Here is a 115343-nt window from a genome sequence, read left to right as displayed (position 1 = left end):
CTGTTGCAAAAGCAAGGTTATATTGATGATATCGATGGTCTCCTAATCGGTGAACCATCAGCTAACCGAGCAGTATTTGCCAACGATGGCGAGCTTGATATTTCAATCTTGTCTCATGGAAAGACTGCTCACAGTTCAACACCAGCAGCCGGAAACAATGCCGTAGAACATTTGTTGGACGTATTGGAACAAATCCGTCACCGCATGACTGAATTGATGGAAAACACGTCGAATAAAGTCCTTGGAAAAACAATTTTTAATGTTGATGTGTTAACTGGTGGCACTCAATATAACGCAATTCCAGCTGAAGCCGTTGCCGGCATTAACATTCGGACAATTCCGGAATTACCCAATCAAAAGATTCTCGACGAGATGCAAAAGATTATTGATCAATATAATCAACAGACAAATGGTGATATATCGTTAAAGGTCGATATGAACATCGTGCCAATTTTGGGCGATGAAAACTCAAAGTTGATCCGTTTGGTAAAGCAAATCGGAACACCATTTGTAAAGAGCGGAAAGATTCCCCCACAAGCTTCAGACCAACACGATAACCCGATCATGCCGTTTTCACTTACCGGCATTGATACATTAGGCGCTTCTGGTGGGACTGATGCTTCTAAGTTCCTGGTGAATGATTCTTTGGGAGCAAACTTTGTGGTCTTTGGCCCCGGTAATGATAATTCGCATCAAGATAACGAATTCGTCAGCCAACAGATGTATCTGAGCTTCATTGATATTTATGAACAATTGTTGACTGCCTATTCTGCATCATAAACCTCTAAGTGCAAATGGTTGTCGCAACTTGGCAGGCCCATTAGAATAGCACAAGATACACTTATAGGAGGATCATTCAATGTCATTAACAGATACGTATACGTTGTATAACGGCGCCAAAATTCCTCAGGTGGGCCTTGGAACTTGGCAATTAACTGGCAACGAAGGTTATCATTCCGTCTTAGCCGCCCTCGATGCCGGTTATCGCCACATCGACACGGCGGCTGATTACGGCAACGAAAAACAAGTTGGTCAAGCTATTAAGGATAGTGGTATTCCCCGTGAGAATTTATTTATCACTACCAAATTGGGAAACAACGACCATGGTTATGAAGCTACCAAAGAGGCATTTGGCAAATCACTCGAGAATCTGGGCCTCGACTACGTGGATCTATATTTGACCCACTGGCCAAACCCCATCATGTTCCGGAACAATTGGCAAAAGAACAATGCTGAAACTTGGCGGGCAATGGAAGAATTCTATGATCACGGAATGGCCAAAGCAATCGGCGTTTCCAATTTCATGCCAAAACATTTGGACGCACTGCTGAAAACAGCTAAAGTCAAACCAATGGTCAATCAGATATTTGTCAATCCATCAGACATGCAGCCTGCGACTGTCGAATACAACGATGATCACGATATTTTGACCGAGGCTTACAGCCCACTTGGCACTGGTGGTGTCTTCAAGATTCCGGAGCTTGAACCAATTGCCAGAAAATACGGCAAGACACCGGCCCAAGTAGTTCTCCGTTGGTCACTTCAACATGGATTCCTACCACTGCCAAAGTCAGTTCACGAAAAACATCTCAAGGAAAATGCAGATATTTTTGATTTCAACCTGTCGAGCCCCGACATAAAGACCATCAATGGCTTCCATGGCAAGTTTGGTTTGGCAACTGATCCGGATACCGTTCCTTGGTAAAATCACGTTTTTTCCAGAATGGAGAAAACGGCGTTCTTATTGATATCATGTAAAAATGACTCCCTGCGATTAATTGTCGGGAGTCATTTTTAAAGGAGAGATGCTAAATGTTTTATTATCTATGCGCTGCATGGACCACAATCAGCGCAGCAGTTAGTCTAGGATTTTCCATCCAAGCGTACACAAAAGCAAAGCCTCAATACAATGAGGCGCGTACCAATGCAAAATACGCCATATCAAGAAGTTTTGCATTGTTCATATTAAGCTTGGGATTATTTGTGTTTACCTCTGAACCATATTTAGTTGCCTTAACAACAATCATGATACTAGTCCAATTGTTTGACGGAATTATCGGAATCAAAATCAACTTACTTAAAACATTAGGGCCACTACTGACTGCATTTGGAAACTTCTACGTGCTAGTCGTTTTTTTGCTAAACGACTAACCATCACGAATCCTGGATTGTTGTTTCATCCACTTTTGATTTGGTACACCCCCATCCTGCAGACCTAAAAGTATTACTAATCAAAGCGAGACATTTTGATGAAGATGGAGTTAACTTTTAAATTTTAGAAACACAAAAAGCCGCCAATCTCTCAGCGACTTTCCTTATCAAACTCGATTCAATTCACTTATGCGTCCCCCGAGAGTCGAACTCGGATCATGAGGACCGAAATCTCATGTGCTATCCATTACACTAAGGACGCCTTACATCATTTAATTATAGCGTTTTTTGCATATTAATACAACCGGCAACCTTATGAAAATTCTGCAGCAGCTTTGTCGGCTTGGTCTTCCAAGTACCACATGAGTTTGTTACCGTCTTTTTTAAAGTCATCTTCAAATGAATCACCCATTGGTGGAATCGACTTCAGTAACTCATGGTGCACACTCTTAATCTGAATTTCTTTGCCAACTAATTCACCGGTATCGTAATGGCCTTCTTCGGCTTCATCCAAATAACCTTGAAAAGCATCTTCAATAACCTGCTTCATGAGTCCGTCCCTGGTTGTTTCCGGGTGACGGGCTTTTTCAATGGCAAATCGATCTTCAAACTCACTCATATTTTCTGGATAATCTAACGACATAATCGTACCTCCAACTTTTCTCTTACAACTATTATAAAGCAGGAAAATAAGAAATTACACGGATAATGTTTATGGAACTGCTAAACAGGCGCTTTGTACTTGCAATTAAGTTGCCAATAGCCCACCATATAGGGTGTAAACTACTTTCATCATTAATATGGGAGGTAATATGATGACACAATCAATTACAGTAGAACAATCACGGGAATTGGATGATAAAACCATCAACAAAATCGGTATTCCATCCATGGTTCTCATGGAACGGGCCGGATTAAAAATTTATCAAGATATGCTCGATAACAAGGAACTTAATTTAGACAATGTATTAATCTTAGCGGGAACTGGTAATAATGGCGGTGACGGCTTAGTCGTTGCCCGACTACTCGAAACCCACGGCTACAAGGTCTCAATCTTAACTGTCGGCAATCCTGACCACGCAAGCGAGGATCACAAGAAGCAAGCCCGCATTTGCGACTACTATCAGATTCCAAAGGTCTTCATGAATGCCAACTTTGATAAATACACAACCTTGGTCGATGCCTTATTTGGCAGTGGTTTATCCCGCAATGTGGGTGGCGATTTTGCGACCGTTATCGACAACGCAAATGGATCCGCACCAAAGATTCATGCAATCGACATTCCATCCGGCTTGAACGGGGACACCGGTGAAGTAATGGGAACCGCCATCAAGGCAGCCTCAACTTCAACCATCGCATATCCAAAGGTCGGCATGCTCAAAGATGAAGCTAAACCGTACACCGGTAAAATTTATGTGGACGATATTGGCATTTATCGTGGAAATACATTTGAAAATGCATAATTATTAATATATTATTTACTTAACTAGAATTCTCTAATACTAGCGGAGGTGCCCTCATGACTGATAAGAAAACGCAAGGCTACATTAACGTCCACGATGTTGATCCAGACATCATTGTTGACTTGAAGTACGCGACAACTGATAATTTTACCCATCAGGTTGTCTATGATTTTGACCAGGCAATTTCTCGAATCGATACCGTTCACAAGCTTGCCAAAGCAAGTAAGGACCTCAAGAGTCAAGGGTACCGAATCAAAATTTGGGACGCCTACCGGCCAACTTATGCGCAAAAGCGGCTGTTTGAAGTTTACCCCGACCCAATCTGGGTTGCCGAACCGGATCCAAACTTCAGTCACCAAAAAGGGGTTACCTTTGACCTCACATTAACTGATTTGAATGGAAACGACATCGAGATGCCGACAACATTTGATGATTTTGACGGCCGGGCCAAGCGAAGCGAAAAAGCGTCATGGACACCGACAGCCCAAAAGAACTACGATATTCTTAACGAAGCAATGAAAAAAGCCGGTTTTGACGGTTATGAGAATGAATGGTGGGATTTCCGCGATTCAGAGATGGACGAATTCGGTCCATTAGAGGTTGATCCAAAAGATTACTAAATTGAGATAGTGGGAGTAATGATATGAGAGTTGGAATTATTGGAGCTGGTCCACGGGGGATCTTAGTGACCTCCCAGTTGTTTAATCAGTACAAGTATCACAGTGAGCAAACCGAACCATTGTCAATCACGCTGTTTGACCCAATGGGCATTGGCGGCCGGGTTTGGCGAACCGACCAATCAGATGAATTGATCATGAACAGTGCAGCTGACCAAATTACGTTATTTACGGATTCATCAGTTGATATGTCGAGCAAAGTCTACGATGGCCCTTCTTTGTTTGAATGGGCAAGAAGTGACGAGGCTAATTCGTACCTCGCCAACAACGGATATTCATCCGACATCATCGCTGCAGCTGCTCAACTCAAGATTAACGGCTATGCCCCCCGAGTTTTATTTGGTGCCTACATCAAGTGGTTCTATGCTGACCTGTTAAGTCAACAGCCAACCGAAATTTCAACTTCATTGATGAAAGCCCAAGTGACTGATTTGTCATATGATGACGACCACAAACCGGTTATCAAGACAGATGAAGGCACCTACACTTTCGACAAAGTTGTCATGAGCCTCGGTCAACAAGACAACTACCTCAACGATGATGAACAAAAGCTTGCGGAATACGCCCAGAAAAATGCGTTGAATTACGTTGCCCCAACTCATCCCGGTGATGCCGATTTAAGCGGTGTCCCAGCTGGTGAACCGACAATTGTCCGTGGCCTGGGTCTGAGCTTTATCGACTATGTCACTGAGCTGACTCTCGGCCGTGGCGGCCACTACATGCAAAATGAAGATGGCAGTCTGTTCTATCAACCATCCGGCAGAGAGCCGCGAATTATTGCGGGCTCTGGACGTGGCATCCCCTATTACCCAAAGCCAATCAACGAAAAAGGTTATGGCGAAACCGCATCACCAAAATTCCTGACTAAAGAAAATATCAAAAAGAATTCTAAGGACGGCAAGCTGCCATTTGATAAATTCATGGACCTGCTTTTGTCTGACTTGGAGCTGGTTTATTACAAACTGACGATTAATGACAAATACCCATATGAAAATTCCAATGAATTCGAAAAAGCCTTTATCAGCAATCCTGATAAGGATGCCGTTCTCAAACAATTTGGCTTCCAAGAAGAGGATGCATTTGAATGGGACTACATTATCAATCCGTTCAAAGACGTTCACGCGGTTGGAACTGAGGATTATCAAACCGTTATTATCAATTGGCTGAATGGTGAAATCAAGGACTCTCTCAAGGGTTCCAAGACCGGTCCTCTGGCAGCTGCCAGAGACTTACTGCGGGACTTCCGACCCGTATTCCGGCAAATGATCGTTGACGACTGCTTCACTAATCAGGACTACGTTGAAAAGTTCCTGGGTAATTTGGACTCAGTCATCAACTTCTTAATCATGGGACCACCCGTTGTTCGGAGCAAACAATTATCCGCATTAATTCGCAGTGGTGTTGTAACTATTTTGGCACCCGGCATGCAGGTAAAGGGCCAGGATGGCTGGTTCGTAACTGCCTCACCAAAACGAAATACGGATAAGTTCCGATCAACGACCTTGATTGAAGCCCGGGTACCAAAGGCCAACCTTGGTATCACGGCAAACCCAATTCTGGAAAGCTTGGTTAACGCCCAACTTGCCCGTTCTCATCAACTAAAAATTGGTGACAAGGACGTTGATATCCATGCAGTGGATGTTAATCCAAGCACTGACCAATTGTTGGATGCCGGTGGCAACGTTCAATCAAACGTCTATCTCTGGGGCTCATCACTTGATGGACTGCGGTACGTAACGAATGCCGCCCCACGGCCAGGCGTCAATGACACCAACCTCCAGACAGCTGATAAATTAGCTGCGGAAGTGTTGGGGTTACCGACTGCAAATGATGTTGCAATGGATTAAATAAAATATTTGTCTTTCTAAACGGCACAGACTCGAAGTTCTATCGAGTCTGTGCCGTTTAACTTTATCTAATCCCTTGTTTAAACAAAAAGAGCACCACCTTTTGGCGATGCTCACGGGTTGCCGTTATTACGATTAAACAATCGTAACTTTGAGTCCCCCAGTTTCAGTAATTCAGTTTGCAATTATGAAAACTATATCAGTAATATCTCAATTAGTTGTCTGGATAAACAATGTCATAGTATGCCTTAACCGGAGTCCCGATTGTTCCGGAATCAGTTGTATTAATCTGATACTCAACTTTGTTCCAGTCAGCCAATGACCCAATATATTCAGGTTGAGTGCTGTCGCTACTTAATCCCGGGTAGTTTGGCGAAACGAGGGATTTCAGTGCGGTTCCTTGAATATATGACATCAATTGTTTCTCAGTGAATTTGTTACCAGGTGTTCCGACAAATCCTTTAAAGTTCTGATTCTTAAGCCTGTATTGGGTTTTAGCCTGGGTTTCAAGCTTGGCATCGATAGATTTAGCAGCTTCTGTTCTTTGGATATATGGATCGGTATCTGGGAAGTTATTCTTAAGCCCCTCGAGCCAATCATGAACGATATTCGGATTAGTATCGATATCCGATGGAGAAACTTTAATGGTGTTATTTGTCGGTGAGGCCTGCCCCTTGGCAGGATGATCAACGTACACTGCGTCTTTCGGAAGTGTATAGACAATCTTCGTATCTGGATAGCCGTCCTTGACCGGTGTCAACAGATGTCTGGTTTCATTGGATTGACCAATCTGACCAGCGTATGGAAGAATTGTACTGAACTTGTCCGTTGTTGGTAAGACTTTGTTTCCACCGCCATTACCATTACTGTTATTGTTACTGCCGCCACCGTTGTAATTGATCTTATTAACCACAACGTTCACGGAATAGCCAAATTTGGTGGCCCCAATATCTGCCAATTGAGCTGGGCTTAGATTATTAAGCTCATACTGGGTGCCTGCCAAAGCATTCTTAATTTGAGCAGTAATGTTTGTTTGATCCTCTGAGCTAATTGTCCAAGTATTGTTGGCAAACGTCCCGAAGAACGTTCCTCTCTGGGCACCGTCTCTGGTATACGCAAACGTCTTGACAACAATCGAGTGATTATCCGGATCGACCAAATTGATTTGAATGGCATTATCCGCAATTGGATTTTGGACGGTCATCTTTAACCCACTCATCAGAATCCACCCAGCTGCAGGTGAATTGGCGTTATTGATATCATAAATGTGAACCCATCGATCATTTTCACGAGTTCGGTTACCAACCTTGTCAATTTTAAAGATCTTATCCGCATATGGCGTTGAGTCAGTGATTGCCCGGCCAATCTTATACTGCGTATATAGTGGCTGTTTGTATGTGACTGTTTTGCCATCATTCGCAGTTCCAGGATTTGCCAGCTTATAGTTGGCATTTAATTGGTCCTGACTCAAAGTATCAATGGTATTGATGTCGAAGGTCTTAAATTGATCCAGACCACCTGCAAATTCTCCAATACTCTTACCACCATAAATCCAGCCACGATACTGTTTATCAAAGGTAACAACTTTAAAATAAACCGACCCGCGGCTAGTTGTCGCAACTCGATAAGCTCGGACATTATTTGTTGAAAGGCTTGAGTTTGCTAATCCGCTCAAAGTCGCTGTGGAAGCAACTTTCTTAGCTCCACGCAAAGTCCCCGCTTTGGTGAAGAGCGCGTTATCTCCCGTGAACGTGACGTTTCGACTCTGCGGCAGAGTACGCAGTGCTTTGTTCGACGTTACCTTTACACGCGACTTGGCACTGGCACTTTGAGCGCCAAGACCCCCAACTGCAGCAACGAATCCTAATACAGCAACAGAAACAAACAAAGACTTCTTGAGATCTAATTGCATATATATCCCTCCTTAGGTAACTATTCCATATCTGTACATTAATATGAACAAATTCATTATAGTTTCAGAGGAATCATTATACAACCCCTTTTTAAGCCTTCGTCACATCCTGTAGCCGATCGTTAATATTTTCAAAATAAAAAGCCAGCGAAGAATGTTTGAGATTTCTTCGTTGGCTTAACTTTGTTTTGTTCTATTGACTCTAAGGACAGCAAATAAACTCAGATTCTGAGGCTTGAGTTCTCATGTTATTTTGAGGGCCAGGCTGCTCTGAGGACGGCTCCGACAACCCTGCTTCCTGCATCTAAGCAAAACAATTGGAAGAAAACAAGAAACGTTTTCTCCCAATTATTCCGACTTAGCTTCCAGAAGCACCCGGGCTTAGTCGCCCACTACATCCATAAACGACTTATCCGGTATTCTGATTAAACTGAATCGGTCGGCTTGTCTGCCCGCATGTAATCCGATTCCGTTGAACAAATTCTTCTTATACGTGGTTGTTACCGTCGCAACCCACGCTTTTTGATATCTGGTATCCAAATGGTTCAGCCACTCTTTATTCCATTTGTAGGTTTCGGCTTGAATATTCAAGTTGCTCTTACCATAAACCACAGTGGCATTTGTACTGTTTACCAAATACTTACCGCCATCAACGTAAAACGTATAGTTTTGAATTGGCTTTCGTCCCGTTCCGTTTTGGACCGTTACATAATCAGACTGGTCGTCACGGTAACGAATGATCAACGGTTTATACGTATAACTGGTAGTAATCCGGCTTTGATCCATCTTTTTGACATCCAGGAAAAATGTTGAATAAGACATTCCCCATAAGAACAGCAAAAAGGCAGCCAATTCACCAAAGGAAATCCAAAAATTACGCCAGGTGAAACTCTTTTTTTCAGTCACGATTAACCGCAGGCGACGTGCCCGCATATCGTGAATAATATATGCAAAATAAACAATTAGGAGCAGCCATAAAGCCATTCCCACTAAATTCCAGGCGGATTTCATAATCATTCCCCTTTTTACCTATTTGTTATTTCAAGTTTACACTAATTTATTCTCGAGTGCGAGTCAGACCAGCCACAATCCGTTGTTAAATTTGCCAACCCATCGATTTCAGATCAACAAATCCAGCGAAATAGCCGGCAGCCATCACTCACAAAAATCGTGTTATATTTGATGTATAAATAATGAACTAAAAATCAGTCAACGAGGTGACTCATATGTGCACCAGCTTAACATTGGAAACATTAAATGAACACGTCTTACTTGCCCGCACCATGGACTTCCCGGTCAAGGCGGCTTGGAAGCCGGTCTTAATTAATCAGCCCAATTATGAAACCGCTTTATCAGGGACCCGACCAATCAAATATCCTTATATTGGTGGTGGCCGGACCGAAGAAAACAACAATATTTTGGTGGCCGACGGCGTCAATACCCAGGGGCTAAGCTGTGCCGAATTGATGTTTCCGCTTAAAGCCCATTACTTGGATAAAGAGGTCGAAGGCAAGCTCAACTTAACTCCCCAAGATTTCTTACCGTGGGTTCTTGGGGAACACGCTTCTCTTGAAGACGTCAAAGCCGACCTTGATAATATCGCTTTAATCGGCAAATATTGGCTTGCCGGCCGGGAAGTCTTTTCTTTTCACTGGATTCTCACCGATAAATCAGGCCAAACGCTGATCCTGGAACCAACGGTCAATGGCCTGGAAGTTATCGAAGACTCGATCGGGGTCATGACCAATTCGCCAACCTATCCGGAACATATGAACCGATTGGAAAAGAAGCTCGGTGTCACAGACAGCTCTGAACTGGTTGATAAAGCTCGACAGATTATTATGAGCCAACATTTACCAAAAGCCACCAACACGCCAACAACCCGGTTTCTGGTAGCCGCTGTCAACAAGCTTGGTGTTCAGGAAAGCCGGAATCAATTTGAAGCTCGAAACCGCCTGTTCAATGTCTTGGATGAAGTCGCCATCCCTTACAAACCGTCGATGAACGACCATCCGAATTTCAACTACACCCACTATATTTCTGTGCTGGACTCAACGGATCAGACTTACTACTTCAGGTATCACGACTCCGATCAGCTGCTGAGCTTCTCATTAAACGACTTAATTGATTTATACCCAAATACCAGCCGATTTTTAGCCTAAATACTCGTCAATCTTACGTTGAACACCGTCATCGTTATTCGAATAGTCGGTGACTTTTTCAACCTTTTGAAGTAAATCTGCTGCCGAGTTCTTCATGGCATAACCTTCTTTGGCAGCGTTGACCATTTCAAAGTCATTGCCGTTATCTCCAAAGGCGGCCACGTCATCAAGGCTTAATCCCCATGCGTCAAGCAGCATCTCAACGCCAGTCAGCTTGTCAGTTCCGTCGGCCATGATATCAAGGCCGTTCATTCCTGAAGAAATGGCATTTAACCGACCGCTGAACTTGTGGTTAAATTCGTCTTGGCGTTTAAGAACGCCGCCTTCTTCCCAGGTAACGTCAATTTTATAAATTGAATCAAATATCAACCGTAAGTCGGTCATTGACTGCATGTTTTCGTAGAAATATTTGGATGCTTGGAAACGATCTGAATCTTCCGGCAGGTTGCAGTATGTGCCGTTTCTGCCGACTAAAATAATTTCCGCACCGGCAAAGCTTGGTTCGCTGGTCATCCAATCCAAAGCCTTTTTTAAAATCAAATGATCAATAATTTCTTCGTGAACAATCACGCCACGTTCATCAATCACCAAAGCTCCGTTGTTACATACGTAGGAGATTGGTCCTTTAACATTCTTGAACAATCCCAACAGGTGCTGGTATTGATTACTGCTGGCCGAGATAAAGTGCATCCCTTTTTCACCCAGCTTATCCAATTGTTTTTGAAATTTGTCCTCATCAAAAGTTCCCTGATCGTTTAAAAAAGTTCCGTCCATGTCGCTTGCAATAACTTTCACCACAATGGCTCCTCCTAAATAATTCATATTTCGAAAATGGTTACAATTCTATTTTAAGGGAATAGTTTCGTTTGTAAATTAATTTTATATCTTGTATACTAAATTTGATCATACAACTATCTGGGGTGCCTTATTGGCTGAGAAAAACCCATCGAACCTGATCTGGACAATACCAGCGAAGGGAGCATGCTCCGTTGTATTTAGATGGATAAATTGCAATTAGATGATTTTCTGAGGCCAGGGCAAAACAACAGTTTTGTTCCTGGCCTCTTTGTGTGCTCAGCTATAAGGCTTTCCAGGATCGAATTGATCAAAATTTTATTTGGAGGTCTTGTTATGGATAACAAGAGTCAAGCAACCGGCGGCAAAAAGCAAAGCCAATGGACGCTTAGAAACATTATTTTGATTGCATTAATTGCTATTTTTACTGGTATTATTTTTTGGGGAGCCGGCTTCCTGTACACCGGTCTGACCGTTGTTCTTACCCCAATTGGAATGGCTCCGTTTGCCAATGACCTCTTAATGGGTCTCTGGTGCATGGCCGGCCCACTGACAGGATTTATTATTCGGACATTCGGTTCAGCCTTTCTTGGTGAGTTCTTGGGAGCTTCCGTTGAAGTCTTTCTTGGCGGCCAATGGGGTGCTGGTGCCTTTATCTCAGGCTTGGTTCAAGGGATTGCCTCTGAACTTGGGTTTACCTTCACCGGCTACAAACGTTATGACTGGGTTGGTTTAAACGCCTCAATCTTCACAACGGTTGTTGTCACTTTCGCCTGGGACATGATTCGTAATGGTTACGATAAATTCAGTTTACCGCTTCTCTTAGGTTTATTTGTTACCCGTTATATCTCAACCTTCATCTTTGCCGGCGTTTTGACTAAGATGATTGTTAAATTGTTGGATCGTAGTAAAGCAATCAACTTGTAATAATAGGGGCTTTGATTATGACTGATGTTTCGATTAACCATTTCACTTTCCATTATCCGGATAGTGACGTTAAGGTATTGAACGATATTAATATCACATTCAAAAGTCATCACTTCTCACTGCTTTCCGGCCCTTCAGGAAGCGGCAAATCAACATTGCTGTATTTCATTGCGGGACTTTATCCGCATTTTAGCGGCATCGATGCCGTCGGTGACATTAAGTTTGGCGATACCAACATTAAGGATATTCCGCGACAAGATGTCAGTAAGTCGGTCGCAATGATGTTCCAGAATCCCAATCAGCAGTTCGCCATGGATACGGTCATTCATGAAATGACGTTTGTATTGGAAAACTTGCGAATTGAACCGGCTAAAATGAAAGATATCATTACCCACGCATTGGAATTTTGTGACATCCAAAAGCTCCGCTCACGGGTCATCAACACCCTGTCCGGCGGTGAAAAGCAGAAAGTTGCACTGGCTTGTATCGTTGCCATGGATCCGCAGGTCACCGTGTTGGATGAACCGTTTGCCAGCATCGATCCCGGTTCACGAGTGGATTTGATCAACAAATTAAAGATTTTACAGGAAAAACACGGTAAGACCATTATCTTGGCTGATCATGATTTAACCAGCTATCAGAATTTGGTTGATGAATTCTATTATTTGGATCCTGATACTCATAAAATCAGCCTTTTGGATGGTGAACGTGCCGAACACTTCTTCAAGAATTTTGAATCAACTCAAACGATTAACAAGAAAGTTGCCATTCCCTCCGGTGATGAAAATGCCATTATCAAAATTAATGATTTCAAATTGCTGCCTCACCATTCCCTATTGTTGAAGCTGGCACACTTTGATTTCTATAAACAAAAAACGACTTTGATAACCGGTGCCAACGGAATTGGTAAGTCGACGCTGTTTAATGCGCTGACCAAATTGTTGCCGTATGAAGGCACAATTGCATTTGACGGCAAGGACATCAAGAAGATCCGCCCGCTGCCCTATGCCAAGCATGTCACGCTGCTTTTCCAAGATGCTGAAAATCAATTTTTGAATATCACTGTCAAAGAAGAGTTGGATCTTTCACTGGCTAATCGAACCAACACCGATTATTCACAGGCGGACGTGGACGACATGCTGAACAAGTTGGACATGGCCGGAAAAGACGACCGGATTGTCTACTCGTTAAGTGAAGGTCAAAAGAAGAAGCTTCAGATTATCGAAATGTTAATCATGAATCCACCGGTATTACTGATGGACGAACCATTCAAAGGACTGGACTACCATTCGTTGGAAGTCGTTGTTGGCTTTTTAAACCGGGCCAAACATGACTTCCACCAAACTCAGATTGTGATCTCACATCAATTGTCCGGTCTGGATACCCTGATTGATTATCATGCGACGTTCAAAAATCAAAATCTGGCTTACCAGGAGGTTATCAAATGAATCCTGGAATGAAATTATTACTCGTTATGTTAATTGCTTTGGAGATTTCATTTACCCAAAGCCTGGTTGTTAACTGCATCCTGATTGCAGTGAGTCTGGTCTATATTCTGACCCAACACGTTAGTATGAAAGCCCTCTTTGGGATTATCTTCTGGCCACTGTTCCCAGCGGTTGGACTGTTCGTATCTCAATGGCTGTATGGTAGTGCTGGGATTCATTTTGCCTGGATCCTGTTCACCCGGATCTACGGATATGTATTTTTGGGTGCCACCTTCACGCTAACCAGCAGTATCACCGACCTGTCACTCACTTTGGAACAGGATTTTCACCTGCCTTCCAAATTTGCCTATGGGGTTCTGGCCGCATTTAACTTGATGCCAAAGATTGTTGAAGAAGTCCAGATCATCAAGACCTCAGCGCTCATGCGTGGAGAGGCCCTGCACTTCTGGTCACCGAAGCTGTACTTTAAATCAATCTTGTCATCAATCCAATGGTCACAGAACCTTGCCGAGGCGATGACCTCTCACGGCTTTGTCGAAGATTATCCTCGGACCCACTATAAAGTCATTCGAATTACAGCACTTGACTGGATATTGTTTGTTGTCCTATTCATCATTGTTCAAGTCCTGCTGTTCTTTATTCGATACTAAACGCTGATATTCCAACATTTCACTTTTTGACTTATAATTAAGTAAGAGAATGAAAATTGGAAGAAGGCGTTTTTTTATGCGGGCAAATCAATTTGCATTTGCATTTGGTATTTTTTCTTTAGTCGTTGGACTTATTGTTGATATTTATGGGTTAGTGACCCAATTTGGCTCGCTTGACAGCGCCAAAGTTGTCTTGATCGGATCAATCATTTTGGCAATTGGTCTGGCATTCTTATCCCTGCCCAATCGTTGGGAAAGATACACTGGCCAGATTGTCATCGGATTAGGGCTTCTGTACTACTTTTATATTCAGACAGATAAATTATGGGTTTCGATTGTGATTGCCTTAATTGCCATGGCATTAATGGAATATGGGCTTAAACATCGTTAATCTGTGTCAAAATTTCAATTATTGGTATAATGGATTTAAGGACATCGTTGAATCACAAATTGATGGAGGAGAATGAGTATGGCAGAAAAATTTAGTACTTTAGCAGAAGAAATCATTAATTATCAAAAGAAGAACGATATGCCGGATACAGCGTTAGCATTTAATCTACACATATCTGTTGAACGCCTCCACAACATTAAATCAATGGAGTCACAACCAACTCCGGATGAAAAGCGAACGATTGAGCAGTTTGTAAGATAAAAGCAGAGTGCGACGAGACTCGGGAGATGCGGTTTCTAAGAGTGCTTTGACTGAAGTCCGTGGTCTTGGGGCTCTAGTTAAAGCACTCTTAGAAGTTAGCATCTGAGTTGTCGAAGCACGTTTCGGCTAGGCGGCCTCAACGCACCGGCCGTCGAAGCACGTTTCCACTAGAGAAAAGCAAGGCTCCAGACTCGCTAACTAAACTTAAAACTACAAACAAAGGGATTACCAACAACTTAAATTGTTGGTAGTCCCTTTTTCCTGTCTAATTATAAATTTTATTTTACCTTGAAATACACATGATAAGGGCCATCCCCGACTGTGTTAAGCGGCACTAGTTGCTCATCTTGTTTCAACTCAGTCTCTGATGTTGTAAAGAATGTATCTTGATCAGCCTTTTTGGCAAGCATATCCGGACCCTTGAAAACAGCAATCAGTGAAGCATCATCCGGGGCACGCTCAATCGTGACCTTCAGTGTAAACATCAATTTGATCACTGCTTTTCCTGTTAGGCCAAGCAACCCAACATAACTATTTTCATGTTCAAGTTGGGCAGGTCGGCCATTTAGTGAAACTTTCAAGTCAGCTATCCACTCTGGTACCCGAATATGCAAATCAATCGACTTATGCAAATCGGCAGTAATCACAATCGTGTTTGAATCGACTTTCTGCGAGATTAAGCCCTCACTGTTAGGCAGCTCAACTTGGCTGTCATAGAAGAGATTGTCATACACATCATGACCGTCAGATGCAAAAATGTTTTTCTGAAATCTAACCATGTTTTCCAAACCAGTTCCATGACAACAGGTGTTATCAACATCTCGATCATACTTTTTAACCCCACCCGGTTTTAATGGCATGAAGTAAGTTGTGCCGCCATCTTCTTGATGATCATTCGCTGCCAAAAGGTGATTATTCAAAATGTTTTCGGCATAATTCATGTACTTGCCATCACGCGTTATCTCAAATAACTGTTCGGACAATTTAAACATATTATAGCTGGCACAGGTTTCCTCATCCCGATCAGTCAGGTACGGCTCAACCTTGTCAGCCTCGTGGAACATCTCGGTCTCACCAACGCCACCGTTGGCAAACGTATGATGCTGGACCACAATATTCCAAAAATTGACGGCAATCTTCAAATAATTCTCGTCACCGTTTGCCTGATAGAGGTCAACAGCGCCGATAACTTGAGGAATATGTTGATTGGCATGCATGTTATCAAGGGTGTCATAATTGGCTGCCATTGGGACAAACAATTTATCGTTGCTGAATAGTTTTGCGGTATCCAAATACGCTTGCTGACCGGTTGCCCGATACAGTCGGACCATTACTGTGATCATTCCGCCAAACTCACCGGCAATGTAGATTGACCACATCTTAGTCAGCTGATCGTGACTTAACTTTCCAAGCCGCTCAGTCACCCAATCACCAATCCCCTTGGCAACTTCCAATGCCTGAGGATTCTTGGCATAAAGGAAAGTGTCCAGTAATCCCTGGAGAATCTTATCCAGTGTGTAATAAGGTGCCCAAATATTCGGGTAGGTTTCAAACTGTTCCAATTGATCACATTGGATTTCATCGTAGGCACTCAGGAACCCTTTATGAGCACCATTTTTAGCAAAGGCCCGCTGACACTTGGCGAGTTCATTAACCATATAAGCCAATTGATGCTTAAAATCCTCGTCCCTAGTGTCGAAGTAGGCAAACGCCAGGGCGGACATGTAATGACCGGTGGTATGTCCCCGAAGCTTGCAGTCCGGTGCATCCCAGCCCGTCATCTGGTCCTGATCGTCAACCGGTAAACCGGCAGCTTGACGGAAGTTATACAACAAATTATCAGGGCCTGCCTGTTTCAAGTGTTGGACCATCGTCCGATACCCAGTAACAAATGGATTGTTGCCCCCAAGCAGAACGTGGAGATTCTTAAATGGATTGGTTATCGGCTGGGCTGACTTGGGCTCAAGCTTAACGGCCAACTTGACTGGTGATTCACTTTCCGGCACCCGTCCCGTGACGGTTTGCGTCGACTTTGATGAGTCAAACTGATCATTCCAAACGACTGGTGAAGTTGAATATGAGCCATCCGTTAATTGAACCACGGCAACTTGTGGTAAGTGGTAATCCTTTGTATGCGTGACAATATGTAGATCAACCGGATGATCGATTGGAACTTTGCGAGATTCTTGAATCACCGTCGCGTTGAATTGTCGATGAATAGTATCCGTCCCCAACTTTGCCGTGAGGTTTAAGTGAACAATCCGATTGCCCATGCCAGGCTTGGGCCGAGTGACTTTACCGTCATCAGTGATAACTGTCGGCTTGTCAGATTTCCAGTCAAAATGACTGCCGTGGCTTCCCTGCTTAGGCAGCTTAATATCGGTCTCAACGGTTCCAAGGTTTCCCAAAAAGATACCCTGGACATCCCTAATCAACGCTTTGTTTTCAATCGGCTTTGCCACTTTCAACACTCCCTTGGATAATAAAATCCCACCATAACAATCAAACAGTTAATTTGTTCGTATCTGACATTATGATGGGATCATTCGGTTACTTTTTCTTTTTATTTTTTGCGGCTTCTTTTTTCTCAGCCTGATATCGGCTCATGCCTTCCTTGTATGGATTGCCAAACAACCGACTCAGTCCGGTCCAAACTTTGTTGGATTTCGGTTCATCATTTTGCGGAAGCTTCTTCCCACAATTTGGACAAACAACATCATCCGGCTTCAGCTTGGCACCGCAATATGGGCAAAACGAAAATTTCTGTTCAGCCATTTCAGTTACCTCGATTGCTGATTATTCCGATTACGATTGGCATTGCGCTGGCGGCGCTTTTCAGCCTCAACCCGTTCTTTAGCGGCACCCTCTCGGCGAATGCGTTCAGCCCGTTCTTTTTTGGCGTTGTCTTCGGCAACAATTTGATTATGCATGATATTCATTCGGTGAGACAAGAAATTCCAGCCACCAATCAGAAACAGTGCGCCAACAACTGAATATGGAAATGTCCACCAGGGAAAATAACTGCCATTTTTAAAGACCATTGGGCCCAGAAAATTATAGAGCGCCATCAGGATTGCAACCATCACGGTCATCTCGAGTGTATTGATCAGCCAATTTGGAAGCTTAAATTTTTTCTTCTTTGCCACAATTTACCCTCCTAATCAATTTCATTTTCGGTCAAGAAAGCCTTGAAGTAATCAAAGGCCATCTCACGAATATTTTCAATTCCGACCTGCTTAGTTGGTAAATCGCCATTATCGTCGACATCCAAAAGTTCAACATTCAAAACACCGGTTGCCAGATTAATCGAGGTTGGATAGCCAACGAAGTTTTCCTCATCGGCGGTTTCAAATCGAATCACCTTTTGATACCGAATTGATTGTGTAATGATGTGAATCAAAATATTATCAGCATTATCAAAAGCTCGGTCAGCATTTAGAACTGGTAATGCAAAATGCTTATTCTTCTTATTTTCATCAACAAATTTATCAATGACCCGCAAGTAATCAGAATCGGTAATGATTCTGCAAATATCATCATACCGAATCCAAACGTATCCGCCAAACCGGCCATTCATATCAACCACCATCATGACCAGTTCCTGGGGGTTGCTTGAAATAATTTTACCAACATAGAAATATTTACGATTATCGTTGGTATCAATGACAACCCAATTTCCGTTATCACGGAGCTTTTGAACTTCATCATGAAAGACATCAGTGTCGGATATGATTGTGTTGGCGACATGATTTTCAGGCTTAACCATGTCCAGCACGTTTTGCAGCAATTGTAATTCAGTACCGCCAAATTCAATTCCGCGGATATCGTCAAACTTGATTTCAAATACTGGGCGCTTGGAAAAATCGAACTTGTTAACATTGGTAAAAAGTCATGCCATCGTCATGAACATTTGATATCAAGCCTTCATTGTATTTCAGCTTGCCAGCCTGTTCTGTAATAATCAGCCCAACTTTTTGTTCATCATGCAGCGTTTGAACAACGCGGTCAAACAGTGAATCGCTCATCTTAATGGGCAAATCAAATGCCGGTTGGGCATTGAGGTGATGCTTCTCATCGAAATAGATGCGTTCTTCCATATTGGCAAGGTCATAACTATCCGTTTCCACGGACTTAACCGAGGATAATTTCAAATAAACCTCACCATCCTGAATCCCATAATCGTTATAGGTCAGCATAATAAAGTCTTTACTGCTCAGGAATTGAATGACACCGGTGTATACGATATCGGAGTCATTTTGAAATGCGTTAATCAGCTGCTCGTCAATTTGTGCCGTGCGCAGCTTGTCGTATAAGGTGTTCAAGGTGTCACTTCTTTCTTGGTTGGGGTTAAGTTTTTAATAGTTAGTGGTGTTTGTTTGTGGAGCTTGTTTTGCTTGGATACCTTTTTCAGGTTTGCTTTTCTCTAGCCGAAACGTGCTCCGACAACCCAGATGCTAACTTCTAAGTTGGCTTTACTTCAAACCCAAATGCGGGGTTTAAAGTAAAACCACCTTAGAAACCGCATCTCCCGGGTCTCGTCGCACTCTCACTGAAACGTGCTCCGACGGGCCTGCCCCCTACTGTGTAAGTCAAAAATTTTAATGATGAATAAGGACCATTCATCATCAAAATTTTCGTCTTACACTCCGGGGGCACCCAGCCCTCGTCGCACTCTACGAAATTGCATTCCCCATAAACTCTCTCAACTCATCTCCATGCATATTATCACTCAATCCAACCAAAAGCTTGATTCTTGCCTTTTGACCATTTAAGCCTTGGCACAGAATCGTTCCCATCTTTCCTAATTGGATACCGCCGCCCTGATAATCATAGATTTCCTGGGCCACACCGTTATAACATCTGGAGACTAAGACAACCGGGATCTTGTTATCAATTAAGCTTTGAATTGCTGGAAGCGTCTTTGGTGGGACATTGCCGGCACCCAAGCCTTCCAGTACTAATCCCTTGGTATTTTCGTTATTAATCGCTTCAAATAAAGTTCCGTCCATCCCAGCATATGCATTAATCAAATACACGCCTTCAACAACATGATTAATGTCGCATACTTCAGTCTGGATTAATTCTTGGAAGTATTTTGCCTTGTTTTGCGTTACAATTCCAATTGGCCCAAAAGTTGGTGTCCGGAATGTCGCCACGTTGGTTGTATGGGTTTTGGTTACGTATCTTGCTGTATGAATTTCATCATTCATCACAACTAAGACGCCTTTACCATAGGACTCGTCGGTTGCGGCCACCATGATGGCGTTTCTGAAATTATACAAACCATCAGAACCAATTTCATTGGATGAGCGCATGGCGCCTGTCAAAACAACCGGAATCGTGTTAGGCAGTGTCAGATCCAAAAAGTACGCGGTTTCTTCCAACGTATCGGTTCCGTGGGTAATGACAACTCCATCGACTCCATCGTCAATTGCCTTCATGATCCGCTGCTTGATTTTTAACATCACTTCCGGTGTCACATGAGGTGATGGCAGGTTGAACATTTCATCGGTGATCAGATTAATCTGACCCTTTAAAATGACTTGTTCTTCTGCGATTGGGTTCTCATCGTTGGGAACGACTTCACCCTTCTCATTTTGTGACATTGAAATTGTGCCGCCTGTATGAATTGCAAGAATTGTTTTCATTAATTTCATCCTCCATCAACCTGTTAATCTATACTATTGTACCGTAAAATGGAACTTGTAAACTCAGAATTAAGAAAGAAGTCGACAGATATGCCAAATTCCGACAGATATTATACGCCGCAAGATTCAAAAGACGCCATGCGGCAAATCGAAAAATTATTTAACAAATATAAGGATGCCCCGCTCACTCAAGAGTTGGTCACATACCATCAAAACCTGGTTAATCGATTAAAAACCGATATTATGGCTGCGGCCAAGCAGGAAAAAGTGCCAGCCCGAGTCGACTCAATCAATTCAATGATTGCCGTCATGGACCGCTGGCTCAAAGTCCGTCTGGCAGGAAATCCGTTCAATGGCAAAATGAAGAACTTCAAGTTTGTCGGTGATGAATCACTGCCGAAATTCAAACGTCATGTTCATAAAATGAATGGCAGTTCCGGTCATCGGTCATCACGACACTAATGGCGGATTGTCTAGTCGCTTTTCTTGTCGCCAATCATATTCAATCGTTATAATTATCATATTCAATTATATTAGGAGGAAGACCGTTGAGCAAAACCATTGTTGAATTAAAAAACGTCTATAAAAAGTATGACGACGGCTTTACCGCTCTTAAAAATATCAGCTTCAAGTTACAGGAAGGTGAATTTTACACCCTTCTTGGCCCCTCCGGCTGTGGGAAAACAACTATTCTTCAATCAATTGCCGGCTTTACCGAAGTCACATCCGGTCAAGTCCTGTTTGACGGCAAAAAAATCAATGATATTCCTGCCAACAAACGGCAGTTAAACACCGTCTTTCAAGATTATGCCCTCTTCCCCAACATGAACGTCTTTGATAACGTCGCCTTTGGCTTGGTGGTTCATAACACCAAGAAAGAAGAAATCCAAACTCGGGTTCATGATGCTTTAAAGATGGTTCAACTCGAACAATACGCCAACCGTGAGATTGGTGAGCTTTCAGGCGGCCAGCAACAGCGAATAGCGATTGCCAGAGCAATTGTTAACCGCCCCAAGGTATTGTTGCTGGATGAACCTTTATCGGCCTTAGACGCAAAGCTGCGCAAGGATATGCAGTATGAATTGCGTGAGCTGCAGCAGGATCTTGGGATTACCTTCTTGTTTGTTACCCATGACCAGGAAGAGGCCCTTGCAATGAGTGATCAAATTTTTGTTATGAATAAGGGTGAGATTCTTCAAAAGGGCTCTCCCGTCGACATTTACGACGAACCAATCAATCACTTTGTTGCCGACTTTATTGGCGAAAGCAACATCATTCAGGGAAAAATGGTTGAAGACTACCAAGTTGCTTTTCTCGGCCATCAGTTTGAATGTTCCGATGCCGGTATGCGTCCCAACGAACCGGTTGAAGTCGTCATCCGTCCGGAAGATTTAGTCATCACGACACCGGAAAAAGGCAAATTACAGGTTAAAGTCGATACTCAGTTATTCCGTGGTGATTATTATGAAATTCTCGCCTATGATAAGGCTGGCAACGAATGGCTGATTCATTCCACCAATGCCAGTACCGATGATGCAATCGTCGGCCTGACCTTCAGCCCTGACGATATGCACATCATGAGATACAACGAAACTGAAGCCAAGTTTAATCACCGGCTTGAAAGTTACGAAGATTAGGGGGTTAAGAATTGAAGAAAAACTTTCGGGGATTATTTTTCACACCCTACGTTTTATGGCTGGCAATGTTTGTCATTGCCCCAGTTGCCCTCATTTTTTATTATTCGTTTTTTGATATTCACCACAACTTTACATTATCCAATTATCAAGAGTTCTTCACATCTGGCACTTATTTAACAATGACCGCCAACTCAGTGCTTTACGCGTTTTTGATTACCCTATTTGCCATCCTGATCAGCTACCCGATGGCGTTGGTCATTAGTAAGCTGAAGCACCGGGACTTATGGATTTTATTGGTTATCCTGCCAACTTGGATCAACCTGCTGCTCAAAGCCTACGCATTTATTGGCCTTCTCAGTCATGACGGCTTGGTCAATCAACTGTTTCAATTTTTCGGTCTACCGATTCAACACATGCTGTTCACGGATTCCAGCTTCATCTTGGTTGCTGCGTATATCCAAATTCCGTTTATGATCCTGCCGATTTATAATTCATTAACCGACATCAGTGGTTCATACATCCGAGCCAGCCGGGACTTGGGCGCAACCAAATGGCAGACTTTGACCAAGGTCATCATCCCAATGACGATGCCGGGAATTAAATCCGGTATCCAAATTGTCTTCATCCCTTCACTATCACTCTTCATGCTTTCACGTTTGATCGGTGGTAATAAAGTCATTACGTTAGGTACCGCCGTTGAGGAGCATTTCCTAACGACCATGAACTGGGGAATGGGTTCAACCATTGGCGTTGTTTTGATCATCTCGATGGTTATCGTCATGCTGCTGACAAACACGAAGCGTAAAAGGAGGCGGGCATAATGGAAGATAAGGCCTCCAAAACCGGTAAAATTTATATCACGATTGTCTTTTTGCTATTATATATTCCAATTGTGTATTTGATCCTTTATTCCTTTAGCAAAGGCACCACAATGACGAACTTTCAGGGCTTCTCGCTGAAACACTACGGTGAGCTTTTCGCTGACAAACGAATGTTGGCAATTTTTCTGAATACCATTTTGATTGCCCTTCTGTCGTCCGTCTGCTCCACGATTATTGGAACGATGGGCGCACTTGCTGTTCACAATGCCAAACGCAAACATGAACGAGAAACCTTGTTGTCATTGAACAGTATCCTGTTGGTTTCACCCGACGTTATCATCGGTGCCAGCTTTTTGATCTTCTTTACAGCTCTAAAGTTGCCGCTGGGATTCTGGTCAGTCCTGCTCAGTCATATCGCCTTTGAAATTCCAATTGTTTTGTTATTGGTTCTGCCGCGGTTGGATGAAATGAGCCCATCAATGACCAATGCCGCAATGGACTTGGGAGCAACCCCAGCTCAGATATTAAGTAAGATTGTGCTGCCATATATTCAGCCGGGGATCATTGCCGGCTTCTTTATGGCAATCACCTACTCACTGGATGACTTTGCGGTTACCTTCTTTGTAACCGGCAACGGGTTTACAACCTTGTCCGTTGAAATTTACTCACGGGCACGCCAGGGTATCAGCTTGGAAATCAACGCCTTGGCCGGTATTATGTTCATCTTCTCATTGATTCTGGTCGGCGTTTATTACCTGATTGAAACCCACAACGCCAGAAATGGCCGCAAGAAGAACCTTGTGGAGGTGACTGACCGATGAAAAAATTCTTAGCAGCATTTATCGCCATTTTGGCCATTTGTGCCGGCTTGGCATATGGCAGCGATCAGTTAACCAAATCCACCGGAGATACCGGCAACAAAGTTCTCAACCTTTACAACTGGGGAGATTATATCGATCCGGCACTGCTGACAAAGTTTCAAAAAGAAACCGGCTATCATGTCAATGTGGAAACCTTTGACAGTAACGAAGCCATGTATACGAAGATTAAACAGGGCGGAACCAGTTATGATTTAACGGTTCCAAGTGAATACATGGTTGAAAAGATGAAGGCCGACCACATGCTGATTCCGCTGGATAAATCCAAGCTGACCGGCATGAATAACTACGGATCTTCATTCATGAACAAGTCGTTTGACCGCGGTAATAAATACTCAATCCCCTACTTCTGGGGAACGTTGGGAATTATTTATAACGACCGTTACGTGAAACCAGGTGCTTTGAAACACTGGAATCAACTGTGGAGTAAGAAATATCGAAATGATATTATGCTGATCGATTCAGCACGTGATATCATGGGATTTTCACTGATTTCAATGGGTCACTCGGTTAACACTACCAATTCCGCGGAGTTAATTAAAGCCAAAGATAAACTCAATCGACTTTCGCCAAACGTTAAAGCGGTCGTCGCCGATGAAATCAAAATGTATATGGCCGAAGGAGAGGCTCCGGTTGCGGTTGACTGGTCCGGAGAAGCTTCAGAAATGATGTCGCAAAACTCACATTTGCACTATGTCGTCCCCACAGAAGGCAGCAACATGTGGTTTGATAACCTGGTCATCCCCAAGACGGCCAAACATTTCAAAGCGATCTACGCGTTCCTGAATTTTATGAACAAACCGGAAAATGCCGCCCAAAATGCTAAATACATCGGGTATGCCACTCCGAATACTTCAGCGCTCAAGCTCCTGCCGAAGTCGATTAAAGACGATAAGCAGTTCTATCCAACTCAAAAGGTCATTGACCGGCTGCAGGTTTACAGCAACCTCAGTCCACAAAAGGTTCAGGAATATAACGATCTTTATTTGGAATTCAAAATGCACCATTAATCGTCGTTAATCATTCTTAATTGGTCTTTATACACAAAATGCATTAAACTTATTACGAGGTGAAAATAATGGCAAAGAAAAACATGCGACAAGAAATCATTATCGATATGGACGAATTCATCGTCACATACGCAGCAACTCTGTTGGATCCATCCAAGAATCTTTCCGAGTTGGTTTATAACACAGCAAAAGATGACATCACAAAGTTGGACGACCTTTTCCACGATCAAGGATTTGGTAGAAAAAACAAGTTCATCAACATCGGCCGAGGTTATCTGAGAGATTCACAAAACTTGGATGCTGAAGATGCTGAAAAACAGGGTGATCAATTGGCTAAAGAAGCAATTGAATATCTTGGCAAGCACACCGACTTCTTTGAAAAATGGCGGACAGATTAATATTCAACCAAGCTCTGGGCAACTCTGGAACTTTAATAGAAAAAGACAACGATGGACAAAAACGTCCACCGTTGTCTTTTTTACTTTGCTGGTTGGCCGAACCGATTCATGAAGCTTTTTCCACCAACTTTTTGTAAGTTTGCGTCATAATGGACCTGTTGAAATCAACGAACATTATGAGAGAAGGTAATCCACATGAACAACCCATCCACAGAAACCAAAACTCAGAAGAATAGTTGGTGGATTCTGGTATCAATCGGTATGTTTGCCTTCATGTCCAATTTGGATTCAAGCATCGTCAATATTGCCATGCCAATTATGGCAAAGCAACTGCATGTGCCAATGAATCAAATTGAATGGGTGGTTTCCTCATACCTCATCGTATTGACCGCTTTACTGCTGTTCTTTGGCAAGCTGGGCGACATTTACGGTAAAGTAAAAGTCTTTAGAATTGGGACTGTCATCTTCTTACTGGGATCATTTCTATCAGGACTCCAAATCAACTTTCCATTCCTATTGGTTGGCCGATTCATTCAAGGGACCGGTGCAGCCATGACCCTATCAAACACTTATGGTATTACGACCTCAACGTTTGGCATTAAAGAACGTGGCCGGGCAATGGGGTTTGTCGGCACGTTTGTTGCTCTGGGAGCGATCGCCGGACCTGGTCTTGGCGGACTCATCCTGTCAAAACTCCCTTGGGGCTACATTTTCTGGGTTAACCTGCCCATCGGCATCATCGCCATCACTTTGGGTGCTGTCGTCATGCCCAAGGCGTTTCAAACCGTTCCAGGATCAATTGACTGGTTAGGCTTTGTTAACTTCTCCCTGATGATTATCGGCCTATTCTTAGGTGTCTTCATCGGCCAGGAAGTCGGCTATACCCAACCGGTTCCACTTGGTCTGTTCGCATTAGGCATCGTCACGTTATGGGGCTTCTTCCATACCGAAAAGCGGGCCGAAAATCCATTAATGCCATTATCGCTGTTTAAAATCAAACCATTTTCATATGGACTTGGCGCTGCAGTGTTAATCTTCTTATCGAACTTTTTCACGGTCGTCATTGTTCCCTTCTATCTTGAAGATGCCCGTCAACTCAGTGCCGGTCAAGCCGGTGCCCTGCTGATTATCTTCCCGGTTGTAATGGTCTTCTCCGGACCATTTGGCGGCTGGCTGGCAGATCATTTTTCACCGGCAACGATTGCTTCAATTGGTCTGCTCATCGTGGCGGTCGCCCAAGCGATGTACATCTTCCTGACACTTACCAGTCCGATGTGGGTCTACGTTATCATCACAGTAATCATGGCCTTTGGAACCGGCTTGTTTCAATCACCGAATAGCGACATTGTCATGTCGGTTGTACCCAAGAATTCACTTGGAAGTGCCGGAAGTCTTAACGCCCTCGCTAGAAATGTCGGCATGATTTCTGGAACCGCCCTTTCGACAAGTGCGCTATTTATTGCTATGGGCATTAAAGCCGGATTCCACGTAACCAATTATCTGCCAAAGCAGCCGGAAGTCTTTATCTTCGGCATGCACGTTGCCTTTGCCGTATCACTGGTGATCATTCTTGGTGCATGGGGCTTGTCAATTATGCAGGGACGTACCGTTAAACCTGGAGACTTAAAGTAATTAAAAGCAAAAAAGGATCGGAACTTGAGGTAGCTGAGCTATCCCAAATTTCGATCCTTTATTTTGATTATTCTTTAATTTTAGTTGCTTGACCTTTACGTTTTCGATATTCAATTCGTCCAAGCTTGATAATTTCCGTAACGACCAGCACGATAAATCCTGCGATGGTTGGGACAACCCAGCCATAGAAGAAGTTCACGTTACCAGTATGGAAGACACCCTGCATGAATGGAATGTAAATCATTCCAGCTTGAAGGACCAACAGAATGGCAATGATGATAAACGCCATCTTGTTTTCAAAGAAGTGTTTGGAAATAATCGGGTAGGAATTTCGAATATTGAACAGGTAAAAAATCTTACCAAAGATAATAATGTTAACAGCCATTGTACTACCAAGGACAACGGACAATACGCCGGAATCGACGAATTTGTCGAAGGTAAAGATACCCAAGGCAGAAATCAATATGGAAACATAGACAATCTCGAAGACATCCATCTTCCCAAGAATCCCTTTCGCGACATCCCGCGGCCCACGAATCATGATTGACTCTTCAGCCGGTTCAAAGATAAACGCAAATTGAATGGTCAACGCTGAAACGGTGTTGATCCACAGCAATTGAGTTGGATACAGTGGTAATTCCTGCCCCATCATCATACTTAGCAAGACAACCAAACCTTCGGCAAAACTGGTTGGTAACAGGAATCGAATGGTCTTTTGAATGTTATCAAAGACGTGCCGACCTTCAGCAACCGCTTCAACAATGGTGGTAAAACTATCATTAACCAGCACCATATCGGCAGCTTCCTTGGCAACATCGGTTCCTTTGATTCCCATGGCAATTCCGATATTCGCCTGCTTTAACGCAGCGGCATCATTGACACCATCACCAGTCATCGCAACAATCTTGTTGTTAGCCTGTTGAGCTTTAACAATTCTCAGCTTATTGGCAGGCGTTGTTCTGGCAAAGACATTATAACGACCAATGTTTTTAACCAAATCTTCGTCAGACATTTCATCAACTTCAGGTCCGGTAATTGCATGAATACTTTCATCCAAATCCAGTTTGCGGGCAATTGCCGAAGCGGTATCCGGATGGTCACCGGTAATCATATTAACCTTAACACCGGCACGGCGAAGGCTTCGAATTGACGGAATAACTTCTTCTCGTGGTGGATCAATAATGCCAACCACACCACTTAATTTAATACCATCATAAATCTTGTCTTGATCAATTTCAGTAACCGCTGATGAGACGTCTTTGTAACCCAGAGCAACCACTCGAAGACCTTGTTCAGTCAACTTGGAAACTCTTGAGTACCAGACTTTATCATCAAAATCAGGATTGGTCTTTTTAACCATTCCAAAAATTGTTCCCGGAGCACCTTTAACCATCAATTCGTTATGGCCGGATTCTTTAATGAGTCGGGCACTGTAACGATAAGCAGAGTCAAATGGTAAAGTATCCAGTTCATCAACTTCAGGCTCACGGCCGATCAATTTGTGGAACAAAGTGGTCAGCGCACCATCGGTTGGTTCACCGTTCAACTGCCACTCGCCATCGGTTTGAACCAATTCGGCGTCGGTAGTGGTTCCGGCGATATCAACCAAATCACGGAAATGCTGATCGTTCTTCCAGTCATACTTCTTGCCGTCCAGCATGACGTCACCATCAACACCCTTATCACCATCAACGAATCCAACTCCGCTAACGTGGTAATGATGCTCATCGGTGATAACATCGGTAACGGTCATTTCATTTTTCGTTAAAGTACCAGTCTTATCGGTATCAACGATATCCACCGCACCAAGGGTTTCAACAGCGGGTAAAGTCTTAACAATGGCACCCTTCTTGGTCATAACCTGAACACCACGAGCCAAAACAACTGAAGTTGAGGCAGGCAGCCCTTCAGGAATAGAACCAACAACCATTGTAATGATCGCAATGGTTAAAGTAGGCAAACTGTAAATCTTGGTGTACAAACCAAGAACAAACAAAAGAATCGCAATGGCAACGATAAATACTGATAAGTTAACACCCAACTTGTTCAGGTTCTTCATTAATGGTGTTACCTGTGATTTAACTTCGGCAACACTTTGTTGAATCTGACCAATTTGAGTTTGTTGCCCGGTTGCGATAACAATTCCGACACCGGATCCTTGAGTGACCGCAGTTGACGCGAACGCCATGTTGGAGCGGTCGGCCAATGGTAATTTATCCTTGTTGATTGGATCTTCCGTCTTCTCAACGGAATTACTTTCACCGGTCAATGTGGACTCTTGAGCCCGCATGTTATCAGCCGAAATCAATCTCAGGTCAGCGGGAACCGCATCCCCGGCTTCCAAATTAACCAAATCACCCACAACCAGTTCACGTGCAGGCACTTCAATCTTGTGACCATCACGAATAACGTAGTTCTGGCTGACCAATAACTCACGAATCTTACTCAAAGCATTGTCGGCTTGCATCTCTTGGAAAAAGCCAATAAACGCGTTGGCAATAATAACGATCCCAATAACCGCCGAATCTGAATAATGGTGCATAAACAGCGTAATAGCGGCTGCAGCAATCAAAATATAAATGATGCTGTTGTTAAATTGAAGCAAAAACTGAAGCAGCTTGCTCTTCTTCTTGGCCGTTAATTCGTTATAGCCATCCTTGGCAAGCCGTTTTTCAGCTTCTTGGTCGCTAATACCATCTTCCGCGTTGGTCTGATACTTCTTAACCAGCTCTTCGGTGGTATCCTGCCACAATTTTTGATCAGGAGGTACCTCGTTTGTACTGTCTGACATTACATGTATCACCTTTCTTTTATAAAGATTATGCTTGTTGTTACTAATATTATAATATATTCCCGGTTCATATGGGAAAATAAATGGCTTTTGGCTGAAATTTCAATGTGAAAATTAACAAAAAATAAGAATTAACTCATTTTTTATTTAACAACCGTCCACTCATTAATCGACTTGCCGTTATCATCCTTTAAGACCAGCCAGCTGTTGGTACCGCCAAAATACAGGAACAGGCCAACTTCGTTAACTGATTTCAAAATAATATCTTTAGTGGTGACAAAATTGTCGAAGCTGTCGGTATGTTCGGAACGCAGCTTCTCAGCAAACTTGGCTGAGAATCCAAGCGAACCGTCTTTGTTCAATTCAGGCTTGGGCTTCATGACCGCTCCTGCCTTCAGCAGCATCTCGTTGCGTTTCTGCCAATAAACGGTTGCCTTGGTACCTTCATAATCCACATGGAATGGAATTTCACTGACCTGTTTCGTGTATCGATGGGCAGGCTTACCCTTGAACTTTTTCTTGGGCATGAACAATGATCTGAACCCCAATCCGTTCAGGACGGTCAAAATCAGGCTGCGAAAGTCCTCAACCGTCTTTCGCTGATTACTTGGAATCTTGACGTCAACGAGTGGGTCTTTTTTAAAAATCCCCTGCTCAACGGCATATTCAGCAAAAGCTTTTGCAAGGTAATCAGGCTCCAAGTCCCACGCAGGTTCAATCGTCATAACGCCATCTGCTTTTTGGTCAGAGCCGTCAGTTTGGAGGCCAGCCAGTTTTCCATTTTTCATATCCAGATTGACAGCATTTTTACTTGGCTGAGATTGGCTGGCAATCGTTATTTTTCCTTTTTCATCCGGCAAAATAATCGTCGTCGAATGATCATTAATTTCGACATTAAGTTTCATCTGATATTCCCCTTTTATTCAATTGTCTTTCCGAATTTATCATACCATTAATTAACAAAAATGAGCTCATAAACCCCCATTTAGAGGACTCATAAGCTCATTTTCTATCGAAGAAGAGAAAGTTTTATTCTGTTGTTAGTTTGTTGGTCAGATTACCAGACCACTTCCAATTTTTGACTTCTGGAATATCTGTTCCGTATTCACGGATGTAATCATGGTGCTTTTGAAGCATTTGATCCATCTTGGAAACAAATTTGTCGGCTTGATCGGCATATTTGGTTCGGCCAATCGCATCCTTTGCAAGGTGATAACGGTCGAGTTCATTCAAGACCCGCATATCAAATGGCGTAGTGATATCACCGTTTTCACGGTACCCATGGAAGCTGATGTTGTGGTTATGACGGTTGTATACCAAGCCACGGAAGGTGTTTTCAAAGCCATGGAAGGCAAAGATGACCGGCTTGTCAGTGGTAAAGTACTTGTCAAATTCAGCTTGGGTCAAGCCACGACTATCTTGATCTTCGTTGCTTGGACGTAATCTCAAAATGTCAATGACGTTGATGAAGCGAACTTTCAGCTTAGGAAATGCTTCATGGATCATGTCAATGGCAGCCAAACTCTCCATTGTAGCTTCGGTTCCAGCAGTGGCAAAGACAATGTCCGGATCGCCCTGATCATTTGATGCCCAAGGAATAATCCCCAAACCATCGTTAACCAGCTTGGTCGCTTCATCCATTGAGAACCATTGTGGTCGTGGGTGCTTTGAAGCAACAATCAGGTTGATCTTCTCACGGGTCTGCAAGGCAGTGTTCATCACGGCCAAAAGTGAATTGGCATCAGCTGGAACGTATTCGTTAACCAGCTCATGACCCTTTTCAGCCAAGTGACCAAGCATCCCTGGATCCTGGTGGGTATAGCCATTGTGATCCTGCTGGAAGGCGTGGGAAACGTTCATGATGTTTAATGATGGATAATCATGACGCCATGACTGTTCATTGGCCTTTCTAAGCCATTTGTAGTGTTGAGTGAGCATTGAATCGATGACCCGGGTAAATGCTTCATATGAGGCAAAGAATCCGTGACGGCCACTTAATACGTATCCTTCAAGCCAACCTTCAGCTTGGTGTTCTGAAAGTTGTGAGTCAATGACCCGGCCTTCAGGAGCCATGTTTTCGTCATTTGGTGTCTTAATTGGTTCTTCCCATTGACGTTTACCGTAATCCAACATTGAGAAGAACTTGTTGGATTTGGTTTCATCGGGGCCAAACGCTCTAAATGACTGACCGTTTCGTTTCATAATCTCGGTGTAGAAGTTGGATAACACTTCAGTATCCTGAGCTTCTTTGTCACCAGGCTTGTCAATCTTCAAGGAGTAATCGGCTGGATCAGGCATATCCAACTTCTTCGGGTTGATACCACCATTGACAATTGGGTTCATTGCCATGCGTTGGTTGCCTTCAGGGGTTGTCCCTTTGATCTCGGCTTTGATGGATCCATTGCTGTTGAATAATTTTTCCGGTTCGTATGATTTGAGCCAGTTAACCAGCAAATCTTTGTGGTCCATTTGACCGGCACTCACAGGAATCGGTACTTGGTGAGCTCTGAATGATCCGGCGATTGGATTGCCGTCCAGATCATGCTTTGGACCTGTCCAGCCCTTTGGTGAACGAAGAACCAGCATCGGCCAGTGTGGCAAAGTGTCGTCGTTATTGTCACGGGCATGCTTTTGAATACCCTTAATCTCTTTAATAATAGTATCCATCGTCTTGGCCATTTCCTTGTGAACGCGGGCATAATCTTCGGGATCACCCTTGGTTTCAACAAAGTATGGCTTCCAACCCATACCTTCAAAGTACTTGGTCAAATCGGCATCACTCATCCGGGAAAGGATGGTTGGGTTGGAAATCTTGAATCCATTCAAATTGAGCATTGGTAAGATGGCACCATCATGAATTGGATTGATAAATTTGTTGGAGAACCATGATGCGGCCAATGGGCCGGTTTCGGCTTCACCATCACCAATTTCAACGGCGGCAATCACGTCGTGGTTGTCCAAAATTGCACCAGTACCATGGGCGATTGAATAACCCAGCTCGCCACCTTCATGCATTGAACCTGGTGTTTCAGGAGCGGCATGAGAAGCAACCCCACCTGGGAACGAGAATTGTTTGAATAATCGTTGAAGGCCGGTTTCGTTTTGGGCAATTCTTGGATAAATTTCACTGTAACTGCCATCAAGATATGAGTTGGAAACCATGACTTGGCCACCGTGACCAGAGCCCTCAATGTAAAACATGTTTAAATTGTATTTCTTAATCACCCGATTTAAGTGGGCGTACATAAAGTTTTGTGAGGCAATCGTGCCCCAGTGACCAATCGGCTTGATCTTAACATCGTCTGCAGTCAACTCACGTTTGAGCAATGGGTTGTCTCGCAGGAACAACTGACCAACAGACAGATAGTTGGCAGCTTTCCAATACATGTTGACTTTTTGCAGGTATTCATCAGAATCGAAGTTCGTCATATTAGTAACCTCCTGAATTTGACAGCAACGTTATCCCCAATTTGATTATTGGACCGGTCCAAATTCAAATTACAAGTATATTGTATGCTTGAAGTACTGATAAATCAACGGTTTAAGCATTGTGATATTTTATTTTAATATAGACAAAATTTATATTAAATCCGTTTATCATAGGATATGTATTAATAAGCCCCCGCCATTGCTCATGACGGGGGCTTTTATTTAATAGTGTTTTGTTCTGTGAATGTGGAAATATTTAGCCAGGAAATAGGCCAAGTCACAATACCAGATTTCAATTTGTTTCATCGCTAATCCTCCAAGATATCCATCACTCGTTTTAGCTCACCCAATGCGTCACTGGGATTTTGCCACTGGAAATCATATCCCAATGATAGATTTTGGTAGTGAATGCCATTTTCGACCACCCGGTTGGGCATGTGGGAATGGCCGCTCAACGACAAGCTGACGTGGTTTTGCTCAAACACCTGACGATAACGGTCACTACCCAATTGATACATAAACCGATCGTAAAACGGAATCGGCATCTGGCGAGCCAGCTTCTTCGTTGGCAGCATGTGACTCGCTACCAGTAACTTCTTGTTTGCCACATTCATCTGATTGATTTGGTGCTGCCAACCAAAAATCTGCTTAGTGACCCAGAGACGATCCCGCCGATAACTGATTTGATTGCCGTTGATGTACATTTGATCGGGCCAAACGTGCTTGGCAACAAAATTGTCAGCGTAGCGAGGTCCTTTAGCTTCAGAAAAGTCTTTGGCAAATGTGTAATCGTACCAGCCGTTGATCCCGGTAATCAGCCAATGTTCCGTTTTAATTGGATGCTTGGTTAATGACATCGGCAGGTTGTCGAGTTCGTGGTACGCATTTCTGGAAGCCTGCTGGATTTCGGCAACCGTTTTTTCACGTGGATGATCCACATATAAGTCATGGTTACCAACCAGCGTGTAAAACGGAATTGAGATGCTGTCTTCCAACCGTTCATAAAACCGTAGATTCCGCTTGAGGTCATTTGCCGAATCGCCCATAATCACTATTTTATCTAATCGTTCATCGTTAATCAGCTGCTGCAGAACAGTCACGAAATCATATTGGCGGTTAAAGTCCGTATGTAAGTCCGACACAAATCCGATGCGCATAGTTAGCCTCTCCCAAAGATTATTTTCTTTAATTGTATCTCATATCCTTATCTGGTCGATAATATCTGAGTATCTTAAAAGATTCATTATCAATCTTCTAACCTTGATTTGTGACCAGATGAGACTATTCAGGTATCAAAAAAGCCTGTCGACCAGGCCGACAGGCTTCCAAACAATATTTACATTAACCGAGATATGGATTATCAGGTACGCGAACCAAATCGTCAGCAACCAAATGCTCAGCAATCTGGACAGCGTTCCAAGCAGCACCCTTCAAGAGGTTATCGGAAACAACCCACATGTTAAATGCCCCTTCGTTTTCGAAGTCGGGACGAACACGGCCAACAAAGGTTTCGCGCTTGCCTTCAGCTTCGATTGATTGAGGATAGATTTGGTGGGCAGGGTCATCTTGTAAGACAACGCCGTCAGCACCATCCAGAGCTGCCTTGATTTGATCTGCGGTAGCAGTCTTGTCGGCAACTTCGAAGTAAACCGACTCACCATGAGCGATTCGAATTGGAGCCCGGACACAGGTTGCCGTAACCTTGATATCTTTGGCATCCATGTCATCCAACATAATCTTCTTGGTTTCATGAATCATCTTCCACTCTTCGTGAGTGTAATAACCGTCCGATTCAAAGACATCAATTTGTGGTAAGAGGTTGAATGCCATTTGGTAATGCTTCTTGTCACCCTTGGTTGGCAGAATCTTTGGATCGGTTGGTTCACCATTCAAGACTTGCTTGGATTCTTCCATTAATTCGTCCAAGGCTGATTGACCGGCACCGGAAACGGCTTGATAAGTCGAAACGATTACCTGCTTCAAACCAAACTTCTTGTAGATTGGTTCAAGACAAACCACCATTTGAATGGTTGAACAGTTGGGGTTGGCAATAATACCACGATGATTGTAAAGCGCCTTTTCATTAACTTCAGGGATAACCAACGGAACTTCTTTTTCCATTCGGAAAGCACTGGTGTTATCAACACAGACAGCACCACGCTTAACGGCTTCCGGCAAGAATTTCTTGGAAGTCGAGCCACCGGCTGAAGACAGAACCAAGTCAATCCCATTGAATGAATCAGGAGTGGTTTCTTCAACTGTGTGATCTTCACCACGGAATTTCAATACCTTACCGGCTGAACGTGATGAAGCCAACAGCTTGACACTCTTAACCGGAATGGTTGATTGCTCTAATTGTTGAATCATGCGGGTTCCAACAGCTCCCGTAGCACCTAAAATTGCGACGTTAAACTCTTTCATCTGATTAATCCCCTTTTCTTTATTTCGTTAATGCAAGTAAATAGTCATTCATCCGATCCATTGCCAACTTGATATCTTCGTCAGAAGCCGCGTAAGACATCCGGATCCAGCCTTCACCACCAGGGCCAAATGCTGATCCTGGGGTAACACCAACTTTAGCATCCTTTGCCAAATGAGTGGCAAACTCAACTGAGGTTTCATTTATTGTATCAGGAACCTTGGCAAAAATGTAGAATGCGCCTTGAGGCATGACAATGGGCATCCCCATCTTTTCAAGTCGATCGGCAATGTGGTCACGACGCTTCTTGTATGCGGCCCGCATTGGAATTGGATCATCAAGCCCATTATTCAACGCTTCGGCGGCTGCGTATTGAGCAGGATTTGAAGGCGCTGTGACAACAAATGCATGCATCTTTGATGCGTTGGTGACGAAATCCTTTGGTGCAGCAAAATAACCGATTCGATAACCAGTCATCGCATGAGATTTGGACAACCCGTTTACCAAGATCGTTTGGCCTGGAATCATTGAAGCGATTGAATGATGTTCAACACCATATGTCAGCTCATTGTAAATTTCATCTGCAAGCACATACATCTTATGTTGAGAGATAATGTCTGCCAAAGCTTTTAACTGCTCTTCAGAGTACTCAACGCCGGTTGGGTTTGATGGATAATTTAAAATAATTGCTTTGACGCTGTCCCCATTTTCGTCGAGTGCTTTTTGAAGCTTTTCAGGCGTTAAAACAAAGCCGTCATCAGATGTATCAATCGTAATCAATTCTGCACCAGCCACTTTAATAATTGGGAAATACAGGGCGAATGCCGGTGTTGGCACAATCACTTTGTCCCCAGGATTAAGAATTGAAGTTAAAGCTGAAAAGATTGCTTCAGTCGCACCGACTGTGACAACAATTTCGGTTGCCGGATCATATTCAACCCCGGTCCGCTCTTTCAAATAATGACTAATCCCATCACGCAATTCAGGAATTCCCTTTTGGGCTGAATAGTGTGATTTATTTTCTTCAATACTTTTAATGGCTGCCTGTTTGGCATGTTCAGGAACGTCAAAATCCGGCTCACCAATGGTTAATTTAACGATTCCGGGAATTGATGAAATTTCCTGATCAAATTCACGGATACCCGAAGGCCCAACTGATTTCACATTATGATTAATAACACCTGATAATTTGCTATCTAACTGTGGCATGTTTTCCTCCTGATTTTCACTACATAATATTTTCTAAACCGACAATCAACTTGTCTGCTTTGGCGGCTGCAGGGACTGCGAGTTGAACGCCGCTCATAAATGAGCCGCGGTCAAAGGAATCCTGCCGGATGGTCAAAGCTTCACCCTTGCTGCCGAATAAGACCTGTTCATGGGCAACATAACCGGGAAGCCGGACTGAATGAATCTTGATACCGTCATAGTCTCCGCCACGAACACCTTTCAGTGTTTCTTCGGTGGCCGGGGCAGCTTTCTTTCCACGAACTTCATCGATCATTTTGGCAGTTGCCAAGGCAGTTCCTGAAGGTGCATCAAGCTTGTCGTCGTGGTGCATTTCAATGATTTCGACACCGGGCATATACTTGGCAGCCTCTTTGGCAAATTTCATCAGCAAAACAGCTGAAATCCCAAAGTTGGGTGCCAGGATACCGCCGACGTGAGTCTTATCTGCCAGCTTGGTCAGCTGGTCGACTTGGTCATCCGTTATACCCGAAGTCCCAATCACCGGATGAATCCCGTGTTGGATGGCAAACTTCGCATTTTCAAATGCAGCACCGGGAACCGTAAAATCAATCCAAACGTCCGCGTCGGTTTTGATTTCATCCAAACTGGCAAACAATTTGACGTGATCGTCCATTCCCATTCCCTGGAGATGAACGGTATCAATGCCAGGATTATAAGCCCCAACCAGTTCAAAGTCATCGTTCTTGTTGACCATTTGAACGGTCTTTTGACCCATAGATCCCATAAAGCCGGCAACTAAAACCTTAATCATCGAAAAAACTCCTTTACTTATTTAATGTTTTCCAACCAACAATCGTTAGCTGCGTGCCATTTCAGTTCCATCAACTGGAATATCTTCAAGACGGCTGACACCTAATTTCGAAGCGAGGGTCGCCTTCTCTTCATCATTCAATGAAAGAATTGGCAAACGGCAATCACCGGTACCAAAGCCTTGAACGTTCAAAATTGCCTTAACACATGATGGTGATGGGTACATGAACAGTGCTTGGACTTTAGGGGTTAAGAAACGCATCAAGTTCCCTGCAGTTTCAACATCCCCTGATTCAAGGGCGTCGTACATTCGACGCATCTCACGGCCGTAAATGTGGCTGGTAACTGAAATAACCCCATTGGCACCAACTGCTTTGGCTGATAAAGCCTGAGCATCTTCACCGGTATAGACGTTGAAGTCATCGGGTGTGTTTTGAACCAGATACTCCAAGTCTTCCAATGAAGTACATTGCTTAACGCCGGCAATATTGGCATTGTGTGACAATTCAATAACCGTATCATTGGCCATTGTGACGCCGGTTCGACCAGGGATATTGTAAATGATCAGTGGAACTGGTGATTGTTCAGCAACTGCTGTGAAGTGGGCAACCATCCCTCGTTGATTTGGTTTGTTATAGTATGGCACAACCACCAATGCGTAATCAATGCCGGGAATACTGCCAACTTCGGCGGTTAATTGAACCGTTTCGGCAGTGTTGTTACTACCGGTTCCGGCAATGATTGTTCCGCGGCCGTTCACGATTTGGGCAAAGCGGGTATACAATTCAATCTTTTCGTCATGACTCAATGTGGGTGTTTCACCAGTCGTTCCACCGATCACAAAGCCACGGCTGCCAGTATCAATCAAATGATTGGTTAACTTTTCCAAGCCATCAAAGTTGATGCTGCCATCTTCACCAAATGGTGTCACAATCGCCGTCATAATATCTGCACTAATCATACAAATCCCTACTTTCTTTTTTATTAGTTTAATGATTCATTCGATATTCAAGAAATCTGATAATGGAATTAACACCCTTGGGAATTGAAGACTCCTTGGGGTTTAAGGTTGCCGAGTGAAGTTGAGATGTATCGTCAACTCCCAGCCAGAACATGGTTCCGGGAATCTTTGACAACAAGTAGCCAAAGTCCTCTCCGGTCATTGCCGGCTCAGTCTCCACAAACTCGGTTTCCGGATCCTGCTTCGCAAATTCAATAAACCGTTTGGTCAGCTCATCATTGTTTTCAACTGGTAAATAACCACCTTGGTTAAAATGAATATTCACTTCAGCCCCATAGCTGGTTGCGACCCCGTTGGCGACCATTTTCAGACGGTCAACAATGTGTTCGATCATCTTTTGGGTCAACCCCCGAATGGTCCCTTCGATACGGGCTTTACCGGCAATAACGTTTCGAATGGTTCCGGCGTCCAACTTGCCAAAGGTAATCACACCGCCTTCGATCGGGTCAACGCTCCTGGAAACGATCGTTTGAACCTGGCCGATGAACTCGGCTGCCGCAACAACCATATCGTTGGCTTTTTGTGGGTAGGCTGCATGACCGCTTTTACCGATTAAGTCAACGTTCACTTCCGTTGTCCCGGCAAACAGGGTTCCCATCCGACAGCCAATTGCACCGGCAGGCAGGTTGGGATTGTCATGAAGTCCGTAAAATTCATCTGGACGCCATTTACCTTCAAAGACACCCATCTCATAAGCAACCTTGCCGCCATTTTCACTTTCTTCGGCGGGTTGAAAGAAGAAAATCATATTATCTTTTGGTTGGTGCTCAGTGAACCAGTTCAAAACACCCAGGGCAACTGTCATATGAATATCGTGCCCGCAGGCGTGCATGACACCGGCATTCTTGGATGCAAATGGCAAACCGGTTTGTTCGGTAACGGGTAACGCATCAATATCGGTTCGGTACCCAACCGTCCGTTTTGGATCTGATCCATGGACGGATACCAATAATGCAGTGGGTAAATCAGGAATTTCTCTAATTTCAATGTACTGTTGATTAAAGGATTGAATCGTCTTTAACAGAAAGGCATGAGTGGCAGTTTCATGCATTGCCAGCTCTGGATATTCATGTAAATGCCTACGAATTTGAATTAGTTCTTCCTTATTAAGTTGACTCATTGAATCACAACTTTCTTAAATCGTCTTCAAGGCCAGTTTCTGAAGTTGTCTTCTCATCGACGTCCTTTACTTTTCGAGCGGGAACGCCGGCAACCACTGTTCGTGGGGCAACGTCTTTGGTGACGATTGATCCGGCAGCAACAACGGCTCCTTCACCAACGTGGACCCCTTCAATGACAACTGCATTGGCGCCAACCAAGACATTGTCATCGATTTGAACCGGTTTGGCGGATGCGGGTTCGACAACTCCTGCCAAGACGGCACCGGCACCAATGTGTGAATGCTTGCCGACAATTGCTCGGCCACCCATCACGACTCCCATATCAATCATTGTGTCATCGCCGATTTCAGCGCCAATGTTGATAATGGCACCCATCATAATAACGGCATTGTTTCCTATAGTAACGTGGTCTCTAATGATGGCACCCGGTTCGATCCGGGCATTGATATTTTTGATATCTAATAATGGAACCGCTGAGTTTCTGGAATCAGCTTCGATTTCATAGTCATCAATTTCGGATTGATGCTTTTTGAGGAAATGCTTAACGTCCTCCCAATCACCAAACAATGTCGCTGTGTGTTTTTCAGCAAATGCCTTGATCGACTTGGGGAACTTAAGATCTTTAACTGATCCTTTGATGTAAACCTTCACTGGGGTTTTCTTCTTCGCATTTCCAATAAAATCAATGATTTCACGTGCACTTAGTTGTTCCATTATGATTCTCCTATCTAATGTCTATTTTGAATAAATTATTTATTTAACAGAAACAATCTTCTAATCCAACCGCTCATCTAATGAAACTAAATCCTCAAAGGTTTCTCGTTTGATAGCAAGCTGTGACTTGCCGTTTTCAACAAAGACAACTGCGGGGCGGGGATTACGGTTATAATTGGACGCCATTGCGTATCCGTAAGCTCCGGTGTCCAACATTGCCAACACATCGCCAGGCTTGGTTTCAGGTAAATCCTGCTTTTGAATGAGGATATCACCCGACTCACAATACTTACCGGCGATTCGAACCGTTTCTTTGGTTGGAGCGGTTGGATTCTTGGCAAGCACTGCTTCATATTTTGCCTGGTACAAGGCTGGCCGAATGTTATCACCCATTCCACCGTCAACCGTGACGTATGAACGAATGCCGGGAACATCTTTGCGGCTGCCAATTGTGTATAAGTTATATCCGGCAGGACCGGCAATTGACCGACCCGGTTCAATCCAAACAGCTGGCATTGGTAAATCGGCTTCTTCAGTCCGCTTTTTAATCGCCTTTACAATCGCGTCAACAAACATCTCTGGCGCAATTGGATCATCATCGTCGGTATATTTGATTCCGAAGCCCCCACCGACGTTAACAACCTTGGCAACGTAGCCGATTTCTTTATTCCATTGCGTCAATGTATCGATGAGCTTAACGGCCGCCATTTCAAATCCTTTAACTTCAAAAATTTGAGAACCAATGTGGCAGTGAATGCCCAACATGTTCATCCGGCCATCTTCAAGAACCAGTCCAAGAGCTTTACGGGCCTGGCCGCTTTGAATGTCAAAGCCGAACTTGCTGTCAACTTGACCAGTTTGATCATATTCATGAGTATGGGCTGAAATCCCGGGGGTTACCCGCAGCATCACATTGATGTGGGATTGGCGGTCGTCCAATACTTCTTTCAGCAAATCAATTTCATGGAAGTTATCCAAGATGATGACGCCGATTTGGTGATCCACGGCCATTTCCAATTCTTCACGGGATTTGTCATTTCCGTGGAAGCTAACCCGCTCCATTGGGAACCCGGCTTTGATAGCTGTGTAAAGTTCCCCGCCGGAAACAACATCAATGTGGCCTTTTTCCTGGTTAATCAGCTGAAACATTGCGATACATGCAAATGCTTTGCTGGCATAACTAACTGCAAAGTCGACACCATTATCTTGGAACACCTTTTGGAAGTGGTGGATCTGGTCGCGGATTGCTTTGACGTCGTAAACCACCAAAGGCGTTTTATATTGTTTGACCAAATCCAGCGAATCTACTCCGCCAATCTGTAAGTGTCCTGCTTCGTTCGTTGATAACTGGTCGATTTGATTAGTCATGTTCTTTCCTCCAAATGTTTAATGTTATCTTTACTGGAAATAAAAAAATCTCTTCGTTTAGCGCTTAGCTAAACAAAGAGATTCAGAATTTAAAATCATATTCCGTATCATTTGTCGTTAGCGCCCCGCAGCCGACATGTCCGCCGCGACAGTCCAAAGCCTCTTAAGCTAAGTCCCAGCGCGCCAAGTGCTACCTCACATGGTGCTTCGGCAACCGCCCCTTTCGTTAGCTTCAAAGTCCAGGTAGGAACTCCACTAATTACTGATGTTGGTTGCAACCTCTAATGATTTAATTGTGATAATTTTATAATGTTTCTCATAAAGTGTCAATGCTTTTAAGCCGACTTTTGCAAATTTATGCAGGCAGGCGTTCAAAAAAGACTTGCTCTTGCAAATTAATTCAAAACTGCTAAAATTCGTTTTAACAATCTCTAACCGAATTGTTAATTAATGGGAATATCCAGGGAGTGATTAAAAGTTATGAAAGTCGTTAAGTTTGGAGGCAGTTCGTTAGCCGATGCCGCCCACGTTCAAAAAGTGATCAACATCATCAAAAGTGATCCGGAACGGAAAGTCGTCGTTACCTCAGCACCCGGAAAAAGATTTTCGGATGACATTAAAGTCACTGATTTATTAATCAAATACGCAAATGCCATTATTGGCAAAGCTGATCCAACTCAAATTGTGGCGGACATTTTCGCCCGCTATCAGGAAATTGGGAATGGCTTCGGCGTTTCAACAACTGTATTGGACGACATTAAATCAAAACTAACCGGTCTGCCCGACAAACCATATCCGAACAACGACTACCTGATGGCGGCTTTTAAAGCCCATGGCGAACGCTTAAATGCCGAGCTCATTGCCGCCTGCTTAACCCAGGCGGGGACCAAAGCCCGCTTTGTTGATCCAAGTGAAGCTGGCATCTTGTTGAGCGATGATCCCAACAGCGCCACTGTCTTGGAAGAGACTTACGACAATCTCGCCAACTTAAAGTATGGCGATGAGAGATTAATCTTCCCCGGCTTCTTTGGATTTACCAAAGATGGCCAGATTGCCACATTTGCCCGCGGCGGTTCAGATATCACCGGATCAATTCTGGCACGTGGCCTTCACGCCTCACTATACGAAAACTTCACGGATGTTGATGCAATTTATGCAGCAAATCCTAAAATTGTTCCCGATGCCCATCCCATTCACAAATTAACTTTTAGAGAAATGCGTGAACTTTCATACGCCGGCTTCTCGGTCTTCAACGATGAAGCCATCATTCCCGCAATTCAGGGACAAGTTCCCATTAACGTTAAAAATACCAATAACCCCGACCTTCCCGGAACCCTGATCGTTCCCGAAAAAGATTTTACTTCCAAACGTCCGGTTACCGGAATCGCCGGTTCCAACCGATTTTCAGCCCTCTATCTTCACAGATACCTGCTGAACAAGGAAGTTGGATTTACCCTCAAAATTTTACAAATCCTGTATAAATACGGTGTTTCATACGAACATATGCCTTCAGGAATTGATGACCTGACAATCATATTTGACCGTAGTCAGTTGGACAGTGATACAATTAAAAAAATGTGTCATGATATTCAAACCGAACTCCACCCCGACACCCTTGACTGGATCGATGATTATGCAATCATTATGGTCGTTGGTGAAGGTATGCGGGCGCGGGTCGGGACCATTGAGAATATCATTCGACCACTCGCTGAGCACAATATCCCCGTTCACATGATCAACCAAGGTGCTTCACGAATTTCAATCATGTTAGGGACTCGGCAATCTGATGCCGACGCAGCGGTAAAATACATTTATGAACATTTTTTTAAAGAAGACCCTTCCGCCAACCAAATTGAATACCAGACGGAAGTTTAGAGGAGGTACATCATGGTGCAATTATTAAAGGTCCATGGATCACAAAATAAGTTCTTTATTCTGGATCAAACTGAATTAAAGACCAAGTTAAGCCAACCGGAATTGGTCGCATTGGCCAAACACATTACTGCGCCTGGAAACGGACTTCTTGACGGTGCCGATGGTTTGTTGGTGATTGATAGTTCTGATCATCAAGATGCATTGGGCAGCATGCAGGTCATCAACACGGACGGCAGCATTGCTTCAATGTGTGGCAATGGTCTGAGAACAGTTTCCCGCTATCTTTCCGACAAGTTTGGGAAGGACGCATTCAAAGTTGAAACAATGGATAGTGACTTGGATGTTCACCGAGAAGCCGATCTTGCCGACGATGTTCCAACCTTCAGTGTTGAAATTTCCCCGGTTAGCTTTGCCAAGGAAAACCTGCCATTTGATAATTTAGGTACTGATACGCTGATCAACAAGGAAGTGCCACAATTTGCACCAGGATTGAAGTTTACCGCAATTGCGGTTCCCAATCCCCACTTAATCAGCTTTGTTGACGAAGAAACCATGCATTCAAAAACGCTTGGTCAACTTGGGAAGATGCTGAATGATCCCAATGATTACTTCCCAGACGGCGTCAACGTCAGTTTTGCTCAGATTCTTGATCATAATAAGCTGTTTGTCCGGACTTACGAACGTGGTGTTGGCTTCACCAATGCTTGTGGAACCGGAATGTCGGCTACCAGCCTGGCATTCTGCCTCAACCATCCGGACGTTGCCGACTTTGACGAAGTCATTTCAGTGTACAACCCCGGTGGCATGGTTAAGACACGGGTTCACAGTCGCGACGATACTTTCTCAATTGACTTGATCGGAAACGCAACCTTTACCCACAAGATTGAAATTCCAGATGATGATCTTCACGCCAACAATTTGGATCACGCCAAGATTACTGAAACCGGCGAACAGGTTGCCTACTTGAAGTTCGTTGAAGGATTAAAGAGTCAGACAGTTAAATAATTAAAAACAAAAAAATGATCCAGCAGAATTTGCTGAATCATTTTTTATTTTGCTCATTTAGCCATGTTTCATGAATCAACTGATTGGCCATCACTTTGCAGATCATATCAATTAATTGATCCTGCATGAAGGTCTTGGCGTCAAAATCAGCTGGCTGGCCGTTGATACCAACAACCTGCATCCCTTTGACCCTGATATCAATATTGTACTTGGCAAACGTGTCAACGATCGCCTGCAGCTTCTCTTCATTCAGCATTTCACTGGCCTCCCAAACGCAATTTCAGGCGCCATTCGTCTTGGCGTACCTGACTTTCTTTTAATCGCAGGTCCATGTATGGTGCCACGGTCAGCAGAAAGGTTTTGACATCTTCGTAATGCGCCTTGCTGGAAAAATAATGATTGGCCTTACGCTGTGAGAGCTTATCAATTTTTGCTTGGAGTCGTTTTAAATAATCTTCCACCAGTTGAAGTGTGTTTTCACGGATACTGGCAACGTAGGCAATCTTTTCGTCTTCGGGATCTTCAATTTCCAATTCATCCACCGACTTAAATGCCTTCAGTTCGTCGGCATCCAAATTCATCAATTGAAGTTCATCCTGGTTCACGGCTTCAGAAAATAACTTGATGTCGGTTTTATCCAGATAGGCCGGTAAGCTTTCGCCATTCATTTTCACCATCAGAATTGCGTTTCTGGCAATCCCCTGGCCAAATTTGATATGGATTACAAAATTCTTTTTGCCGATATAGTTCACGTTATCCAGAATTAATTGAGGATTGTGGGTCACGACTTCGCCCACCGCAAAATAGGTCGCGTGTTTTGTCCGATAAATCTTGCCAAATTTTGGCTGCATGATTGCCCTTCCCTTCGTGAAACCTCATAACCATCATTTTACTGTACATCCAGAATTTTTCAAAGTCGGTATTTTCCAAACATATGTTCAATAATTTTGTATAATAGAGTCTGAATATATCGAAATCAAAGGAGGGGTTAAGGATGGCCGTACATCAAGTCGGCATTAGAGAATTAGTGGAGTTTCTGCTGCGCACCGGTGACCTTAGCCCCGTCATCAGCAGTGAAAACACCGCTCAGGAAGGCAGCCGGATTCACCGAAAGATTCAACACAGCCGCCCGGCTTCATACCAATCCGAAGTCGCTTTAAAGACTTCGATTCAGTACATGGACGATGAATATGTCATCAGCGGCCGAGCTGACGGAATCGACGAACGTGACGGCAAGCCGCTGATTGAAGAAATTAAAACATCCGACCTGGAATTCAACTCCCTGCCCGACTCAACGCTTCAGCTCTATTGGGGTCAGGTCAAAGTCTATTCGTACATCGTCATGCACCAGGCAGACATCAAGTCGGTTGATCTGCAGCTGACTTATGTCCAGACTCCTGACGAAAAAATAACGACTAAGACGCAAACCTTCACTAAAACTGAATCCGAATTGTTTTTCACCGCTCTGGTAACCGAGTTTGAACAGTGGATCAAGCTGCGCCATGACTTGGACGAACGGCGAATTCGTTCAGCAAAAGCCCTAAAATTCCCGTTCCCGGATTATCGTCCCGGCCAACACAAGCTTGCCACCAACGTTTACAAGACGATCCTGTTGGAAAAGCATCTCTTTGTGGAAGCGCCGACTGGAACCGGGAAAACCATTTCAACGCTCTTTCCAGCGATCAAATCAATGGGTGAACAGTTGATTAGCCGGATTTTTTATTTTACAGCCAAGCAAAGCACCCGCCACGTTGCCGAGAACACGATCTCAATCATGGCCAAACAGGGGCTGACCCTCAAAAGTATTACGCTAACCGCCAAGGATAAGATTGCCTTCCCGGCTGAAAAAGATGTCCCACCTGAGAAGAATCCCTACATGGTCGGCTATTATGACCGGGTTCGAACTGCGATTAAAGACATTATTCAAAATGAAGATCAGATTACCAAGAAAACCATTCAAACATACGCTGAAAAACACAAGGTTGACCCCTTTGAATTCTCACTGGACGTCAGCTTGTTTTGCGATGTCATCATTTGTGATTACAACTATTTATTCGACCCACAGGTTCATTTACAGCGCTTCTTCTCATTTCCCGATCCCACCAACTGTTTCTTGGTTGATGAAGTCCACAATCTGGTCCAGCGTTCACGGGAAATGTATTCGGCAACCCTGGAATCATCTCCTATCAACCCATTGTTGGAACAGCTGGTTAAACACAAAGCTGCCAATCAGAAGGTCATTAAACGCCTCGAATCGTTAAAACGGTCATTTAAACGCTACAGTAAGCCGGCCGCAGAGACAGTTGATAAACAGATTGCCCAGCTGGCACCATTGGACAACTTTAACAACACTCTTGAGAACCTGATTGAAACCATTCACCAATGGCTGGCCACCCAAACGCCCAGTGACACAGTGGATGCGGTCGTCGATTATTATCTGCAGTGCCGGCGCTATTATCTGATCAGTACGTTTTACGACGAAACTTACCGGACCCGGATCATTATTGGCGATCACACAATTATTTTCCGGCAGTTCTGCATGGATCCCAGTAAACAGCTCAAGGCCAGCTTAAATTTGGGTGGGGCAGCAATCCTCTTTTCAGCTACCCTGAGCCCAATATCGTATTACCAACAGGTTTTGGGCAACGAAGAAGACAGCCTCTGCATGGTATCTCATTCATCATTTCCGCAGGAAAACTGTCAGGTTGTCATTGCCAATAACATCAATACCCTGTACGCCAACCGCGAAAACAGTCTCAAGCCGATTTGTGAGACCATCTTTACCATGATCAGCCAAAAGGCCGGCCACTACATGATGTTCTTTCCATCAATGGCTTATTTAAACGCCACGCTAAGCAAGTTTGTGGAACTTCATCCAGACATTGACGTGATTAATCAAAAGCCGGAAATGGATAACGATGCCCGAACCGCGTTTCTTGACGAATTTCGCAATGACGATAAACAGACAAAGGTTGGTTTCGCACTGCTCGGAGGCATTTTCTCTGAAGGAATTGATTTAAAAAACGAACAATTAATTGGTGTTGGAATTATCAGCGTCGGCCTTCCGGGCATGAATAAGGAATCCGATCTCATCCGAGAATATTTTGATTCATTAAATGGCCAGGGCTTCTCGTTTGCCTACCAACTCCCCGGTTTCAACAACGTCAGTCAGGCAGCTGGACGAGTCATTCGAACCGATACCGACAAAGGCATCATCGTTTTAATGGATCAGCGATTTAATCAAACCCGATACCGCCAGATTTTTCCTCAAAATTGGGCAAATATTAAAGTGACCAATAACGCCGATCAACTTAAAAATACCCTGCAGAATTTTTGGCAAAATGGGAATCGGTAGGCGTTCTCATTACAATTTTTACGATTGGGTGTATACTAATATCGCTGTTCGTTAATTGAATTAAAGCCAGGAGGGGTAATAATGAAATTAGCAATGTATAATAATCAGCCAACATTTGTCGCACCCCAAAATGATCAATTCTGGGGTGTTCCAATTACTGGTTACAACTCAATCGACGATATTTTAAACGATTGGCAGAATTTTGTATCCAATGTGTTGATTAATGTGAACGATGATAAAATCATCGACAATGATGAAGCTTCCCAGCTTGATCCCCAGAAGTTCCAACAACCCGTGCAACATCCACGTCAAATACCCGCTGTTGGTTTTAACTATCTTGACCACATGAAGGAAATGGACACGGCCAAGCCCAAGCGGCCAAACATTTTCAATAAGTTTGTCAGCTCGTTGGCCGGTCCTCACAACTCAATTCATCTCAGCGGTGATACCGTTGACTGGGAATCTGAATTGGTGATTGTCATTGGCCGCGGTGGCCGAAACATCAGCCGTGAAGACGCCGAAGATGCCATTGCCGGTTACCTGGTCGGTCAGGATATCTCCGATCGAACCGTCCAATCAATCGATGGTCCCGGCACCCAATTTGATCTGGGAAAATCATTCAAAAATTACTCGCCAATTGGTCCGTACATAACCACAATTGCTGACGTTGAGGACATTGTTTCCAAAACGGTTGTCACCAAAGTCAACGGTGAAATCATGCAGCAGGCAACCATTGATAAAATGATTTTTGATATTCAAACCCTGATTTCTTATATTTCAGGAGTCATCGATCTCTATCCCGGAGATTTGATCTTCACTGGAACCCCAAGTGGAACCGGTGTTGGCCGTGATCCACAGATTTTCTTGAAGTCCGGTGACGTATTCACCAGTGAAATTGATGGACTTGGAAAGATTGAAACTAAAGTAAATTAAACAACCGAACAATATCAAGGTATAAAAATGCTGGAGCCAAATCATTGTGATTTAGCTCCAGCTTTGTTAATTTTGATCATGTGTTTAATTAAAGTGCATGATGCTGCCAACTACCTACTTTTTACGCAGGATGCTGACACCTTCAGGAACCATGAAGTCCTTTTGAACCATGGTTAATTTGCCAGATTCACTGTCACGAGTGTACAATGTGGCATTGTCTGAATTTTGATTCAGTGCGATAACAAATGATTCATCATCGCTCAAATTAAAGTCCCGTGGGAAGTCACCTTCAGTTGAAATTCGTTGAACAAGTGACAAATTGCCCTTTTCATCTGAACTGAACACGGCAATTGAGTTGTTACCACGGTTTGAGACATAAACGAAGCGACCGTCTTTTGATACTCGAATGGCAGCAGCCCCATTGTGTTCAGTCCAATCATCAGGAATGGTTGAATGAACGTTGCGAACTGACAAGACACCTTTATCAGAATCGTAATCCAAAACAGCGACATTACTGCTTAATTCACCTACAAGGTAAGCGACTTTCTTCTTTGCATCAAAGTAGATGTGGCGTGGGCCGTAACCGTCCTGCATTTGAAGTTCACTAACGGGTTCTAATTTACCGCTGTCTTCCAAATCATAGATGAAGACCTTGTCGACACCCAAATCGACAGCTACAATTCGGCCTTCGGGTGTTAAATTGATATAATGCGGATGTGGGCCATCAAGCTGTTCTTTACGGAAGCCCAATGTTCCCTTGTCCATAATTCGGTCGGCTTTGGTAATTGAACCATCTTCACCGATCTTGTATGAATTAATTGTGCCGGCATGGTAATTAGCAGTGAAGACCAGGTGCTTGTCTTCATCAACCGAAATATACGCCGGGGAAGTTTCCTGATCATGAATTGAGGCGATCGGCTTCAATGGGAAATCATTGCTTGTGCCATCCCATTCAACAAATCCGCCGGTTACGTTGCCCTGGTCATCTTTAACCTTGGTAATAGCATAGATCCGCTTCTTATTTGATTCAGCTACATATGTTGGGTCAATTGCACTGCCAACAAATTCCAAGTTTTGCAATTTTTTAGTTTCAGTATCTAATTCTAATTGATAAACACCTTTACTGATTCTTCTAGTATAGGTTCCAAGCAAGTATTTTTCTTTCAAGATTGTTCCTCCCTAATAACTTTATACGTTCATTATGCCACACATAAAACCTAAAGGAACACCTTTGAAAGCTTTTTCACGAAAGGAAGTTAATTTATGACATCATTCGAAAAATTTCATCCTGTATTAACCGCTCATTTAACATTGGATTGGCTGACCCAGGCACCTGTCAAGTCCATTGATGACTTGTTTTCCAAAGAATCAATCAAAACTGCCAAAGCAGAAAAAATGCCCAGTGAGATTCTTGACACCGTTAAGAACATTAATCACATAATGCGCCTAGTCATGAATGGCAAGGAGCTGACTTGGGGAATGACCGACTCAAGTTCTCAAGAATTCATCGGCATTATCAGTCTCCGTGGGTTTGAACCAAAATCCGATACCGGCTCAATTGAACTGATTATTGATAAAAAGCATGATGACGACTTGGCCGAAGCCGTTGAAAGAGCCCTTCAATTTGCCCACGATCATTTTGACTTTAGACAGATTACCCTCACGTTTAATAAAGTGTCTGCCCACACCAGGTCGTCACTGGAGCAGATCGGCCTTGAAGAACCGACAGAAAACACATTTGTCGCAAACGTCTAAGCCCCAATGGATTTCCGTCCTTCAAAATCATTGCATTATTGTGATTAGTATATTAGAATTGTTCTAAAGTATAATATGATTTATAATCATTACAGATAGTAATTTATAGAACCGCTCCTCATGGAGGTGCATAATCATGACAAACGCAACCCTTAAACACTCACTTGGTCAACTTAAAAAACAAGGCATCCGAATCACACCTCAACGCGAGGTTATCCTGAATTATCTGATTACTCATCATAATCACCCGGATGTTGAAACCATTCGAAATGGTATTGAAGATAAATTACCCAATTTGAGTGTTGCAACAATCTATAATACTTTAAGAATGCTGGTCGATAATGGCATTGTCATTGAATTACCAAACAATGACGGTGGTATCCGTTACGACTATTTTGGTGTGCCGCACTATCACGCAATTTGCGAAAATTGTGGCAAGATCATCGATATTTTTGACGATGATTACCCCGACTTAGTCAAGCACGTTCAACAGACCACGCGAGAAAAAACCGATTTTCTGGTAACCGGAACCCAGATGGAAGTTACCGGGATTTGTCCCGACTGTCAGCGTAAGCTGCATTTGGCAAAGCTTTCAAATAGATGATTATTACAGCGTTAAACCGTTGATATATCAGTCTTTTACCCACTAATTTAAGACTTTTGTCAAGAACTCTTAATATGATTGACAATTAGTCCCTCAAAGCCCACGGGCAAGCGTTAATTCGCTTCCCATGGGCTTTTTGTCTGGTTGAATTGTATCATGCAAATCGTTTATATTAATGACCGTAGCTAATGACCACTTATGTAAAAATATAATAAACATTAAAAATGAATCTCTAAAAATAATATTTAAATTCTGAAGGGAATAATTGATTTGAAAAAAAGAGCGATTATAACTGCCCTTTGTTCGCTGTCATTGGCAGCAATCGGTATGTTTGGATTAAGCAACGCCGCGGGGGCCAGCAGCGTTAACGACTATATTGCAAGCAAAAACATTTCTCACGCCAATATCACCTCATCAATCTGGGGTGGCTTTCCTAAGAACGCCTACCGTAAAGGTACTGGTAAGCCTGAGGGAGTTGTCGTTCATGAAACGGCCAACCCCAACTCAACGATCTATAACGAAATTGCGTACATGAAGAAGAATTACAATAACGCTTTTGTGCACACTTTCGTTGATGCCAGCCGAATCATCAATATTGCCAATACAAACTATCTTGCCTGGGGTGCCGGTTATCCGGCCAACGCAAGGTTTGTTCAGTTTGAGCAGGTTGAGGTTCACAGCAAGTCAGCATTTGCTCACGAAGTTGCCAACGCTGCTTATTACACGGCATACACGTTGAATAAATATGGTTTGAAGCCTAATGATGCAGCCTATGATGGCAAGGGAACTGTTTGGTCACACGGGGGTGTTTCCAAATATCTGGGTGGTACCAATCATACCGATCCAGCCGGCTATTATGCATCCGCAGGTAGAAAATACTTTGGTTCCAAGTACACGTTCGCTCAATTCTATCAGTTGGTGAAAACCGCTTATAACAATTTGTCAGCGGACGGCGCGGCTCACGGTTCATTAACCGCTTCATCAGCAAAAAAGGCATACGACAAGGTATCATATGCCAAAGCAGATTCACAGGCGTCATTAGGAGACGACTACAAGTCATACAGGTTGTACAATCATGTTAAAAACTCCCGTTCAGGAGTGAAGAAGTATTCGTGGGAATCAGTTGCTGCTGAAAAAGGTAAGAAAGTCTACATCGACAATATTGGAACCAAGTCCAATGGTCATGACTGGTACCGAATTACCTTCTCAACAGACAATGGTGCCAAGAAGTACTGGGTCTACGAAAAAGCACTTGATCTAATCCATTGACATCATTTATGAATTAATATATGATTGTGTCAATTTAGAAGACCAAGTAGTGTGACCTCAGAGAAAATGTCGCTTGCTGAAAGACGTTTAAGTGCACGAATCCTATCTTCAATACGATTGCCTTAATCAGGCACGGATCTTTCCGTTATAAAACAAAAGTGTGAAGCCTAGCTTTGAATGAGAATGGTACCGCCCGTCGTGGGTGTCTCAATTTCAAAGCGGGCTTTTTTTATACAAAATATGGGGTGAACATGATGGACAAACGAATTATTGAAGCAAATCGAATTGTGGTGAAGGTTGGAACCAGCAGCTTAATCCACCCAAGTGGTGAGGTTAATCTGAAAACATTTGATGAGCTGGCGTACACTCTGAGTGCGTTGAACAATCAAGGCAAAGAATTGATTTTGGTATCATCCGGTGCCATCGGGGGTGGGCTTAAATAAAATGCACCTCAAAAAACGGCCGACCGAAATTGGCGCCCAACAAGCCCTTGCCGCAATCGGACAATCGGAACTCATGACGTTGTTTACCCAACGATTTGATCATTATCTGACCGACATCGCCCAGGTCCTATTGACTCATGATATTTTTGACTTCCCCAAGAGCAACAAATTTGTTCTAAATACTTTTGACTGTTTACTGCGGGACAATGTCATCCCTATCGTTAACGAAAACGATACGGTGGCAACCGATGAGTTGGATCATAAAACAACCTTTGGCGATAACGACCAGCTGTCGGCAATTGTCGCAAGCCATGTGAATGCCGATTTGCTCATTGTTCTGTCAGACGTCGACGGCTTTTATGATCAAAATCCCAACAAGTCGGCCGATGCCAAGCTGATCAGTACCGTTCATCAAATTGATGAAGGTGAATTCGGGGTTGCCGGTGGTTCCGGCAGCCGATTTGGAACCGGTGGCATGCAGACCAAGCTGTTGGCAGCCAAGCGAATGATTGATGAGAACCGGATGATGGTTCTGGCAAACGGAGCTGATCCACGGATTATCTTCAAAATTTTAGCGGGCGAAGATGTGGGAACGATCTTTCAAAAGGAGAGTGTCACTCATGAATGACAAATTAATTGAAATTGGCAAGAATGCCAAGGCTGCCTCATACAAATTAAATCTATTAGATACAGTGACTAAAAATAAAATTTTAAATGCATTTGCAGACGCATTAACTGAAAATGTCGGGACAATCTTGTCGGCTAATCAAGAAGATTTGGAAAATGCCACGGATATGCCCGCCAAGTTTACCGATCGACTCAAATTGACTGAACAACGAATCAAGGATATGGCAGCCGGCTTACGGAAAGTTGCCGCCCTGCCCGATCCAATCGGTAATATCGATAAGGGCTGGCAAAACGACGCCGGCTTGAATATCGAAAAGAAGCGGGTACCTTTGGGAGTTATTGCCATGATCTTTGAAGCACGGCCCAACGTCACCGTTGACGCTTCTGCCCTCACCTTTAAGAGTGGCAACGCAGTGATCCTCCGGGGCGGTAAAGAAGCCCTTAACAGTAATCTTGCTTTGGCTGAAGTGCTGCGGAATGTCTTAAAGAACAATGGTTTAGACGAAAATGCGGTTCAGATTCTCCACGATATCAGCCATGAAACAGCCAATGATTTGATGCACCTTAATCAATATGTTGATGTCCTCATCCCTCGTGGTGGCGCCGGCTTAATCAATGCCGTTGTCAAAAACGCGACCGTTCCGGTGATCGAAACTGGTGCCGGCAACTGTCATATTTATGTCGACAATGATGCTGAACTGCAAATGACCATCAACATTGTGGTAAATGCCAAGGTTCAACGACCATCAGTCTGCAACGCAGCTGAAAAATTGCTGATTCATAAAGACGTTGCCAATCAAATGCTGCCGGCAATTGCCAAAGCCCTGCAAGATCATGGAGTTGAACTGCGTGGTGATGCCGCCAGCCAAAAGATTGTACCATCAATCATTCCGGCGACTGAAAAAGACTGGTCGACCGAATACAACGACTTGATCATGGCTGTTAAAGTTGTCGATGATGAGCAGCAGGCAATTGATCATATTAACAAATATTCAACCGGTCATTCTGAAGTTATCATTTCAGACAATTATCAAAACGGGCAGGAATTCTTAAATAAGATTGATTCAGCCTGTGTTTACGTCAATGCTTCCACCCGATTTACCGACGGCTTTGAATTTGGCTTTGGTGCCGAAATTGGGATCAGTACTCAAAAGCTGCACGCCAGAGGTCCAATGGGATTGAATGAATTGACCACTACTAAATACGTCATTAGAGGAAACGGGCAAACAAGAGCTTAAATGACGGAAATGAGCAGTTTTCCGAACACTTTAAAACATCAAAACAGGCGACTGGGACAAAAGTAAAAACTTTGTCTCAGTCGCCTGTTTTCATTATTTAGATAATAATCCATGTTGTGTTAAATATTGTTTGGCCACTTTGGCTGCACTGTGGTGTTTGACGGTGACCTGATAGTTCATTTCCTGCATATCCGAAGTGGTAATCTTACCAGACAACCGTTTCAATGAACGAACCACGTTTGGATGATCCTTCGCAAACTGATTGGTCATCATCGGCGCACCCTGATATGGCGGGAAGAACCGCTTGGAATCTTTTAAGACCACCAAGTGATACTGCCGAATTTGTGGATCGGTTGTGTAGGCATCGGTTACGTCTACCCGACCATCAGCCAGAGCAACGTATCGCAACGAGGGCTCCATTGTCCGGGCAGATTTCAGCTTAAAATGATAAGCTTTCTGCAAGCCCGGATAACCGTCCGACTGTTGGTAAAAGTCGGGATCAAACGCGCCATTGAGCCGATTACCAACTCTTTGAAGGTCGGCAATTGTTTTTAAATGATATTTAGCCGCCGTCGATTTTCGAACGGTAATGGCATACCCGTTTTGGTAGGCCATTGGCTTAAGATAACGCATATTGAATTGCTTATTAAGATCGTTTTTAGCATCTTGATAAGCCAATTGAGGATCTGAATTGACTTTCTGTGAGGACTTCACCAGTGATTGAAGAACGGTCCCAGTGAACTCGGGATAGACATCAATCTGACCACTTTTCAATGCCTTGAATAAGAAGCTGGTTCCGCCAAAATTTGGCTTAAGTTGAACTTTAATCTTTGGGTTGTCCTGTTCAACCAAATCTTTATACATATTAATCAGGATTTCGGGTTCCCCACCCATTTTCCCGGCAATTGTGATTGTTTGGGCAGGCTTGGTCAATGCTGACCAGCCCCATGCACCACCACCTAATACTAGGACGACCAGAACACCGATGCCGAGTTTCTTAAATGACAGTTTGGAAAGTCCTTTAATCAACCAACTGGCCAATAATGCCAGCACTGCTGAAAGGACCGCACCGACAACCAACGCATCATTGTTGTTGGTTTGGATTCCCAACAAAATGTACGTTCCAAGACCGCCACCGCCAATTAATGCGGCCAACGTTGCCGTTCCAATTACCAATACCGTGGCAATCCGAATCCCCGATAAAATCATCGGCATGGCTAATGGCAGTTCAATTCGAAACAGCTTGAATCGGTATGTAACTCCCAATGCGTCAGCTGCTTCCAGTAAAACCGGATCAATGTGCGTCAACCCAGCATAAGTATTTTGAAAAATCGGCATAATCGCATATAAGACTAAGGCAATAATCGCTGGTACCGTGCCAATTCCAACGAATGGAATTAAAATCCCCAGAACCGCCAAGCTGGGAATCGTTTGAATAATCCCGGCAAGCTGTGAGATAACTTCACCTATCTTGGGGCGGTTAACCAAAGCAATCGCAAGTGGAATTGCAATCATAATCGTGATAATAATCGCAATTAACGATATTTCCACATGCTGCCAAAGGGCTTGAAGAATCGCCCCGGCATTCTTACTGGCATATGCTTCTACGGAATCAATCATTGGACGACTCCTTTCCCAAATCAGCGACGTAGGAAATGAGGTCACTTTGATCCAACACTTCACCATCGACGCTAATCAGTTGAGTCGGATTCTTCTCCAAAAGGCCCGCCCACTCATAGACGGTTTGACTGTTCTGTAATCGAATGACGTTGTCCTGTTTTGTCAAAGGCCGTCCAAGACCTGACGTGATGACTTGTTTTAATAACCGGGTATTTGAATTGTCCACATCAAAAAAGCGTTTCACAAATTCATCAGCCGGATTGGCCATTAAGTAATCCGGCTCGCCTTCTTGAAGAATGACACCGTTATGAATCACCGCCAGCCGATCCGCCAAAAGAAACGCCTCGTGCATGTCGTGAGTAACGAAAACAATGGTCGTGTCAATTTGCTTGTGAAGATTTAAAACGATCTTTTGCAGCTGCCGCCGAGACACTGGATCCAACGCGCTGAAGGGCTCATCCATCAAAACCAGTTTGGGTCTGGCAGCCAACGCTCTGACAATTCCAACTCGTTGAGCCTCACCGCCGGATAGCTCACTGGGCATCCGATGGAGAAACTGAGCCGGATCCAAATTGACTTTGGTCATTAGTTCCACAATTCGCTCATGCTTCTTTTGTGCTTCCCACCCCAAGTTATCAAGTTGAATCGATGCATTTTGTTCAACTGTCATATTGGGGAACAGCGCCCCAGTCTGCAGAACATAGCCAATGTGCCGCCGTAATTCCTGTAGGTGGCTTTTTGACACATCCTGCCCATCAATGGTGACCGTTCCGCTGGTTGGGACAACTAATCGGTTAATTGTCTTTAGAAGAGTTGTCTTGCCGCTTCCAGAAGGGCCGACCAGCACAAAAAACTCACCATCGTCAATAGTGAGATTTAAGTCCTTTAATGCAGCTGTACCGTCAAATTGTTTAGTGACGTGAGAAAACTGAATCATTTGCAATTACCTCGTTAAATAGCTGGTGAGTTTAATATAATCATTTTAACAGTTGAAACCACTTTATTCCTTTAACTGTGATTTATGAAGCTTTTTGAGCTTAAAACTCATTATCCAGGTTGTCACCGGAATTGTCGTCACAACCCCAATCAATGAAACCACAATTGCAATCAGTTCCGCAGCAAATATCTTGTCGTTTAAAATTTCGCCAAAGGTGTAGTGAAGGCCATAAAACCAAATGAACAGTGCCATCGAACTACCGAAAAAGCCAAAGAATAATGTGTTCACGGCGGTTCCGATGATTTGTTTACCAATCACCGTACCATCAACAAACAATTGACCACTCTTAATTTCTTTATGCTGTGAAATAATTTCATCCAAGCCTGATGCAATAGCGATTGCGGCTTCAGCGACGGCTCCCAGTGAGCTTAGAATAGCTGTGGCAATCGCAATCTTGGTGAAATTGATCCCAACGTAAGTCGACAAGCCTTCAAGCTCTTCACTGTCTTCCAAACCAAAACCGCCAACCTGTGCCCAATATTCAATCGGAATAATAATCACGACAATCAGGATAACGACCACAACCGATGCTTGAAAAGCGGTTGTGGAGGCATTGTCACTGGCACTGCTCCAAAAAATCGTAATGGATAACAGGATAATGCTGGAGACAATCGTCACGGTAATCGGTGGTAAATGAAAGGCAATTAAAACGATGGTGAAGAAGAGGATTCCAAAGTTAACGACCATGCTCAAGAATGAAGTGATGCCTTGTTTACCGCCAACAATGATCATCAAGATCAGTAAAACGATCCCCAATGCAGTAATCGATCCCATCAGCGTTCATCTCCTTTAATCCAGAGTCCGGCAAATACACTCGATAAAATGACCGTAAGCACAATTCCAATTCCACTGATAAGACTTGAGGTCATTCCCAGTGACATGTTCATTGAAAATGAGTAATGCCAAGTATTGCCGTTCTTCAAATATAGCAACGTCATGGCAAGCGTTTCTGCCATGAAGATAAAGAATAACACGTTGATCAAAGGTCCCATGATTGATTTACCAATCTGCCGGCCGGATTTAAAGATTGCCATTCGACTGAGTTGTGGCCGTTCCTGCTTCAAAGTTGCCAACGAAGCCACAATATCGGTTGCCTCATCCATAACAGCCCCCAAAACACCAATCAAGACTTCTGCGATGAATAAAGGTTTTGGTAACTGAGTCACGTATTGCATTGACTCATAGTAAATCCCTTTTTCGTGAGTGATTCCAAAGACAAGCAAGGTAATGAGAATGGTTGCCGCTGTGGCACACAGAACCGCTGACAACGTGACCAGCATTTTCTTGCTCCACCCCATGACCAGCAACAATGTGACAAAACAGAAGATAACCGCCAATATACTAAAGATCAGGATTACCGCCGATCCGTTATTGGTATGATCAATTTTAACCGCAATCCAAAACAGAATCGTATTGATTAAAATACTCGAGATAACGGTTATCCCCCGTAATTTCAGAATGACAAACATCAAGCTGATGGCGATGGCAAATAAAAACGCAATCGGTGCATCACGCTTAATATCTTTCACGGTTGCGTGAAGCCGGGGTTGTGTGTGAAGGGTTATAAAGAGTTTCTGGCCCTTTGTATACTGGTGATCCATTGCATGGGAATCACTATACGAATTTTTAATTTTTAACGTTTTTCCAACGTGTTTCCCGTTGGTTATTTTTCCATACAACATTTGGCTGTGATAATGATCCACGTTTTGAAATTCATCTGTCATCTTAACGGCTTTTCCGTTTTCCACACGGCTCACTTGGAAAATTGTCTGATGATAGAGCTTGTCATTATGCTGGCAGAAAAACGCTGCCAGAAAACAAAATGCAATTACCAGCAGAATCTGAAGCCAGGTCATTTTACTTGTTAGTTTAGCGTCCATAACACACATCTTTTCAGATTAATTTAAAATTATTGTACCATGTGTGAAATTGAAAATTTAGCTTTATTAGTAATCGTTACTAAAGTGAAAGGTTCGACGGACTCGTTTTAGTGGCTCAATTGGGCGCTAACACCCCATGGAGTCAATATGTGGGGACGTTCATATTTCTTTGGATTGTTGGGTGCCGTTGTCATTTTATTGACTGCTTCCTTTAGCCTCTCAATCACGCTCCGACACCCTCGGGCACGGATAATGTGGAAATATCCAATTTCTTTGGATTGTTGGCAACCAGGGGACAGTTGTCATTTTATTTACTGCTCCCTTCGGCCTTTCAATCACGCTCCGACACCCCAGGGCACTGATGATGTGGGAGCACCATATTTTTTGGAGTTGTTGGCAACCAAGGCGCCGTTGTTATTTTATTTACTGCTCCCTTCGGCCTCTCAATCACGCTCCGACACCCCAGGGCACTACTGTACAAGAAAAAGTAGGCAACGATGAACAAAGAACGTTCATCATTGCCTACTTCTCCTTGTACTCCGTGCCCTAATCGGGGCTCGTCGCGCACTACTTTTTATAATCCACAACCATCACATTCACAGTTGAATGTCTTACAACATAGGCTGTTGTGGATCCTAGAATTGCTCTTGATATGCCGTTGACTCCTGATTTACCCATTACGATCAACGATGCATCATACTTCTCCGGCAATTCCTTTGAAATTTGAATTTTAGGAACACCAACAACAAAGTGGGTTTCTACCTTGACGCCCTGCTTTTCTGCGATATCGCGGGCATCATCCAAAATCTCTCCCGCCCGCTCACTGAATGACTCCATAACGTCTTGACCCAAGGTGACACCGTATTGAACATATCGCTGGTCAGTGGCCACCGAAACGATTTGCAGTGTGGAACCAAATGATTTAGCCAACTTGGCTGCTTCTTCAACAGCGTTCATTGCGTTATCACTACCGTCAACAGGAACCAAAATTGTTTCATACATAACCAACACCTCCAAAGTTATCTATCTAATTTTATCTTACCATTATGTGAATCAATAAACATGAATTGCGCTTTCAACGATCATTTTAGGCTTAAATGAGAAATGGTCGTTTTATTATCGTCTAATTCTACTCTTCGAACCTTCAGACGTTCTTTATAGGTTGCCAACAAATACTTTTCTTCTTCAGATTCGGCAACGAGTTTTGGAAAATGGATTTCGTCAATCGTATTCGTCACAATCAACGTGCAAAAAGCAATGAAGGCCACTTTAACTTCTTTTGTCTTGATATCCGTTGTTAAGAACTTTGTAAAGACTTCGATTGCCCGGCCTTCACATCCGGTCACGTATGAAATGCACGTTAAAATATCATTGGCCTTTGCCGGTGACAAGAACTGAATGTGATCATATCCAGCCGTTACAAAAGATAAGTTTCCGGGAACAAATTTTACCCCTGCCAAGCCGGCATTGGCATCCAAAATTCGCAGCGTTTCACCGCCAAATTGCATTTGGTGATTATTTAGTTGAGCTGGAAATACATAACTTTCATGAATCGAACGGGTATCGGCACACTTAATTGATTCGATCGTGATCGCCTCCAAAATTCCTGGGTTTCAACGTCTTGTGACTCATTATACACATAATATGATACCCTCTTCATCCCCACAATAGCAACCTTTTTGAAGGCTAAATGACTAGATTGTGAAAATAATATTGATTATCGCCGGTCCCTATTGTAAGCGATTTCGTCATGGTGTAAACTAATGGTGTTGATGGTAAGAAGTTTTTCATTGTAGGAGGTCATAACATGAAAGCAGTACGTATTTATGGTGAAAAAGATATTCGTGTCGAAGACGTCGCAATTCCTGAACCAAAAGATGATCAAGTTCAAATCAAGGTTAAATATTGTGGAATTTGTGGTAGTGATTTACATGCCTATTTGGAAGGCTGGGGATTACCAACCGTTCCATATCCACTAACCGGTAAAACTGTTCCAATTACTTTGGGACATGAATTCTCAGGTGAAATTGTCAAGGTCGGAAAAGACGTTGATGATCTCAAAGTTGGTGATCATGTTGCGGTTGAACCACTTCTTGCTTGTGGTAAATGTGAAAACTGTCGTGCCGGAAACTACAACTTCTGTAACAGAGCTGTTTCAACTGATGGTGCCGGAAACTTCTTAGGCTTCTCAGAAGATGGCGGAATGGCAGAATTTGCCAACGTTCAAGGCGTATTTGCCCACAAAATGCCAGATGACATGGACTTTGAATTAGGTGCCTTGGCTGAACCAACTGCCGTTGTTTACGAAGCCATTAAGAAGAGTCACCTACGTGAAGGCCAAAACGTTGCTGTTATGGGTGCCGGCCCAATTGGCTTGTTGGAAGCTGTATTAGCTAAAATTGCTGGCGCCAACCACGTTTACATTGTGGATGTTTCAAAGGTTCGTTTGGCCAAAGCCAAAGAATTGGGAATCGAAAATGTTCTTGACCCTACCAAAGATAATGTTGAACAAGTTATCAAGAAAGACCTGCCAAATGGCGTTGACATTACCTTCGAATGTGCCGGTGTTCAAGCAACATTTGACTCAGCACTGAAAGTAACCAAGCGAACAGGAATTATTCAAATCGTCGCTCTTTATGCAAAGCCAATTACAATGAATATGACCGATGACCTGATTATGCAAGGTAAAGACGTCATCACCACTCTTTGCTACAACAACTCATTCCCGAATGTTTTAGGAATTATTGATAACAACAAGGATCTCTTCAAGAAAGTTGTTACGAAGAAAGTCAGCTTAGACGATGCTCTTGAAGACGGAATCAAAGCTCTTTCAACTGATAAATCACAAGTAAAGATTATGATTGATCCATCACTGTAATTCATAATCACAAATCATAAATCTTAAATAATAAAGAAGCCGGACAAGATAAACATCTTGCCCGGCTTTTTACATATCCGTTTACATCCCAAACAACATATGTTAAAGTATTCATATGAAAGGAATGACATATATGGCTGATAACCAACTTTCTCAAGATGAAATCACACTGATTGATGATAAACACTTATCGGAATCAGAACGAATCTTCAAATTATTAAGTAATCCAAGTCGGCTGCAAATGCTGAAGGTTCTTGAACAACGTGAATTAAATGTCACTGAGCTCGGAAATTTGCTGGGACTGGAACAATCCTATGTTTCCCACCAGCTTGCATTACTAAGGAAGCATCAGCTTGTGTCGTCCCACCGCGAAGGCAAATCAAACTACTATCAACTAGATGATCCCCACATTCTCGATGTTATCAACGAGATGCTCGAGCATGCCGATCATGTCATAAGGGGTAAAAAACATGGCGAGTAACACGAATTCACAAGGATTAATTGATCGAAGTCTCCGCACTGAATACTTTTCAACCGCTTGGATGGCTTTCGAATTTGCGGTTGGCTTTTATTCAGGTCTCAAAGCCGGCTCCATTCTTTTGATTGCATTCGGCTTAGATAGTTTCCTGGAAATTATCGCCGGTGGAACGTTAATTTGGCGGCTGCAAAAGGAAAATAGCGGTGCCAGTTCGGCCGAGATTGAACATGCCGAAAAACGTTCATCATTAATTGTCGGTGCCGTCCTATTGTTGCTGTCGGTGTACGTCACGGCCGTTTCACTGTTCAATTTGGTAAATCACGCAGCAGCGGATACCAGTTATTCCGGAATTGCAATTGCCATTGCTTCGGTTATCCTGATGCCAATGCTGACCCTCAGAAAACACTCTTTGGGAAAGGCCCTTCATTCCGATGCTTTAGTAGAAGACGGAATGTGCAATATTACCTGCGCCTACATGGCCGCAACCGTTTTAATCGGTGGTTTATTGACCGCTCTTTTTAACTGGTGGTGGGCTGATTCAGCGGCTGCATTAATTCTGGTGTACTTTATTGCCAGTGAAGGACTTGAATCCTTTAACGAAGGCCGAAATTAAATAGCATCAAAAAATGCCAAGTGCTGGATTACCAGTGCTTGGCATTTTACATTCCCAAAACCATCCGAACGACTCCCAATGAAATGACACCGACAACGACGATCACTAATAAATTTTTCGAGATGATCGCGGAAATCACCGTCGGGATTGAAGCAAGCAAGTTGCCCCATTCGATTGACGGCAATTGGCCAATGTGTTGAACAAACAGGTTTTCAAACCACAATGCTGACATAATGGCGATTGGAACAAAGCTCAGGAATTCAATTACTCCTTTGGACAACTGAAACTTCTTTAAAAGAACAAATGGAATGATTCTTGAAAGCCACGTGACAATCCCGGTTCCAACAATCGTCAGGAGGACAAAATTAAAAGAAGGCATGTTTCATCACCACCCCAAAGCTGCAGGCTACCAGCGTAACCAGCAAGATTAGCAAACTGCTTGGAATAAATATCAGGCCAAAATAGATTGCCAGTAAAACAAAGCCAACGACAATCAGTTGGAGATTAAAATTGATGGAACGGTCGCTGATTAATTGGAGATACAAGAGGCCGATAAACATGGCGACCAAGGCAAAATCCAGGCCAAACTTTTCAGGATTACTAATGAAGTTTCCCAGAACAGCGCCTACCAGCGATGAAATGATCCAAGTGAGGTAAGAAATAACGTTGGCTGTGTTAAACCACGGAAAGTTCAAATGGCTATCAGAATAGTTGAGCTTGTTCATCCCCAAGGCAAAGCTTTCATCCGTCAGTAAACTTCCCACCAGCACATTTTTCAACATACTCTCCCGCTTGAAATACGGTGCCAATGTTGTACTCATTAAAATCATTCGCGAATTCACCAAGAATACTGAAAAAATAATCGAAAAAATCGGGCTGTGGGTTACCAGCATGCTGACAATAACGAATTGAGCAGACCCGGCATATGTAATAATTGACATTAATGTGACTAACAATGGGCTCAATCCCGCTGCTTTACCAACAATCCCAAAAGCCAGTCCGATTCCTATGTATCCAAACACTGTTGGCAAGGTGTCTTTTGAAGCAGCTGAAACTGTCAGTTCTCCATTCATCGAACCACTCCTTTCCAATCTGACATGAAGGCGTCAGTTTTTAACATTAATAAAATTTTAATGGTGTTCTAATTTAAAGTCAACATGAAAATCATTCAGGTATAAAAAAGGCTCGAAGTGTCGGTTGTTCGCCTACATCTTCAAGCTTTTTGAATAGATTTTTAATTGTTTCTTTGTTCGAGTTCCTTTGCATACGCTGCATAGGTTCCTGAATCAAAACATACCATCGTAACTTCCAGCGGTGAATCAAAGTCTTCAATCGCATCAATTGCAATCTTAGCTGCCCGATCCAGTGGGAAGTCATAAACTCCGGTACTGATTGATGGAAACGCAACGGTCCGGCAATCATTTTCGACTGCCCGCTTCAAACTATTAACATAGGAGTTTTTGAGTAGCTGGGGTTCGTTATTGTGGCCGCCGTGCCAAATCGGCCCGGGTGTGTGAATCACGTATTTAGCAGGGAGATTAAATCCTGGGGTTACTTTGGCTTCACCCGTTGGACAGCCATTAAGCTTTCTGCAGGCTTCATCCAACTGAGGGCCGGCTGCCCGATGAATGGCACCATCAACTCCACCGCCACCTCGTAATGAGGTATTGGCCGCGTTCACGATTGCATCAACGTGCATGGTTGTAATATCGCCTTTGATTAATTTAAATTGTGCCATTAGATCACCTTCACTCTCTGTGCGCTTTTTCCCAAGCTTTAATTTGCTGCAGACGTTTTTTGAAGCGGATTTCATTGCCCTGTTCAGTGGGTTCGTAATAAGTATGGCCAATCAAGGAATCGGGCATGGTCTGCATATTCGTTAATTTATCTTTTGCTTCATGGGCGTACTGGTAGCCCTTACCGTAGCCTAATTTGGACATCAATGAAGTTGGCGCGTTTCTTAACTGAAGCGGCACCGGCTCATTGATTGAATGCTTCACATCCTGCTCGGCACCCAACGTTGCTTTGTATACGGCGTTGGACTTCGGTGCCAATGACAGGTATATCGCGCATTCGGTTAAATGAACGTTGCATTCCGGCATCCCCAGGAATTGGCAGGCTTGAAAGACGTTGATGGCAACGTTTAAAGCGTTCGTATCCGCCAGGCCAATATCTTCGCTGGCAAATCTAACCATCCGCCTGGCAATGTACAATGGATCCTCACCACCGCTAAGCATCCTGGTCAACCAATAGACTGCCGCATCCGGATCGCTGTTGCGCATTGATTTGTGCAACGCCGAAATAATATTATAGTGTTCCTCGCCGTGTTTATCATATAGAAACGATTTGGTATTCATCAGCTGATGGAGATTATCAGTCGAAACTTTAACGTGCCCATCCTTTTTGGGACTATTATTAACCGCCATTTCAAGTGTATTTAAGGCAACCCGCGCATCACCATTGGCAAATTCAGCAATCTCTTTAATTGCCTGTTCATCAATTTCAATGGTTTCTTTCGGAAATGCTTCCGGATTCTTCAACGTCTGATTGATCAGTTGAACAATGTCATCAGTTTCCAAAGGCTGCAGAACAAATACCTTGCAGCGTGATAGTAAGGCAGAATTAATCTCAAATGAAGGATTCTCAGTGGTAGCCCCAATTAGCGTAATACTGCCGCGTTCAACGAAGGGTAAAAAGGCATCCTGTTGGGCCTTGTTAAATCGATGAATTTCATCGACAAAAACAATCGTCTTGCCGCCCATTTCCCGGTTAGCCTCGGCATCCTTCATGATGTCTCTAATTTCTTTAATACCGCTGGTAACCGCACTAAATGTGACAAATTTAGCTTGGGTTTTTCGGGCAATGATTTCAGCTAAAGTGGTCTTTCCGACACCCGGTGGCCCCCAGAAAATAATCGATGGCAATTGATCACTTTCAATAATTTCCCGTAGAACTTTTCCTTTGCCCACAAGCTGGTGTTGACCGACAAACTGATCCAACGTCTTTGGCCGTACCCGACTGGCTAAGGGCTGATTTCCAGCTTGGTTACCGGCAAATAATGATTCTTGTTTCAAGACCACACCTCCCATCGATTTCAAATCATATGTATATTTTAATTATACGAACATGTGTTCTGATAGTCAACATACACTTCTATTCTAGCGCAATCCCATTTCACTGACGGATTTTCGTATCTTGTGTTTATTTTTTAACCACTTAGCAATTTTGTCCACTATTTTTCTCTGATGCTGATAGTATGGGCTCAACAAAGGAGATGAGTGCCATGCTTATTCAGGCCAAGAATTTAACCAAAACGTTTGGCAGCCAAACTGCTGTTAACCACCTCAACATTTCAATCCAATCAGGTACCCTAACCGCGGTCTTGGGACCAAATGGTGCCGGTAAGACCACCACAATTTCGATGCTGACAGGTTTATTGAAACCAACTTCAGGCACAGTGGAAATGACAAGTGGGACAAAGATCAGCATGGTCTTTCAGCAAAGTATCCTTGATGACAACCTAAGCGTTAGTGAAAATCTCATAATCCGCAGTCGTTTATACAAGAATTGTTCCCAGAAATATATCCAGTCTCTCATTGAAACGGTTGGACTGACCAACCTTATGAATCAAAAGTATGGCAGCTTGTCAGGCGGTCAGCGTCGGCGGGTCGACATCGCCCGGGCATTAATTAATCAACCTGATGTTTTGTTTCTGGACGAACCAACTGCCGGATTAGACATTCAAACCCGGGAGGCTATCTGGCAACTCTTACATTCACTGCAGGAAAAACAGCAGCTGACGATTATCTTGACGACTCACTATCTCGAAGAAGCCGACCATGCTGATGAAGTTTACATTATCGACCAACGTAGTGTGATCACAGAAGGATCAGCCGAAGAAATCAAACGAAAAAATGCAAAGAGCCGTCTAATTCTCTACACGAATGAACCTGAAATTGTTTTGAAGCAAATTGCACCAACAATCGCTGGTCAACAATCAGGAAAAAGCATTATTTGTTGGCCCGAGAATTCGAAACAAGCACTGAATGTATTAGAATCCGTTGAAAATCATACGACTGATTTTGAATATCGTCGAGCAACAATGGACGATGCATTTCTCAATCTCACTGGAAAGGAGATGCGTTAATATGTTGGCACTTTGTCAAAGAAATTTTTTGCTATACTTTAAAAATAAAACCAGTATTTTCTTTTCTCTTTTTGGCGCAATGATTTCGTTTATTCTGTTTGTTATCTTCTTAAAACAAAACATGGTTGAAGAATGGCACCAAATGCCCAATGCAACTAAGATGATGGACTTATGGCTAATTGGTGGCACGTTATCTGTCACCGCAATTACCACTACCTTATCAATTCTCGCCAGAATGATTCTTGATGAGTCCAGAGGTGTCTTAAAAGATTTTTATTTAACTGACACTTCAATTTTCAAAATTAAGTTGAGTTACATGCTAAGTGCTGCTGTCATTGGTTGGGTCATGCAGTTGATTATGCTGGGGTTGATGCTTGCTTATTTTGCCTTGGCAGATGGTCTTGCAATCCCATGGTCAAAATTTATGACTTTGGTACTCATTGCTCTGGCAGGTGCTCTTCTTGCCGTTGCCGTCAATATGATCTTCGGTCAATTCATCCATCGAGTCGAGACAATGAGTGCTTTTGAATCCATCATTGGTGCTGCTGCCGGTTTCTTGGTTGGCACGTATATTCCAATGGGGGCTCTGCCTCAATTTGCTCAAACGGTGATCAAATTTACTCCGGGTGCATACGTATCCGCCCTCTATCGTCAAGCTCTGATGGGAAAACAAATTGACTCACTTTTTGCTGGAAATCATCAAAAATCAGTTTTTAATCAATCAATGGGCATTCAACTCGATTGGAATGGTCTATTAAGCTTCAATCAAACCTACCTGATCATCACAGTTATTTTTATTGCTGGTATTTTATGTATCTTCGTGACAGAATTGACTAAGAAGTACCGCGGTACAATTACATTGATTAAATAACTTGGGATAGGGGAAATTTAAATGGAAATCCATTTTCAGCAAAATGAACATTTAAATAATGGCGACATTGAGATTACTCTGTCTGCCAACGAACGCTCCCTTGAAGTCGAAAAACTGATTGAATACCTCAAAAGTTACCAGGAAATGCCCCCCGCAGTCATCCCCATTAAATCAGACGATCACGTTTATCTGATCAAACCGGAAAATATTATATTGATTGATGTCTCTGGAACGGATCTGGTTGTCTACACGCCAAATAAATCCATGCCAACCAAAGGGCGATTATATGCATTCGTCAACAAACTAAAAAATCCTGATTTCATTCAGGTTTCCAAACATGCTGCAATTAATATCAACCATCTTCAATCCTTGGAGGCAAGCTTTGGCAGTGGGATGAAGGCTATCTTGACGGATCAGTTAAAGACCGACGTCAGCCGGAAGTATTTAAGTGTTTTGGAACATCGACTTGGACTGTGAAGGTGAAGAAATATGAAGTTATTTAAACGGAGTGGCAGGTTATTCATATCTGGAATGGAAATTGCCTCAGTTATTTATTTACTGTTATTATCCATTCAAGTTCAAACGACATTTCCATCCGCTAAAAACATCTTTAGTATCTTGATCATGGGAGGCTTGATCGGAATATTCAGTGGACTACTGAACATCGACGATTATCGAATTGAATTGCCGATCCACTTTGTTGTGACCTTTCTGATCGTGTTGGGCATAATGTTCATTAACGGCTGGGTTGAATGGCAGAATCCAACATTTTGGTTGGCATTTGGCATCGAATATCTTTTCGTATACGGTCTTGCCTGGCTAATCGTCTTCCTATCAGGAAATCTCAAGGTTAAGCGGATTAACAAAACCCTCAGGAAACGAAACCAGTCTCTCAAAAAATAGTCAAACGAGCCTTATTATTTCCCTCTAGGATAACGAATAGGTTATAATTAGAATGATTTTATAAGCTGTTTGCGTATCCGCTCGAGGGAGGAATGGCCAATGTCCTTTAATCAGAAATTTTATCGTGAGCCCACATTTTGGTTATGTGTTTGCGGCGCTGCCGTTGGATTAACGTCGTTGATTGCCGGTAATTCCGTCACTTTCAGTATGATGTGGTGGCTTCAGCTCCTAATTGTTGTCATTGCACTTGTCGGCATTTTCTATTTCTTTTCCAAGTACTCAAAAGATCACGATCATAAGAATAAACATATGTAAAAAAGCCAGGACAATGTTAAACGTTGTCCTGACTTTTTGCATATTATTTACGATTCTGCTTGTCGATGCTTCTTAAATCCAGCCAGGCCCAACAAACCTAACCAGCCAATGATTGAAAGAATGATAAACAAGCCATTAAGCTTGGATCCGTGACTTTGAATCGTGATTTTAGCACTCTTCACCGTCTCCGGAATGGTCAGTTTGAATGTGCCCCGTTTCGATGTCTCAGGGTTGGTGATCTGTTTGCCATTAAACTTCACGGTATAGTTCATCCCGGCATATCGAACAAATGGCAGGTCCAAATTAGTCCCCTTCTTCATCGGAACAACCAATGAATAGCTCATCGAGTTATTTCCCGGATGCAGGCTTGGGGAAGAAATGTTGAATTGTTGGCCGTTCAAGACTGCGACTTTATTCGCAAGTTCAGAAATATGCTTGCCCGTAGCTGTGGGCAGGTAATCTGTCCGTCCAGAACCGTTGTCGGTCGGGAATTGGTTATTGTAATCGTGATTATTCACTTTGTAATTTTGCAAATTCAAATTTGATCGTGGAATTTGATGCGTGGGAGTTGCCTTATATGTGAGCTCAGGCTGGCTTGTCCGGTCAAACTGATTATCAAATGGATTTTGATCAGTCGTGACATTCATTGCATAAAGCGCTGAATAATCAAAGGAGTTAATCAGACAAAGGCTGAACACAACGAGCAGGACACTTGAAGCAATGACCTTATTGCCGAATTTTTCAGCTAAAAGGTAGGCCCCAAACGCTGAGATAAACATTAACGCCACCGGAATAATTCTGTGGTCGCTTTGAATTGCGTCAATCCCTTTGATAAGTGGAATATCATGAACGAGATTCCATGGGAATAGATGTGAAAGCACAAAGAAAGTTGCTAGACTACCGAAGTATGCATATCGACCAACTGCCGGGACTTTTTTAAGAAACAGGAAGCCAAAAATGAACAGGAACAGTAAAATAAGTCCCATACCCTTATTGGCAATGCTTTGATTGAACCAAGTGAAGATATTTTGAGGATCAGAATACAGTGTTTGTGGATTTGGCCGCATCAGCTTTTGACTCAACGAAAGGACTGCTAGCGGCCCCCAGACAATCAAGCTTAAGATTAATGAATATCCGGCCGAAATGGCGATGTACATGAATCTCGTTAACCGGTCCTTTTCAGGCTGTTTGGCAAAGAATGCCAGGTAAAAAACAAGTAACGCGATCACGACGATTAATGTTGTTGGCACATGGGCATACATAATCCCGGTAACGCCAAGGGTCAGCACATACCAGCGTTTATAATTATTGAACATTATTTCGTATAACCCGGCGAACGCCAACGGAATAAACGGATAAGCGAGAAACTCACCAAATTGAGTAGTGATTATTTCCATGATGAGATAGGTTGTGAGCCCATACAGAATTGCGAAATAAAACGAGATCTTTGACGATTTGGAAACCAGCTTCATACTGTGGTATGAAATAACAAGTGTGGTAAAAATCACTAATACATATGTAAAATACACGGCACTAACAGGTGTCAGGATAAACTTTAAGCCGGCAAAGACAAGCAGCCAAATCCAGGGGTAACAGGAAACAACCGCATCCCCGATTTGATTAAAAGTTCGTGTTGCAATGTGACTGACTGGAGCACCATTTTTCAGATTATCAAAGATTTCCTGGATCCGGCTTAGATGAAACTGTAAATCCGGTCCGGAGTATAAATGCATCGTCGTCCAAAAAGGCAGAACGACTAAAAGGGATAATCCGAAGAAGATAAGATAAAAAGTGATATTTTGATGCTTTTTGAGCTTGGCAAAAATTTGCTGGACCATAAAATGGGCCTCCTAATTTAATATTCGTACCCCCCCATATTACCTTGGGTTTCATGATACAAGATAATAAGTCAAACTTCAAATCTGATTGAAGGATTAGAGACAAGGAAGCTCCTTACTTTATCTCATTCTCCTAGTCAAAAAAACGGGCTTCAACGCAAGACAACGCGTTAAAGTCCGTTAGTAAATCGACGCTCAAAGACTGAGCTTTTTATGCAATTGTGTCTGCTGCCATGTGGAACACGTCTGAAAGTGACTTGCTCTTATCAGCAAACTTCTTATTAAGAATTAATTGACGGAAATCTTCTACTGAGAGATGTTCGGTATCCTTTATTGGGAATGCTTGACCAGTGTATGAGCCGGTAACCAATGTGATAACCAAGCCTTCTTCACTGTCCAAATGTACCTGCCAATTTTCAAAGTAGATACCATCATCATAATTACCTGTTAAAACCTTGTGAGACTTGAAGTAATCAGAAATGAATTCGTTAAACTTCTCTTCTGAACCTAATGCTTCTTTAAATTGTGCTTGAGTTGCGACTGCCATCGTAAGACTCCCTTTCTTTCAAAATTGTGTCTAATCAAATAACAACGCACGATCATTTTTTGTAAACAAATTTTGTAAATGAATGATTTTTATCATCTACTAATTTTCATTCTAATCACTCAGGCGCATAGTACAAGTGAAAACACCATGAAAACGTTGCCAGAACGCGATTTGTAACATTCGTGAATCTGGCAACGCTTTCTTATTATTTATTTATTCTTTTTTCCTTTTCCAGGAACATTTTCAAGTTCAACCAGTGCATTCTCCAGTTCAGCCTTTTCAGAATCCGGTAAATCAGGATACTTCAGTGGCAATTCTCTCATCCGATGATCGATGATATCTGAGACACACAAGCGTGAATACCATTTGTCATCTGAGGGAATGATGTACCACGGGTTGGTCTTATTGGCGGTGTGCTCAATCGCATCTTCGTATGCCTTTTGGTAATCATTGAAGTAACGGCGTTCCTTAATATCGGCTGATGAGAACTTCCAGTTATGGTCAGGCAGTTCAATCCGACGCTTAAACCGATCTCGCTGCTCGTCAGCTGACATGTGAAGGAAAAATTTTAAGACCATAAAGCCATTTCGAGTCAGGTAGTTCTCAAAGAAATTAATGTCCTTGAAGCGGCCATCAAAGAATTTATTGTCAACCTGGTCAAGCTTGGTGATTGACCCAATTTTTGCGTTAAGGATCATTTCTGGATGAACCCGGCTGATTAAAACATCTTCATAGTAGGAGCGGTTAAAAATACCGATAATCCCGTGTTCCGGAATATGCCGGTGAATTCGCCAAAGATAATCATGGCTCAGTTCAATTGATGTTGGCGACTTGAAGCTGGTAACGTCAATTCCTTGTGGATTCACCCCACTTAGAATATGGCGAATCATGCTGTCTTTGCCTGCTCCATCCATCCCTTGAAAGATGATCAGAACGCCAAAATGGTTTTGGGCGTACAACTTGCCCTGTAAATCTTGAAGGGAGACAATATTTTTTTCAATTCGTGATTTAATATCATCTTTAGTCAAGTTTTCAATCGTCGCCGACGTTGGAATCTTTTCAATTCTAAGATCCCGGTCACCGTCATAACGGTATGACTTCTCACGGTCAATTGTTTTCTTTTCATCCAAAGTACATTCCCCCTGTACTAACGAATCATCAGCAGTTGATAATGATGCAAGCTCGGAAAAATAGCTGATCCATCGTTAACAATCTACACATTTATTTCTCATATTGAGTATACTAGATTACATAGAAATAGTTTCATATAACGCTGTTTCATCTAATTCTTTAAACGTTATATATCTTCACAGAGGAGGCATTATTTTGAAAAATATCATTTCAAAAGCAACCGACGCACAAGGTGGCCAATCAAGCCAGCCCGCTGAAGACTCAATTGATAAGTCATTATTAAAAGATGACCTATATAAAGCAGTCAACGGCCGATGGGAAAAGACCGCCGAGATTCCGGCCGATCATTCATCAACAGGTGGCTTCATGGACCTTAACGACAACATCGACAAGCAGTTGATGAAGGACCTTGATGACATCATTAAGGAAAACAAGCACTACGATGCCCCGTTTTCAGAATTTTTAAAATTGTATGAACTCGCACGTAACTTTAAGAAGCGTGACGCGGACGGCGCAGATCCTTTGAAACCATACTTGGAGAAAATTGAGAGCATCACCAACTTTGATGATTTGAATCAAGCACTCCCTGAATTGGTAAAGGAAGGCCACCCACTCCCATTCGGCTTCTGGGTTGAACCTGACATGAAGAACACAAAGGTAAATGCATTATTTGCCGCAGTACCTGGCCTGTTCCTGCCAGATCGAACCTATTACGAAAAGAATAATCCAGCCTACAAGCAACTGATGCCGGTCTTCACCAAGATGGCCAGCCAATTACTTGTTTTGGCTGATTACAGCAGCAACGAAGCTGATGAAATCGTGGAATCTGCCAAACGCTTTGATGCCAAGATTGCACCTAACGTTAAATCAGCTGAAGAGTCTGCTGATTACAGCAAAATGTACAACCCACAGAAGTTTGCCTACTTCTCAGAATCAAGTTCTCACGTTGATTTCATGAACCTTGCCGACACTCTGTTTGGCAAAGCGCCTGAACAAATCATCGTGACTGAGCCGAAGTTCTATGAACGGTTTGACGGCTTGGTCAACAGCGATACCTTCACCGACATGAAGAACTGGATGCTGGTTAACATGGTTCGTTCCGCATCGGGATATTTATCAGAAGAATTCCGTCAGACCGGATCAGTCTTCAGCCGGGCCCTATCCGGTAAAAAGGAAGCAACGCCACAAAAAAAGTCGGCCTTTTATCTGGCTGAAGGAACCTTTGGCCAGACAATCGGTGACTATTACGCCAAAAAGTACTTCGGCCCTAAAGCAAAGGCCGATGTTGAACACATGGTCCGCAGCATGATCGCCGTTTATAAAAACCGTTTGAGCAATAACGATTGGTTAAGCAAGGCTACTCGTGAAAAGGCCATCTTAAAGCTCAACAAATTGGAGCTTCAAGTCGGCTATCCCGACCATATCGACGAACTGGAATACAAGTTCAAGGTCACCCCTGAAGACGAAGGCGGTACTTTGTTTGAAAATATGTCCAGATTTGGTGCAATTAGTATTCAAGACACATTGGAAAAGCTGGGCAAGCCGGTTGATCGAACCAAATGGGAAATGAGTGCTGCAACTGTTAACGCCTACTACGAACCATTTAAGAACATCATTGTCTTCCCTGCCGCAATTCTTCAAGCACCGTTTTATAGCTTGAAACAAACCTCCAGCCAAAACTATGGTGGTATTGGCGCAGTCATTGCCCATGAAATTTCCCATGCGTTTGATAACAACGGTTCTTTGTTTGATGAATTAGGAAATTTGAATAACTGGTGGACAAAAGAAGATCACGATCACTTCTCAAAGCTCGCCGATAAGATGATTAAAGAATTCGATGGGATTCCATACGCCGGCGGCAAAGTGAACGGGAAGTTAACCGTTTCAGAAAACATCGCTGATGGTGGTGGATTGAGCTGTGCCAATGAAGCGGCCAAAAATGAGAAAGACTACAACCTATACGACTTCTTCATCAACTGGGCCAAGGTATGGCGAATGAAGGCAACCGAGCAGTACAAGCAGCTGTTGCTGAACATTGATGTCCATGCGCCTGCTGAACTCCGAGCAAATGTCCAGGTCAAGAACTTGGATGACTTTTACTCAACGTTTGACGTTAAGCCAGGTGATGGGATGTACATGAGGCCTGAAGATCGGGTCAAGATCTGGTAAAAAGATTTCTAAATATTCAGTCACCAAAAAGTTCAATTAAAAAATAAAAAACTGACGGCTAATCTCCTGGATTAGCTGTCAGTTTTCTTTTAAGTATGTAGAACAATTATCGTTTTGTGTAGTATCCAATCAAACTGGCCAGAGCTTCCAAAAACATTCCAACGACCATCAGATACATGACAATCATATTCATTCCCATGTACAAGAGAATCCCCATTACCAAATAAAGCAAAACAAAGAACCAGCGGAGCCAAATATTACTAACCATTTCTATCCCCTCCAAAATAATATTTCATTTCCAGTTTATATTAATTTCAAACTATAAACAATTCATTTGTAAAAATTCCGATTTAATGTAAACTATTCAATATTAGGATATAATGTATATAAAGAGTAATTGGAGAGGTGATACCATGAACTTAACAGAATATCTTCACTCACAACTAAAGTTTTTAAATGACCAGATGAGTTCCGCTAAGAAAGACAAAGACGAAACGATGCAGTACCTGGTTGATTCAAAAATTACCGAAGTTAAATTAATATTGGAAGCCCTCCAAAAGGGAATCATTGATGGAATAAGTTAAAATATGGCCGGTTGGCCATTTTTTATGTTTTAATAGACTAGTATTTAAAAGTTTTATCAAAAAAAGGAAGTATTATATTGATTACATTAAAATCACCACGTGAAATTGAAAAGATGGCTGAGTCTGGTGCTGTTTTGGCCGGTGTTCACAAGGAACTCCGCAAAATCGTCAAACCCGGTTTGGACACTTGGGACATTGAATTGTTTGCTCGCCGTTACATCAAAGAACATAACGCCTACCCTTCAGAAATGGGCTTTGACGGTTACAAGTTTGCCACATGTATCTCCATCAATGATGAAGTTGCCCATGGTATTCCCCGTAAAGGCTTAAAGCTGAAGAATGGTGACATTCTTAAAGTTGACATGTGTGTCAACAAAGACGGCTTTGAAAGTGACTCTTGCTGGACTTATGCCGTTGGTGAAGTTAGCGACGAAATCAAGAAATTGATGGAAGTTACCCGCAAAGGTTTGTACCTTGGGATTGATCAAGCTGTTATCGGTAACCGTCTTGGTGATATTGGTAATGCTGTTCAGACTTACGTGGAAGACGAAAATCACATGGGCGATGTTCGTGAACTTATCGGCCATGGTATCCAGCCTTCAATTCATGAAGAGCCAAACGTTCCTGCATATGGTGTCCCAGGTCAAGGTCTTCGTTTAAAGGAAGGTATGACCATCACCATTGAACCAATGGTTAACACAGGTACTTGGGAGATTGCCGATCGTTACGACAAGAAAGATGACTGGACTTATTACGTTTCAGCCGATGGTACCCCTTCAGCTCAATATGAACACACCTTGGCAATCACCAAGGATGGTCCTAAGATTTTAACTTCTCAAGACCCGGATATTGATGCCAAATATTTACTTTAATTTAAAATAAACGAAAACGGCCGGGCAATTTGTCCCGGCCGTTTGTTTATACTAAAATGAATTTATAGCTCAATTAGGAACGATTTTTCTTCACTGGATAAATAGAGAGGAATGATGACATGAATAATAAAAGTTTCAAATTTCCCGATACGGCCGCTTATGAGTTTGTGACTAAAGCATTAAAAGACCGTGGCGTGACCTATGAAGATATTGCCCAAATGGCCTACGATCTTCAGAAAAAATTTGTTCCAAACATTCAAATGGAAGATGTTAAAAAAGATACGATTGATGTGCTTCATAAACGAGAAGTTCTTAACAACGCAATGGTCGGCTTAGAGCTGGATCGCCTGGCAACCGAGCATAAAATCAAGGAACCTTTGGAAAGTATTATCATGAACGATTCCGGTGTCTTTGGTGTGGATGAAGGAATTGCCCTCAACATTGCCAATATTTACGGCACCATTGGCATTACCAACTACGGCTATATCGATCGAGAAAAGACCGGGATAACCAAAAAATTGGATGAAGCCAAAGATGGCACATCCAATACATTTATTGATGATATTGTCGGTGCGATTGCCAGTGCGGTATCAGCAAAGATCGCCCATCGAAACAATTAACGCCAACCATGGGTTTTTAAATCAACATCACGTTTCTTAATTCCTGAAACATAGGGATTGCCCTTAACAAAATATCTGAGTGGCTTGGTTGCCCAAGTCCCTTGATTTGCAACCCCGATTCGATTGGATTCTTCAATATGAGCCGGGATTTTTTTGTCTTGCTGATGAATATTCAGCTTACTATCGCCAAATATTTCCATGTTCATCTTTTTGTCGGCAATCCCAAAAGCTTCCATGAGTTTACCGGGACCATTGGTTAAATCAACACCGTGTTTGGTTCGATTCTGTTCCATGATATCCAAACCGATTGTTGGTTCAACGGCCCGAATTAAGACTCCTTGAGGAATGTCTTTTTCTTGAGCAGCTACATCCAGTAAATAACGTCCATGGATGGAATAGATGTAGACTGTACCAGGAGGACCATATAATGGCTCGTTGGAAGCTGTCCGTCTGCCTTTAAAAGCATGGGCGGCAGAATCTTTCTGACCCATGTAGGCCTCGGTTTCAACAATCCAACCGCCTACCAGTCCCTTTGGTGAATCATATGTAAGTAACATCCCCAGCATTTCTCGTGATATTTGATCAGTCGTGCTGCTGGAATAAAATGGATCCTGGTCCAAATCGACCACTCCTTTCAATCAATAACGGAGGTAATAATATGGAATTAAAGCTGGAACGAATTTATGATAAACCACAAGATCTATCAGGCTACCGCATCTTAGTTGACCGCTTATGGCCCCGCGGAATTTCAAAGGTCAACGCCAAATTGGATGAATGGGAAAAAGAAATTGCCCCATCAAAAGAACTGCGAACTTGGTTCTCACACGATCCCGAAAAGTTTCCGGACTTTAAAACCAAGTATATTGCAGAATTGGACAATAATCCCAAAACTGCTGAATTCATCAAATTAGTTGGCGATAAATTAAAAACCACCAACGTGATTCTCCTGTATGGTGCCAAAGACCGTGAGAACAATCAAGCGGTGGTTTTAAAGCAATACCTGACGGATCACTTGGGCCAGTTCTGACGAATATTGGCCAAGGTTAATTCTTTAGTGGATTCAAAGTTGATATCCGCCATGTTCAACACATGCGGATCGCCGACACCAATTGAAACAACGTGAGCCGCGTTGATTGATTCAACGCCCACGATGCCGTCGTCAATCCCGATACACTGATCCACATTCAAGTGCAGCATTTCGGCAGCCTTCAAATAAACGTCCGGTGCCGGCTTGTTATGCTTAATCTTTTTGAGATCAACGATGAGTGGAAAATAATCTTCCAACTCAAGCTTTTTAATTTCCTTTGGTGCGTTGGCAGATGCTGAAGCAATAATCATTTGATAATGATTTCGACGCAGTTCAGCCAAAAACGGGTGGATCCCCGGTAAAATATCATCCGGGTTCATAATTTCAAGCATTTGTTGATAAATGTCATTCTTCTTATCAGCCAATGCTTCTTTTTCTTGTTCGGAATACCGGTTTTCCAAACCACCGGCTTGAAGAATGGCATTCAGTGAGTCAATCCGGTCGCGTCCTTTGATGGCTTCTTCTAATTTCGAACTCCACTGAACGCCGATACTTTCGGCAACCTGTCGCCATGACTTGCTATGATACAGCCAAGAATCGGTAATGATCCCGTTAAGATCAAATAAAACCCCTTTAATATTTGAAAAGTCAGTCATTTCAAACACCCCTTTTATGAAAAAAGACCGAAAACAACAAACGTGTTTTCAGCCTCAATCACCGTCCAAAATTACTTAACAGCATTAAATATCCATGTGATACCATACTTATCTACAATCTGGCCGTATTTGTTACCAGACGATTTCTTTTCAAAAGTTACAATCACTTTAACTTGTTCAGATTCCACTACCCGCTCATATAAATCCTGGAGCGCAGAAAGTGCGTCAGAATCATGGAGGTCGACTTCAAGCATCAATGAAATCATTGATGAAATAACCGGCTTACCCAGGAAACTGTCAGCACAAAAGACCTGCTTGCCCAGTACTTGAAAGCTTGCTTGCAGTGTAAGGTCGTCGAGATTGACATCGTCATTAAGTGACATGTCTTCTGCTTGTTTTTCTGTTGGGGATTCACGCTGAACGTTCGTAACACCAAAAACGGTTTGATAATAGTCCAAAGCCTCTTTGGTGTTTTCAAACGTCAGATATGGAATTAAATTGATATTATTCATTAGGCCAACAACCCTTACTTTTAAATATTATTCAAAGTTTAGAATACCGTTAATTACAATAGTTGTCAACGTTAACAAATTGTCGACGCCTATTCTAATAGGATATAACGTCCTTTCTGGTATCCTATTATGCAAAAGTGATAGACTTAAATTAAACGAATCGGGAGGAAGACTTTAATGAAACTTGCAATCACAATTTTTGTATTAAACGCTTTATACATTTCGATTAATACCTTCAGGACAATGTTGGTTGTCAAAGGTCACCAATTTCTGGCGCCGATTGTTGCGATCGGTGAGGAATTTGTTTACGTTATGGCTTTGGCGATTGCCTTACAGCATATCGACAGTCCATTGAACATCGCCGCTTATGCGGTCGGATTTGGTGTTGGCATTTACATCGGAATTGTTATTGAAGATAATATTGCCCTGGGCTATGTCAACTTCGAAGTGACTGTCCAGATTGATCCGACCAACCCGATTCATGCTCACAACGAGGAATTAGCTGAAAAGCTGCGTGATCTAGGATATGGGGTTACCGTCAGCCGAGCAGAAGGTCGTTCCGGAGCCCGTTTGGTACTCAGTATCTTGGCACCGCGAAAGGCCGACCGTCGTTTGATGGAACAAATTAAAGAGATCTCACCAGATGCATTCATCATGGTTCAAGAACCGGTTCAATTATCCGGTGGTTTCTGGAGTAAAGAAGTTGACCGTCGTTATCACTCAACAAATCATATGCATCATTAATCCTTGTCATCGTCAAATAATCCAAGTTGTCTGAGACTTTTTTCAATATCACTGACCGAATGACTGGTTCGTGGTGCCAACTTGGGTTGACTGGTCTTTGTTTGACTGATCTTTGGCTTATCCTCAATCCGCTGCGGCTTTTCTGCCGGCTTATGATGAGCCGGTTGAGGGGTTTCAGCTGATTGAGGACTTTTTTTGGCCATTTTGTCCATTCGCTTATTAAGCAGATGATCGACATAAACATTTCCCTTGTCGTCAGCATGGCCTTTGGTCCAGAAGTACTGAATCCGGGGAAATTCACGCAGATTGGCGTCAATCTGCTGCCAAAGCTGCTTATTCTGTAATTTGGATCCGTCAGCCTTCTTCCAGCCCCGTCGTCGCCATCCACGGAGCCATTTCTTTTGAATGGCGTTTAAAACGTACCTGGAGTCCATTACAACGTCGATCTGTTCATTTTGCATATTGTGACTCTTCAAGTATTTAAGAGCCTCCAAAAGGGCCATAATTTCCATTCTGTTGTTGGTAGCCCCAAACTCGCCGCCAGACCTGGAATGCTTTTGGTGACCATCTTTGATTAAAAATGCCCAGGCAGCTTTATCACTGGCTTTTACATGACCGTCCTTAACGTTACCGTGATTTCTGGAACCGCCATCGGTATATACGATGATTTCACGGTTGGATTTCTCGTGAGCCTTTTTTTCGGCTTTGCGGCGATCGGCTTTGATTTGCTTTTTGGATGGCACAAAGACTTTCTCAACGTTGGCAACTGTTCCACCCAAATAATCATCGGCTTCGCCTCGTGTTTTAAAGCTTTTAAACTGGGCACCGGAATAACCCTTAACCTGCTTTTCGGCATCCGGCCAAGTTGTGAAGATACCGGTCTTTCTTCCTTTTTTAACAGCATAATATTTCATACCAATGATGACCCCTCTATGTAAAAATTTAAGAATAAATATTAATAATTATTTATAATCTTTCCATCTACTTTGCAATTAGATAAATCTATGCGAAAATGTTAAGTAAAGGGGGCAAAGTTAAATGACCCAGACTAAAGCCACATTGATCTCGGTTGAGGAAGCCAAAGCGCTTTTAAAAGACCAATCAGATCAAATAAACGAACGTTTTCCCCGATTAAAAAAACAAGGTAAGTACATTTTACCCGATTATCGGTTAACAAGGAAACGCGAAGCTTTCAAAATTCGAAAGCATACATTTTTACAGCACCATGCCCGTTCTTACGTTGCGTTTGACTCCGAAAATGGCCAAACCCTTTGGATGCACAATTTCCCCAGCTTGACAGAGTCCCTGTTCTGGTTGGATACCGGCCTTAAACCCACCGATACCGATACCAATACATCGTACAAGTCTTGGAAGGATCTTCATCAAGAAGATATTGGCGCCCTCAAAGATATTTTGAAGGAACGCTCTCGTAAACGCAAGGAAGCTGCTGCAGCCAAAAAAGCTGCAATGGTGCCAAAGAAAAAGCCGGCTGCCGTTAAGAAGTCGACTGTTGCAAAGAAAAAGAAAGCCAATTAAGTTTGATTTTAAAAGCACTAAGTCCATCTTTGAAAGATTCCTTTCAGAAATGTGCTTAGTGCTTTTTGTTAATCGTTAAAATGATTTGTTACGTGCTTGGGTTCGGTTTGAACCAAAATCTTACCATCATGAATTGAGTACAATATCTCGGAACGTTCATTTAAGGCGTTGTAGAAGTTATTGTTATTCATAATGATGCAGTTGGCAGGCTTGCCAACTTCAATTCCGTAATGGTCGCTGACGTGCATTGCCTTGGCGGCGTTGGTTGTGACGAACTGATAGGAGTTCATGATGTCGTTGTACCCCATCAAGTGACCAACGTGAATCCCCATTTCAACTGGGTCCAGCATATTGCCGTTGCCCATTGGATACCATGGATCTTTAATATCGTCTTCACCAAATGCAACGTTAATTCCATCTTCGGACAATTCCTTAACCCGGGTCATGCCCCGACGCTTTGGATAAGTATCAAAACGGCCGCCCAAGTTGGTGTTGACCAACGGATTGGCAATAAAGTTGATATGAGACATCTTCAAGAGTCTGAATAATTTGTAGGTATAGGCATCGTTGTAAGAGCCCATTGCCGTTGTATGGCTGGCGGTTACTTTGTCACCCATCCCGCTTTCAAGGGCAAGGGTGGCTAATACTTCGAGGTTGCGAGATTCCGGATCATCGATTTCATCACAGTGAACATCCACCAATTTGTCCTTACTCTCAGCAACTTTCATCAAGAATTTCAGTGATTCAACACCGTAGTCACGAGTGAATTCAAAGTGTGGAATTCCACCGATAACGTCAGCGCCCATATCGGCAGCAGAGATCATCAACTCTTTGCCATTGGGATATGACAGAATCCCTTCCTGTGGAAAAGCAACTAGTTGGAGTTCAACCTGATCGGCAACTTCGTCTCGAACCTCGATCAATGCCTTTAAGGCCGTTAAATCCGGATCGGTAACGTCGACGTGGCTTCTAACGAATTGGATTCCGTTGGCAACCTGAATTTTGAGTGCTTTCTTGGCACGGGTCTTAACGTCGTCAATCGTCAATTTTTTCTTACGTTCACTCCAAATGCGAATTCCGTCAAACAGCGTGCCTGATTGATTCCATTCAGGATCACCGGCAGTTTGAGTGGCATCGAGATGCACATGGGGATCAACAAACGGTGGCAGCAGTAATTTATTAGTCGCGTCAATCACTTGTTCGTCATCCGTTGGCTCAATTGAAGGCGCAATTTTGACAAATTTACCATCTTCAATTTTGACATCGCTGGTTTGTTCAGCATTTTCAATATGCACATTTTTTATCAGCATAAAATCTATCCCTCACAATCACTTATTTAACAATATTATAGTCTATTTTAGGCATAGAGTTGGGTGCTTTCTGGGAATGTGCGATAATACATATGTCATTAACATTAGAAATTAGCATTCTTGCTAAGTGAAAGGTTCTGATTCATTGAACTTGAAAACCAGGTTGGCACTGCCGCAGATATTAACATTGGGATTCTTTATCATTATTTTGATAGGAACCTTTTTGTTGTCGCTGCCGATTGCCAGCCGATCCGGACATATGACCGGCTATATCAACGCGTTTTTTACTGCCACTTCGGCAACCTGTGTCACTGGAATGACCGTCGTCAACACCGCCCTGCATTGGAGCATCTTTGGAAAAATTGTCATTTTGATGTTGGTCGAAATTGGCGGTCTGGGCTTTATGACCTTTGCCGTTTTGCTATTCGTGTTTATGCGCCGCAAAGTTGATTTAACGACTCGGCTGCTCACCCAACAATCACTGAATCTGCAGTCATTTGCCAACACCAGTGCGGTTGTTTTTTTGGTTGTCCGTATTTCTTTGGCAATTCAAGTGTTGGGAACCGGGTTGATTTTTATTGATTTCTATCCCCGCTATGGCTTTGTGAAGGGCTTGGGGTACAGTATTTTTCATTCAATCAGTGCTTTTTGTAACGCCGGCTTTGACCTGTATGACAACAGCTTGGTCCGATTCCAGAATGATCCCTACCTGCTGTTTGTGTTAACCATTCTAATTATTTCAGGCTCCCTCGGATTTCTGGTCTGGAAAGATATTATCTTTTATCATGAAGACCATCATCTGAGCCTGCATACCAAATTAGCATTGACGACTTATCTTGGATTGATTTTGCTTAGTTTTGTGGTTTACATGTTAACCGAAGGAAACTTCGCTCAGGAAAGTCATTTGACGACCTTTCAGCGGATCATGAATACATGGTTCCTAGCGGTCACGCCACGGACTGCCGGCTTCTATACTTTGCCGGTTACTCATATCACCATGGGCGGCATGTTCTTTACGATGATTTTGATGCTGATTGGTGGAACCCCGGGATCCACTGCCGGTGGTATTAAGACCACCACCGTGGGAATTCTGTTGATCAGAGTGTGGTCAACGCTGCGCGGCAAACGGGACGCGACATTTTGGGGCCGCCGCTTCAGCAATGATAATGTTACCCGATCACTTTCGTTGGTATTTTTAGTCGCGGTGGTTTTATCGATTGCGACCATGATTTTAACCTTCACGGAAACCATCCCCAAAACTCAAGGGCTGGAATACATTACCTTTGATGTCATTTCAGCATTCGGAACTACTGGATTCAGTTTGGGACTGGTTGCCCATCTGAGTGTCATCGGCAAATTAATTTTTGCGGTGCTGATGTTCATGGGCAGAGTCGGAATCTTTACCGTGATGTATTCACTGCTCACGTCAAAGCGTCCCGAAGATGCTTTCAGGTATCCGGAAGAAAACGTAATGATTGGTTAGAGCGTGACGAGGCTCGGGAGATGCGGCTTCTAAGGGGGCTTTAATTAAAGCCCCCTTAGAAATGAGCATCTGGGCCGTCGGAACGCATTTTGAAGGCCGAAGGGAGTAGTCATTAGCATCAAAACATGTTCGATAAAAAATGAAAATTCAATTTAAAAAAAAACGAAGCACAATATTGAAAAAAGGAGCACCCTCATGAAACAAAATTATGCCGTCATCGGCCTTGGCCTCTTCGGTTCCAGCATCGTTAACGCTTTACTGGAACACGATCAGGAAGTCTTAGTCATTGATAAAAGTGAAAATCGGGTGAATGAATTTCGGGATCGGGCAACCGAAGCGATTGTTGCCGATACCCAAAACGAATTAGCCTTAAAACAGCTTGGAATTGGAAACTTCGACAATGTATTTGTGGCCATTGGAACTGACTTGGAAGCCAGCATCATGACGACCATGATTTGTGAGGAACTGGGTGTCAAACACTTGGTATGTAAGGCCGAAAATGCCCGTCATGCAAAAGTTCTGGAAAAGCTGGGCGCTGATGAAGTTATCCAGCCAGAGCGTGATATGGGTGAAAGAATTGCCCTTCACGTGATGGAGCCAAAGATTCTCAACGACTTGAAATTAAAAGGTGAATTATCGGTGGTGGAATTTGAACTCACGAATCCAAAGCTGTTCAATAAATCTTTGAACGACTTGAATTTGACCAACCGATACAAAATATCAGTGATTGCTTTATCCCACGCAGACGAAGAAGGCGCCATTATTCCAAATCAATCAACGGTTACCCAAGCCGGTGACATTGTGACGGTTATTGGAACTGAAAAAGACGTTGAGGCGTTTGAAGCAGTTGCAACAGCGTAAAAGAAAAGCCAACCGGAAAATCCGGTTGGCTTTTTTCAAACGATTACTTACCTGGCTTTTGCTTCAAGAAATGTTGCAAGTCTGATAATTGTTTGTTTCGCTTGATATCTTTTTTACGGTTAACTGGACGACGTCCTTGTACGCCGTGTGGATGACAAATTCGCATAATTAGACTCTCCTTATTTTGTATTACGATTTCATAATTCCAATAGACTAAATTATTATAATACAAGTTCAGGTCGGAACGCAAATCAATCTATCATTTCTCTATGATTTCTAATAAAATGTGGTATTCTTAATAGTTAAATGAATGGTTGAGGTGATTAATTTGACAGAACAATATCCACAAGCACTGACAATCGCTGGCTCAGACAGTGATGGCAGCGCCGGCATGCAAGCAGATTTACACACATTTTTCAGACGTCACATCTACGGAACGGCCGTTATGACCGCCGCAGTTGCCGGTAACAGTTACGGTATTCACGATTCCGTAACGCTGCCCACTTCATTTATCGACCAGGAATTCAAAGACCTGGCTGACGATTACCAAGTCAAAGCAAGTAAGACCGGGATGCTGGCAGACAGTGAACTGATCCGAACCGTCATTAAAAATTATCAAAAGTATGACTTTGGCCCACTGGTAGTCGATCCCGTGATTACCACCAAGCATGGTAACATGCTGCTGGAAGAAAGTGCCTACAAGACACTTCGGGATGAACTGATTCCTTTAGCAACGGTCATCACGCCTAATTTCTTTGAGGCTCAAAAGTTGGCTGAAATGGAAATCAACACCAAAGACGACATGATTAAAGCCGCCCAAAAGTTAAAAGATTTGGGTGCCGCCAACATTATGATTAAGGGAAGTCACCATCATCCCGGCCAAAAAGAAGTTTCCGACTATGTTTTACTTGAGTCGGGAAAGAGCTTTTGGCTGACCGGTGATTTCTTCGATACCGACCGTAAGAATGGGACCGGCGACAGCCTTTCCGCATGTATTGCAGCGGAACTGGCCCGAGGTAACGACGTCGAAACGGCCGTCCGAATCGCTAAGAAATTTGTGGACATCGCCATTGAAAATGAAATTAACGTTGGTCATGAATTTGGACCAATCAATCACTGGGCACCGGGATATCCGGATCCAACTGATTCAACAACAGAAAAATAGCCAAACAAACAGGCTGGGACAAAAGCGTCAACTTTTGTCTCGGTCTGTTTTTGTAATCCCATATCATTTAGTAAAGCGTGCGGCAATCGGCTGATTTCAGCCATTACCGCACGCTCTTTTTATCCAATGTGTCGCTCAAACTTTTTAAATCCAAATAATTGATCAATCCGGCCGAAATACTCTTCGGGGATTTTCAGATCAACAGCCTTGAGGTTATTTTCAAGTTGGCTTGGTTTGCTGGCCCCTGTAATTAAGCTGCTAATTCGTGGATCCCGCTTGGTCCATGCCAATGCAAAGGTTGCCAAATCGGTATCCAGCTCATTAGCCATTTTGATTAGCGCCTCAACCTTATCCAAGTTGTCATCAGTCAAAAGCGCTTGAATTTGATCCTGGTAGGTTGCCCGCGAACCAGCCGGAATCTTTTGGCCTTTGCGGTATTTTCCGGTCAACAGCCCTTGAGAAAGTGGTGAGAATGGCACAATTCCCAATCCAAGCTTGCCACAGACATCAATCAACTCATGTTCAATGTATCGATCAAACATATTGTATTGTGGCTGGACAACTGACATTGGATGCAGGCCAAGCTTTTGGATGACCAACTGGGCTTCTAGAATCTGAACCGGTCGCCATTCACTGACACCATAGTAGAGAATCTTGCCTTGGTCGACCAAATCACTCAATGCCATGAGTGTTTCCTCCAGCGGCGTATTGGGATCAAATCGGTGGCAGAAATACAGATCCAAATAATCGGTTTGTAAGTTCGTCAAAGACTGGTCAATCGATTCCATAATGTGCTTTCGTGAAAGTCCGCGGTCGTTGATACCAGGACCGGTTGGAAAATACACCTTACTTGAAAGGACCAATTCTTTGCGGGGAAATTCTTTAAGTGCCTTGCCCAAGAACCGTTCGGCTGCCCCACCACTATATGCATCAGCACAATCAAAGAAATTAATTCCCTTGCTGTAAGCGAGTTTCAAACTTTGATCAGCTAAATCCTGCTTCGAGGCACTGCTAACATCGGTCATCCAACTGCCTAAGGCTAGTTCACTGACTTTAAGGCCTTGTTTACCCAAATTTCGATATTTCATGGTTTACCTTCTTATTAGTTATTTCAAATTCATATCTTGAGTATATAACTTCTAGTGGGCTCGAAGTAAAGGTTATTTTTTAAAGTGTTCCGACGGTCGCAAGTATGGCGCAGCAGCTAGTCCTGTGGACGACGACCCTGATCGCTACACATAAATGCAAAACGACCATCAATGAACAAAAACCGTTCATTAATGGTCGTTTTGGACTTATGCACCGCAATCACCCAGGTCTCGTCGCACACTAATCCTTGAATACCTCCGTATTCTGCAGGTAAGTCATTTCATCCGTTGAGATCCGCGACTGCAGCTTTTCAGCCAGTGCGGAGTCAATTTTTCCGCTGACAAGTGAATCTTGAATTAATTCATACTCACTGTGGAAAGCCCGCATAAACATTTGATAGACAATGTTCATGTCAACATCTTCACCGTTGATTCGACGGTGGCGGGTTCGATAAAATCGCTTAACCATGTTGGTTTCCACACCATTATCAGCCTGTTGAGTCTTTAAGAAGTCCATGACCGCGTTAAATCCGGCCTGCTCAATTGGCAATATATTCTCGCCATGCTTTTCAAATTGTTCACGCCAATAGACTTCTTCCAAGGCAACCGGTGCGGTTAAAAATGCTTCTTGAGCCCGGTTCAAATCTTTGTATAGCCTGCCGACGTGGAGGCTAAATCGAATTCTTAGTAGAACGTTCTTCCAAATTTTTTCATCCGCGGAGAAATTGTTCAAATTCAAGAACTTTGTATAGTAGGTTAATTCATCTTCTGAAATTTTACCGTCATCAAATAACTGCTTAACTGCCTTCAGCTCCACTTGATGGGCCTCACTCATCAACTGTCTGCGCAGGTGGAAATTCGGTGTACTGTCGAGGACCAGCTGTTGCTGTAATGAATCAATCACAATCTGAGCCTCGGCGGGGTGCTCTTTTTCCTTTAACAGATCACTGATAGCAGCTTGGATCATTCGTTTAACCCAACGATATCGGGGCTTTTTTTGATCCTGGCTTGGCAATATGACCGGCACGAAAATTGTTGGCATAACCAGACTGGTCAAAATGACCACGGCAGCCACGAAAATCATGATGCCACGAAACGCAAATGGTTGCCCGTTAACCGTGTTTGGCATTGAGAAAGCCAATGATAAGGTAATTGTTCCATTGGCACCGCTAAGCGCCATAACGAGGCTGTCACGCCACTCGTGACGTGACTTAACCCGCCGTTTGAGCATGTATCGACTCCAAACCAGACGCAGTAATCCTTTTGTGAGGTAAACGCCGACTCCGATCAAGGTTAACTTAAAAATTCCAAGATCGGGATTGGGCGATTCATGAAGCGCCTTGATGACTTCGGGAAGCGACAGGCCCAGCAATACGAACACAATTCCTGACAGCATCCCGGAAATGATTTCCCAGACGTTGCTGGTAACGAGCTGCATCCGAGATGACGTTAAACGCAGCTTTTCACGCTCGGATCCCTGTACCAGTCCGGCGGCAACGACCGCCAGAATGCCGGATAATGCTAATTTTTCAGCCAGCAAGTACACAAGAAACGGTGACATCAATTGAATCAGCACCATAATAATCGGCGTGTCGTCATTGTAGCGAATCAAGAACAGCCGGGCACTGACGATTGCAACACCGATCAAACTTCCAAACAGCAAGCCGCCAAAGAATTCCCAAAGAAAAATGCCAACAGCTAATTTTAACGAGAAGGTTCCGGAAACAAAAGCCGTCAGCGAAAAGTCGAACAACACAATACCGGCCGCATCGTTGAACAATGATTCATGCTGCAATGTGCCCGCCTGCTCTTCAGCAATTGGGTTCGCCTCAAATATTGAATTGACGGCTGAGGCATCAGTGGGTGTCACGACCGCCAGCAATGCAAAGCACAATGTCAACGGCAGAATCGTCATCACAAGATGGAGTCCCGATCCAACGACCAACACGGTCACTAAGACCAGGCCGACTGCTAATGACAAAATATTCGTGATTGAGCGGCCAATCCAAAATCGTGAACTATTCTGGGCTTCATTAAAAAGCATCGGCGCGATAATTGCCAACGCAAAGGTTGAGGGATCTAATTGAAACCCTCTATAAACCGGCAGGATGGCCAATATGCCTCCCAACAAGATCAGGAAAAACGGCAAAGGGATAACCGTAATGTGCCGAGCTAAAATATTGGCCAAAACGACGGCTGCCAAGATAATGGTAAGTAGCAATACCATGTCCATTTGCTTCACCCCTCTGATTAATATCGGTTATAGTTTAGCACTGATTGCACGAAAAAAGCCGTGACAACACTTGAGTGCACGACTTGTACGAATCTAAGTTCCATTGTTAATTTATTGATGTCTTGAATACATGCCAACTTACCGGGTCCACTACCATTTATCGGGGCTCCAGATTCTTCCATCCAGTTCATCTTGGGACTGCTGAGCTCGCTTATCCTGCTCTTTAGCCAATTCGATAGTTGCTTGATAAATTGATTTGTTGATGAAAGATTGATCGTCATTTTTCAATTCCGTCAGCTGTTTAACCAGCCACTCTGTTGTATCAGTCATCTGTTTACTCCTCCTGATTGCGAATCATTTTAACGTCTTCTTTTAGACTCTCTACATTATTTTGTTGATCTTCAAGAGAATTAATGACCAGGTCAATTGCCTGCTGCTTCTCATCGCTTTTACCCTGCTTGGTTGACTGTAGCCGTTCAACCAGCCACTTCTCACGGTTGGCCAAACTTAAGGGCATCTCCGCACTCAAATACTGCAGATAATCAATCAGCAGTTTTTCTTTTTGCTCGGGATCCATGTAGCCAAACTGATCAACGACAAGCGGCTTCAAATACTGCATCCCAGCCTTGTGGGCAAATGCCTGCAACGGCCGCAACAGTTCAGAAATTGTGAACTGCTCGGATCCGCCGGCCTGAAAGTCTGCTTTGGCATCACCAAGCGTGACGACAATCCCCAGCTGCTTGGTCTTTACTGACCGGTTGGCGACAATGTAATTTCTGGTGAAAACATCGTCCATAAATTGTTTTAAGCTGGCTGGTGATGAATACCAGTACATCGGAAATTGAAAAATAATCCGGTCAAACCCTTTGAGTGCCGACTGTTCCTTCTCAATGTCGATGCCGTCCGATTGTCCATAAAGTTCATCGATCACTTGGTACTTCACATCGTCCAGAGAATAAAAACTGGTCTTGAGAAACTGTTGGGTACCGGAATCTTCAAATTTGGGATGGGAAATCAATATGAGTGTTTTCATTCAATTAATGAACCTTTCTATTTCGTTTAGCTTCAAAATAACTTATATTTAGATTGTAAACCAAATCATCATTAAAGGGAGTTTTAACTATGGCAATTTATAATGTTCATTCAACTTTACGTGATGTCGGCTCACAAACTATCAACACTGCAGGTGTCCACCAATTTATTGCCGACGAGCCAACCAAGTTTCGAGGCACGGATGCCGGTCCCAATCCTGTTCAATACCTGCTTGGCGCGGTTGGTGCCTGCTTGGGTGCCAGTGCAGCATCGTTGGTTCACCGTCCAGGATCCAACATCAAAATTAAGCAGTTCGATGTTGAAGTGACCGGCGAAACGGAACGCTTCCCAGATAAGTCTTCCCGGGTAAAAAGCATCCACGTTAAGCTGACCTGCAAGACCAATCTTGATAAGGAAGGCAACGACAAATTCATTCAAGATACCCTTCATCTCTGCACGGTTCATGATACCCTCAAAGATTCTGTCCCCTTTACATTTGAGATTACAGATTAATTGGGATTAAGATAAATTGAATAGCATTACTTGAATGGTTAGCACTCTTTTTATAAGAGTGCTATTTTTATTTTTAACTATTTTTAGGAATGCCTGTATACCAGTGCTTTGGAGCTATATCGTTTTAAGCTAAACTCTTGAATGCATTACATATATATGATACTATATAGTTGTTCAAGAGGGGAATGGATGTTCCTCATAATTTGAACATGTGAATCATAAATACGTTAATAATCATTTAGAATACGGAGGTATTGCCTATGAATAACGATATTTTTGGAAGCAACGGTTTTGATGACATTTTCAACGACCCATTCTTTAGGAATGCAATGTCAGATTCCAACGGTCGTCAACAATCACGTCAGCAGGGACCGATCCAAGTCCAAGAACGCAGACCTCAACAAAAGAAAACTTTGTTAGACGAATATGGAACTGATTTAACTAAAATGGCTAAAGATGGCAAGTTGGATCCTGTTATCGGCCGTGATAAAGAAATTGGACAAATGGAAGAAGTTCTCAGTCGTCGAACCAAGAACAACCCAGTCTTAATCGGTGAAGCCGGTGTTGGTAAGACTGCCGTTGTTGAAGGCTTGGCACAAAAGATTGTCGCCGGAGACGTTTCCGAGAAGCTCCTGAACAAGAAGATCATCTCGATTGATGTTGTCTCCTTGGTACAAGGAACCGGAATTCGTGGCCAGTTTGAGGAACGAATGAAGAAATTAATCGACGATGTTTCGAAAGACAAGGACGTCATTCTGTTTATTGATGAAATTCATCAAATCATCGGTGCCGGTTCAACCGGTGAAGGTGACAAGATGGATGCCGGCAACATTTTAAAGCCTAAGTTGGCTCGTGGCGACTTTCAGTTAATCGGAGCTACCACAAGCAACGAATACCGTGATATTGAAAAAGACCAGGCACTTGCCCGTCGATTCCAACCAATCATGGTGAACGAGCCAAGTGAAAAAGACACTTTGACCATTATCAAAGGCTTGGCTCCAAAGTACGAGAAGTTCCACCACGTTCAATACACACCCGAAGCATTAAAGGCTGCAGTCACATTAAGTAATCGTTACATTCAGGATCGAATGAACCCTGATAAAGCCATTGACTTGATTGACCAAGCCGGTGCCAAGGTTGCCATGGGCTCATCACTTACCAAAGACAAATCAACTTTGCAGCAGGAATCGGAAGAGCTTGAAAAAGACAAGGCTGAAGCTGCAAAGAAAGATGACTTCGAGAAGGCTGCCAAGTTACGTGACAAGTTGGACAAAGTTCAAGAACAGATTAAGAATATTGACAATGGAACAAAGGTTGAAACACCACAAGTTACCCCAGCCATTATCCAATCAGTTGTTGAACGAATTACCGGTGTTCCTGTAACTGATGTTAACAAGAACGAAGTTAACCAACTCAATAACTTGGATAAAGACTTGAAGAAAGAAGTTATCGGCCAGGACAAAGCTTTGGATGCAATTTCAGCTGCTATTCGTCGTAGCCGGGTTGGATTTACTGAAGGCAACCGTCCAATTGGCAGCTTCCTGTTTGTCGGCCCTACCGGAGTTGGTAAGACGCAGACTGCCAAGGCACTTGCCAAAGAATTGTTTGGCACGACTAAAGCAATGTTCAGATATGATATGTCTGAATATATGGATAAGATCAGTGCCAGCAAGTTGATTGGTTCAGCACCTGGTTATGTTGGCTACGAAGAAGGCGGCCGTTTGACTGAACAAGTTCGTCGTCACCCATACAGCTTGATTCTGATGGATGAAATTGAAAAAGCTCACCCAGATGTATTGAATCTGTTGCTGCAAATTCTTGACGATGGTCGTTTGTCAGACGCTCAAGGCCGAACCGTTGACTTCAGTAACACAGTTATCATCATGACCAGTAACGCCGGCCAAGGTGATAATGATGATAAGAAGAACGTCATTGACAGATTAAAACCTTACTTCAAGCTTGAGTTCCTGAACCGAATTGATGATATTATTCAATTCAATTCATTAACGAAGCCTGATTTGCTTAAGATTCTTGACTTAATGCTCAACGATTTGAACAATTTGGTCGACAAGTCTCGTGGTATCCACTTCACTGTTACCGACGATGCAAAGAGTCAGTTAGTTGATATGGGCTACAGCAAAGAACTTGGTGCTCGTCCAATGCACAGAGTGATCACCAAAGAAATTACTGATAAATTAACAAATAGTTATCTGCAAAATCCAAATGCAAAAGACTTCAAAGTTGTTAAGGATAACGATTCTATCAAGGTTGAACCGGTTGCTGCACAGCAAGCCAACGCTTCATAATCTTGAAAAGATCATAATCTGATTTGACAACCGGGTAGGATGTTGGTATATTATAGCTAATGTGTTTAAGAGTTCGATTTTCAAAGGTATTTGTTTTATAGTTTTATGAAATAACTCCTTGGAATCACTGCAACTTGATACATTAAAATATAATTATGCGCTTAAAGCGCAAGGAGGTTTCATATATTATGAAACAAGGTACTGTTAAATGGTTCAACGCTGATAAAGGTTATGGCTTCATTACTACTGACGATGGTGACGTATTCGTTCACTTCTCAGCTATCAACAAAGACGGCTTCAAGTCATTAGACGAAGGCCAAAAAGTTACTCTTGACGTTGAAGACAGCGACCGTGGACCACAAGCTGCTAACGTTACACCAATTGAAGACTAATTTATTAGTTTAAAATTTGAAAGAACCAGCGATTTCGATCGCTGGTTCTTTTTTTGTCTACATACCTGAAATCATCAACGATCATCCCCGAAACGCCCCACTTTGATCAATGCTGAGACGATTCCAATTTATTTAACTATGGATATGTTTTTGTTACTTAAATGTCATCAAACTGATATGGTACGCGTTATAAATAACGATTATAATTGCATTTGCTTCAATTAATATTTTAGAAAGGAGGAAACAAATTGAACAAAGCAAAAAACGTGTCAAAGCTGACTGGTCTGCTTGCTGTTTCATTGGGATTGTTTATTTTTCAAACCAATACATATGCAGATACCGCTCAATCTGATCCGGCTGTTAATACAGCGGTTCAGTCCGAGCAGTCACAGTCATCTACTGTAACCACCTCGGATGAGCCGGTTGCAGTAGACGCTACCGCTACTTCAGACGACACAGCTGTTGCCGATCAATCCACCCCGGCAGAAACTGTTGAAAGTGATCCAACCACTGAATCACAGCCAACTACAGCAGAACCGTCAACGGTTGACACAACTGAATCTACTTCAGACGAACCAACTGTCGCTTATGACAGTCAAGCAACCGATTCATCAACCGCAGATACAACAGCTGCTGATTCAACAACGGACAGCCAAGCTGACGTCACTGCAGATGATGCAACCGACTCGACAGTTGCTCAACCGGTTGAAGATCAAAATGGATCAAGTGATACCACTCAATCTGATACCGCAAGTGACTCAAGCACCACAGCGACAACATCAGATAAAGATGAAATCACCGTTTCAGGAATCGGCGATTCAACCGATTCTGCAATTAAACAATCAAGTGACAATCCATTCATCAATTTCTTCACTGGAATTACCAGTGGAATTGCCGCATCGATTATTTATCCATTGGTTGCCAGCCGTCAAGGCGCTCAATTCATCTCAAAGTTCCGGACACTGTTGTCCCCTAACCGTTGGGATGTTAGTCAAAACTGGGCTGATTTGGACGAGAAATACAATCCAGAGTACGTCAAGCAATACTATACGGAGGCTCAGGACTGGTACGACAACAAGGCACCAAAAGAAACTTGGGAGGTGCCGTTTGCCGACGGTACTGGAACTGCCAGAGCAACTTACATCAAGAATGGCGACTCCAAAAAGACCATTATTTACGGTCAAGGCTGGACCACTGAGCCAGAAGGAATGGGTCGGATTTCAAAGATGTTCTATGACATGGGCTACAACGTCCTAATGCCATACACCCGCGGCCAAAACACCAGTGATGGTGAATGGCTGAGCTTCGGCAACAAGGATAAGAAAGATTGGGTTAACTGGATTAACAAAATCGACCAAACTAACGGCAAAGAAAGCCAGATCGTTTTATATGGCCAATCATTGGGCGCCGATACAGCACTCCAATACGCTGCTTCAGGCGACCTGCCTTCATCAGTTAAAGCAACGATTGCCGATTGTGGCTTCTCAACCATTCCATCTTTGATTTATCACCTGTATACCGGTGCAGCAAGTAGCTTGAACAACATCACTTCGAAAATTGGCTGGAACCTGAATGGATTAATTCCATTAGTTCCCTTTGACCAGTTGTTAACTTCCATGAATAACATTAATAAATTGGTTCAAGGCTTCAGCTTGGATGATGTTTCAGGGATTACTGCTGTAAAGAATTCCAAATTGCCAACATTGTTCATTTCAACCGAAGATGATACTTTCATCCCGGACACTCAAACTGAAACAATGTACAAATTAAGCGCATCAACAGACAAAAAGCTTTGGGTTCTTGACGGCCACGTTGGCGGTCATGCCTCAGCAAGTAACGCTGTTCAAGATTACATGAAGAATATTCAAGACTTTCTTGCTTCAGCAATGAACCAAGACAGCACAACTTCAAACAATGATTTAGACGTTCCCGCAACTGATACCGTTGCCGCATAAACGTTTGAATTTACACTTCGAGAAAGCCCGGCAATCCAAATTGCGGGCTTTTTTATTTGGATTGTTTTATGAAACTTGACCTAAATCAAGTTTCCCGCTTGAATTATGTGCTAATCTTAAGGTACAAGTATTTTAACGTCAATATGTATTGACATCACTTTTGTCAATCTGTATGATTAGCATATTGACTAATAAAAAGTAAGTAAATCATTGGAGGAATTTTCACACATGAAAGAACAATTATTGGATCTTGCCAAGAAGCGTCGCTCAATTTATGCCTTAGGACGTAACATCAGCCAAACCCCTGACGAGATTGCTGACTTAATCAAAAAAGATATCAAGTGGGCACCTACCCCATTCAACAACCAAACAACCCGTGCCGTTATCTTATTCGGAGACAATCACGAAAAGCTTTGGGATATCGTTGGTAAACGATTAAAATCAGAAGTTCCTACTGAGGAAGCTTACCAAAAGACTTTACAGAAGATTAACGCATTCAAGTCAGCCTTCGGTACTGTGATGTTTTACACTGACATGGACGTTGTTCACCGCTTTGAGAACGACTTCGCACTGTACGCCGACAACTTTGCCGACTGGGCTGAACAAGCTCAAGGTAATGCTCAGTTTGCCGTTTGGACTTCCCTTGCCGAAAACGGGATTGGTGCCAACTTGCAACATTACAACCCACTGATCGATGACCAAGTTAAAGAAGCATTCGGCATTCCAGACAGTTGGAAACTTCGTGCTCAGATGGACTTTGGCTCAATCGAATCACCAGCCGGAGAAAAAGAATTCATGAACGATGAAGACCGCTTCAAAGTTTTGAAGTAATTTTCTAAAATAAAATCGATTCAATAAAAGGTGCCATCGAAGTTATCAATCATAATTTCGATGGCACCTTTTTACTATTCAATTTTCATAACGTTATTTCAACTGGACTTTTGCCAGTTCATCTCCACTGGCAACAACCTTTTTGTCCGTATATTGAGTCTTAACAATATCATTGCCTTGAGTCAAGAGGACAACAACGGTATCTTTGTATCCGCTTTGTTGAATCTTATCACGATTGAATTCAAGGAGTAAATCACCCTTCTTAAATGACTGGCCTGAATCTAAGTGATTAATAAATCCTTCGCCACGCATATTAACGGTTCCTAATCCAACGTGAATTAATACTTCCAACCCATCGTCTGATTGAAGCCCGATAACGTGCTTGGTTGTGAAGACTAATACCACTTTACCGTCAAATGGGGCATAGATCTTACCTTCAGTTGGTTGAATGGCAATTCCTTTTCCAGCAATGCCCTTGTGACCATGTTCATCAACAACATCTGATAAGCTCATTGTGACACCACTAACAGGAGCGGCAATATTAACATCTACCGGTTCACTTGAGACTGTGCCAACCTTGGTTTCAGACCCTTTTTCATCAGTTGATTCAGGATTTCCAATTCCTTCAGCAGCTAACTTATGCTGTAATTCATCAACAATTTCAGCATGTCTCTTTTCTGAAATGTTAACTTTGAATACGTAGATGATCAATGCAAGAACATGGAGGATTAAAGCAATCCAAAATGCGACCAGCTTAAATAATGAAATTCCTCCTGGTGTCATTGATGCCGCAGTCGCCGTACCGGTCATGCCGGCAGCAACGGCAACCCAGCCAACAACCGCGTTGGAAATTGCCCCTGACATTTTATCAAGCATTGGCCGAACGGCTAACGTAACGGCTTCGTTTCTGGTACCGTTCTTCAACTGGCCATACTCGATGGTATCGGTCAAAGTTAAAATAACCGCCATAAAGATGAATCCCTGTGGGACATAATACAGAATCATTGCAGTGACAACCATTGCAAGGTTATCAGTTGAAACAATCAGCAAAATGTATGCCAAAATCATACTGCACATGCTGACGGCATAAATTGTCTTTCGAGTCACCCACTTATTAATGATTGGATAAAGTGGTGAAGTGAAGAATCCGGCAATCGTTGGAATCAAACCGGTAATCCAGAATAATCCCGGCTTATCCATGACGTATTTAAATAAATAAAACATCAGACCGGCGGTTGCAGCATTTCCAAATCCATAAATTAAATATGGAAAAGCTGTCCACAACATTTGATCATTATGGCTAAGAGCCCAAAACATATCTTTCAAACTGGTCTTTTTCTTGGTAACTTCCCGCAAAGCATTTTGCTTTTCATGAGTCCCAAAGGCAACCACGAGTGAACAGATAATTCCAACAACCGCAATCAAAATTCCAAAAGCGGTCCAGCCGGGTTGGCCTTCATTATGTTTCCCGGTAAAGACGAAAGTCACATAAGTAACAACTGGAACAATGATAATGGTGACGATGTTTTGACCGAAGCCACTAAAGTTGGCAGCGGCAGTGAACAATGAACGTTCGTGACTGTCTTCAGTTAAAGCAGGTACCATGCCCCAATACGAAACATCTCTAAATGAATAGAAGATATCAAACGTAATAAAGATTGGGATAAATAAGATTGTAAACCATGTTGCACTGACTCTTGATAATCCGAAAATACCAGAGAATAGAAGTGCCAATAACAGGCTTGAAATTGTCCCGGCACCTATCAGCCATGGTTTAAATTTTCCCCAACGTGTATTGGTATTATCAATAATGTTCCCAATGATTGGATCAATAAAAATTTCAACAAGCCGAATAATGAATATCAATCCGGTAATCATAGCAATCAACTTGTTGGCTTCGGCCTTCGGTACGCCGGTAAACATAGCTGACGTAACATAAACCATAAAATATGTACCGAACGTCATGTATACCGCAGATCCACCTATGTTGGCAAACGCAAAGTTAAAAATCGACCAAAAGCTCTTTTTTCGTTGCTTTTTTTGTACTGAATCCATCCTTAAAACGCCCCCTGTATCTTATTGAAAATCTCAAATAATCGACTGAAACAAAAGAAAACAGCAACAAATATTTCCTAACAATTTGAGTATATTATGTAAGGGCTTTCATTAATATGACTAATTTACCCTAAAATGCGTCAATTTAACCCAATTATAGTAAAATGAATGCAAAGAAGGCGTTAATTTGAGAATCGCGTTTAATCGTCCAACAATGAAAATACCGCTGTATTGTGACAGTATTGGCTACGACTGGAATCAGCCCCCAATTCACAGACTCAACGGTTACTATGCCTATCACTGGCTGCAGACTGAAAGTGGAATGGGAATGGGCATGGTCAACCTTGATCACCAACACATTTTGTTAAAACGTAATCAGGGCATTCTGTGCCGGCCAAGAGTTCCTCATGAATATCATCCAACCGGAAGTGAACCTTGGAAAGTCTCCTTTTTATCGTTTGACGGAACCATCGCGAATGATATGGTGCATTTTTTAAAACTCAATCAGTTTCTTCTGGTTCAGGCTGTTTCGCCTGAGTTAACCGCATTTATCCCCCAAACCTTCAATCAATTCAAGCCTAACGATAATCTGTCATTGCCTGATCAATCAATTCAAATTTATAAGTTCATCATGCTGCTAAAGCAAAATGAGTTATTGAATACGAAGCAATTTCAAAGTTCAACCATTACTTCACCAATTCTGGCTTATATTTCCAATCACTTTGCGGAGCCCATCAGTAATCAGGATCTTTCAAAAGTCACCAGCTATTCAGTGACTTACCAAAATCGGGTATTCAAACGGCTATTCAAGATGACGCCCCTCGAGTACCTTAATCAATACCGAATGAAAAAGGCGAAAGAACTGTTGCTCACAAATGCTGCTTTGGAAGTTCACGAGGTGGGAATCAAAGTGGGGTTCCATGATACATCCCACTTTATTGATCAATTCAAAAAGTTCTATCAAACCACCCCATCTCATTTTCGAAAATACATTTAACCCGAATATGTGTTAAACTTTGCCTATTAAAAATTTTTAGGAGTGATCTTATCGATTCAACAGCCAAACGTGGCATCACCAATTTCGATATCAAAGTCATCGGAATTACCCTGATGTTCATTGACCACATTCATGAAATGTTCAACACCGTTGGGGTTCCCAACTGGGTCGACTGGTTTGGCCGACCGGTTGCGACCATCTTTTTCTTTCTAAGTGTTGAAGGCTTTATCCATACTCGGAACCAGAAACGTTATATGACCCGCTTATTAATTGGCTTTTGGGTTATGCAGATTGGGAACATGATCATCCAGCATTTCTTCCCAATGGGCGACTTTGCCTTAATCAATAATATCTTTGGCGATTTGTTTATCGGCGTTTTGACCATGTATGGTATCCAACAAATTTCAGAAGGCCGAAAGCGCCATCAGCAAGGCAAAGTCTGGGGTGGTATTTTAGCCATCGCCATTCCGTTTATCTTTGGCGCAATTACGCTGGTTGCGGTAACTGCCATTGGCAGCCATGCTGTCTGGGCCAAACTGATTATGCTGCTGCCAAGTCCATTCATCGCTGAAAATTCATTTATGCTGTATCTTGGCCCACTGATGTACCTGGTACGTAAAAAGCGCAGCTGGCAAATGCTCGCGGTTGTTGCTCTGGCGATTATTTCAACCGGCTTCAACTTTTCAACGTTGTTTACAGGGAACTTCCAATGGCTGATGTTTTTGGCCATCATTCCAATGTACTTCTACAACGGTCAATTGGGACGAAGTATGAAGGGCTTCTTCTATGCCTTTTATCCATTGCACATTTGGATCCTATACCTGCTTGCCTGGTTCATGGGCGTTGGTCATTAATCCATTTGAAATTTAATATTGAGTATGCAAAAACGAGCCGTGATGAAAATCATTCATCATGGCTCGTTTTTATGATGTGATGAACCATTTTGGATTCATCCCACACTCGTTATTTTGTGACAAAGACATACAATATTGAAGTTGAATATCCCAGACTAACCGTAATCCCGTTGGAATGGAACTTCGGCGCAGTCGTTGAAGTCGATTTCTTGGCCTTAGCCGACTTCTGGAATTCTTTTAGGACATACTTCGCATTTCCGCCAACACTGTCTGTCAGGACGGAAAATGACATAATAAACGGTTTCAGATCCTTCTTGTGCTTCAAGCTGGATACCGGAACCATCATCGCCATCCCCAAAACTTTATCACCCGCAAGATTAGCTCGTAAATTGAGCTTCTTGGTTGAAATCAAATTAGAAATATCGTTCTTCGGATTTGCCGGCAGCAGTTGATCTTTCACGCTGGCCTGAGCCCGCTTCATTGCCGGGGCAAGTTGAGCCTGCATCTTTTTCAACTGAGCAGTCTGCTTTTGAAGGGCAGCCGCTTTTTGAGCTTTCGCCTGCATTGCCGCAACACTATCAGTTTTACCCGATTTCAATTGTTGGGCTTCTTTTTTGACTTGGGCACCCTGCTTTGCCATTTGTCGAGCCAATTGCTGGTCCTTCTTGGACAATGCAGCACCGGTCAAAGCCTGGTTATAGGATGTGCGAATTGCCTTATAACTGCCGACAACCTTTGCCTTGGCAACCTTAACGGTTTGATGACGGCCATCTGCGCTTAACTTAACAGTTTGCTGATAATCTTTGGTTGGGACACTGATGACAAAGGCCCTGCTATTAGTCTTGACGGTCTTCTTTGAACCGCCATTCACCGTGTAGTCAACGTGTTTTTGATTGCTCTTGCCTTTTAAAGTGACTGCCAGAGCATTCGCACGCAAATGATGACGGGAAACTGTTAACGTCGGTTTCCCGCAGCCACTCAGAATCAACATCAGAGAAGCGGCAGCGACTGATAAACCAATTAATTTTTTCATCGTAAGCTCCTCCTTAGTCAAATGAAACATCATCTGAGAATTGACTGTTGTACAAGTTGGCGTAGAAGCCATTCTTTGCCAACAACTCATTATGAGTCCCAGTTTCAACAACTGAGCCATGATTCATAACGATAATATTATCGGCATTTTGAATCGTTGAAAGTCTGTGAGCAACCACAAAGCTGGTCCGATTTTCCAACAACTGACTCATTGCGTGTTGAATCTGAACTTCAGTCCGAGTATCAACGGAACTGGTAGCCTCATCCAAAATCAGGATCTCGGGATCGGCCACAAATGCTCTGGCAATTGTGATCAATTGACGTTGACCTTGAGAAATGTTGGAAGCTGACTCATTCAAAACGGTGTCATACCCGTTGGGAAGTTTGCGAACAAACTCATCCACGTGGGCAGCTTTGGCAGCTTCAAGAATATCGTCTTTTGTCGCATCTTCACGGCCATATTTGATATTGTCGTAAATCGAACCAGTGAACAGCCAGGTATCCTGAAGCACCATGGCAAAGTGTGAACGCAAATCTTCACGGTCCAAATCACGGGTATCAACACCATTCAGGCGAATACTGCCGCCCTTGACGTCATAGAAGCGTTCCAACAGGTTGATGATGGTTGTCTTACCCGCACCGGTTGGACCAACAATAGCGACTTGCTGGCCACGTTTAACGGCAAGGTTGTAATCCTTCATCAGCAACTCATCATCGTTGTAACCAAATTGAACATGCTCCAATTCCACCAAATTATCGGTTCCCTCTTCAACGGGACGGTTGGCCTTGGTGTTCTTCATTTCTTCTTCATCAATCACTTCAAAAAACCGTTCGGCTGACGCAATCGTTGATTGAATTGTGTTCATCAAGTTGGCTAATTGAGAAATTGGCTGTGAGAACTGATTGGTATATTGCAGGAAGGCCTGAACATTACCAAGGGTAACAGTTCCGTTGGCAACTTGAATACCACCGACAACCGCAACAAACACATAACCAATGTTATTCAAGAAGATCATCAATGGCATGATAATTCCTGAAATGAACTGAGCTTTCCAGGCTGCCTGATAGTACTTCTTGTTTTGAATTTCAAATTGATCGATCGTATCCTGCTCTTTATTAAAACTCTTGAGGACAATTTGACCGGCATAATTTTCTTCGACTTGGTCGTTCAGCAAGCCCAAACTCTTTTGTTGAGCCGCAAAATATTTCTGTGACCTTGGCGCAACAATTCCCACAATAACCAAACTCAACGGAATGGTAATCAAGGCAATAATGGTTAATTTCCAACTAATCGTAAACATCATCCATAACGTTCCGATAAAGGTCACAAAGCTGGTAACAGCCTGCGTCAAACTTTGTTGAAGGGTGCTGGCGATATTATCCATATCGTTAACTGCCCGGCTCATGATATCCCCATTGCTGTGGGTATCATAATATTTAATCGGAACCAGACGCATCTTACCTTTCATCTGCCGACGCAATTTGTAAACCGTATTCTGAGAAATTCTGGTCATGATGTATTGCTGCAGGAAACTAAATACGGCTGCTGCAAGATACATGACAATCACTATCAGAACAATTTGAATAATTTTTTGATAGTTGATCGGCAGTTGAGCAACACTAAACCCAGCTTTTTGTTGGGCGTTGCCTTTCATCATCCCTTTAAAGATTTCAGTCGTAGCTTCACCTAAAATCTTGGGGGTTCTGATTTGAAAAATTACACTGATAATCGCAAATGCGAGAACCAGAATGAGGCCAATCAATCGGTCCTGCATGTAATCAAGCAGCCGTCTGGTTGTCTTCCAGAAATGGTGTGGCTTTTCAACAACCCCTTGGTAGCCGCCAGGACCGCCATGATGTTGATTACCACTTGGTTGAGGTGCATTATCTTTTTCAGCCATTATTTCTGGTCCTCCTCTCTCAGTTGTGAATGAATAATTTCTTGATAGATCTTGTTGTTGGCACGAAGCTCGTCATGAGTTCCTTTACCAACCAATCGACCATTATCCAGCACTAAAATCAAATCAGCATCGGCAACCGTCGCAATTCGTTGCGCAACAATAACCGTGATACTCTTTTGAATATGCTCATCAGCCCGTAAGGCAGCCCGTAAATCGGCATCAGTCTTGAAATCAAGCGCTGAAAATGAATCATCAAAGATATAAACGGCAGCTTTCTTAACCAACGCTCTGGCGATTGCCAAACGTTGCTTTTGTCCACCGGAGAAGTTATCGCCACCCTGTTCAACGACCATATCCAGTCCGGCAGGATCTTCACTCACAAAATCTTTGGCACGGGCAATATCCAATGCATGCCAGATCTGGTCATCGGTGGCATTGGGATTCCCATATTTCATATTATCGCGGATGGTTCCGGTAAATAACGTTGCCTTTTGAGGCACAAAGGAAACTTGGTCTCTCAAGTTTTTCATTGAGAAGTCATTGATGTTATGACCATCAAGTTCGATTTCACCTTTGTCAACGTCATAGAATCGCGGAATCAAACTCACCAAAGTGGTCTTTCCTGATCCGGTACCACCAATAATCGCAATTGTCTGCCCACTATGAGCATCAAAGTCGATATCGCTTAAAGCAGGCATTTCCGCTTGTCGATAACGATATTCAACGTGATCAAATTTTAAATCGTGTTGTTTGGCTTTCGGATCAAAGACCACCGGATTGGCAGCTTCCTTCATAGTTGACTTCAAAGCCAAAACCGTTTGAATCCGCTTTGCTGATGCTTGGGCACGAGGAATAAACACAAACACCATTGAAAGCATCATGAAGCTCATCAGAATCTGCATGGCATAACTCATAAACGCAATCAGATTACCAACCTGCATGGATTGAGCACCAATCAATTTGGCACCAAACCAGACAATTGCAACGTTGGTTCCGCTCATGATTAAAGTCATCACTGGAAACGCCAGGGCAACAATCGTATTAACCTTAATGGCATTATCGGTATAATCACGGTTGGCATCTTCAAACCGGTCTTGTTCGAATTTGTCCTGTCGGAATGCCCGAATAACCCGCACACCCGTCAATCCTTCACGAAAAATTCGGTTAATTTTATCAGTTTTGGTTTGCATTGCTCTGAACAACGGAACCGAAAAGTAGAGTAAAAGGCCGATGAAGACAATCATAATCGGTAAGACCACCAGGAAGATCATCGTTAATTGGTGATCCTTGGTGTAAGCCAGGAAGCTGGCTCCGATCAGCATGATTGGTGCCATTAACATCATTCGCAGCATAATAATGGCAACGTTTTGAATTTGAACGACATCATTGGTTGTTCGCGTAATCAATGATGAAGTTTCAATCTGGTCGTACTCATCCTTGGAAAAGTTGATGACTTTACGATAAACATCACTCCGTAAATTCTGTCCCAACTTCTGTGAAGTCCGAGCCGCCAAGAAGACGTTGCAGATCGCCGCCAGGATACTAAGTAAGGAAAAGCCGGCCATTTGAAAGCCCACTTTCCAGATATAAGAAATATCTCCCTTGGCAACCCCATTATTAACAATGTCAGATGTCAAACTGGGCAGATTCAAGTTGGCAATTACTTGGATGCACATAAATAGAACGGCCCCAAGAACTGCCACATATGAGATCCGATTTTTGGCAATTTTCAGCATTTTGCTACTCCTTCCAGGTACGTTATTAGAGATTTATTTTAACTTATTTAGGTACCTAAGTATATTACAACTTGGCCAACAAAATATCAAGCACTATATGGTAATAAATAAGTAAACAGATAGCTCCTATTATGAACTTAAAGTAAGCTTCTTTCACTCATTTTAACCAAAAAATAAACAGAAAAAGCCATCCAGATTTATTGACTGTCTGGATGGCATTTGAAATTTTCGTTTAAATCATCACTAAGCTTCTGCCACATGTTCCTCTGGGGTCTTGACGGCCGCCTTCTTATCACATTCAAGAACTGACTTCATATAACCGTCAACGTCGAAGGTTCCGGCAAATTCAGCTAGATGAACCAGGTTTCTCAAGAAATCGTGGGTCTTGGCTTCATAATGATACTTCAAGCCGAGGTCATAGATATATCCGTTGATGTAATCAACTTCGGTCTCCCGGTTTTTAGAAATATCCTGATACATGGAAGGAAAATGCAGTGGGTTGGAGACGGTGCTGACGTATTTAACGGTCTCCCACTCCTCTTGACGGGTGTTTAATAAAGTAATCCCGGCACGTTCGCAAACGTCAAAGGCTTCATCGATCAGTTGAACACCAAGCTTTTGAGCAACTGGCGATTGGATATATTCACCCATTCGGATCTTAAACATCGTACAAAGGGTGTTGATGACAGAATTAAAGACAACCTTGGCCATCAAAGTTCCCATGAAGTTGGTGGTTAAATTAGGATTGAGGTCAGCCTTCTGGAACTCGTCGACAATCTTGTGGGTCATGGCATCGGGCTTTTCGGTTTCGTTGGCGATGTTCATCGATCCGGCACCCTTAGGTCCAATGAAGTCGACATCCCCAGCTTTATTTAGCACAGTTCCAATCAGTGCAGTTCCTCCAAGCAACCGTTCTTTAGGGAAGTATTGATTGAGCTTTTCAACGTGCCCCATACCGTTCATACAGGTTACGACATATTGTTTATCATTAAAGAAACGTGCGCAGCGTTTTAAGAAATCGGCCAGCTGATATTGTTTCGTGAAGACAATCAGCACATCCGGATCACCTTTATATTCTTCAGGATAATAGACATTGACCGGCACCAGGTGACGGTTTTGACCATCCCGTGATACATAAACGCCACCTTGTTTCCGAACCGTTTCAACTTGCTCATCCCAAGTATCGACAAAGTCCACATCAAAGCCGGCTTCTTGAAGAAGCACACCATATCTCAATCCCATTGCACCTGCACCTAAAACTGTATATTTCATAAATAAAACTTCCTTTCCTGTCCAAAGTTGTCATCAATTTCATCAACCCCACTAAAGCAAACCGCGATACAAAAAAATCGCCCTTTTGTCACTAAGACAAAAGGACGACAATTGGCCGCGGTACCACCTTCATAGATACTTTTCGTATCCACTCATTGCTTGCTTTAACGGACAAGTCCGAAACCGGCTAACTCACGCTCACCGATTTATGGGTAAAAGCATGAAAGTCACAATCTACAATTTCGATACCATCTCTCAGCCGCTGAATGGATTTTCTGTTAAGGAATCTTGTAGAAAGCTTCTTTCAAATTGATAATTCGTATTATGATAGACAGATTAGAATATGTCAACACATTTTGAGAAAATAATGTGAACTTCTTGCATTAGGATGTTAGTAAAAGGCTGCCAGAGCAATCTCTGACAGCCTTTTGAAAAATCCATTTAATTTTATTATTTTTCAACATTTTCCTCATTTCTATGATTTTCTTTTGGCATAGTACAAACTTCCCACACCAATGATTGTTACCAACATGAACATTCCGATCACCATCAGGAGTGAATTGTTGTCCTCACCCGTCTGTGGAAGCACTGATTTTCCAACGTATCCTGAAGATGGGATTCCCATTGGGCTATCAATACCGTTTGTTGTCCCAGTTGTTCCCGTTGATCCGGAAGCCGGATTGCTATCGAGGGTGCCACTTGATGAATCATCCGACGAATCGGAGTCATCGTCAGTATCTTCTTCACCCGGAATTGGTAATACTGCTTCATCGTCTTCCAAATCATTGTGGTAAACAATCGCGTCATCTTCTTTGGTTGCTGTTCCTGTAACGGTCGGATTATTAACAACGGCGTTTCGCTTCGTCACCGTCGTTACATAACCATCTTTTGAATAATCCCGTTCCGCCACCTCATACTTGGCACCAAGTGGTAAATAGAATTTAATGGTCTGGCCATGAGTCAACGTGAATTGACCATTTCCACCATTCAATTCGATGGTTCCGTCGGTTACCTTGCCGTTAGTGGTTACCTGAGTCTTGAACGTGCCATTTAACGGATTGTTCAAGCCGTCGGTCACCTCAATGTGAAATTGGAACTTACGAGTTCTATCTCCCATTTCATTCACAAATTTACTTACAGAAAGGATTCCAAGTTCCATCTCACCATTCTTGGTGTTGGTAAATTCAACCGTCCCCTTTTGATCTTCGGTTAACTTGAATGTTTGTGTCGTCATCCCCTGTTGAATCTTGGCACCATTAACTTTATAAGTCGGTGCAAAACCATCAACCTGCTCTTCGCCAACCGCAAAAGTGTAGTCGATTGGTAACCCGTTGACGGTCAGTGATTCACCGTCTTTCAAAGTGATCACGTCTGACTGACCATCGGCAAACTTCACAGTCATGTCATGTGAGTCACCATGCTGATCCATTTTGACTGTCTTGAATTCACCAGTCACAGCTGAATAAATTCGGAAGTTAAAGTCACGGTCATGATCAGCTGATGTGAGACCATCGCCAGCAATTTCTTTGTTAATCTTCAAGCTGGCAAGCTTTGGTGACTCCTTGCTGTTAGTGAAGGCCACCGTTGCCCGTTCTTCATCGTTTAGCTTGAATTCTTTAGTCTTCACACCGTCTTCAGTTCGCGACCCGTTAAGCTGGTACTGGGTCTTAAAACCGGAACCGTTCAGCTCAGTGACAGTGTACGTGTTGTGTTCACTTGGCAGGTCTTTAATCACAATTCGTTCGTCGGCTTGCAGGTTCACGGTCGCCTTACCGTCCGTAAATTCAACCTTCGCTTTATCGTGACCATTGACCACAGCGTCAAAGACGCCATTGACACTTGCATCGGTTTCAATTGCAAACTCGAACGTCTTATTCTTATCGGCATCAATGATCCCACCGCCGGCAATTTTCTTACTGATCTCCAGTTCAGCACTTTCGACTTCAAATTTGGTATTGGTGAAGACCACCTTACCTTCTTGGCCGTCTTTCAGTGTGATTGGTTCAGTATCGCTGCAGTATTTGTCGGTTGTGTCATTAACGTTATAAGACGTTTCAAACATGAACCGTTGGTAACGCGTTTTCTCGCTCACACTGTACTTGTAATCAGTTGGTAAGCCTTTAAGCGTGATAGACTCGCCACCTTGAAGTTTCAGCTCTTCCGATTTGCCATCAGTAAATTCAACTTCAATGTCGGTTGTGTCACCTTCATGGTCCAACTTTTCAGCATCAAATTTACCATTCAGCTCATCTGTTTCCCCGTCTTTTGGAGTCGCAGTTACTCGGAATTCAAACTCGAACGCTTTGTCTTCGTCAGTCACCGGACCGGCGAGGACTTTTTTAATCATCAAGCTGGCTTCTTCCGGCACTTGCTTGGTATTAGTGAAAACCACTTTGCCTTCTTGACCATCTTTCAGTGTGATTGGTTGAGTTTCGTTGCCACCTTTGTCAGTTGTGTTGTTGACATTGTATGACGTCTCAAACATCATCTCTTCTGGAAGTGATGCTTCACTGACACTGTACTTGTAATCGGTTGATAAACCTTTAATGTTGATCGACTCGCCGCCTTGAAGTTTCAGCTCTTCCGATTTGCCATCAGTAAATTCAACTTCAATGTCGGTTGTGTCACCTTCATGGTCCAACTTTTCAGCATCAAATTTACCATTCAGCTCATCTGTTTCCCCGTCTTTTGGAGTCGCAGTTACTCGGAATTCAAACTTGAACGCTTTGTCTTCGTCGGTCACTGGCCCGGCGAGGACTTTTTTAACCATCAAGCTGGCTTCTTCCGGGACTTGCTTGGTGTTGGTGAAATGAACCGTGCCGAGATGACCTTCTTGGGTCACAAATTCAGTGGCTTTGTCCCCTTGCTTCTCGGAATTTTCGTTTACTTTGTAGCTTGGGTCATAGCCATCATAGTTCGTTTCAGTTACCTGAACTTTGGCTCCGATTGGCAGACCGAGAAGCTGTGCTTTTTGATCGTGTTGGAGGTTAAAGTTCAAAATATTGTTCTTATTAAATGAAACTTCCCGATCACTGTACTGACCGTTTACTTCAAATTTGCGAAGTGTAAATGTTCCATCCAACGCACCGCCATCTTCAGTTGCGCCATGAACCTTGAATTTAAATTTCTTGTTAAAATCTGATTCGTCAAGTTGATCCTTTTCTTCAGATTTAACAGTCTTCTTAACCTCAATTCCCGTTGTTTGAGAATGGTTATTAAAGATCAGTTCAGGCATATCCTTGTTTGTTGTAATCTGATGAGTATCCCCATCTTCTTCGTGGCTGCCAAATTTGTGGCTAACTTTGAAACCATGATTTTCGGTTTCTTGTGCTTCAATTTGGAGCCCTTCTGAAATATAAATGGTAATTGACTGATCAGCCTTTAACGTTATTCCTTCAGCAAGATATGAATTATCAGCTTGTTTAACAAATATTAAGTCGTGCTGATCATTGGCATCACTTTTAAGTGCCTTGAACTCTTTTTGATCCTTACCACCCCAATTTGCAGGCGGATTCTTAATTGTTAAATCAAACGTAAATTCTTTATCCTTATCTGCCGGAGCAACATTTCCACTTACCGTTTTCTTAAGCGTAAACGGTACGAGATCTGGTGAAATGTTTTCAAATTGAATGGAATTCTCAGCATCTTCCCGATTCAATTCAATCACAGCTTCTTTGCTATCAGTCTTCTTTTCTTCACCGTCGACATGCGTGTTCGTATCAAAGTGACCGGTTGTTGTCTCAATCACTTTAAATTTAGTCGCCTTCTGCGGTAAATCAGGAAGGACTAGTTTCTGGTTGTCCTCAAGACTGATATCAACGGCTTCAGTGAATTCATCAGTACCATATTTGATCTGAGTTGCTTTTCCGTTGTCGTCAAAAATAATTTGGCCTGAGTTAATCACCCTATCAGTTGTGGCATTCTTAGTAATTGCCTTAAATGATTGTCCCTTCACAGCATCTTTAGTGTCCTTGTCATCGGCTTCAACAGTAAATGTGAAGTCTGTAACGCCTTCGGGCATGGTACCGGCCACAACCTTTTCAAATTCAAACTGGTTATGAACCTGCTTGTTGATGATTTTTACGGTTGAATTATCTGCGACTATCGGTCCAACAACCTTCCACCCATCTTCGTCAGACTCACCGGCTTCATTTTCCTCGCTATCGCCAATTTGGTAGTGAACTTCCGCGTACTGAGTATCTTGTTTTTCGTATACTTTCACTTTCACGTTGGCTGGTAACTTGATGTTCCGGTAGCTTTCGCCAGTCTTCAACTCGATTGGTGATTGACTTCCATCTGAGTAAGTCATCTCTTTGGCAACGCCGTTTTGGAAGTCAAACTTCACATTAACATCCCCGTTAGTTGTGTGCTTGATTCCCTCAATCTCGCCAGTAAAGTCGTCGTTGACATCACCGTTTTCATCCATCACTTTCATCATGAATTCAAATTGTTTATCTTTGTCGGCACTGGCATTGGGACCCTCAATCTTCTTGGAGAAACCAAAGTGGGTCGTTTTTGCATCGTTGGTGAATTTCACAATTCCTGTAGCAGCATCTTTACCTTGCTGCATCTGGAAAGTGTCAGTCTTATTGCCGTCATTTCCATCAGCATCAACAATCGTCAAATTGTCGAGGGTGTGGGTTGCCCGGTAAGAACCATTTACCGATTCAACTACCCGGTAGTATTTGTCCTGTGGTAAACCCGTAATTGTAATGACTTGACCGTCACTTATCTCGGGAAGATTAGTTGATTCGCCATTTTCAAAAATAACGACATCTTCCTTTTCTCCGTTAACCGTGTATTTGAACTGATCATTAAAGTCGGTATCAACGTTACCTTCTTTATCAGTGACAAAAACTTTGAATTCAAATTTATCGTTTTTATTAACGCTGAGAGAATTAGTAACGGTCTTTTTGATCTTTAATGCATTGGTTCGATGATTTTCGGCGGTCATACAATAAGTGTTTTCGTTACCGTCATGGGACTCTTCTTGAGCATCTGCGATCGTAAAGTTTTTCGAAACCCATCTGTCATCGTAGTTCTGCAGACCGCTGGTTTCGACAATTCGGTAAGTTGGCTTATCGTAAAGGCCATCAAAGGAAACAAAGCCGTCTTGATCAGTTGCTTTTTCTTCTCCAACTGATTTCCAAGTCCCATCCTTCAGGAGCATTTGTACTTGGAACTTAACTCCTTGTAGAGGTGAACCGGTGGCTGAATCCACCTTCTTGATATTGGCAGCAAAAGTAGTGTATTGACCAGCCACAGTCGCGCTTGATTCAACTTCTTCAGTATCTTCGAAGTTCTTTGATGCAATCGTTAATTTCACTTCATTGCTGTAAGATGTTCCAATTGTTTTGGAAGTAACTGTGTAATATTCAACCAGTAACGGCGTCTTGACTGCATATGCACGATTAAATTTCACAACCATTGTATTTAAGCTGTCAGAATATTCAACAGTGTAGTCATCCCCTTCAGATAGAGGACTGCTAGTATCTTTGGTATAGATGACTTTGCCGTTACTTAATGATCGTTTGGCTTCATAAATTTTCAATCGATATTGGTTATCGGTGGTCTTCAAATGGTAGTGTCCACCACTCAGTGTATCAGTCAGTTTAACCGGCGATTGAAGTTCGTAACCATTTCCATTGATAGCCAAACTCCATTTAACGGCTCCAACTTTTTTGACTTGTTCATCCTTTTCATGCAACTCAATACCATTTTCCTCTTGAACACCGGTTTTGCTTAACAGATAACCGTTGTCCGTGTATGAAACTTTGGCAGTTGCAGACAACTCGTTATGATATTTGCCTTTATCATCCTTATTCCACTGGGCAGTAACCTCGTTGTTAAATGTCCAAGACTTCAAATGCTCGTATGTCTTTTCATCATCTGCTTTAAAATCGGTAACCTTGGATTGATATTTCAGTTCAATAACCTTCTTGCCTGCTTTCTGATAGAGCTCCTCATAAGCAGCGTCAGACAATTTCAAATTAAATGTAACCTTTTGATTTTTATGAACATTAACATCAATCTTAAATTGGTCTGGGTCTAATTTTTGAAAGTCCTCACCCTTTTCACCATTTTTCGAAATTTTTCCAAGAGAAACCTGCAAACTGTTCACCAAATGTTCCTTAATATCCTGAAGATGACGGGCAGTCGTTTTACCATCAGCATCCTTAATGTCATCTTCACCAACTTCATCCGTAATATCGATTCCATCAGTTACCAGAACTTTTCGTTCATCTGAGCCCAGGTATTGACGGTAATTGAAAGTAGTCGTCCAATCGATAACTTTATCCTTGAGGAAATTTTTTGATAGTTTTCCAGTCTTGGAGATGTTGCTCTTGATATTTTCAAACTGTTTTTGACATGAAGGAACGGTGTTTTTATCTTTAGAACCGGTATACTTCACGTCAGCATAATTACAAATCGAACCCAATTCACCCTGTTCAGCGGCCAACACTTTTTCTTTATCCATGGGAACGTCGTACAGATAAATAGCAAATTTGTTTTCATCTTTAGGAAGGCTCAACATCGTAATCTTAATTTGATCATTTGTCTCGTCGTAAGATACAGTGAATGCCTCACGCTGATCGTTCGGGTCGCCATTCCAGTATGTCTTTCCCTTGTCAACTTTATATTCCCATTTAGGATCTGTTTCACCTTTCTTAAGAAATGCAATATGTTTCTTGACTTGATCAGTTAACTCATCGTCTTCGGTAAAGCTTTTATAAAAAGCCTTAAAATCCAGATAATTTGGATTGTCGCCTTTTACGGGTTCAGTAATCACAAACTGCCCATTTACGTCACGATCCGTTTGGTTAACGTGAATACTCCAACTGGTCATCATTTTCTGCCAGTCCATGCTTACAAGGTTCTTACTGTTAAAGGCGGGGCCAAATTTGTTGTTCTTCTTTTGACCGTTCACTTCAACTGTGTTGCTCACATTGCTATAGTCTTTATCAGTAACACCATCAACCGGCTTAACAATGTATGTCAATTTATATCGTCCAGGATTCAGGTCGTCCTTAAACTTAATGGTCATTGTTCTACCGCTAACTGAGGGGCCTTCTGACAGCCAATTATCGGTTGTGGGTTCTAATGTGTAATCTTGCTTTTCCGTACTAAACTCGAATTTGTCAGTGTTCAGCGTATCTTTCAAAGTAATGCTATTCTGTTCTTCTTTGACTGTGAATTGAACGGTATATTTGATTTTCCCGTTTTTATCAACTTTGGAAGTCTTCGTCAATTCATCATCTTTACGCGAAAACTGTGCATGCACATAAACTGTTTGAGTCTCTTCTTTAGATGCAAGTTTAACAGTCGAAGCTCGAATATCGTTCTTAAAAGTTCTTTCATTCTGATTAGTGACTGGCGTTACCATCTTCATTTTGATACCAACGATATTAGCTGACAGTTTGAGACTTTCGACATTGAATTTAAAGATCGGACTGCTAGCTATAATCTCTTTATATTCAGAACTGTTCTTATCATCAATAATGGTTTTTTTACCATCAGAGGTTTCAATAGTAAATTCGTAATCCACCTTGTCTTTATTCGTTTCATAACTACCACCAAACTGTTCCCTCAGTTCAACATGGGTTGCCTCTTGCCCTTTCTTGACTTTAAAATTTGATGTCCATTCAAGCATGTCAAAATTCGTGACATCCTCCGATTGCTCGGAACCAGTCGCCTCTTTGGTATAGAATCCACCGTCTTTTTCAATCGAGACAAGTTCTTCTTTAACGCCGATTTCTCCCTTGCCAGTCGTGCTTTCGCCGAAAGAAATTTCTTCAGCACCAGCATTAATGGCCGTCTTCAAGCTTGCCTTGTAGGTAATGTTGGTCACACCTTCCAGGTCACCAGGAAGAAAGATAATCTTAACGTTTTGGATATATTTATCGGCAGTCGGCTTCATGATGAAACGGCCAATTGTTTTGCCGTTATATTTGATGTATTCATCAAAGTCGCCATCACTACCGTAATCATATGTCAGCCCTTTAAGATCAAATTTATAGTAATCACCATTCTCGATATCAAGGCCAGCTTTTTCTTTGATGGTATCAATGTCCCATTCATATTCGATTTCAATATTTTTATGAATTTGTAGCACCTCAGGGAGTTCCAATATATCATCAAGAACCGGAGGCACATCTTTGGACTTTGTTTCGCCGTCTTTATCCGTATAAGTAAATTTAATTGATTTAAAAAATTGTGGTGTATCTGCGCCTTTGATTAGATCAGTGATGTCACGTGACCCTTCTTCGTCCTCAAATACATTATTCAACGATAATTGCTGAGATAATTGATTATCACTCGGCTCCTCACCCTCAGCATCATCGTCAGCAACAGCTTCCTTAGCCCCTTTCAAATCTGCCACATCAGGTGTCTGTGGTGTTTCAGCTTCTTTTGCTTCACCACGATTCTTCAATGTCTTGGTGTCACTTGATTGAGCTGGTTGGCTTTGCTGTTGGGCCTTTTTACGGTCTTCAATTGCTTGGCGACTCTTTTCCTCGGCTTTCTTTTGATCAGCTGCCCGTTTCTCTTTCAACAGTGCTTCTGCCTTTTCAAGGTTTGATTGCTTATCCTCTTCAACGGCATCGGCTTGTGACGAGTTTTCGTCGATTTTCGTTTCTTTTTGAGCATCATCAGACTCATCTTCAGCAGCTTCCTTTTCCTTGTTTGCTGATTGTTCTTGGCGAACTGCCTCAGC

The 115343-nt window shown here is 42.9% G+C and carries 106 protein-coding genes, 1 tRNA gene, 1 pseudogene and 2 riboswitches (2 of these 110 cut by a window edge); of the genes and pseudogenes, 53 read left to right on the top strand and 55 right to left on the bottom strand.

The window, feature by feature from the left end; translation table 11 throughout:
• The 3 genes from LKE01_RS01670 to LKE01_RS01660 all read left to right on the top strand — a co-directional run.
• On the top strand, positions 1 to 780 hold the 3' portion of the coding sequence (locus LKE01_RS01670) for an ArgE/DapE family deacylase (protein WP_056980880.1). 435 nt of this gene lie to the left of the window's left edge; 780 of the gene's 1215 nt are visible here — the last part of the coding sequence; the start codon falls outside the window, past its left edge; its stop codon occupies positions 778 to 780.
• 79 nt (positions 781 to 859) lie between these two features.
• The gene (locus LKE01_RS01665; RefSeq protein WP_056980881.1) at positions 860 to 1705 is read left to right on the top strand and encodes an aldo/keto reductase; all 846 of its coding nucleotides are present in this window, start codon (positions 860 to 862) and stop codon (positions 1703 to 1705) included.
• 107 nt (positions 1706 to 1812) lie between these two features.
• Entirely contained in the window at positions 1813 to 2151 is a 339-nt protein-coding gene (locus tag LKE01_RS01660) for a hypothetical protein (RefSeq protein WP_054769603.1), read from the top strand.
• Between the two features lie 190 nt (positions 2152 to 2341).
• Here LKE01_RS01660 and LKE01_RS01655 read toward each other — a convergent pair.
• Positions 2342 to 2413 (bottom strand) — tRNA-Arg (locus LKE01_RS01655).
• A 51-nt stretch (positions 2414 to 2464) separates the two neighbouring features.
• The gene (locus LKE01_RS01650; protein WP_054769604.1) at positions 2465 to 2794 is read right to left on the bottom strand and encodes a hypothetical protein; all 330 of its coding nucleotides are present in this window, start codon (positions 2792 to 2794) and stop codon (positions 2465 to 2467) included.
• 172 nt (positions 2795 to 2966) lie between these two features.
• Between LKE01_RS01650 and LKE01_RS01645 the strand changes: the two genes are divergently transcribed.
• Genes LKE01_RS01645 through LKE01_RS01635 form a run of 3 tightly spaced genes read left to right on the top strand, consistent with a single transcriptional unit; the run spans position 2967 to position 6138 of the window.
• Complete coding sequence (locus tag LKE01_RS01645) at positions 2967 to 3614, top strand: NAD(P)H-hydrate epimerase (RefSeq protein WP_056980882.1); 648 nt, start codon at positions 2967 to 2969, stop codon at positions 3612 to 3614.
• Between the two features lie 56 nt (positions 3615 to 3670).
• Positions 3671 to 4234, top strand: a complete 564-nt coding sequence (locus tag LKE01_RS01640) for a M15 family metallopeptidase (protein WP_056980883.1) — start codon at positions 3671 to 3673, stop codon at positions 4232 to 4234.
• A gap of 23 nt (positions 4235 to 4257) precedes the next feature.
• Positions 4258 to 6138, top strand: coding sequence for an FAD/NAD(P)-binding protein (locus LKE01_RS01635; protein WP_056980884.1), 1881 nt, complete (start codon positions 4258 to 4260; stop codon positions 6136 to 6138).
• 214 nt (positions 6139 to 6352) lie between these two features.
• Here LKE01_RS01635 and LKE01_RS01630 read toward each other — a convergent pair whose 3' ends face one another.
• Both LKE01_RS01630 and LKE01_RS01625 read right to left on the bottom strand, forming a co-directional pair.
• Positions 6353 to 8050: a hypothetical protein gene (locus LKE01_RS01630; protein WP_082619672.1), complete on the bottom strand. Its 1698-nt coding sequence runs from the start codon at positions 8048 to 8050 to the stop codon at positions 6353 to 6355.
• A gap of 381 nt (positions 8051 to 8431) precedes the next feature.
• The gene (locus LKE01_RS01625) at positions 8432 to 9061 is read right to left on the bottom strand and encodes an LVIS_2131 family protein (protein WP_056980885.1); all 630 of its coding nucleotides are present in this window, start codon (positions 9059 to 9061) and stop codon (positions 8432 to 8434) included.
• Between the two features lie 215 nt (positions 9062 to 9276).
• Here LKE01_RS01625 and LKE01_RS01620 point away from each other — a divergent pair, with 215 nt between their 5' ends.
• Positions 9277 to 10212: a linear amide C-N hydrolase gene (locus LKE01_RS01620; RefSeq protein ID WP_054769605.1), complete on the top strand. Its 936-nt coding sequence runs from the start codon at positions 9277 to 9279 to the stop codon at positions 10210 to 10212.
• On the opposite strand, the gene LKE01_RS01615 is transcribed toward LKE01_RS01620, so the two are convergent.
• Entirely contained in the window at positions 10204 to 11010 is an 807-nt protein-coding gene (locus tag LKE01_RS01615; RefSeq protein ID WP_054769606.1) for a Cof-type HAD-IIB family hydrolase, read from the bottom strand. The two genes, LKE01_RS01620 and LKE01_RS01615, sit on opposite strands and share 9 nt — an antisense overlap.
• A 108-nt stretch (positions 11011 to 11118) precedes the next feature.
• Positions 11119 to 11208, top strand: a riboswitch (TPP riboswitch).
• A 135-nt stretch (positions 11209 to 11343) separates the two neighbouring features.
• On the opposite strand from LKE01_RS01615, the gene LKE01_RS01610 reads away from it, so the two are divergent.
• The 5 genes from LKE01_RS01610 (at position 11344) to LKE01_RS01590 (ending at position 14684) form a co-directional block, all read left to right on the top strand.
• Complete coding sequence (locus LKE01_RS01610; protein ID WP_056980886.1) at positions 11344 to 11934, top strand: ECF transporter S component; 591 nt, start codon at positions 11344 to 11346, stop codon at positions 11932 to 11934.
• 17 nt (positions 11935 to 11951) lie between these two features.
• Positions 11952 to 13382 carry an ATP-binding cassette domain-containing protein gene (locus LKE01_RS01605; protein WP_056980887.1) on the top strand — a complete coding sequence of 477 codons (1431 nt, stop codon included), beginning with the start codon at positions 11952 to 11954 and terminating at the stop codon, positions 13380 to 13382.
• The gene (locus tag LKE01_RS01600) at positions 13379 to 14032 is read left to right on the top strand and encodes an energy-coupling factor transporter transmembrane component T family protein (RefSeq protein ID WP_056980888.1); all 654 of its coding nucleotides are present in this window, start codon (positions 13379 to 13381) and stop codon (positions 14030 to 14032) included. Before LKE01_RS01605 ends, LKE01_RS01600 begins: the two co-directional genes overlap by 4 nt.
• A 76-nt stretch (positions 14033 to 14108) precedes the next feature.
• Entirely contained in the window at positions 14109 to 14423 is a 315-nt protein-coding gene (locus tag LKE01_RS01595) for a hypothetical protein (protein ID WP_056980889.1), read from the top strand.
• Positions 14424 to 14501: 78 nt separating this feature from the next.
• Complete coding sequence (locus LKE01_RS01590; protein WP_169790303.1) at positions 14502 to 14684, top strand: LBP_cg2779 family protein; 183 nt, start codon at positions 14502 to 14504, stop codon at positions 14682 to 14684.
• 278 nt (positions 14685 to 14962) lie between these two features.
• On the opposite strand, the gene LKE01_RS01585 is transcribed toward LKE01_RS01590, so the two are convergent.
• From LKE01_RS01585 to LKE01_RS01565, 6 genes are all read right to left on the bottom strand, one after another.
• The gene (locus LKE01_RS01585; protein WP_056980890.1) at positions 14963 to 17146 is read right to left on the bottom strand and encodes a beta-L-arabinofuranosidase domain-containing protein; all 2184 of its coding nucleotides are present in this window, start codon (positions 17144 to 17146) and stop codon (positions 14963 to 14965) included.
• 88 nt (positions 17147 to 17234) lie between these two features.
• Positions 17235 to 17459: a zinc ribbon domain-containing protein gene (locus LKE01_RS01580; protein WP_056980891.1), complete on the bottom strand. Its 225-nt coding sequence runs from the start codon at positions 17457 to 17459 to the stop codon at positions 17235 to 17237.
• 5 nt (positions 17460 to 17464) lie between these two features.
• Positions 17465 to 17830, bottom strand: coding sequence for a hypothetical protein (locus LKE01_RS01575; RefSeq protein WP_225364644.1), 366 nt, complete (start codon positions 17828 to 17830; stop codon positions 17465 to 17467).
• Positions 17831 to 17841: 11 nt separating this feature from the next.
• Positions 17842 to 18471 (bottom strand): hypothetical protein, encoded by a 630-nt coding sequence (locus LKE01_RS12165; RefSeq protein ID WP_225364643.1) that lies wholly within the window; start codon positions 18469 to 18471, stop codon positions 17842 to 17844.
• A gap of 85 nt (positions 18472 to 18556) precedes the next feature.
• Positions 18557 to 19006: a hypothetical protein gene (locus tag LKE01_RS12160; protein ID WP_225364642.1), complete on the bottom strand. Its 450-nt coding sequence runs from the start codon at positions 19004 to 19006 to the stop codon at positions 18557 to 18559.
• A gap of 351 nt (positions 19007 to 19357) precedes the next feature.
• Entirely contained in the window at positions 19358 to 20341 is a 984-nt protein-coding gene (locus tag LKE01_RS01565) for an asparaginase (RefSeq protein ID WP_275452994.1), read from the bottom strand.
• An 81-nt stretch (positions 20342 to 20422) separates the two neighbouring features.
• Between LKE01_RS01565 and LKE01_RS01560 the strand changes: the two genes are divergently transcribed.
• The 7 genes from LKE01_RS01560 to LKE01_RS01530 all read left to right on the top strand — a co-directional run bounded on the left by LKE01_RS01560 (position 20423) and on the right by LKE01_RS01530 (position 26708).
• A complete protein-coding gene (locus tag LKE01_RS01560; protein ID WP_056980893.1) occupies positions 20423 to 20794 on the top strand; it encodes a hypothetical protein in 372 nt (123 codons plus the stop codon).
• A gap of 86 nt (positions 20795 to 20880) precedes the next feature.
• Positions 20881 to 21969 carry an ABC transporter ATP-binding protein gene (locus tag LKE01_RS01555; protein WP_056980894.1) on the top strand — a complete coding sequence of 363 codons (1089 nt, stop codon included), beginning with the start codon at positions 20881 to 20883 and terminating at the stop codon, positions 21967 to 21969.
• An 11-nt stretch (positions 21970 to 21980) separates the two neighbouring features.
• The gene (locus LKE01_RS01550; protein WP_056980895.1) at positions 21981 to 22790 is read left to right on the top strand and encodes an ABC transporter permease; all 810 of its coding nucleotides are present in this window, start codon (positions 21981 to 21983) and stop codon (positions 22788 to 22790) included.
• Positions 22790 to 23611, top strand: a complete 822-nt coding sequence (locus tag LKE01_RS01545; RefSeq protein WP_054768810.1) for an ABC transporter permease — start codon at positions 22790 to 22792, stop codon at positions 23609 to 23611. Before LKE01_RS01550 ends, LKE01_RS01545 begins: the two co-directional genes overlap by 1 nt.
• Entirely contained in the window at positions 23608 to 24678 is a 1071-nt protein-coding gene (locus tag LKE01_RS01540) for an ABC transporter substrate-binding protein (protein WP_054768811.1), read from the top strand. Before LKE01_RS01545 ends, LKE01_RS01540 begins: the two co-directional genes overlap by 4 nt.
• A 68-nt stretch (positions 24679 to 24746) precedes the next feature.
• Positions 24747 to 25076 carry a hypothetical protein gene (locus tag LKE01_RS01535; protein WP_054768812.1) on the top strand — a complete coding sequence of 110 codons (330 nt, stop codon included), beginning with the start codon at positions 24747 to 24749 and terminating at the stop codon, positions 25074 to 25076.
• Positions 25077 to 25271: 195 nt separating this feature from the next.
• The gene (locus tag LKE01_RS01530) at positions 25272 to 26708 is read left to right on the top strand and encodes an MFS transporter (RefSeq protein ID WP_056980896.1); all 1437 of its coding nucleotides are present in this window, start codon (positions 25272 to 25274) and stop codon (positions 26706 to 26708) included.
• A gap of 67 nt (positions 26709 to 26775) precedes the next feature.
• Here the strand turns inward: LKE01_RS01530 and LKE01_RS01525 are convergent, their stop codons facing one another.
• From LKE01_RS01525 to lysA, 11 genes are all read right to left on the bottom strand, one after another.
• Positions 26776 to 29499: an HAD-IC family P-type ATPase gene (locus tag LKE01_RS01525; RefSeq protein ID WP_056980897.1), complete on the bottom strand. Its 2724-nt coding sequence runs from the start codon at positions 29497 to 29499 to the stop codon at positions 26776 to 26778.
• A 143-nt stretch (positions 29500 to 29642) separates the two neighbouring features.
• Positions 29643 to 30404 carry a hypothetical protein gene (locus LKE01_RS01520; RefSeq protein WP_056980898.1) on the bottom strand — a complete coding sequence of 254 codons (762 nt, stop codon included), beginning with the start codon at positions 30402 to 30404 and terminating at the stop codon, positions 29643 to 29645.
• A gap of 124 nt (positions 30405 to 30528) precedes the next feature.
• Positions 30529 to 32928, bottom strand: a complete 2400-nt coding sequence (locus LKE01_RS01515; protein WP_056980899.1) for a phosphoketolase family protein — start codon at positions 32926 to 32928, stop codon at positions 30529 to 30531.
• Positions 32929 to 33236: 308 nt separating this feature from the next.
• Positions 33237 to 34085 (bottom strand): metallophosphoesterase, encoded by an 849-nt coding sequence (locus LKE01_RS01510; protein ID WP_056980900.1) that lies wholly within the window; start codon positions 34083 to 34085, stop codon positions 33237 to 33239.
• Between the two features lie 184 nt (positions 34086 to 34269).
• Positions 34270 to 35349 (bottom strand): aspartate-semialdehyde dehydrogenase, encoded by a 1080-nt coding sequence (locus LKE01_RS01505; RefSeq protein WP_054768813.1) that lies wholly within the window; start codon positions 35347 to 35349, stop codon positions 34270 to 34272.
• 19 nt (positions 35350 to 35368) lie between these two features.
• The gene (locus LKE01_RS01500; protein WP_054768814.1) at positions 35369 to 36556 is read right to left on the bottom strand and encodes an aminotransferase class I/II-fold pyridoxal phosphate-dependent enzyme; all 1188 of its coding nucleotides are present in this window, start codon (positions 36554 to 36556) and stop codon (positions 35369 to 35371) included.
• 19 nt (positions 36557 to 36575) lie between these two features.
• On the bottom strand, positions 36576 to 37349 hold the full coding sequence (dapB, locus tag LKE01_RS01495) for a 4-hydroxy-tetrahydrodipicolinate reductase (RefSeq protein ID WP_056980901.1): 774 nt from the start codon (positions 37347 to 37349) through the stop codon (positions 36576 to 36578).
• Between the two features lie 45 nt (positions 37350 to 37394).
• Positions 37395 to 38309, bottom strand: coding sequence for a 4-hydroxy-tetrahydrodipicolinate synthase (gene dapA / locus LKE01_RS01490; RefSeq protein ID WP_056980902.1), 915 nt, complete (start codon positions 38307 to 38309; stop codon positions 37395 to 37397).
• Between the two features lie 28 nt (positions 38310 to 38337).
• Entirely contained in the window at positions 38338 to 39489 is a 1152-nt protein-coding gene (locus LKE01_RS01485) for an N-acetyldiaminopimelate deacetylase (RefSeq protein ID WP_056980903.1), read from the bottom strand.
• Between the two features lie 4 nt (positions 39490 to 39493).
• Complete coding sequence (dapD, locus tag LKE01_RS01480) at positions 39494 to 40204, bottom strand: 2,3,4,5-tetrahydropyridine-2,6-dicarboxylate N-acetyltransferase (RefSeq protein WP_054768815.1); 711 nt, start codon at positions 40202 to 40204, stop codon at positions 39494 to 39496.
• Positions 40205 to 40264: 60 nt separating this feature from the next.
• A complete protein-coding gene (gene lysA, locus LKE01_RS01475; RefSeq protein ID WP_054768816.1) occupies positions 40265 to 41572 on the bottom strand; it encodes a diaminopimelate decarboxylase in 1308 nt (435 codons plus the stop codon).
• Positions 41573 to 41682: 110 nt separating this feature from the next.
• Positions 41683 to 41864, bottom strand: a riboswitch (Lysine riboswitch).
• A 188-nt stretch (positions 41865 to 42052) separates the two neighbouring features.
• Here lysA and LKE01_RS01470 point away from each other — a divergent pair.
• Both LKE01_RS01470 and dapF read left to right on the top strand, forming a co-directional pair.
• Entirely contained in the window at positions 42053 to 43447 is a 1395-nt protein-coding gene (locus LKE01_RS01470; RefSeq protein WP_056980904.1) for an aspartate kinase, read from the top strand.
• A gap of 12 nt (positions 43448 to 43459) precedes the next feature.
• Positions 43460 to 44452, top strand: coding sequence for a diaminopimelate epimerase (gene dapF / locus LKE01_RS01465; RefSeq protein ID WP_056980905.1), 993 nt, complete (start codon positions 43460 to 43462; stop codon positions 44450 to 44452).
• A 37-nt stretch (positions 44453 to 44489) separates the two neighbouring features.
• On the opposite strand, the gene LKE01_RS01460 is transcribed toward dapF, so the two are convergent.
• Both LKE01_RS01460 and LKE01_RS01455 read right to left on the bottom strand, forming a co-directional pair.
• Positions 44490 to 44708, bottom strand: a complete 219-nt coding sequence (locus tag LKE01_RS01460) for a hypothetical protein (protein WP_054768817.1) — start codon at positions 44706 to 44708, stop codon at positions 44490 to 44492.
• 1 nt (position 44709) lies between these two features.
• Positions 44710 to 45303, bottom strand: a complete 594-nt coding sequence (locus tag LKE01_RS01455) for a hypothetical protein (protein ID WP_056980906.1) — start codon at positions 45301 to 45303, stop codon at positions 44710 to 44712.
• Between the two features lie 143 nt (positions 45304 to 45446).
• Between LKE01_RS01455 and LKE01_RS01450 the strand changes: the two genes are divergently transcribed.
• On the top strand, positions 45447 to 47807 hold the full coding sequence (locus LKE01_RS01450; RefSeq protein WP_056980907.1) for an ATP-dependent DNA helicase: 2361 nt from the start codon (positions 45447 to 45449) through the stop codon (positions 47805 to 47807).
• 81 nt (positions 47808 to 47888) lie between these two features.
• The gene (locus LKE01_RS01445) at positions 47889 to 48740 is read left to right on the top strand and encodes a fumarylacetoacetate hydrolase family protein (protein ID WP_054768818.1); all 852 of its coding nucleotides are present in this window, start codon (positions 47889 to 47891) and stop codon (positions 48738 to 48740) included.
• Positions 48741 to 48854: 114 nt separating this feature from the next.
• Here LKE01_RS01445 and LKE01_RS01440 read toward each other — a convergent pair whose 3' ends face one another.
• Complete coding sequence (locus LKE01_RS01440; protein ID WP_054768819.1) at positions 48855 to 49907, bottom strand: lactonase family protein; 1053 nt, start codon at positions 49905 to 49907, stop codon at positions 48855 to 48857.
• Between the two features lie 96 nt (positions 49908 to 50003).
• On the opposite strand from LKE01_RS01440, the gene LKE01_RS01435 reads away from it, so the two are divergent.
• The 5 genes and pseudogenes from LKE01_RS01435 (at position 50004) to LKE01_RS01415 (ending at position 54676) form a co-directional block, all read left to right on the top strand.
• On the top strand, positions 50004 to 50495 hold the full coding sequence (locus LKE01_RS01435; RefSeq protein ID WP_056980908.1) for a GNAT family protein: 492 nt from the start codon (positions 50004 to 50006) through the stop codon (positions 50493 to 50495).
• A gap of 136 nt (positions 50496 to 50631) precedes the next feature.
• A complete protein-coding gene (locus LKE01_RS01430; RefSeq protein ID WP_054768820.1) occupies positions 50632 to 51099 on the top strand; it encodes a Fur family transcriptional regulator in 468 nt (155 codons plus the stop codon).
• Between the two features lie 270 nt (positions 51100 to 51369).
• Positions 51370 to 52368, top strand: a complete 999-nt coding sequence (locus LKE01_RS01425) for a peptidoglycan recognition protein family protein (protein WP_056980909.1) — start codon at positions 51370 to 51372, stop codon at positions 52366 to 52368.
• A gap of 254 nt (positions 52369 to 52622) precedes the next feature.
• A pseudogene (proB, locus tag LKE01_RS01420) lies at positions 52623 to 53439 on the top strand (glutamate 5-kinase).
• Positions 53432 to 54676 carry a glutamate-5-semialdehyde dehydrogenase gene (locus LKE01_RS01415; protein ID WP_056980910.1) on the top strand — a complete coding sequence of 415 codons (1245 nt, stop codon included), beginning with the start codon at positions 53432 to 53434 and terminating at the stop codon, positions 54674 to 54676. The pseudogene proB and the gene LKE01_RS01415 overlap by 8 nt, the downstream one beginning before the upstream one ends.
• A 93-nt stretch (positions 54677 to 54769) precedes the next feature.
• On the opposite strand, the gene LKE01_RS01410 is transcribed toward LKE01_RS01415, so the two are convergent.
• The 6 genes from LKE01_RS01410 to LKE01_RS01385 form a co-directional block, all read right to left on the bottom strand.
• Positions 54770 to 56296, bottom strand: coding sequence for an ABC transporter permease/substrate-binding protein (locus tag LKE01_RS01410; protein ID WP_056980911.1), 1527 nt, complete (start codon positions 56294 to 56296; stop codon positions 54770 to 54772).
• Complete coding sequence (locus tag LKE01_RS01405) at positions 56289 to 57233, bottom strand: ABC transporter ATP-binding protein (protein ID WP_056980912.1); 945 nt, start codon at positions 57231 to 57233, stop codon at positions 56289 to 56291. The genes LKE01_RS01410 and LKE01_RS01405 overlap by 8 nt, the downstream gene beginning before the upstream one ends.
• Before the next feature lie 63 nt (positions 57234 to 57296).
• Complete coding sequence (locus LKE01_RS01400) at positions 57297 to 58067, bottom strand: YibE/F family protein (protein WP_056980913.1); 771 nt, start codon at positions 58065 to 58067, stop codon at positions 57297 to 57299.
• Positions 58067 to 59182 carry a YibE/F family protein gene (locus LKE01_RS01395; protein WP_056980914.1) on the bottom strand — a complete coding sequence of 372 codons (1116 nt, stop codon included), beginning with the start codon at positions 59180 to 59182 and terminating at the stop codon, positions 58067 to 58069. The genes LKE01_RS01400 and LKE01_RS01395 overlap by 1 nt, the downstream gene beginning before the upstream one ends.
• A 558-nt stretch (positions 59183 to 59740) precedes the next feature.
• Positions 59741 to 60175 carry a universal stress protein gene (locus tag LKE01_RS01390; protein ID WP_056980915.1) on the bottom strand — a complete coding sequence of 145 codons (435 nt, stop codon included), beginning with the start codon at positions 60173 to 60175 and terminating at the stop codon, positions 59741 to 59743.
• An 80-nt stretch (positions 60176 to 60255) separates the two neighbouring features.
• Positions 60256 to 60774, bottom strand: a complete 519-nt coding sequence (locus LKE01_RS01385; protein WP_056980916.1) for an acyl-CoA thioesterase — start codon at positions 60772 to 60774, stop codon at positions 60256 to 60258.
• Positions 60775 to 60980: 206 nt separating this feature from the next.
• On the opposite strand from LKE01_RS01385, the gene LKE01_RS01380 reads away from it, so the two are divergent.
• From LKE01_RS01380 to LKE01_RS01370, 3 genes are all read left to right on the top strand, one after another.
• Complete coding sequence (locus LKE01_RS01380) at positions 60981 to 62051, top strand: 2,3-butanediol dehydrogenase (RefSeq protein WP_054768823.1); 1071 nt, start codon at positions 60981 to 60983, stop codon at positions 62049 to 62051.
• Positions 62052 to 62184: 133 nt separating this feature from the next.
• Positions 62185 to 62532, top strand: coding sequence for an ArsR/SmtB family transcription factor (locus tag LKE01_RS01375; protein ID WP_082619674.1), 348 nt, complete (start codon positions 62185 to 62187; stop codon positions 62530 to 62532).
• Positions 62522 to 63142, top strand: coding sequence for a cation efflux transmembrane domain-containing protein (locus LKE01_RS01370; protein ID WP_054768825.1), 621 nt, complete (start codon positions 62522 to 62524; stop codon positions 63140 to 63142). The genes LKE01_RS01375 and LKE01_RS01370 overlap by 11 nt, the downstream gene beginning before the upstream one ends.
• Before the next feature lie 46 nt (positions 63143 to 63188).
• Here the strand turns inward: LKE01_RS01370 and LKE01_RS01365 are convergent, their stop codons facing one another.
• The 4 genes from LKE01_RS01365 to LKE01_RS01350 form a co-directional block, all read right to left on the bottom strand.
• Positions 63189 to 63521, bottom strand: a complete 333-nt coding sequence (locus LKE01_RS01365) for an AzlD domain-containing protein (protein WP_054768826.1) — start codon at positions 63519 to 63521, stop codon at positions 63189 to 63191.
• A complete protein-coding gene (locus LKE01_RS01360; RefSeq protein ID WP_056980917.1) occupies positions 63508 to 64215 on the bottom strand; it encodes an AzlC family ABC transporter permease in 708 nt (235 codons plus the stop codon). Before LKE01_RS01360 ends, LKE01_RS01365 begins: the two co-directional genes overlap by 14 nt.
• 161 nt (positions 64216 to 64376) lie before the next feature.
• Positions 64377 to 64880 (bottom strand): O-acetyl-ADP-ribose deacetylase, encoded by a 504-nt coding sequence (locus tag LKE01_RS01355; RefSeq protein WP_054768865.1) that lies wholly within the window; start codon positions 64878 to 64880, stop codon positions 64377 to 64379.
• Positions 64881 to 64890: 10 nt separating this feature from the next.
• The gene (locus tag LKE01_RS01350) at positions 64891 to 66216 is read right to left on the bottom strand and encodes a replication-associated recombination protein A (RefSeq protein WP_056980918.1); all 1326 of its coding nucleotides are present in this window, start codon (positions 66214 to 66216) and stop codon (positions 64891 to 64893) included.
• 209 nt (positions 66217 to 66425) lie between these two features.
• Between LKE01_RS01350 and LKE01_RS01345 the strand changes: the two genes are divergently transcribed.
• The 5 genes from LKE01_RS01345 (at position 66426) to LKE01_RS01325 (ending at position 69378) form a co-directional block, all read left to right on the top strand.
• Positions 66426 to 67289 carry an ABC transporter ATP-binding protein gene (locus tag LKE01_RS01345; protein WP_056980919.1) on the top strand — a complete coding sequence of 288 codons (864 nt, stop codon included), beginning with the start codon at positions 66426 to 66428 and terminating at the stop codon, positions 67287 to 67289.
• 1 nt (position 67290) lies between these two features.
• Complete coding sequence (locus tag LKE01_RS01340) at positions 67291 to 68160, top strand: ABC transporter permease (protein ID WP_056980920.1); 870 nt, start codon at positions 67291 to 67293, stop codon at positions 68158 to 68160.
• A 21-nt stretch (positions 68161 to 68181) separates the two neighbouring features.
• Positions 68182 to 68637: a LytTR family DNA-binding domain-containing protein gene (locus tag LKE01_RS01335; RefSeq protein WP_056980921.1), complete on the top strand. Its 456-nt coding sequence runs from the start codon at positions 68182 to 68184 to the stop codon at positions 68635 to 68637.
• 12 nt (positions 68638 to 68649) lie between these two features.
• Positions 68650 to 69063, top strand: a complete 414-nt coding sequence (locus tag LKE01_RS01330; RefSeq protein ID WP_082619675.1) for a DUF3021 domain-containing protein — start codon at positions 68650 to 68652, stop codon at positions 69061 to 69063.
• A gap of 99 nt (positions 69064 to 69162) precedes the next feature.
• The gene (locus tag LKE01_RS01325) at positions 69163 to 69378 is read left to right on the top strand and encodes a hypothetical protein (RefSeq protein ID WP_054768828.1); all 216 of its coding nucleotides are present in this window, start codon (positions 69163 to 69165) and stop codon (positions 69376 to 69378) included.
• Positions 69379 to 69425: 47 nt separating this feature from the next.
• Here LKE01_RS01325 and LKE01_RS01320 read toward each other — a convergent pair whose 3' ends face one another.
• The 3 genes from LKE01_RS01320 to LKE01_RS01310 all read right to left on the bottom strand — a co-directional run bounded on the left by LKE01_RS01320 (position 69426) and on the right by LKE01_RS01310 (position 72893).
• Entirely contained in the window at positions 69426 to 71216 is a 1791-nt protein-coding gene (locus LKE01_RS01320; RefSeq protein ID WP_056980922.1) for a putative glycosyltransferase family protein, read from the bottom strand.
• 211 nt (positions 71217 to 71427) lie between these two features.
• Complete coding sequence (locus LKE01_RS01315; protein ID WP_054768829.1) at positions 71428 to 71763, bottom strand: hypothetical protein; 336 nt, start codon at positions 71761 to 71763, stop codon at positions 71428 to 71430.
• A 209-nt stretch (positions 71764 to 71972) separates the two neighbouring features.
• Complete coding sequence (locus tag LKE01_RS01310; RefSeq protein ID WP_056980923.1) at positions 71973 to 72893, bottom strand: PPK2 family polyphosphate kinase; 921 nt, start codon at positions 72891 to 72893, stop codon at positions 71973 to 71975.
• Between the two features lie 205 nt (positions 72894 to 73098).
• Here LKE01_RS01310 and LKE01_RS01305 point away from each other — a divergent pair, with 205 nt between their 5' ends.
• Positions 73099 to 75063, top strand: a complete 1965-nt coding sequence (locus tag LKE01_RS01305) for a M13 family metallopeptidase (protein ID WP_095344828.1) — start codon at positions 73099 to 73101, stop codon at positions 75061 to 75063.
• Positions 75064 to 75169: 106 nt separating this feature from the next.
• Here the strand turns inward: LKE01_RS01305 and LKE01_RS12020 are convergent, their stop codons facing one another.
• Positions 75170 to 75331: a hypothetical protein gene (locus LKE01_RS12020; protein WP_169790304.1), complete on the bottom strand. Its 162-nt coding sequence runs from the start codon at positions 75329 to 75331 to the stop codon at positions 75170 to 75172.
• 145 nt (positions 75332 to 75476) lie between these two features.
• On the opposite strand from LKE01_RS12020, the gene LKE01_RS12015 reads away from it, so the two are divergent.
• The 3 genes from LKE01_RS12015 to LKE01_RS01295 all read left to right on the top strand — a co-directional run bounded on the left by LKE01_RS12015 (position 75477) and on the right by LKE01_RS01295 (position 77139).
• Entirely contained in the window at positions 75477 to 75647 is a 171-nt protein-coding gene (locus LKE01_RS12015; protein ID WP_013728796.1) for a hypothetical protein, read from the top strand.
• A 77-nt stretch (positions 75648 to 75724) separates the two neighbouring features.
• Positions 75725 to 76519 (top strand): type I methionyl aminopeptidase, encoded by a 795-nt coding sequence (gene map / locus LKE01_RS01300; RefSeq protein WP_056980924.1) that lies wholly within the window; start codon positions 75725 to 75727, stop codon positions 76517 to 76519.
• A gap of 119 nt (positions 76520 to 76638) precedes the next feature.
• The gene (locus tag LKE01_RS01295) at positions 76639 to 77139 is read left to right on the top strand and encodes a phosphatidylglycerophosphatase A family protein (RefSeq protein WP_056980925.1); all 501 of its coding nucleotides are present in this window, start codon (positions 76639 to 76641) and stop codon (positions 77137 to 77139) included.
• Here LKE01_RS01295 and LKE01_RS01290 read toward each other — a convergent pair.
• The gene (locus tag LKE01_RS01290; protein ID WP_056980986.1) at positions 77136 to 77705 is read right to left on the bottom strand and encodes a DNA-3-methyladenine glycosylase; all 570 of its coding nucleotides are present in this window, start codon (positions 77703 to 77705) and stop codon (positions 77136 to 77138) included. The genes LKE01_RS01295 and LKE01_RS01290 overlap by 4 nt on opposite strands.
• Positions 77706 to 77797: 92 nt before the next feature.
• Here LKE01_RS01290 and LKE01_RS01285 point away from each other — a divergent pair, with 92 nt between their 5' ends.
• Positions 77798 to 78166: a DUF488 domain-containing protein gene (locus tag LKE01_RS01285; RefSeq protein ID WP_054768830.1), complete on the top strand. Its 369-nt coding sequence runs from the start codon at positions 77798 to 77800 to the stop codon at positions 78164 to 78166.
• On the opposite strand, the gene pgmB is transcribed toward LKE01_RS01285, so the two are convergent.
• Together pgmB and LKE01_RS01275 are read right to left on the bottom strand one after the other, a co-directional pair.
• A complete protein-coding gene (pgmB, locus tag LKE01_RS01280) occupies positions 78148 to 78822 on the bottom strand; it encodes a beta-phosphoglucomutase (protein WP_056980926.1) in 675 nt (224 codons plus the stop codon). The genes LKE01_RS01285 and pgmB overlap by 19 nt on opposite strands.
• Before the next feature lie 71 nt (positions 78823 to 78893).
• Positions 78894 to 79334 carry a VOC family protein gene (locus LKE01_RS01275; RefSeq protein ID WP_056980927.1) on the bottom strand — a complete coding sequence of 147 codons (441 nt, stop codon included), beginning with the start codon at positions 79332 to 79334 and terminating at the stop codon, positions 78894 to 78896.
• 177 nt (positions 79335 to 79511) lie between these two features.
• Here LKE01_RS01275 and LKE01_RS01270 point away from each other — a divergent pair, with 177 nt between their 5' ends.
• Positions 79512 to 80078 carry a DUF2179 domain-containing protein gene (locus LKE01_RS01270; RefSeq protein ID WP_054768831.1) on the top strand — a complete coding sequence of 189 codons (567 nt, stop codon included), beginning with the start codon at positions 79512 to 79514 and terminating at the stop codon, positions 80076 to 80078.
• Here the strand turns inward: LKE01_RS01270 and LKE01_RS01265 are convergent.
• Positions 80075 to 80992, bottom strand: a complete 918-nt coding sequence (locus tag LKE01_RS01265) for a ribonuclease H family protein (RefSeq protein WP_054768832.1) — start codon at positions 80990 to 80992, stop codon at positions 80075 to 80077. The two genes, LKE01_RS01270 and LKE01_RS01265, sit on opposite strands and share 4 nt — an antisense overlap.
• A gap of 124 nt (positions 80993 to 81116) precedes the next feature.
• Between LKE01_RS01265 and LKE01_RS01260 the strand changes: the two genes are divergently transcribed.
• Positions 81117 to 81614 (top strand): hypothetical protein, encoded by a 498-nt coding sequence (locus LKE01_RS01260; RefSeq protein WP_056980928.1) that lies wholly within the window; start codon positions 81117 to 81119, stop codon positions 81612 to 81614.
• 68 nt (positions 81615 to 81682) lie between these two features.
• Here LKE01_RS01260 and codA read toward each other — a convergent pair whose 3' ends face one another.
• Positions 81683 to 82924, bottom strand: a complete 1242-nt coding sequence (gene codA, locus LKE01_RS01255) for a cytosine deaminase (RefSeq protein WP_056980929.1) — start codon at positions 82922 to 82924, stop codon at positions 81683 to 81685.
• Positions 82925 to 83051: 127 nt separating this feature from the next.
• Between codA and LKE01_RS01250 the strand changes: the two genes are divergently transcribed.
• Positions 83052 to 84407, top strand: a complete 1356-nt coding sequence (locus LKE01_RS01250) for a TrkH family potassium uptake protein (protein WP_370444161.1) — start codon at positions 83052 to 83054, stop codon at positions 84405 to 84407.
• A 195-nt stretch (positions 84408 to 84602) separates the two neighbouring features.
• The gene (locus tag LKE01_RS01245; protein ID WP_054768833.1) at positions 84603 to 85268 is read left to right on the top strand and encodes a potassium channel family protein; all 666 of its coding nucleotides are present in this window, start codon (positions 84603 to 84605) and stop codon (positions 85266 to 85268) included.
• Between the two features lie 43 nt (positions 85269 to 85311).
• On the opposite strand, the gene LKE01_RS12310 is transcribed toward LKE01_RS01245, so the two are convergent.
• Positions 85312 to 85434, bottom strand: coding sequence for a hypothetical protein (locus tag LKE01_RS12310; protein ID WP_261907085.1), 123 nt, complete (start codon positions 85432 to 85434; stop codon positions 85312 to 85314).
• A gap of 144 nt (positions 85435 to 85578) precedes the next feature.
• Here LKE01_RS12310 and thiD point away from each other — a divergent pair, with 144 nt between their 5' ends.
• Entirely contained in the window at positions 85579 to 86433 is an 855-nt protein-coding gene (gene thiD, locus LKE01_RS01240) for a bifunctional hydroxymethylpyrimidine kinase/phosphomethylpyrimidine kinase (protein ID WP_056980931.1), read from the top strand.
• Between the two features lie 119 nt (positions 86434 to 86552).
• Here thiD and LKE01_RS01235 read toward each other — a convergent pair whose 3' ends face one another.
• The 4 genes from LKE01_RS01235 to LKE01_RS01220 form a co-directional block, all read right to left on the bottom strand.
• The gene (locus tag LKE01_RS01235; protein ID WP_054768834.1) at positions 86553 to 87521 is read right to left on the bottom strand and encodes an aldo/keto reductase family protein; all 969 of its coding nucleotides are present in this window, start codon (positions 87519 to 87521) and stop codon (positions 86553 to 86555) included.
• A gap of 241 nt (positions 87522 to 87762) precedes the next feature.
• Positions 87763 to 89754, bottom strand: a complete 1992-nt coding sequence (locus LKE01_RS01230) for a cation:proton antiporter (RefSeq protein WP_056980932.1) — start codon at positions 89752 to 89754, stop codon at positions 87763 to 87765.
• A 150-nt stretch (positions 89755 to 89904) separates the two neighbouring features.
• Complete coding sequence (locus LKE01_RS01225; protein WP_054768835.1) at positions 89905 to 90084, bottom strand: hypothetical protein; 180 nt, start codon at positions 90082 to 90084, stop codon at positions 89905 to 89907.
• A 4-nt stretch (positions 90085 to 90088) separates the two neighbouring features.
• Positions 90089 to 90787: an NAD(P)H-dependent oxidoreductase gene (locus tag LKE01_RS01220; RefSeq protein ID WP_054768836.1), complete on the bottom strand. Its 699-nt coding sequence runs from the start codon at positions 90785 to 90787 to the stop codon at positions 90089 to 90091.
• 89 nt (positions 90788 to 90876) lie between these two features.
• Between LKE01_RS01220 and LKE01_RS01215 the strand changes: the two genes are divergently transcribed.
• The 5 genes from LKE01_RS01215 to LKE01_RS01195 all read left to right on the top strand — a co-directional run bounded on the left by LKE01_RS01215 (position 90877) and on the right by LKE01_RS01195 (position 96783).
• Positions 90877 to 91299, top strand: a complete 423-nt coding sequence (locus LKE01_RS01215) for an OsmC family protein (RefSeq protein ID WP_054768837.1) — start codon at positions 90877 to 90879, stop codon at positions 91297 to 91299.
• A 260-nt stretch (positions 91300 to 91559) separates the two neighbouring features.
• The gene (locus tag LKE01_RS01210) at positions 91560 to 93605 is read left to right on the top strand and encodes an ATP-dependent Clp protease ATP-binding subunit (RefSeq protein ID WP_056980933.1); all 2046 of its coding nucleotides are present in this window, start codon (positions 91560 to 91562) and stop codon (positions 93603 to 93605) included.
• A gap of 188 nt (positions 93606 to 93793) precedes the next feature.
• On the top strand, positions 93794 to 93997 hold the full coding sequence (locus LKE01_RS01205; protein ID WP_013728822.1) for a cold-shock protein: 204 nt from the start codon (positions 93794 to 93796) through the stop codon (positions 93995 to 93997).
• 248 nt (positions 93998 to 94245) lie between these two features.
• Positions 94246 to 95952, top strand: coding sequence for a CocE/NonD family hydrolase (locus LKE01_RS01200; RefSeq protein WP_056980934.1), 1707 nt, complete (start codon positions 94246 to 94248; stop codon positions 95950 to 95952).
• A 228-nt stretch (positions 95953 to 96180) separates the two neighbouring features.
• Positions 96181 to 96783 (top strand): nitroreductase family protein, encoded by a 603-nt coding sequence (locus tag LKE01_RS01195; RefSeq protein ID WP_056980935.1) that lies wholly within the window; start codon positions 96181 to 96183, stop codon positions 96781 to 96783.
• Positions 96784 to 96876: 93 nt separating this feature from the next.
• On the opposite strand, the gene LKE01_RS01190 is transcribed toward LKE01_RS01195, so the two are convergent.
• Positions 96877 to 98838 carry a sugar MFS transporter gene (locus tag LKE01_RS01190; RefSeq protein WP_082619677.1) on the bottom strand — a complete coding sequence of 654 codons (1962 nt, stop codon included), beginning with the start codon at positions 98836 to 98838 and terminating at the stop codon, positions 96877 to 96879.
• A gap of 187 nt (positions 98839 to 99025) precedes the next feature.
• Here LKE01_RS01190 and LKE01_RS01185 point away from each other — a divergent pair, with 187 nt between their 5' ends.
• Complete coding sequence (locus LKE01_RS01185) at positions 99026 to 99835, top strand: AraC family transcriptional regulator (protein ID WP_056980936.1); 810 nt, start codon at positions 99026 to 99028, stop codon at positions 99833 to 99835.
• A 113-nt stretch (positions 99836 to 99948) separates the two neighbouring features.
• On the top strand, positions 99949 to 100689 hold the full coding sequence (locus tag LKE01_RS01180; RefSeq protein ID WP_082619678.1) for a TraX family protein: 741 nt from the start codon (positions 99949 to 99951) through the stop codon (positions 100687 to 100689).
• Between the two features lie 109 nt (positions 100690 to 100798).
• On the opposite strand, the gene LKE01_RS01175 is transcribed toward LKE01_RS01180, so the two are convergent.
• The 5 genes from LKE01_RS01175 to LKE01_RS01155 all read right to left on the bottom strand — a co-directional run.
• On the bottom strand, positions 100799 to 101722 hold the full coding sequence (locus LKE01_RS01175) for a hypothetical protein (protein ID WP_056980938.1): 924 nt from the start codon (positions 101720 to 101722) through the stop codon (positions 100799 to 100801).
• A gap of 13 nt (positions 101723 to 101735) precedes the next feature.
• Positions 101736 to 103622: an ABC transporter ATP-binding protein gene (locus tag LKE01_RS01170; protein ID WP_056980939.1), complete on the bottom strand. Its 1887-nt coding sequence runs from the start codon at positions 103620 to 103622 to the stop codon at positions 101736 to 101738.
• Entirely contained in the window at positions 103622 to 105358 is a 1737-nt protein-coding gene (locus LKE01_RS01165) for an ABC transporter ATP-binding protein (RefSeq protein ID WP_056980940.1), read from the bottom strand. Before LKE01_RS01165 ends, LKE01_RS01170 begins: the two co-directional genes overlap by 1 nt.
• A 243-nt stretch (positions 105359 to 105601) precedes the next feature.
• Complete coding sequence (locus tag LKE01_RS01160) at positions 105602 to 106630, bottom strand: ketopantoate reductase family protein (protein ID WP_054768840.1); 1029 nt, start codon at positions 106628 to 106630, stop codon at positions 105602 to 105604.
• A gap of 475 nt (positions 106631 to 107105) precedes the next feature.
• A protein-coding gene (locus tag LKE01_RS01155; RefSeq protein WP_056980941.1) for a DUF7601 domain-containing protein crosses the window boundary here: on the bottom strand, positions 107106 to 115343 show its 3' portion. 591 nt of this gene lie beyond the right edge of the window; 8238 of the gene's 8829 nt are visible here — the last part of the coding sequence; its start codon lies beyond the right edge, outside the window — the gene reads right to left on this strand; the stop codon is at positions 107106 to 107108.

This window comes from Lentilactobacillus kefiri, assembly GCF_007989105.1.
In the GTDB taxonomy this organism is placed as follows: Bacteria; Bacillota; Bacilli; order Lactobacillales; family Lactobacillaceae; genus Lentilactobacillus; species Lentilactobacillus kefiri.
This window is presented reverse-complemented; position numbering and strand designations above follow the sequence as displayed.

Excerpts from the sequence above, each read along its gene's own strand:
- LKE01_RS01160 (WP_054768840.1), bottom strand. The coding sequence starts at position 106,630 with ATGAAATATACAGTTTTAGGTGCAGGTGCAATGGGATTGAGATATGGT.
- LKE01_RS01290 (WP_056980986.1), bottom strand. The coding sequence starts at position 77,705 with ATGCTGGGGATGTTACTTACATATGATTCACCAAAGGGACTGGTAGGC.
- codA (WP_056980929.1), bottom strand. The coding sequence starts at position 82,924 with ATGCTGATAAAAAATGTGCATATTGAAAATGCTGAACAAACCAGCGAT.
- LKE01_RS01565 (WP_275452994.1), bottom strand. The coding sequence starts at position 20,341 with ATGAAATTAATGAAAACAATTCTTGCAATTCATACAGGCGGCACAATT.
- LKE01_RS01260 (WP_056980928.1), top strand. The coding sequence starts at position 81,117 with ATGACCCAGACTAAAGCCACATTGATCTCGGTTGAGGAAGCCAAAGCG.
- LKE01_RS12015 (WP_013728796.1), top strand. The coding sequence starts at position 75,477 with ATGAACTTAACAGAATATCTTCACTCACAACTAAAGTTTTTAAATGAC.
- dapD (WP_054768815.1), bottom strand. The coding sequence starts at position 40,204 with ATGGAACAACTAAGTGCACGTGAAATCATTGATTTTATTGGAAATGCG.
- LKE01_RS01285 (WP_054768830.1), top strand. The coding sequence starts at position 77,798 with ATGGAATTAAAGCTGGAACGAATTTATGATAAACCACAAGATCTATCA.
- LKE01_RS01545 (WP_054768810.1), top strand. The coding sequence starts at position 22,790 with ATGGAAGATAAGGCCTCCAAAACCGGTAAAATTTATATCACGATTGTC.
- LKE01_RS01275 (WP_056980927.1), bottom strand. The coding sequence starts at position 79,334 with ATGAATAATATCAATTTAATTCCATATCTGACGTTTGAAAACACCAAA.
- LKE01_RS01195 (WP_056980935.1), top strand. The coding sequence starts at position 96,181 with ATGAAAGAACAATTATTGGATCTTGCCAAGAAGCGTCGCTCAATTTAT.
- LKE01_RS01520 (WP_056980898.1), bottom strand. The coding sequence starts at position 30,404 with ATGAAACTTAATGTCGAAATTAATGATCATTCGACGACGATTATTTTG.
- LKE01_RS01210 (WP_056980933.1), top strand. The coding sequence starts at position 91,560 with ATGAATAACGATATTTTTGGAAGCAACGGTTTTGATGACATTTTCAAC.
- LKE01_RS01380 (WP_054768823.1), top strand. The coding sequence starts at position 60,981 with ATGAAAGCAGTACGTATTTATGGTGAAAAAGATATTCGTGTCGAAGAC.
- LKE01_RS01220 (WP_054768836.1), bottom strand. The coding sequence starts at position 90,787 with ATGAAAACACTCATATTGATTTCCCATCCCAAATTTGAAGATTCCGGT.
- LKE01_RS01320 (WP_056980922.1), bottom strand. The coding sequence starts at position 71,216 with ATGGTCCAGCAAATTTTTGCCAAGCTCAAAAAGCATCAAAATATCACT.
- LKE01_RS01170 (WP_056980939.1), bottom strand. The coding sequence starts at position 103,622 with ATGGCTGAAAAAGATAATGCACCTCAACCAAGTGGTAATCAACATCAT.
- LKE01_RS01265 (WP_054768832.1), bottom strand. The coding sequence starts at position 80,992 with ATGAAATATTATGCTGTTAAAAAAGGAAGAAAGACCGGTATCTTCACA.
- LKE01_RS01640 (WP_056980883.1), top strand. The coding sequence starts at position 3,671 with ATGACTGATAAGAAAACGCAAGGCTACATTAACGTCCACGATGTTGAT.
- LKE01_RS01410 (WP_056980911.1), bottom strand. The coding sequence starts at position 56,296 with ATGATTGATTCCGTAGAAGCATATGCCAGTAAGAATGCCGGGGCGATT.
- LKE01_RS01600 (WP_056980888.1), top strand. The coding sequence starts at position 13,379 with ATGAATCCTGGAATGAAATTATTACTCGTTATGTTAATTGCTTTGGAG.
- LKE01_RS01270 (WP_054768831.1), top strand. The coding sequence starts at position 79,512 with ATGAAACTTGCAATCACAATTTTTGTATTAAACGCTTTATACATTTCG.
- dapF (WP_056980905.1), top strand. The coding sequence starts at position 43,460 with ATGGTGCAATTATTAAAGGTCCATGGATCACAAAATAAGTTCTTTATT.
- LKE01_RS01175 (WP_056980938.1), bottom strand. The coding sequence starts at position 101,722 with ATGAAAAAATTAATTGGTTTATCAGTCGCTGCCGCTTCTCTGATGTTG.
- LKE01_RS01230 (WP_056980932.1), bottom strand. The coding sequence starts at position 89,754 with ATGGACATGGTATTGCTACTTACCATTATCTTGGCAGCCGTCGTTTTG.
- LKE01_RS01660 (WP_054769603.1), top strand. The coding sequence starts at position 1,813 with ATGTTTTATTATCTATGCGCTGCATGGACCACAATCAGCGCAGCAGTT.
- LKE01_RS01355 (WP_054768865.1), bottom strand. The coding sequence starts at position 64,880 with ATGGCACAATTTAAATTAATCAAAGGCGATATTACAACCATGCACGTT.
- LKE01_RS01605 (WP_056980887.1), top strand. The coding sequence starts at position 11,952 with ATGACTGATGTTTCGATTAACCATTTCACTTTCCATTATCCGGATAGT.
- thiD (WP_056980931.1), top strand. The coding sequence starts at position 85,579 with ATGGTTGAGGTGATTAATTTGACAGAACAATATCCACAAGCACTGACA.
- LKE01_RS01445 (WP_054768818.1), top strand. The coding sequence starts at position 47,889 with ATGAAATTAGCAATGTATAATAATCAGCCAACATTTGTCGCACCCCAA.
- dapA (WP_056980902.1), bottom strand. The coding sequence starts at position 38,309 with ATGATTAGTGCAGATATTATGACGGCGATTGTGACACCATTTGGTGAA.
- LKE01_RS01470 (WP_056980904.1), top strand. The coding sequence starts at position 42,053 with ATGAAAGTCGTTAAGTTTGGAGGCAGTTCGTTAGCCGATGCCGCCCAC.
- LKE01_RS01620 (WP_054769605.1), top strand. The coding sequence starts at position 9,277 with ATGTGCACCAGCTTAACATTGGAAACATTAAATGAACACGTCTTACTT.
- LKE01_RS01595 (WP_056980889.1), top strand. The coding sequence starts at position 14,109 with ATGCGGGCAAATCAATTTGCATTTGCATTTGGTATTTTTTCTTTAGTC.
- LKE01_RS01510 (WP_056980900.1), bottom strand. The coding sequence starts at position 34,085 with ATGCGCATCGGATTTGTGTCGGACTTACATACGGACTTTAACCGCCAA.
- LKE01_RS12020 (WP_169790304.1), bottom strand. The coding sequence starts at position 75,331 with ATGGTTAGTAATATTTGGCTCCGCTGGTTCTTTGTTTTGCTTTATTTG.
- LKE01_RS01505 (WP_054768813.1), bottom strand. The coding sequence starts at position 35,349 with ATGAAAGAGTTTAACGTCGCAATTTTAGGTGCTACGGGAGCTGTTGGA.
- LKE01_RS01395 (WP_056980914.1), bottom strand. The coding sequence starts at position 59,182 with ATGTGTGTTATGGACGCTAAACTAACAAGTAAAATGACCTGGCTTCAG.
- LKE01_RS01590 (WP_169790303.1), top strand. The coding sequence starts at position 14,502 with ATGGCAGAAAAATTTAGTACTTTAGCAGAAGAAATCATTAATTATCAA.
- LKE01_RS01190 (WP_082619677.1), bottom strand. The coding sequence starts at position 98,838 with ATGGATTCAGTACAAAAAAAGCAACGAAAAAAGAGCTTTTGGTCGATT.
- LKE01_RS01665 (WP_056980881.1), top strand. The coding sequence starts at position 860 with ATGTCATTAACAGATACGTATACGTTGTATAACGGCGCCAAAATTCCT.
- LKE01_RS01610 (WP_056980886.1), top strand. The coding sequence starts at position 11,344 with ATGGATAACAAGAGTCAAGCAACCGGCGGCAAAAAGCAAAGCCAATGG.
- LKE01_RS01225 (WP_054768835.1), bottom strand. The coding sequence starts at position 90,084 with ATGACTGATACAACAGAGTGGCTGGTTAAACAGCTGACGGAATTGAAA.
- LKE01_RS01295 (WP_056980925.1), top strand. The coding sequence starts at position 76,639 with ATGAATAATAAAAGTTTCAAATTTCCCGATACGGCCGCTTATGAGTTT.
- LKE01_RS01450 (WP_056980907.1), top strand. The coding sequence starts at position 45,447 with ATGGCCGTACATCAAGTCGGCATTAGAGAATTAGTGGAGTTTCTGCTG.
- LKE01_RS01625 (WP_056980885.1), bottom strand. The coding sequence starts at position 9,061 with ATGAAATCCGCCTGGAATTTAGTGGGAATGGCTTTATGGCTGCTCCTA.
- LKE01_RS01645 (WP_056980882.1), top strand. The coding sequence starts at position 2,967 with ATGACACAATCAATTACAGTAGAACAATCACGGGAATTGGATGATAAA.
- LKE01_RS01630 (WP_082619672.1), bottom strand. The coding sequence starts at position 8,050 with ATGCAATTAGATCTCAAGAAGTCTTTGTTTGTTTCTGTTGCTGTATTA.
- LKE01_RS01525 (WP_056980897.1), bottom strand. The coding sequence starts at position 29,499 with ATGTCAGACAGTACAAACGAGGTACCTCCTGATCAAAAATTGTGGCAG.
- LKE01_RS01215 (WP_054768837.1), top strand. The coding sequence starts at position 90,877 with ATGGCAATTTATAATGTTCATTCAACTTTACGTGATGTCGGCTCACAA.
- LKE01_RS01205 (WP_013728822.1), top strand. The coding sequence starts at position 93,794 with ATGAAACAAGGTACTGTTAAATGGTTCAACGCTGATAAAGGTTATGGC.
- LKE01_RS01335 (WP_056980921.1), top strand. The coding sequence starts at position 68,182 with ATGGAAATCCATTTTCAGCAAAATGAACATTTAAATAATGGCGACATT.
- LKE01_RS01180 (WP_082619678.1), top strand. The coding sequence starts at position 99,949 with ATGTTCATTGACCACATTCATGAAATGTTCAACACCGTTGGGGTTCCC.
- LKE01_RS01485 (WP_056980903.1), bottom strand. The coding sequence starts at position 39,489 with ATGAGTCAACTTAATAAGGAAGAACTAATTCAAATTCGTAGGCATTTA.
- LKE01_RS01415 (WP_056980910.1), top strand. The coding sequence starts at position 53,432 with ATGAATGACAAATTAATTGAAATTGGCAAGAATGCCAAGGCTGCCTCA.
- LKE01_RS01330 (WP_082619675.1), top strand. The coding sequence starts at position 68,650 with ATGAAGTTATTTAAACGGAGTGGCAGGTTATTCATATCTGGAATGGAA.
- LKE01_RS01650 (WP_054769604.1), bottom strand. The coding sequence starts at position 2,794 with ATGTCGTTAGATTATCCAGAAAATATGAGTGAGTTTGAAGATCGATTT.
- lysA (WP_054768816.1), bottom strand. The coding sequence starts at position 41,572 with ATGACTAATCAAATCGACCAGTTATCAACGAACGAAGCAGGACACTTA.
- LKE01_RS01370 (WP_054768825.1), top strand. The coding sequence starts at position 62,522 with ATGGCGAGTAACACGAATTCACAAGGATTAATTGATCGAAGTCTCCGC.
- LKE01_RS01400 (WP_056980913.1), bottom strand. The coding sequence starts at position 58,067 with ATGGGATCGATTACTGCATTGGGGATCGTTTTACTGATCTTGATGATC.
- LKE01_RS01455 (WP_056980906.1), bottom strand. The coding sequence starts at position 45,303 with ATGCAGCCAAAATTTGGCAAGATTTATCGGACAAAACACGCGACCTAT.
- dapB (WP_056980901.1), bottom strand. The coding sequence starts at position 37,349 with ATGATTAAGGTTTTAGTTGCCGGCTTTATGGGATCTATGGGTCAAAAG.
- LKE01_RS01315 (WP_054768829.1), bottom strand. The coding sequence starts at position 71,763 with ATGGCAGTCGCAACTCAAGCACAATTTAAAGAAGCATTAGGTTCAGAA.
- LKE01_RS01435 (WP_056980908.1), top strand. The coding sequence starts at position 50,004 with ATGACATCATTCGAAAAATTTCATCCTGTATTAACCGCTCATTTAACA.
- LKE01_RS01515 (WP_056980899.1), bottom strand. The coding sequence starts at position 32,928 with ATGACGAACTTCGATTCTGATGAATACCTGCAAAAAGTCAACATGTAT.
- LKE01_RS01560 (WP_056980893.1), top strand. The coding sequence starts at position 20,423 with ATGCCAAATTCCGACAGATATTATACGCCGCAAGATTCAAAAGACGCC.
- LKE01_RS01365 (WP_054768826.1), bottom strand. The coding sequence starts at position 63,521 with ATGCCTTCTTTTAATTTTGTCCTCCTGACGATTGTTGGAACCGGGATT.
- LKE01_RS01530 (WP_056980896.1), top strand. The coding sequence starts at position 25,272 with ATGAACAACCCATCCACAGAAACCAAAACTCAGAAGAATAGTTGGTGG.
- LKE01_RS01405 (WP_056980912.1), bottom strand. The coding sequence starts at position 57,233 with ATGATTCAGTTTTCTCACGTCACTAAACAATTTGACGGTACAGCTGCA.
- LKE01_RS01360 (WP_056980917.1), bottom strand. The coding sequence starts at position 64,215 with ATGAATGGAGAACTGACAGTTTCAGCTGCTTCAAAAGACACCTTGCCA.
- LKE01_RS01235 (WP_054768834.1), bottom strand. The coding sequence starts at position 87,521 with ATGAAATATCGAAATTTGGGTAAACAAGGCCTTAAAGTCAGTGAACTA.
- LKE01_RS01430 (WP_054768820.1), top strand. The coding sequence starts at position 50,632 with ATGACAAACGCAACCCTTAAACACTCACTTGGTCAACTTAAAAAACAA.
- LKE01_RS12310 (WP_261907085.1), bottom strand. The coding sequence starts at position 85,434 with ATGCGAATTTGTCATCCACACGGCGTACAAGGACGTCGTCCAGTTAAC.
- LKE01_RS01325 (WP_054768828.1), top strand. The coding sequence starts at position 69,163 with ATGTCCTTTAATCAGAAATTTTATCGTGAGCCCACATTTTGGTTATGT.
- LKE01_RS01540 (WP_054768811.1), top strand. The coding sequence starts at position 23,608 with ATGAAAAAATTCTTAGCAGCATTTATCGCCATTTTGGCCATTTGTGCC.
- LKE01_RS01580 (WP_056980891.1), bottom strand. The coding sequence starts at position 17,459 with ATGGCTGAACAGAAATTTTCGTTTTGCCCATATTGCGGTGCCAAGCTG.
- LKE01_RS01390 (WP_056980915.1), bottom strand. The coding sequence starts at position 60,175 with ATGTATGAAACAATTTTGGTTCCTGTTGACGGTAGTGATAACGCAATG.
- LKE01_RS01535 (WP_054768812.1), top strand. The coding sequence starts at position 24,747 with ATGGCAAAGAAAAACATGCGACAAGAAATCATTATCGATATGGACGAA.
- LKE01_RS01460 (WP_054768817.1), bottom strand. The coding sequence starts at position 44,708 with ATGCTGAATGAAGAGAAGCTGCAGGCGATCGTTGACACGTTTGCCAAG.
- pgmB (WP_056980926.1), bottom strand. The coding sequence starts at position 78,822 with ATGACTGACTTTTCAAATATTAAAGGGGTTTTATTTGATCTTAACGGG.
- LKE01_RS01245 (WP_054768833.1), top strand. The coding sequence starts at position 84,603 with ATGAAACAAAATTATGCCGTCATCGGCCTTGGCCTCTTCGGTTCCAGC.
- LKE01_RS01340 (WP_056980920.1), top strand. The coding sequence starts at position 67,291 with ATGTTGGCACTTTGTCAAAGAAATTTTTTGCTATACTTTAAAAATAAA.
- LKE01_RS01500 (WP_054768814.1), bottom strand. The coding sequence starts at position 36,556 with ATGCCACAGTTAGATAGCAAATTATCAGGTGTTATTAATCATAATGTG.
- LKE01_RS01165 (WP_056980940.1), bottom strand. The coding sequence starts at position 105,358 with ATGCTGAAAATTGCCAAAAATCGGATCTCATATGTGGCAGTTCTTGGG.
- LKE01_RS01375 (WP_082619674.1), top strand. The coding sequence starts at position 62,185 with ATGGCTGATAACCAACTTTCTCAAGATGAAATCACACTGATTGATGAT.
- LKE01_RS01345 (WP_056980919.1), top strand. The coding sequence starts at position 66,426 with ATGCTTATTCAGGCCAAGAATTTAACCAAAACGTTTGGCAGCCAAACT.
- LKE01_RS01635 (WP_056980884.1), top strand. The coding sequence starts at position 4,258 with ATGAGAGTTGGAATTATTGGAGCTGGTCCACGGGGGATCTTAGTGACC.